At 70.9% G+C, this 96493-nt stretch carries 69 protein-coding genes, 6 tRNA genes, 4 pseudogenes and 1 riboswitch (1 of these 80 cut by a window edge); of the genes and pseudogenes, 33 read left to right on the top strand and 46 right to left on the bottom strand.

What is annotated here, in order from left to right:
- Positions 1-382: 382 nt before the first annotated feature.
- Complete coding sequence (locus AB0O01_RS28165; RefSeq protein ID WP_365317601.1) at positions 383-940, bottom strand: MarR family transcriptional regulator; 558 nt, start codon at positions 938-940, stop codon at positions 383-385.
- A 175-nt stretch (positions 941-1115) separates the two neighbouring features.
- On the opposite strand from AB0O01_RS28165, the gene AB0O01_RS28160 reads away from it, so the two are divergent.
- Positions 1116-2402, top strand: coding sequence for an MFS transporter (locus AB0O01_RS28160; protein ID WP_365317631.1), 1287 nt, complete (start codon positions 1116-1118; stop codon positions 2400-2402).
- Positions 2403-2430: 28 nt separating this feature from the next.
- On the opposite strand, the gene AB0O01_RS28155 is transcribed toward AB0O01_RS28160, so the two are convergent.
- On the bottom strand, positions 2431-4122 hold the full coding sequence (locus tag AB0O01_RS28155; protein ID WP_365317600.1) for a SpoIIE family protein phosphatase: 1692 nt from the start codon (positions 4120-4122) through the stop codon (positions 2431-2433).
- Between the two features lie 314 nt (positions 4123-4436).
- Complete coding sequence (locus tag AB0O01_RS28150) at positions 4437-5813, bottom strand: FAD-dependent oxidoreductase (protein WP_365317598.1); 1377 nt, start codon at positions 5811-5813, stop codon at positions 4437-4439.
- 679 nt (positions 5814-6492) lie between these two features.
- On the opposite strand from AB0O01_RS28150, the gene AB0O01_RS28145 reads away from it, so the two are divergent.
- Positions 6493-7317 carry a helix-turn-helix domain-containing protein gene (locus AB0O01_RS28145; protein WP_365317629.1) on the top strand — a complete coding sequence of 275 codons (825 nt, stop codon included), beginning with the start codon at positions 6493-6495 and terminating at the stop codon, positions 7315-7317.
- Between the two features lie 386 nt (positions 7318-7703).
- Entirely contained in the window at positions 7704-9863 is a 2160-nt protein-coding gene (locus AB0O01_RS28140) for a sigma-70 family RNA polymerase sigma factor (RefSeq protein WP_365317596.1), read from the top strand.
- Here the strand turns inward: AB0O01_RS28140 and AB0O01_RS28135 are convergent.
- Both AB0O01_RS28135 and AB0O01_RS28130 read right to left on the bottom strand, forming a co-directional pair.
- Positions 9850-13239 carry a BTAD domain-containing putative transcriptional regulator gene (locus AB0O01_RS28135; RefSeq protein ID WP_365317594.1) on the bottom strand — a complete coding sequence of 1130 codons (3390 nt, stop codon included), beginning with the start codon at positions 13237-13239 and terminating at the stop codon, positions 9850-9852. The two genes, AB0O01_RS28140 and AB0O01_RS28135, sit on opposite strands and share 14 nt — an antisense overlap.
- Before the next feature lie 181 nt (positions 13240-13420).
- Entirely contained in the window at positions 13421-15535 is a 2115-nt protein-coding gene (locus AB0O01_RS28130; RefSeq protein WP_365317592.1) for an asparagine synthase-related protein, read from the bottom strand.
- Between the two features lie 736 nt (positions 15536-16271).
- Here AB0O01_RS28130 and AB0O01_RS28125 point away from each other — a divergent pair.
- The 4 genes from AB0O01_RS28125 (at position 16272) to AB0O01_RS28110 (ending at position 21615) form a co-directional block, all read left to right on the top strand.
- Positions 16272-17699: an MFS transporter gene (locus AB0O01_RS28125; RefSeq protein WP_365317591.1), complete on the top strand. Its 1428-nt coding sequence runs from the start codon at positions 16272-16274 to the stop codon at positions 17697-17699.
- A gap of 233 nt (positions 17700-17932) precedes the next feature.
- A complete protein-coding gene (gene lhgO, locus AB0O01_RS28120) occupies positions 17933-19153 on the top strand; it encodes an L-2-hydroxyglutarate oxidase (RefSeq protein WP_365317589.1) in 1221 nt (406 codons plus the stop codon).
- Between the two features lie 78 nt (positions 19154-19231).
- Entirely contained in the window at positions 19232-20113 is an 882-nt protein-coding gene (gene trmB / locus AB0O01_RS28115) for a tRNA (guanosine(46)-N7)-methyltransferase TrmB (protein ID WP_365317587.1), read from the top strand.
- 176 nt (positions 20114-20289) lie between these two features.
- Positions 20290-21615 (top strand): PrsW family intramembrane metalloprotease, encoded by a 1326-nt coding sequence (locus AB0O01_RS28110; protein ID WP_365317585.1) that lies wholly within the window; start codon positions 20290-20292, stop codon positions 21613-21615.
- Positions 21616-21696: 81 nt separating this feature from the next.
- On the opposite strand, the gene AB0O01_RS28105 is transcribed toward AB0O01_RS28110, so the two are convergent.
- The 5 genes from AB0O01_RS28105 to AB0O01_RS28085 all read right to left on the bottom strand — a co-directional run bounded on the left by AB0O01_RS28105 (position 21697) and on the right by AB0O01_RS28085 (position 27411).
- Complete coding sequence (locus tag AB0O01_RS28105; RefSeq protein WP_365317627.1) at positions 21697-22764, bottom strand: M23 family metallopeptidase; 1068 nt, start codon at positions 22762-22764, stop codon at positions 21697-21699.
- A gap of 12 nt (positions 22765-22776) precedes the next feature.
- Positions 22777-22942, bottom strand: a riboswitch (cyclic di-AMP (ydaO/yuaA leader).
- Between the two features lie 225 nt (positions 22943-23167).
- The gene (locus AB0O01_RS28100) at positions 23168-24244 is read right to left on the bottom strand and encodes a PP2C family protein-serine/threonine phosphatase (protein WP_365317583.1); all 1077 of its coding nucleotides are present in this window, start codon (positions 24242-24244) and stop codon (positions 23168-23170) included.
- A gap of 344 nt (positions 24245-24588) precedes the next feature.
- Positions 24589-24662, bottom strand: a tRNA-Met gene (locus AB0O01_RS28095).
- 94 nt (positions 24663-24756) lie between these two features.
- A complete protein-coding gene (locus tag AB0O01_RS28090) occupies positions 24757-25974 on the bottom strand; it encodes an alginate lyase family protein (protein WP_365317581.1) in 1218 nt (405 codons plus the stop codon).
- 192 nt (positions 25975-26166) lie between these two features.
- Positions 26167-27411 carry a dihydrofolate reductase family protein gene (locus AB0O01_RS28085; protein WP_365317580.1) on the bottom strand — a complete coding sequence of 415 codons (1245 nt, stop codon included), beginning with the start codon at positions 27409-27411 and terminating at the stop codon, positions 26167-26169.
- Between the two features lie 150 nt (positions 27412-27561).
- Between AB0O01_RS28085 and AB0O01_RS28080 the strand changes: the two genes are divergently transcribed.
- Both AB0O01_RS28080 and ribA read left to right on the top strand, forming a co-directional pair.
- Entirely contained in the window at positions 27562-28113 is a 552-nt protein-coding gene (locus AB0O01_RS28080) for a MarR family transcriptional regulator (protein ID WP_365317578.1), read from the top strand.
- Between the two features lie 131 nt (positions 28114-28244).
- Entirely contained in the window at positions 28245-28937 is a 693-nt protein-coding gene (gene ribA, locus AB0O01_RS28075; protein WP_365317577.1) for a GTP cyclohydrolase II RibA, read from the top strand.
- Between the two features lie 239 nt (positions 28938-29176).
- Here ribA and AB0O01_RS28070 read toward each other — a convergent pair whose 3' ends face one another.
- The 5 genes from AB0O01_RS28070 to AB0O01_RS28050 all read right to left on the bottom strand — a co-directional run bounded on the left by AB0O01_RS28070 (position 29177) and on the right by AB0O01_RS28050 (position 34344).
- The gene (locus tag AB0O01_RS28070) at positions 29177-30238 is read right to left on the bottom strand and encodes a helix-turn-helix domain-containing protein (protein ID WP_365317625.1); all 1062 of its coding nucleotides are present in this window, start codon (positions 30236-30238) and stop codon (positions 29177-29179) included.
- Between the two features lie 193 nt (positions 30239-30431).
- Positions 30432-32012 carry an SPFH domain-containing protein gene (locus tag AB0O01_RS28065; RefSeq protein ID WP_365317575.1) on the bottom strand — a complete coding sequence of 527 codons (1581 nt, stop codon included), beginning with the start codon at positions 32010-32012 and terminating at the stop codon, positions 30432-30434.
- A gap of 93 nt (positions 32013-32105) precedes the next feature.
- Positions 32106-32630 carry a hypothetical protein gene (locus AB0O01_RS28060; protein WP_365317573.1) on the bottom strand — a complete coding sequence of 175 codons (525 nt, stop codon included), beginning with the start codon at positions 32628-32630 and terminating at the stop codon, positions 32106-32108.
- A 194-nt stretch (positions 32631-32824) separates the two neighbouring features.
- Positions 32825-33667: a M15 family metallopeptidase gene (locus AB0O01_RS28055; RefSeq protein WP_365317572.1), complete on the bottom strand. Its 843-nt coding sequence runs from the start codon at positions 33665-33667 to the stop codon at positions 32825-32827.
- Positions 33664-34344, bottom strand: a complete 681-nt coding sequence (locus AB0O01_RS28050) for a GNAT family N-acetyltransferase (protein ID WP_365317570.1) — start codon at positions 34342-34344, stop codon at positions 33664-33666. The genes AB0O01_RS28055 and AB0O01_RS28050 overlap by 4 nt, the downstream gene beginning before the upstream one ends.
- Positions 34345-35059: 715 nt before the next feature.
- Between AB0O01_RS28050 and AB0O01_RS28045 the strand changes: the two genes are divergently transcribed.
- The gene (locus AB0O01_RS28045) at positions 35060-35977 is read left to right on the top strand and encodes an NADP-dependent oxidoreductase (RefSeq protein WP_365317569.1); all 918 of its coding nucleotides are present in this window, start codon (positions 35060-35062) and stop codon (positions 35975-35977) included.
- Between the two features lie 124 nt (positions 35978-36101).
- Positions 36102-36569, top strand: a complete 468-nt coding sequence (locus AB0O01_RS28040; RefSeq protein WP_365317567.1) for a hypothetical protein — start codon at positions 36102-36104, stop codon at positions 36567-36569.
- 542 nt (positions 36570-37111) lie between these two features.
- Here the strand turns inward: AB0O01_RS28040 and AB0O01_RS28035 are convergent.
- Positions 37112-37870: a GntR family transcriptional regulator gene (locus tag AB0O01_RS28035; protein ID WP_365317565.1), complete on the bottom strand. Its 759-nt coding sequence runs from the start codon at positions 37868-37870 to the stop codon at positions 37112-37114.
- A 144-nt stretch (positions 37871-38014) separates the two neighbouring features.
- Here AB0O01_RS28035 and AB0O01_RS28030 point away from each other — a divergent pair, with 144 nt between their 5' ends.
- The 5 genes from AB0O01_RS28030 (at position 38015) to AB0O01_RS28010 (ending at position 43986) form a co-directional block, all read left to right on the top strand.
- Entirely contained in the window at positions 38015-38353 is a 339-nt protein-coding gene (locus AB0O01_RS28030) for a hypothetical protein (protein WP_365317563.1), read from the top strand.
- Positions 38350-39162, top strand: coding sequence for a hypothetical protein (locus tag AB0O01_RS28025; protein ID WP_365317561.1), 813 nt, complete (start codon positions 38350-38352; stop codon positions 39160-39162). The genes AB0O01_RS28030 and AB0O01_RS28025 overlap by 4 nt, the downstream gene beginning before the upstream one ends.
- A 22-nt stretch (positions 39163-39184) precedes the next feature.
- On the top strand, positions 39185-39313 hold the full coding sequence (locus AB0O01_RS28020) for a hypothetical protein (RefSeq protein WP_365317559.1): 129 nt from the start codon (positions 39185-39187) through the stop codon (positions 39311-39313).
- A 537-nt stretch (positions 39314-39850) separates the two neighbouring features.
- Entirely contained in the window at positions 39851-43321 is a 3471-nt protein-coding gene (locus AB0O01_RS28015) for a CHAT domain-containing protein (RefSeq protein WP_365317558.1), read from the top strand.
- Complete coding sequence (locus AB0O01_RS28010) at positions 43318-43986, top strand: hypothetical protein (RefSeq protein WP_355748651.1); 669 nt, start codon at positions 43318-43320, stop codon at positions 43984-43986. Before AB0O01_RS28015 ends, AB0O01_RS28010 begins: the two co-directional genes overlap by 4 nt.
- 245 nt (positions 43987-44231) lie before the next feature.
- Here AB0O01_RS28010 and AB0O01_RS28005 read toward each other — a convergent pair whose 3' ends face one another.
- The 3 genes and pseudogenes from AB0O01_RS28005 to AB0O01_RS27995 form a co-directional block, all read right to left on the bottom strand.
- Positions 44232-45920: a hypothetical protein gene (locus AB0O01_RS28005; RefSeq protein ID WP_365317557.1), complete on the bottom strand. Its 1689-nt coding sequence runs from the start codon at positions 45918-45920 to the stop codon at positions 44232-44234.
- Between the two features lie 359 nt (positions 45921-46279).
- Positions 46280-48553 (bottom strand): restriction endonuclease, encoded by a 2274-nt coding sequence (locus tag AB0O01_RS28000; protein ID WP_365317555.1) that lies wholly within the window; start codon positions 48551-48553, stop codon positions 46280-46282.
- Positions 48554-48662: 109 nt separating this feature from the next.
- Positions 48663-48902: pseudogene (locus tag AB0O01_RS27995) on the bottom strand (GNAT family N-acetyltransferase); the annotation flags it as partial.
- A 302-nt stretch (positions 48903-49204) separates the two neighbouring features.
- Here AB0O01_RS27995 and AB0O01_RS27990 point away from each other — a divergent pair.
- The gene (locus AB0O01_RS27990; RefSeq protein WP_365317554.1) at positions 49205-49915 is read left to right on the top strand and encodes a DUF317 domain-containing protein; all 711 of its coding nucleotides are present in this window, start codon (positions 49205-49207) and stop codon (positions 49913-49915) included.
- 205 nt (positions 49916-50120) lie between these two features.
- Here the strand turns inward: AB0O01_RS27990 and AB0O01_RS27985 are convergent, their stop codons facing one another.
- From AB0O01_RS27985 to AB0O01_RS27960, 6 genes are all read right to left on the bottom strand, one after another.
- Positions 50121-51326 (bottom strand): UDP-N-acetylglucosamine--N-acetylmuramyl-(pentapeptide) pyrophosphoryl-undecaprenol N-acetylglucosamine transferase, encoded by a 1206-nt coding sequence (locus tag AB0O01_RS27985; protein WP_365317553.1) that lies wholly within the window; start codon positions 51324-51326, stop codon positions 50121-50123.
- On the bottom strand, positions 51323-53512 hold the full coding sequence (locus AB0O01_RS27980; protein WP_365317552.1) for a cobalamin-dependent protein: 2190 nt from the start codon (positions 53510-53512) through the stop codon (positions 51323-51325). Before AB0O01_RS27980 ends, AB0O01_RS27985 begins: the two co-directional genes overlap by 4 nt.
- Complete coding sequence (locus tag AB0O01_RS27975) at positions 53509-54432, bottom strand: TauD/TfdA family dioxygenase (RefSeq protein ID WP_365317550.1); 924 nt, start codon at positions 54430-54432, stop codon at positions 53509-53511. The genes AB0O01_RS27980 and AB0O01_RS27975 overlap by 4 nt, the downstream gene beginning before the upstream one ends.
- A gap of 230 nt (positions 54433-54662) precedes the next feature.
- Positions 54663-54830, bottom strand: coding sequence for a hypothetical protein (locus AB0O01_RS27970; protein ID WP_365317548.1), 168 nt, complete (start codon positions 54828-54830; stop codon positions 54663-54665).
- Between the two features lie 200 nt (positions 54831-55030).
- Positions 55031-55558, bottom strand: coding sequence for a hypothetical protein (locus AB0O01_RS27965; protein ID WP_365317546.1), 528 nt, complete (start codon positions 55556-55558; stop codon positions 55031-55033).
- Positions 55555-55920, bottom strand: coding sequence for an ATP-binding protein (locus AB0O01_RS27960; RefSeq protein WP_365317544.1), 366 nt, complete (start codon positions 55918-55920; stop codon positions 55555-55557). Before AB0O01_RS27960 ends, AB0O01_RS27965 begins: the two co-directional genes overlap by 4 nt.
- 283 nt (positions 55921-56203) lie before the next feature.
- Between AB0O01_RS27960 and AB0O01_RS27955 the strand changes: the two genes are divergently transcribed.
- Complete coding sequence (locus AB0O01_RS27955; protein ID WP_365317542.1) at positions 56204-57448, top strand: helix-turn-helix transcriptional regulator; 1245 nt, start codon at positions 56204-56206, stop codon at positions 57446-57448.
- Between the two features lie 57 nt (positions 57449-57505).
- Here the strand turns inward: AB0O01_RS27955 and cutA are convergent, their stop codons facing one another.
- The 4 genes from cutA to AB0O01_RS27935 all read right to left on the bottom strand — a co-directional run bounded on the left by cutA (position 57506) and on the right by AB0O01_RS27935 (position 61388).
- Complete coding sequence (gene cutA, locus AB0O01_RS27950) at positions 57506-57829, bottom strand: divalent-cation tolerance protein CutA (RefSeq protein ID WP_365317540.1); 324 nt, start codon at positions 57827-57829, stop codon at positions 57506-57508.
- A gap of 163 nt (positions 57830-57992) precedes the next feature.
- Entirely contained in the window at positions 57993-59678 is a 1686-nt protein-coding gene (locus AB0O01_RS27945; RefSeq protein WP_365317538.1) for a mobilization protein, read from the bottom strand.
- The gene (gene mobC, locus AB0O01_RS27940; protein ID WP_365317622.1) at positions 59675-60295 is read right to left on the bottom strand and encodes a plasmid mobilization relaxosome protein MobC; all 621 of its coding nucleotides are present in this window, start codon (positions 60293-60295) and stop codon (positions 59675-59677) included. The genes AB0O01_RS27945 and mobC overlap by 4 nt, the downstream gene beginning before the upstream one ends.
- 253 nt (positions 60296-60548) lie before the next feature.
- Positions 60549-61388, bottom strand: a complete 840-nt coding sequence (locus AB0O01_RS27935; RefSeq protein WP_365317537.1) for a DUF2637 domain-containing protein — start codon at positions 61386-61388, stop codon at positions 60549-60551.
- Positions 61389-61939: 551 nt separating this feature from the next.
- Here AB0O01_RS27935 and AB0O01_RS27930 point away from each other — a divergent pair.
- Positions 61940-62877, top strand: a pseudogene (locus AB0O01_RS27930) (IS5 family transposase).
- A gap of 15 nt (positions 62878-62892) precedes the next feature.
- Here AB0O01_RS27930 and AB0O01_RS27925 read toward each other — a convergent pair.
- Together AB0O01_RS27925 and AB0O01_RS27920 are read right to left on the bottom strand one after the other, a co-directional pair.
- Positions 62893-64226, bottom strand: a pseudogene (locus AB0O01_RS27925) (DUF3631 domain-containing protein).
- 233 nt (positions 64227-64459) lie between these two features.
- The gene (locus tag AB0O01_RS27920; protein ID WP_365317535.1) at positions 64460-64654 is read right to left on the bottom strand and encodes a hypothetical protein; all 195 of its coding nucleotides are present in this window, start codon (positions 64652-64654) and stop codon (positions 64460-64462) included.
- A gap of 160 nt (positions 64655-64814) precedes the next feature.
- On the opposite strand from AB0O01_RS27920, the gene AB0O01_RS27915 reads away from it, so the two are divergent.
- Positions 64815-65456: a helix-turn-helix transcriptional regulator gene (locus AB0O01_RS27915; protein WP_365317534.1), complete on the top strand. Its 642-nt coding sequence runs from the start codon at positions 64815-64817 to the stop codon at positions 65454-65456.
- A pseudogene (locus tag AB0O01_RS27910) lies at positions 65453-66997 on the top strand (site-specific integrase). Before AB0O01_RS27915 ends, AB0O01_RS27910 begins: the two are co-directional and overlap by 4 nt.
- 389 nt (positions 66998-67386) lie before the next feature.
- On the opposite strand, the gene AB0O01_RS27905 reads toward AB0O01_RS27910, so the two are convergent.
- Positions 67387-68244 (bottom strand): hypothetical protein, encoded by an 858-nt coding sequence (locus AB0O01_RS27905; protein ID WP_365317532.1) that lies wholly within the window; start codon positions 68242-68244, stop codon positions 67387-67389.
- Between the two features lie 550 nt (positions 68245-68794).
- Between AB0O01_RS27905 and AB0O01_RS27900 the strand changes: the two genes are divergently transcribed.
- Positions 68795-69166 carry a hypothetical protein gene (locus AB0O01_RS27900; protein WP_019061652.1) on the top strand — a complete coding sequence of 124 codons (372 nt, stop codon included), beginning with the start codon at positions 68795-68797 and terminating at the stop codon, positions 69164-69166.
- A gap of 154 nt (positions 69167-69320) precedes the next feature.
- On the opposite strand, the gene AB0O01_RS27895 is transcribed toward AB0O01_RS27900, so the two are convergent.
- The 4 genes from AB0O01_RS27895 to AB0O01_RS27880 all read right to left on the bottom strand — a co-directional run bounded on the left by AB0O01_RS27895 (position 69321) and on the right by AB0O01_RS27880 (position 74631).
- A tRNA-Lys gene (locus AB0O01_RS27895) sits at positions 69321-69393 on the bottom strand.
- 249 nt (positions 69394-69642) lie between these two features.
- Positions 69643-71127: an amino acid permease gene (locus AB0O01_RS27890; RefSeq protein WP_365317621.1), complete on the bottom strand. Its 1485-nt coding sequence runs from the start codon at positions 71125-71127 to the stop codon at positions 69643-69645.
- A gap of 300 nt (positions 71128-71427) precedes the next feature.
- A complete protein-coding gene (locus tag AB0O01_RS27885) occupies positions 71428-73728 on the bottom strand; it encodes a DEAD/DEAH box helicase (RefSeq protein ID WP_365317530.1) in 2301 nt (766 codons plus the stop codon).
- Between the two features lie 312 nt (positions 73729-74040).
- A complete protein-coding gene (locus AB0O01_RS27880) occupies positions 74041-74631 on the bottom strand; it encodes a hypothetical protein (protein ID WP_365317529.1) in 591 nt (196 codons plus the stop codon).
- A 130-nt stretch (positions 74632-74761) separates the two neighbouring features.
- On the opposite strand from AB0O01_RS27880, the gene AB0O01_RS27875 reads away from it, so the two are divergent.
- The 9 genes from AB0O01_RS27875 (at position 74762) to AB0O01_RS27835 (ending at position 83237) form a co-directional block, all read left to right on the top strand.
- Positions 74762-75112 carry a metallopeptidase family protein gene (locus AB0O01_RS27875; RefSeq protein ID WP_365317527.1) on the top strand — a complete coding sequence of 117 codons (351 nt, stop codon included), beginning with the start codon at positions 74762-74764 and terminating at the stop codon, positions 75110-75112.
- A gap of 105 nt (positions 75113-75217) precedes the next feature.
- Positions 75218-76768, top strand: coding sequence for a metallophosphoesterase (locus AB0O01_RS27870; protein ID WP_365317525.1), 1551 nt, complete (start codon positions 75218-75220; stop codon positions 76766-76768).
- A gap of 125 nt (positions 76769-76893) precedes the next feature.
- Positions 76894-76966 (top strand) — tRNA-Glu (locus tag AB0O01_RS27865).
- Between the two features lie 37 nt (positions 76967-77003).
- Positions 77004-77078 (top strand) — tRNA-Asp (locus AB0O01_RS27860).
- Positions 77079-77102: 24 nt separating this feature from the next.
- Positions 77103-77176, top strand: a tRNA-Phe gene (locus AB0O01_RS27855).
- A 72-nt stretch (positions 77177-77248) separates the two neighbouring features.
- Entirely contained in the window at positions 77249-78496 is a 1248-nt protein-coding gene (locus tag AB0O01_RS27850; protein ID WP_365317524.1) for an SLC13 family permease, read from the top strand.
- Between the two features lie 132 nt (positions 78497-78628).
- Positions 78629-82645 (top strand): ATP-dependent RNA helicase HrpA, encoded by a 4017-nt coding sequence (gene hrpA, locus AB0O01_RS27845; RefSeq protein ID WP_365317522.1) that lies wholly within the window; start codon positions 78629-78631, stop codon positions 82643-82645.
- A 92-nt stretch (positions 82646-82737) separates the two neighbouring features.
- Positions 82738-82812 (top strand) — tRNA-Asp (locus AB0O01_RS27840).
- 137 nt (positions 82813-82949) lie between these two features.
- Positions 82950-83237, top strand: coding sequence for a DUF6274 family protein (locus AB0O01_RS27835; protein WP_365317520.1), 288 nt, complete (start codon positions 82950-82952; stop codon positions 83235-83237).
- 396 nt (positions 83238-83633) lie between these two features.
- On the opposite strand, the gene bldC is transcribed toward AB0O01_RS27835, so the two are convergent.
- Positions 83634-83840 (bottom strand): developmental transcriptional regulator BldC, encoded by a 207-nt coding sequence (bldC, locus tag AB0O01_RS27830; protein ID WP_003949541.1) that lies wholly within the window; start codon positions 83838-83840, stop codon positions 83634-83636.
- 531 nt (positions 83841-84371) lie between these two features.
- Positions 84372-85223 carry a hypothetical protein gene (locus AB0O01_RS27825; protein ID WP_365317519.1) on the bottom strand — a complete coding sequence of 284 codons (852 nt, stop codon included), beginning with the start codon at positions 85221-85223 and terminating at the stop codon, positions 84372-84374.
- Between the two features lie 220 nt (positions 85224-85443).
- Between AB0O01_RS27825 and AB0O01_RS27820 the strand changes: the two genes are divergently transcribed.
- Positions 85444-86541 (top strand): Glu/Leu/Phe/Val dehydrogenase dimerization domain-containing protein, encoded by a 1098-nt coding sequence (locus tag AB0O01_RS27820; protein WP_365317517.1) that lies wholly within the window; start codon positions 85444-85446, stop codon positions 86539-86541.
- Positions 86542-86824: 283 nt separating this feature from the next.
- Complete coding sequence (locus tag AB0O01_RS27815; RefSeq protein WP_355750170.1) at positions 86825-87088, top strand: DUF3073 domain-containing protein; 264 nt, start codon at positions 86825-86827, stop codon at positions 87086-87088.
- 95 nt (positions 87089-87183) lie between these two features.
- On the opposite strand, the gene purM is transcribed toward AB0O01_RS27815, so the two are convergent.
- From purM to purL, 8 genes are all read right to left on the bottom strand, one after another.
- The gene (purM, locus tag AB0O01_RS27810; RefSeq protein ID WP_365317515.1) at positions 87184-88254 is read right to left on the bottom strand and encodes a phosphoribosylformylglycinamidine cyclo-ligase; all 1071 of its coding nucleotides are present in this window, start codon (positions 88252-88254) and stop codon (positions 87184-87186) included.
- Positions 88255-88288: 34 nt separating this feature from the next.
- Entirely contained in the window at positions 88289-89818 is a 1530-nt protein-coding gene (gene purF / locus AB0O01_RS27805) for an amidophosphoribosyltransferase (RefSeq protein WP_365317513.1), read from the bottom strand.
- 72 nt (positions 89819-89890) lie between these two features.
- On the bottom strand, positions 89891-90685 hold the full coding sequence (locus AB0O01_RS27800; RefSeq protein WP_365317511.1) for an META domain-containing protein: 795 nt from the start codon (positions 90683-90685) through the stop codon (positions 89891-89893).
- 36 nt (positions 90686-90721) lie between these two features.
- Positions 90722-91540, bottom strand: a complete 819-nt coding sequence (locus AB0O01_RS27795) for a sterol carrier family protein (protein ID WP_365317509.1) — start codon at positions 91538-91540, stop codon at positions 90722-90724.
- A 38-nt stretch (positions 91541-91578) separates the two neighbouring features.
- Positions 91579-92484, bottom strand: coding sequence for a M23 family metallopeptidase (locus AB0O01_RS27790; protein ID WP_365317508.1), 906 nt, complete (start codon positions 92482-92484; stop codon positions 91579-91581).
- A 51-nt stretch (positions 92485-92535) separates the two neighbouring features.
- Positions 92536-93054 (bottom strand): winged helix-turn-helix domain-containing protein, encoded by a 519-nt coding sequence (locus AB0O01_RS27785; RefSeq protein ID WP_365317507.1) that lies wholly within the window; start codon positions 93052-93054, stop codon positions 92536-92538.
- 17 nt (positions 93055-93071) lie between these two features.
- A complete protein-coding gene (locus AB0O01_RS27780; RefSeq protein WP_365317506.1) occupies positions 93072-94316 on the bottom strand; it encodes a hypothetical protein in 1245 nt (414 codons plus the stop codon).
- 148 nt (positions 94317-94464) lie between these two features.
- On the bottom strand, positions 94465-96493 hold the 3' portion of the coding sequence (gene purL / locus AB0O01_RS27775) for a phosphoribosylformylglycinamidine synthase subunit PurL (protein WP_365317504.1). 230 nt of this gene lie beyond the right edge of the window; 2029 of the gene's 2259 nt are visible here — the last part of the coding sequence; the start codon falls outside the window, past its right edge — the gene reads right to left on this strand; it ends in the stop codon at positions 94465-94467.

Raw genomic sequence — 96493 nt, 5'->3', positions numbered from 1 at the left:
AACGGACGCTTCCTTCGTACTCACCCTCTCGGGCTTTCCTCCGGGCGCTTCCCTTCGGTGTCTCCGACTCTATCAGATCCTTTTCTCGACCTGATCCCCAGTCAGCGGGGTTTGTCTTCCCGGCCGTTCGGCCCTTCCGACGTTTCAAACCTTAGCGGATTCTCTCGGCGATTCCCAATCGGGGGCCGAGTCCACAAGCGAATTGAATTCGGGCACGCCGAAATCAACCCGGCTGGGAGATCGTGCTGATGGTTTGGGTTGCCGCTCGCGCGGCGGGAGGTGCTGTCGCAGAACCGTTACGGCTCCGCGGCAACCCGGAGAACATTACGGATCGGGTGGGGGGCTGTCAAGCGTCGGCTGTCAAGATCTTTTGTGGGGGGTGTCAGTCCAGGTCGCTGAGGCGACCGCCGGCGTCCGGCTGGGCGTGCTCGACCCGGCGCAGGAGGCGGGTGAGGACATCGCCCAGGGCCGTGCGCTCGACCGGGGTGAGGTCCTGGAGGAGGTCCTCCTCGAAACCGGAGGCGAGCCGCATGGCCTCCAGCCACTTCGCGCGGCCCTCGGGCGTCAGCTCGACGATGACCCGGACGCGGTTGGACTCGTCGCGCTCCCGGGTGACCAGGCCCTCGCCCACCAGGCGGTCGATCCGGTGGGTCATCGCGGCCGGGGTGAGGCCGAGGCGCTTGGCGAGGTCGCTCGGGCCGAGTCGGTACGGGCTGCCGGACAGGACGAGGGCCTTGAGGACCTCCCAGTCGGTGTTGCCGATGCCGAGGGCCGCGGTCTGGCGGCCGTAGGCGACGTTCATCCGGCGGTTGAGGCGGGACAGGGCCGAGACGATCTTCTCGACCTGGGGGTCGAGGTCCTGGAACTCGCGCTGGTAGGCGGCGATCTGTTCGTCGAGGGTCGGCTCGTGGTCGCCGGGACTGTCGGGGCTGTCGGCCATGGCCGCAGTATCGCATGGGATGGCTTGGCCTTGAAGTCCTTCTCTGTGTAGTCTTTAGCTTTGAAATTTATCTTCGAAGTCTTTGGTTCTCATGTCTGAGCAGGTCTGAGCAGGTCTACGCAGGACTGAGACGGGCTTCCCGACTACTGGAGAGAGGGTGAACGTGACCAGGGCGATGGGCGCAGCGATGCGCCGGATCCACGTGGGCAACGCACTCAGCGCGTTCGGACTCGGTTTCACCGTCCCCTATCTGTACGTCTATGTGGCGCAGGTGCGGGGCCTCGGTGCCACGACGGCGGGGATGGTGCTCGCCGTCTTCGCCGTGGCCGCGCTCGTCGTTCTGCCGTTCGCCGGGCGGGCCATCGTCCGGCGGGGGCCGCTGCCGGTGCTGCTCGTCGCTCTGGTCACCGCGGCGGTCGGGGCGCTGAGTCTGGGGCTGGCGGCGAATGCGTCGGCGGTGCTGCTGTCGGCGGCGGCGCTGGGGGCCGGGCAGGCCGTGATGCAGCCCGCGCTGGCGACGATGATCGTGGACGTGTCGGTCGCGGAGACGCGGTCGCGGGCGTTCGCGACGCAGTTCTTCCTCCAGAACCTGGGGCTGGGCGTCGGTGGGCTCATCGGGGGGCATCTGGTGGACGCGACGCGTGTGTCGTCGTTCACGCTGCTGTTCTCGATCGAGGCGGCGATGTTCCTGGTGCTGGTGGCGGTGATGGCGTCGGTGCGGATGCCGCGGGCCGGGCGGGTGCCGGGGGCGGCGGCGGTGTCGGCGAAGGGCGGCTGGAAGCAGTTGCTCGGGAACCGGGCGATGGTGCAGTTGAGCGTGCTGGGCTTCGTGCTGTTCTTCGCGTGCTACGGACAGTTCGAGTCGGGGCTCGCCGCGTACGGGGTGGAGGCCGCCGGGATCTCCACGTCGGCGCTGGGGACGGCGCTCGCGGCGAACACGGCGGTGATCGTGGTGGCGCAGTTCGTGGTGCTGCGGTTCGTGGAGCGGCGGCGGCGGTCGCGGGTGATCGCGGCCGTCGGGCTGATCTGGGCGGTGGCCTGGATCGCGGCGGCGTACGCGGGGCTGGGGGGCGGGAGCCAGGCGATGGCGACCGCGGCCTTCGTCTCCACCTACGCGCTGTTCGGGCTCGGTGAGGCGATGCTGTCGCCGACGGTGGCCCCGCTGGTGGCGGATCTGGCGCCGGAGGGGCTGGCCGGGCAGTACAACTCGGCGTTCGCGCTGGTCAAGCAGTTGGCGCTGGCGCTGGGGCCGGCGATCGGCGGGCCCATGGGGGCGGCGCTGCACGGGCCGTATGTGGTGACGTTCTTCTTGTTCTCGCTGGGGATCAGTGTGCTGGCGGTGCGGCTCGGGCGGCGGTTGTCGGTGGAGCAGGACCAGCCGTGGCTGGCGCGGAGCCAGGTGGTGCGGCGGGGCGGGGCCGTGGAGGCGGTTCAGGGGGAGGGGGTGCGGGCCGGGGTTTGAGGCCCGGCCCGGCCCGTGCCGCGGGGCGTCAGCCCGCCGGCAGGGCGAACTCGCACCACACCGCCTTGCCGCCGCCCGGGGTGCGGCGGCTGCCCCAGTTGGTGGCGATGGTCGCGACGATGGCGATGCCGCGGCCGGACTCGTCGCCCGGTTCGGCGCGGCGGCGGCGCGGGAGGTGGTCGTCGCCGTCGGTGACCTCGACGATCAGGCGGCGGTCGGTGCGGCGCAGGCGCAGCCGCATGGGCGGGGTGCCGTGCTGGAGGGAGTTGGCGACGAGTTCGCTGGCCGCGAGGACCCCGGCGTCGTGCAGCTCGATCGGGAAGCGCCAGCTCGTGAGGACGCCGGAGGCGAAGGCGCGGGCGCGCGGGGCGGCCTCCACGCCGCCCAGCAGTTCGAGGGCGGCGTTGCGGAAGAGGTCGCCGTCGGGGCCGTGGCGAGCCGGGTGCTGGAGGACGAGGACGGCGACGTCGTCGTCGTGGTCGGCGGTGACGCCGGCCGAACGGAGCAGGCGGTCGCAGATGACCTGCGGGGTGCCGGTGGCTCCGGCGAGGGCGTGCTCCAGGGCCTCGATGCCCTCGTCCAGGTCGGCGTCCCGGCGTTCCACCAGGCCGTCGGTGTAGAGGACGGCGGTGGAGCCGGGGCCGAGCGGGATGGTGCCCGAGGAGTGCATCCAGCCGCCGGTGCCGAGGGGCGGGCCGGTGGGTTCGGCGGCCCGGAGCACCGCGCCCGACTCGTCGCGGACGAGGATCGGGAGGTGCCCGGCGGAGGCGTACACCAGGCGGCCCTCGTTGGGGTCGTGGATGGCGTAGACGCAGGTGGCGATCTGGTTGGCGTCGATCTCGGCGGCCAGGCCGTCCAGGAGCTGGAGCACCTCGTGCGGGGGCAGGTCCAGCCGGGCGTAGGCCCTGACCGCCGTGCGGAGCTGGCCCATGATGGCGGCGGCGCGGACGCCCCGGCCCATGACGTCGCCGATGACCAGGGCGGTACGGCCGCCGCCGAGGGTGATGACGTCGTACCAGTCGCCGCCGACCGCGGCCTCGGTGCCGCCGGGCTGGTAGGTGGCGGCGATGCGGAGGTCGTCGGGCTGTTCGAGTTCCTGGGGGAGCAGGGAGCGCTGGAGGGTGACGGCGGTCTCGCGCTGGCGGCGCTCGGCGGCGCGCAGGCGTTCGGCGGCCTCGGCGTGGTCGGTGACGTCGGTGGCGAAGACGAGGACGCCTTCGTCGCCCTCCCCGTCGCCGTCGCCCTGGCCGACCGGGGTGCAGCAGAAGGTGTAGCAGCGGCCGTCGGGGGCCTTGCGGGACTTGAGGGTGCGGGGTTTCTTGCTGCGCAGGACCTGGTCGAGGAGCGGGAGGAGGCCCAGTTCCCGCAGCTCGGGCAGGGCGTCGCCGGCCGGGTGGCCGAGGGCGCGGGTGCCGAAGGCGGTGGCGTAGGCGTCGTTGACGTAGCCGAGGCGGTGGTCGGGGCCGTGGACGAGGGCGACGAGCGCGGGGACGCGGTCCAGGACGTCGCGCACCGGGAGGTCGTCGACGGCGGGGGCGGCGAGGAGGTCCTCGGTGAGGTGCTCGGCGCGGGCCGCGGGGACCGGGCCGGCGCCGCCCTCATGTCCCTCGGGGGTCTCTCTGCCGTCGGGGCCGCGGTCCAGGGGGTCGGCGTGTTCGGCGCGCGCTGCGGCGCGGCGCTGTGTTCCGGGGAGCCGGGCGCTCCAGCGCGTGAAGTTCACGAATCCTTGCCTCGTGTAGTCGTCGGCGGCCGGCTCCGGCTCAGGCCCGTGCCCCCGGTGGTCGCGCGGCGGTGGCCGCGCCTGGTCCGGGCCTGTGGGAGATGCCTCACTGGGGAAACAGCCTCATGGGTGGGTCGGGCGGCTCGTGGGTGCCGGGCGGGATGGCGGCCCGCCCGGGACCGGTGGGCGGTCCGGTGGAGCCGGTCCGGTGGGGTCGGTCCGGGGAACCGGTACGGGGGGACCAGTCTGGCAGTGTGGCCGACCGGTCGGCATCCGTCAGACGCCGGGGTGTGGCGCGAAGTTCCTGCGGGCGGTCAGTTGGACCCCTTCGGGTCGTCCGTGGGGTCGTCCACAGCCTTTCCACCGGCCGCGAGTTCGAACTCCGCCCGGGGATGTTCGAGCGAGCCGAGGGAGACGATCTCCCGCTTGAAGAGTCCGGACAGGGTCCATTCGGCCAGGACGCGGGCCTTGCGGTTGAAGGTCGGGACGCGGCTGAGGTGGTAGGTGCGGTGCATGAACCAGGCGGGCCAGCCCTTGAGGCGGCGGCCGTAGATCTGGGCGACGCCCTTGTGCAGGCCGAGGGAGGCGACGGAGCCGGCGTACCGGTGGGCGTAGGTCTCCAGGGGCTCGCCGCGCAGGGTGTGGACGAGGTTGTCGCCCAGGACCCCGGCCTGGCGCACGGCGTGCTGCGCGTTGGGGGCGCACAGGGTGCCGGGTTCGCGCGCGGTGAGGTCGGGGACGGCGGCGGCGTCACCGGCGGCCCAGGCGTGCGCGGTGCCCTCGACCGCCAGTTCGGCGGTGCAGCGCAGCCGGCCGCGGTCGGTGAGGGGGAGGTCGGTGGCGGCGAGCAGCGGGTGCGGTTTGACGCCGGCGGTCCAGACGAGCGTTCGGGTCGGGAAGCGGCGGCCGTCGCTGAGGACGGCGACGCGGTCGGCGCACGACTCCAAGCGGGTCTCCAGCAGCACCTGGATGTTGCGGCGGCGCAGTTCGGCGACGGTGTAGCGGCCCATGTCGGGGCCGACCTCGGGCAGGATCCGGTCGCTGGCCTCGACCAGGATCCATGTCATGTCCTCGGGCTTGATGTTGTGGTAGTACCGCGCGGTGTAGCGGGCCATGTCCTCCAGCTCGCCGAGCGCCTCGACGCCCGCGTAGCCGCCGCCGACGAAGACGAAGGTCAGGGCGGCGTCCCGGATCGCGGGGTCGCGGGTGGAGGAGGCGATGTCCATCTGCTCGATGACATGGTTGCGCAGGCCGATGGCCTCTTCGACGGTCTTGAATCCGATGCCGTGCTCGGCGAGGCCCGGGATGGGCAGGGTGCGGGCGACCGAACCGGGCGCGAGCACGATCTCGTCGTACGGGAGCAGGCGGGGGCCGGTGCCCTCCTCCTCGGTGGCGAGGGTGGTGAGGGTGGCGGTGCGCTTGGTGTGGTCGACGGCGGCGACCTCGCCGACGATGATCCGGCAGTGGGGGAGCACCCGGCGCAGCGGGACGACGACATGGCGTGGCGAGATCGAGCCCGCCGCGGCCTCGGGAAGGAACGGCTGGTAGGTCATGTACGGGTCGGGTGTGACCACGGTGATCTCGGCTTCGCCCCGCTTGAGTTCCGGTTTCAGCCGTCGCTGGAGGCGCAGGGCCGTGTACATCCCGACGTAGCCGCCGCCGACAACGAGAATGCGCGCACGTTCCTTCACCCTCCCATGACGCACCCGGCACGGCCGTTTGTCCACAGCCCCGGCAATTTGTGTGACCGGAGGCCGGACCTGCCCCGGGTTGGCCGGATTGCCGGAGTGCGGGGGCGGATACGCAGGTCAGTGGGGGTGCGCGGGGTGAGGGAAGTAGGCGCAACCGGGACGTTTGCGGCCCGTGGTCCGATCGGGGGGCGCTCCGTGCGGAACCTGCCCCTTCTGTATTGACTCCCGCTCAACTATGTTCGTGTGTCGACGGGGTGCAAGGGGGATGTGTCCACGGGTCCGGGAGGTCCGGGGTCCGTCAGGATCTCGCCACATGGGCCGAAGTGGGGGGTCGTTCGCCGCGCTCCGGTATCCAATGGCGGGGAGCGTCTCCGGGGGGAGACGTCGTGTACCGGGGGAAGATCATATGCATGTTCAGGACTCTCATTGGTCATCCTCGTCGGCCATCGCGCCGGCGGGACCGGCAGGACCGGCGGCACCCGCGGGTACGGCGGGACCGGCGGGCTCGATGAGCCCCTTGGGGTCGCTCGGCGCCCTGGGGCCGGTCGGTTCCGCGGCGGGCGGCGGGCGGGGCGACGAGCCGCGCTCCACGCCGCTGCGGGTGGACGCACAGCGCAATCTGGAGCATGTGCTGCGGGCCGCGCGCGAGGTCTTCGGCGAGCTGGGGTACGGCGCGCCGATGGAGGACGTGGCGCGGCGCGCCCGGGTCGGGGTCGGCACGGTCTACCGGCGGTTCCCGAGCAAGGACGTGCTGGTCCGGCGGATAGCCGAGGAGGAGACCTCCCGGCTCACCGACCAGGCCCGTACGGCGCTCGGGCAGGAGGAGGAGCCGTGGTCGGCGCTGTCCCGCTTCCTGCGGACGTCGGTCGCCTCGGGCGCGGGGCGACTGCTGCCGCCGCATGTGCTGCGGGTCGGCGTCTCCGAGGAGGAGGGGGCGGACGAGGCACGGGTCCCGGCCCAGCGGGTGCAGCCGGGGGCGGGGGAGCTTCGGTTGGTGGGGGAGGGGGCTTCTCTGGGGAGTGGGTCTCTGGGGGGCGGGTCTCTGGCCGGGGGGCCTCTTGCTGGGGGTTCGTCGGGTGGGGCGGCCGGGGCTGGGGGTGGCGGTGGCTTGGCCGGGGGTGCGTTGGGTAGTGGGGCGCTTTCCGGTGGGGCGCTCTCCCCCGGTGGGGCTCCGGTGGGGGGTTCGCTCGGTGGCGGGGCGTTGGCGGGTGGGGCCGGGGCCGGTGGCCTTTCGGGGCCGGGGTCGGTCCCGGGCTCGGTGTCGGGTTCGGGGTCGGGTTCCGTGGTGGACGACTCGGGGGCGGCGGCGCTGCTCGAAGTCGTCGGCCAGCTCGTCGACCGGGCGCGGGCGGCGGGCGAACTGCGGCCGGACGTCTCCGTCTCCGATGTCCTGCTGGTGATCGCCACGGCGGCACCGTCCCTGCCGGATGCCGCGCAGCAGGCGGCGGCGTCGGCACGGCTGCTGGACATCCTGCTGGAGGGGCTGCGGTCCCGGCCGGTGTGAGGGTGGCGGCCGGTTGAGAACTGGGGGAGGCGGGGGGAACGTGGGCGGGCCGGGGGTGCCCGGTGCCCGTGCCTCGCCATCGGGTCCCGCGCGCGGTTGGCTGGAATTCGGGTGCCTCCTTGAGGTGGCCGGGGCGGGTGTGGGGTGCGGGTGTTCGTACGCCCGTGCCCCTTCTGTCGTTCCGGGCATTTCCGGCGAGGGGCTCAACTCCCTTGAAACGTATGATTGTTGAGACTTCCCCCGGATGGCGGAGTCCCATACGGGCGGCTGGGCAAGTCCCCTCGGACGAGTGGATGGTCACGACCGCGGGCTACTGACGAAAAGTCGGTGTGGCACTCTGACCCGGTGTTCGGGACTGGTTGGGCAGGCGGCGGGGGCTTTCCGCGATGAGTGTTGACGGGCGCGACGAGTCACTCGGTGACGGCGACGCGGACACCGGCGGCGGAAGCACTCCGCAGGTCCCCAGTCAGGGAAGCCGCGCCGGGGGCTCGGGCGGCGGGCCGGGCGGGGGATCCCTGGGAGGGCCAACTGCGGGCTCGGCTGCGGGGCCCGGGGCTGGACCGGGGAGCGGCGTGGACGCGTCCGGCGCGACCCCTGCGGGCCCGACTGTTCCGGCGCAGGGCGGGGAGCCCGCGGGCGGCGGTGCGGAGATTCCCGCGCAGGGCCGCAATTCCGGCGCAGGGACGTTTCTGGAGCAGAGCGGGGAGCGGGGCGAGCAGTGGGGCGGCCCGGCCGTTCCGGCGCGGGGCGGGGAGCCCGACGGCGAGGAGAGCGTCCCCCCGCAGCGGGAGTGGCGCGACCGGCAGGACGACGGGGTGCTGCCGCCGCCGCGCGAGCTGCCGGCCGACGACGGTGAGCTGATCGGCCGGATGCGGTCCGGGGACGACACCGCCTACGAGGAGCTGTACCGGCGCCATGCCGTCGCCGTGCGCCGCTATGCGCTGACCTGCTGCCGGGACGGGCACACCGCCGACGACCTCACCGCCGAGGTGTTCGCCAGGATGCTCCAGGCGGTAAGGGGCGGCTCCGGCCCCGAGTACGCCGTCCGCGCGTATCTGCTGACCAGTGTCCGCCGGGTCGCCGCGAACTGGACCAGCTCGGCCCGGCGGGAGCACCTGGTGGACGACTTCGCGGTGTTCGCCGCGCAGGCCGCCCGTGCCTCGGAGGTGTCCGCCGACGACACCCTGGAACTGGGCGCGGACGTCAGGGCGATGCACGAGGCCGAGCAGTCGATGGCCATGCGCGCCTTCCGTTCGCTGCCCGAGCGCTGGCAGGCCGTGCTGTGGCACACCGAGGTCGAGGAGGAGTCGCCCAGCGAGGTCGCCACCCTCTTCGGGCTGGACGCCAACGGCACCCGGGTGCTCGCCAGCCGGGCCCGCGAGGGGCTGAAGCAGGCGTACCTCCAGGCGCACGTCAGCGCGACCCTGGTCGGGGACGAGGTGTGCGCCCGCTATGCCGACCAGCTCGGTACCTACGCCCGGCGCAAGCTCCGGACCCGCGCCGAACGCGGGCTGCGCAAGCATCTGGAGGAGTGCGCCAAGTGCCGGCTGGCGGCGGCACAGATCGAGGAGGTCGCCGGGGGCATCCCGGCGGTCGTGCCGCTGGCCGTCATCGGCTGGTTCGGGGCCGCCGGGTACGCGAAGGCGGCCGGGCTCATCGCCGGTGGGGCCGGGGTGGGCGCCGCGGGCGTGGGCGGGGCCGCCGCGGCGGCGAACGGCTCCGGCGCCGGGGGCGGGGCCGCCGCCGAGGGCGCGAGCACCCCGGTCAAGGCCGGGATCGCGGCCGGGGTGGTGGCGGTGGCCGTCGCGGCGGTGGCGCTGGCCCTGGCCGGAGACGACAGCGAACCGCCGAAGCCCCAGGCACGGCCCCCGGCCTCGGCACCGGCCGCCCAGCCCAACCCGCCCGCACCGCGCCCCACCCCGTCCCGGACCCCGCCCCCGCCTCCCCCGGCACCGGCCTCCACCCCCACGCCCACGCCCACCCCGACACCGCCCCCGTCGCCGACGCCCACCCCGACCCCCACTCCGACTCCGCCCCCCACCCCGACCCCGACCCGGACACCCACCCCCACGCCCACTCCCACCCCCACGCCTCCGCCGCCTCCGCCCGCGCCGGTCGTCTACCAGTGGAGCGAGCTGGCGTACGACATCAACGGGGACGGCTCCGCGCCCGAGATGCGGATCGCCGAGAGCAGTTGGGTGTGGCAGCGCTCCGCCCTGTCCATCGGCGGCCGGACCTACTCCCCCGGCGTCACCGTCCATGGGTCCTCCTCCGTCACCATCGACCTCAACCGCGCCTGCTCCGCCTACGACGCCCATGTCGGCGTGGACGACATGACCCTGGCCCTCGGCGAGGTCTCCTTCTCCGTCTACGGCGACGGGGCGCGCCTGTGGAAGTCGGCGCCGGTCAAGGGCGGCGATCCGGCGGTCCCCGTACGGGTGAACCTCGCCGGGTACGAGACCGTGCGGCTGGTCGTGGAACCGCACGCGCACTTCGACCGGTTGCTGCCGGTGGATTGGGCGGAGTCGCGGTTCACGTGTGTGTAGGCGGGGGCGCGCCCGGTAGCGGGGTGTGGGCGCGGGCCGCCTCGTCGAGTTCGCGGACGATGCCGTCCGGGGTGAGGCGCTCGCCCCGGGTGCGTTCGGCCGCGTGGTCCGCCGGGCCGAGGGCGGTGCGGAGCGCGGTGTTCCTGCGCTCGGCCTGCTGCCGCTCGGGCGGGAGCCGGACCAGGTCGCCGAGCAGCCGGTCGGCGGCGCCGAGCAGCCGGGCCGCGCGCGGGAGGTCGCCGAGACGGGTGAGCAGCTCCGACGCGCTGTCCACCAGGCCGACCACCGTCTGCTCCGGGCACCCCTGCGCCACCGCCCGCGTCAGCGCCTCGGCCAGCAGGGGCAGACCGTGCCCCGGGCCGGACTCGGCGGCCGTGATCAGGGCGTCCATACCGTTCAGCGCGGCGGTGAAGTGCGGGGGCGGGGTGCCGAGCGCGGACTGTTCCCGTGCCGTGCCGCAGTGGGCGCGGGCGGCGAGCACATCCCCCTCCTGGAGGGCCAGGTAGGAGCGGAGCAGGGCGACATGGGCCCGGGAGTCCGGGACGCCGTGGTGCTCCGCGGCAACCGTCGCCTCGTCCAGGAGGGCAGCGCCCCGCACGGGGTCGCCCGCGCGGTGGGTGATCTCGGCGAGCCGGAGCAGCAGCAGCGGTACCTCGGTGTACGCCCCCACCTCCTGGGCGAGCGGGAGCGCCTCCTCGTACACCCGGCGTGCCTCCGCCAGATCGCCGGCCGAGATCGCCGCTTCCCCGGCGGCGCCGCACACCTGTGCCCGCAGCCAGCGGTCGCCCACCCGGCGGCTGAGGGTGCGCAACTCGGCCAGGTCGGCGGCCACGCCCCGGGCGGAGCCCAGGGAGTCGACGGTGACATGGATCCGGAACATCAGACTGACCGCCAGCTCCCAGTCGCCGCCATGGCGCCGGGTGGTGGCGACCGCGTCCTCCAGTACCTGCCGGGAGTCGGCGGTGCCCCGGCGGTGGAAGGCGGTCAGCGGGGCCCACAGCAGCCCCGGCATCCGGGCGGACGCGGGGCCGCCGCGCTCGTAGTGGGCGCGCAGGAGGTCGGCGTAGCGCGTGAACCGGGGGTCGGACCGGCTCTGCGGTGGCCCGGTGTCGGAGGTGAGGAACAAGTGCAGCAGCCGCAGGTCCATGCGGAGGGGGTGGAGGGGGTGGGTGGTCTCTTGGTCGGCGTGGGCGAGGTAGGCGTCCATGACGGGGGTCTGGGCCGGTGTGGTGAGGGGTGCGGGGGTGGGGGGCGCCTCCGGTGTGGTGGGGGGCGTGGCCAGGTGCAGGATGTGTTCGGTCCAGCGGACGGCCTCCTGGCGGTGGTTGCGCAGCCACCAGAACCAGGACATGGCCAGCGCGAGTTCGCCCGCCTCCCGCTCCTTGCCGGTGTCGATCGCGCGCCGGAGGGCGGCGCGGATGTTGTCCAGCTCCGTCTCCAGACGGGCGATCCAGGGGAGCTGACCGGCCGAGCGCAGGGCCGGATCGGCCTCCCGGGCGAGGGCGAGGGCCCAGGCGAGGTGCCGGGACTCGGCGGCGGTCCTGCGCTTCGGGACATCGGCGCCGCGCTCGGTGGCGTACTCATGGATGGTCTCCAGCATCTGGTAGCGCATGATCTCACCGCCGTCCTGCTCGTGCGGGGCCGCGACGATCAGGGACTTGTCCACCAGGGACCCCAGCAGTTCGGCGGTGCGGGGGGTCGCGCAGACGGCTTCCGCGGCCGGGAGGTCCCAGCCGCCCGCGAAGACGGCGACCTCGCGGAGCGTGTCCCGCTCGTCCTCGTCCAGCAGGTCCCAGGACCAGTCGACCACCGCGCGCAGGGTCTGCTGGCGGGGCAGGGCAGTGCGGCTGCCGCCGGTGAGCAGGCGGAAGCGGTCGTCCAGCCGGTCGGCGATCTGGCGCGGGGTGAGCATCCTGAGCCGGGCCGCCGCCAGCTCGATGGCCAGTGGCAGTCCGTCCAAGCGGCGGCAGATCTCGGCGACCGCCTCCTGGTCGGGGAGGGGGACGCCGGGGGTGGGGGTGGGGGACGGGCGCGGGGACGGGGACGGGCGGGTCGGCGACGCGCGTTCCGCGAAGAGGCGGTGGGCCTGGTCGGGGCGGAGGGGGGCGACCGGGCGGACCGCCTCGCCGGGCACGCCCAGGGGTTCACGGCTGGTGGCGAGGATCGTCAGCCCCGGGCATCGGGTGAGGAGGGTTTCGGCGAGGCGGGCCGCGGCGCCGATGACATGTTCGCAGTTATCAAGGATCAGGAGCTGTCCGCGCTGCGCGCAGTGCTCGATGAGCAGGGCGACGGGGTCGTCCTGCGGGGTCACCAGGTCGTTGGTGATCAGCACGGTCTCGCGCAGACCGAGCGCGCTGACCACCGCGCCCGGCACCGCCTCCGGCCGGTCGAGCGGGGCCAGCTCGACGAGCCATGCCTCGGGGTGGCCGGCGGCGGCCTCCTCGGCGAGACGGGTCTTTCCCGAGCCTCCCGGTCCGGTGAGAGTGACCAGTCTGGCCCTGTGCAATTCGGAACGAAGAGCGTCGAGTTCGAGTTCCCGGCCGACGAAGGAATTCAAGCGGGGGCGGATGTTGCCAGGGCGGGTGGGGGGTTGGGGGGTGCGGGGGACTTGTTCGGGGTTGTGGGGGGCTCGCTCGGGGTTGTGAGGGGCCTGTTCGGGGTCCGGGGTGAGGAGTTCGGTGTGCAGTGCGCGTAGTTCGGGGCCGGGGTCGGTGCCGAGGGCTTCCGCGAGGGCGCGGCGGGCGGACTCGTACGCGGCGAGCGCATCGGCTGGCCGACCGCTGTCGCGCAGGGCGCGGACGAGGTGGGCGTGCAGGATCTCGTCGTACGGGTGCGCGAGGGTCAGTTCGGAGAGTTCGGGGACGACGTCCTGGGCGCGGCCCCGGGCCAGGTCCGCGGCGATACGGGCGCGGGTCGCGGCCAGCCGCAGGGCCTCGGGGCGGGCGGCCGGGGTGCGGTCGGGGAGGTCGGCGAGGGCGGGGCCGCGCCACAGGGCCAGGGCGGCGGTGAGGTCGCGGGCGGCGGTGTGGGGGTCGCCCTGTTCCAGGGCCGCGGTGCCTCTGCGGGTGAGGTGTTCGAAGACGAAGAGGTCGATGTCGGTTTTGTCAGCCGCGAGGCGGTAGCCGCCGGGTTCGCTGGTCACGGAGTCCTTGCCGAGGGCTCGGCGGAGTCGGGCGACGAGGGCGGTCAGGGCGGCGGCGGGGTCTTGTGGGGGGTTGTCGGGCCAGATGCTGTCGATGAGGTAGTGGGTGGGGACGGGGTGGTCGGGGTGGGTGGCGAGGGTGGTCAGGAGTGTGCGGAGGCGCGGGCCGCGCAGGGGGAGGGGGGTGCCGTCGTTGTCTTGGGCCTCTGTGGGGCCGAGGATTTTGTACCGCACGGGGGCATTGTGTCGGGTGGGGGTTGGGGGGTGGGGTGGTTTGCGTAGTTCCCCGCGCTCCTGAGGGGGGTGGGTGCGGGTGCGTGAAGGGTGAGTGCGCGGTTCCCCGCGCCCCTGGGAACGCGTCACCCCGACTGTGCTTGATAGTGCGCGATTCCGCGGGCCCCTGGAGGGGGTGGGGTCAGGAGCGTCTTGCTGGGGTGTTGGGGGTGCCCAGGGCTCCTCGTTGGGGGGTGATGCCTGCGGGGACCGCTCGGGAGCGGGCCGGGGTGCCGGTCCAGCAGGTGCCTCGGCGGGACAGGAGGCGGCGGAGCCAGAGTTCCAGGGAGACGAGGTGGGCGAGGCCGTCGACCGGGAGGGGTTCGCCCTCGGCGCTCGCCCGCAGGGCCTTGCGGACGACGCGGGCCTCGACCAGGCCCGCCTCGGCGAGGAGCGGGGTTTCGAAGAGGTCGATCAAGTGGGGGAGGGCGACGCGCAGGCCGGTGCGGGCGGCGGCTGCCGCGGGGGCGTGGGTCGGGGCACCCCAGCCGGGCGGGAGGTCGGTGACGCCGGCGCCCTTGAGGACCGTACGCAGGATCGCGGCCCGGGCGCCGGGCTGGACGCGCAGGGCCTCGGGCAGGGCCCGGCAGGCGCGGACGACCTGGTTGTCGAGGAACGGGGTGTGCAGGCGCTGGAAGCGGATCTCGGCGGCCTGCTCCAGGACGCGGAGGTCGGCGGCGTGGCGGGCGAGGGCGGCCCGCGCACGGAAGTCGCCGGGGCGCTGGCCGGGGCCCATGACGCCGGAACGGCCGGGCTCACCGTGCAGGCGAACCGATACTTCAGCCAGTGCCTCGCCAGTCAGCCAGCGGGCCGCCGGGCCCGGTCTCGCCCAGGTGAGGGCGGCGAGCGAGGCGCCGACCGCGCCCCCGGGCTCGTCGAAGCGGCGGTCCATGAGGCGGTCGGCGAGGCCGTCGACGCCGGTGCGGTAGGGGGTGCGGGCGAGGCGGCGGGCCGCGCCGTACACCCGCGGGGGAACCAGTACCGAGCCCTCTGCCTTGGCCAGGGCGGCCACCGGGCGGACCAGGTGGCGGCGTTTGCGGTCCATGAGGAGGTCGGCGAGGCGGGCCGGGTGGGCGTCCAGGACCTGGCGGGCGCCGTAGCCGGTGAAGTGGTCGGCGCTGCCCGCCGCGAGGCGGGCCCGGTGCCGGGCGGCCGACACCAGCGACACGCCGGGTTCGTCGGTGAGCGGGCCCTCCAGGTCGGCGTACGGGAGGGTCTCCTCGCCGCCCGCGACGACGATGTGGTGCAGGCGGGGGTTGGCGGCCAGTTCACCGGCCCGCTGCACCTCGGCCTCCCGGCCGGGGACGGCCAGGTCGTTGAAGGTGACCGCGAGCAGGCGCTCGCCCGCGCCGGTGCCGTGGCCCAGGACGGTGCCGGGGTTGCCGGGCAGACCGGCGGCGAGCAGGGCGAGGGTGGCGGAGGCGGGGCCGCCGGAGAGGTCGGCACCGATCCCGGGAACCGGCATCCCGCGCGCGGCACGCCGTTCGGCGGGCCCCATGCCGGGCACCGGGCCGGGGTCGATGCCCGCGCCGGGGACATGCCGGGGCGCGGCCAGCCGGGCCCGTACGGCGTCCACCAGGGCGTCCCGTACGGCGTCCACCGCGCTGTCGGGGTCGGCGGGGGGCGCTGCCACGGCGAGGGAGGCCACCGGCTCGTACCCGGCGATCTCGCGCGCGCCGGCGCGCAGGATCAGCGCGTGACCCGGCGGCACGCGCCGCACCCTCTCGTAGGGCGTGGAGTCGTGCAGGGCGGCCGGGACGTCGGGGGCGGCGAGCAGGGCGGCGAGATGGCCGAAGTCGAGGTTGGCCTCGATGAGGTCGGCGAGCGGGAGGGCGGCGGTGGCGTAGGCGGTCCCGTCCGACCAGGGGGTGTGGAAGACGGGCCGGGCGCCCGCGAGGTCGCCGCAGACGGTGAGGCGGCGGCCGACCTGGACGACGGCGGTGTAGCTGCCGGGCCAGGCGGTGAGATGGCGCAGGGCGCCCCCGCGGGCGGCGAACAGGGCGACGCGCAGTTCCTCGTCGGAGGCCGCGCAGGTGCCGAGGACAGCCACGCGGGTCTGGGCGTCGGCGGAGACCACCCGGACCTCGTCGGGGCGCCAGTCGCCGACCGCCCAGAGCGGATCGGGGTCGCCCCACAGGAGTTGGGAGCCCACCGGCTGAAGGGTCTCGCCGTCGGGGCCGGTGGCGCCCGCGGAGCCGGCGGAACCGCCGCCCACGGCCGGCGTGGCGGCGCTGCTCCATCCCACCAACCACCGCATCGAAGCCTCCACAGGCTGTGGACAACCAGTGCACCGTACGAACCGGTCCCCATGCTGCCACGAAGAGCGTGAAGTGGTGGGGCGGCGGAGCCGCTCGTCAAGGGGAGATGGGCGGAGGGCGATGCAGGGGGCGGGCGGGGGACACGTCCTCGCGCGCGGGGCGTTATCCGACCGAACACACGCGCGTGGACTATCACTTCGACTCGAATGCGCCCCCACAACACGCCCCCAAAGCACCCAACGCGCCGTCAATTCGTATGGTGGGAGGGGTGGTCAGGGTAGGCGCACAGGGATGATTTTCAGCCAAATCGCGGGCGTGTGAAAAACTCGGGAGCGCCCGGGGAGCGGCTTTGGCCACGCTCCGTCAATGCTCTGCGCACCGCCCGGCGGTGCGCAGCCCGGGAGGCGGTAGTCCGCCCCCCGGACCGTTCCGCCGCCCGCGGGGATGAAGGCGGCGGTGTCCCCCAGCCCACTGGTCCAGTACAGCGGGCCGACCCACGCAGGAATCATGGAACCGCTCCCCCGATGGCCGGAGAAGAGCGCACGGACAGGCGCACGGCCACACAACGGGAGCACGCCGCAACGCACCGTGCACGGCCCGCACTTCCGTACGGGCCACAATCCCGCCATCCGGAAAAAGGCCCCTTAACGCTTGGGATGCGGCGAACTACGCTGGGTTTACGAATGCCGCGTGCCTATGCCAGCGCGGCAGCCGTCTGTGTCGAGGGGTGGCGCAATGTCCAGGGAGCAACGCGGGCCGAACGACAAACTCGGCGCCGTTCTCGCCCTCGCGGGCATCAGCAACGCGGGACTCGCGCGGCGCGTCAACGACCTCGGCGCCCAGCGCGGACTGACTCTTCGCTACGACAAGACCTCGGTGGCCCGCTGGGTCTCCAAGGGCATGGTGCCGCAGGGTGCGGCCCCGCATCTGATCGCCGCCGCCATCGGCCAGAAACTCGGCCGCCCGGTGCCGCTGCACGAGATCGGGCTCGCCGACGCCGACCCCGCGCCCGAGGTCGGTCTCGCCTTCCCCCGGGACGTGGGACAGGCGGTGCGCTCGGCCACCGAGCTGTACCGCCTCGACCTCGCCGGACGCCGGGCCGGCTCCGGCGGCATCTGGCAGTCCCTCGCGGGTTCGTTCGCGGTCAGCGCGTACGCAACGCCCGCCTCACGGTGGCTGATAACCCCGGCCGACAGTTCGGTCGCGCGCGACGCACACCCCTCGGAGGGCTCCGGCGCACCGCTCAAAGTCGGCCACAGCGATGTGCAGAAGCTGCGGGAGGCAGCCGAGGACGCCAGGCGCTGGGACTCCAAGTACGGAGGCGGCGACTGGCGTTCGTCCATGGTGCCGGAGTGCCTGCGCGTGGAGGCCGCCCCGCTGCTGCTCGGCTCCTACTCCGACGAGGTCGGCCGCGCCCTGTTCGGGGCCAGCGCCGAACTCACCCGGCTCGCCGGGTGGATGGCCTTCGACACCGGCCAGCAGGAGGCCGCCCAGCGCTACTACATCCAGGCGCTGCGGCTCGCCCGCGCGGCGGCCGACGTCCCGCTCGGCGGCTATGTGCTGGCCTCGATGTCGCTCCAGGCGACCTATCGCGGCTTCGGCGACGAGGGCGTGGATCTCGCGCAGGCCGCGCTGGAGCGCAACCGGGGCCTGGCCACCGCCCGCACCATGAGCTTCTTCCGGCTGGTCGAGGCCCGCGCGCACGCGCGCGCCGGGGACGCCCAGGCGGCCGGGGCCGCGCTCAAGGCGGCGGAGGGCTGGCTGGAGCGGTCCCGGGAGGGCGACAACGACCCGTCCTGGCTCGGCTTCTACTCCTACGACCGGTTCGCCGCGGACGCCGCGGAGTGCTACCGCGATCTGAAGGCGCCCCGGCAGGTGCGGAGGTTCACCGAGCAGGCGCTGTCGAGGCCGACGGAGGAGTTCGTGCGGTCGCACGGTTTACGGCTCGTGGTGTCGGCGGTGGCCGAGCTGGAGTCGGGGAACCTTGACGCGGCGTGCGAGCAGGGGGTGCGGGCCGTGGAGGTGGCGGGGCGGATCTCTTCGGCGCGGACGACGGAGTATGTGAAGGATCTGCTGCACCGGCTGGAGCCGTACGGGGATGAGCCGCGGGTGGTGGAGTTGCGGGAGCGGGCTCGGCCGCTGTTGATGATGGCGCCTGCGTAGGGTTTTTCGGTGCCGGGGGGTGTGGGCGGGGGGTGAGGTTGTCGGCGGGGTTTCCGCCGGTGGGGGGTGTTCGCGCAGTTCCTCCCCGGAGGGGGTACCCCCAGCGCCCCTGAGCGGCGATGCGCTCCCCGGCGCCGTACGGTCCCAGGCCCTCCTTTGTCTCCCGCCGGACACCGGCGCTTCCCCTGGTTTGAAGTGAATGTCAGTGGCGCAGTGCACTATCGAGGTGGGAGGTGGTGCAGGTGCGCAGTGCGGGTGGGTACGACTGTGATGTGCTCGTCGTGGGGGGCGGCATCGTCGGGCTGTCCACCGCGTTCGCGATCACCCGTGCCGCGCCCGGTACGCGGGTGACCGTGCTGGAGAAGGAGCCGGGCCCGGCCCGGCACCAGACGGGGCGCAACAGCGGGGTCGTCCACAGCGGCATCTACTACCGGCCGGGCTCCCTCAAGGCGCGGTACGCGGTGCGCGGGGCCGCGGAGATGGTGAAGTTCTGCGCCGAGTACGGCATCCCGCACGCCGTGACCGGCAAGCTGATCGTCGCCACCGACCGCGCCGAGCTGCCCCGGCTGCACGCCCTGGTGCAGCGCGGCCGGGAGAACGGCATACCGGTCCGCGAGCTGGGCGCCGCCCAGATCCCCGAGTACGAGCCGGAGGTCCGCGGCCTCGCCGCCATCCATGTCGGCACCACCGGGATCTGCGACTTCGCCGCCGTCGCCCGCCTCCTCGGCGAGGCGTCCGGCGCCGAGATCCGCTACGGACAGGAGGCCGTCCGTATCGACCGCCGCCCGGAGCGGGGCGTGGCCGTGCTCACCCGCGCCGGCGAGATCGTGCGCGGCCGGGTCCTGGTCAACTGCGCGGGGCTGTACTGCGACGGGATCGCCCGGCTGACCGGCGACGACCCGCAGATGCGGATCGTGCCCTTCCGGGGCGAGTACTACGAGCTGGCCCGCCCCGAGCTGGTGCGTGGACTCGTGTATCCGGTGCCCGACCCGGCGTTCCCGTTCCTCGGCGTCCATCTCACCCGCGGGATCGACGGCGGGGTCCACATCGGCCCCAACGCCGTCCCCGCGCTCGCCCGCGAGGGGTACGGGTGGGGTGTGGTCCGCCCGCGCGAGATCGCCACCACCCTGAGCTGGCCGGGCGTCTGGCACCTGGCCCGGCGGCACTGGCGGTACGGCGGCGGTGAGCTGCGCCGCTCGCTGTCGCGCCGGGCGTTCGCCACGGCCGTGCGCAGACTGCTGCCGGTGGTGCGGGAGGACGACCTGGTGCCCGCCCCGGCCGGGGTACGGGCGCAGGCCGTCCTGCGGGACGGGTCCCTGGTGGACGACTTCCTGATCAAGGAGGGCCCCCGGGCCGTCCATGTCCTGAACGCCCCCTCCCCCGCCGCCACCGCCTCCCTCCCCATCGGCCGGGAGGTCGCACGCAGGGCGCTGTCGGCGCTGGGGGAGGTGTGAGTCAGCCCGAAGGTGTGAGCCGGCCCGCCCGAACCCAGCCCCCCGGCAACCCCCGCCCCCACGTAAAATCGCCCCACTGTGTCTGACTCTTCCCCCTCCCCCGAGCGCCGCCCCGGCCGCACCCCCACGTCGCCCACCTCGCCCGCCTCGCCCGCCTCCCACCTCCCCCACCTCCCCGGTGTCTCCGTGCGGCACAGCAGGGCCAAGGGGGAGCCGCGGTTTCCGGACGGGCCGCAGCCCGATCCCGCCGGGTCGCACTTCGAGCGGCGGATCCGCAGCTTCCAGCCCCGGCGCAGCCGGGTCACCGCGGGCCAGGCGGACGCCCTCCAGCGGCTGTGGCCGCAGTGGGGACTGGACATCGACGGACAGCGGGTGATCGACCTCGGGGAGCTGTTCGGCAACGCCCGCCCCGTGGTGCTGGAGATCGGGTTCGGGATGGGCGAGGCGACCGCGCAGATGGCCGCCGCCGACCCGGACACCAACATCCTCGCCGTGGACGTCCACACCCCCGGCCAGGGCAATCTGCTCAACCTCGCCGAGCAGTCCGGACTGGCCAACGTCCGGGTCGGCAACGGCGACGCGATCATCCTGCTCCGCGAGATGCTCGCCCCCGATTCCCTGGCCGGGCTGCGGGTCTACTTCCCCGACCCCTGGCCCAAGAAGCGGCACCACAAGCGGCGGCTGATCCAGCCCGAGTTCCTCACCCTCGCCGCGACCCGGCTGCGCCCCGGCGCCCTGCTGCACTGCGCCACCGACTGGGAGCCGTACGCGGAGCAGATGCTCGACGTCCTCACCGCCCATCCCGGCTTCGCCAACACCCGGGACGACGGCGGGTTCGCCCCGCGTCCCGCCTTCCGCCCGCTGACCCGGTTCGAGGGACAGGGCCTGGACAAGGGGCACGCGGTGAACGACGTGATGTTCCGCCGCGTACCCCACGGGGAAGACCCCCTCAACCCGTAAACCGACCGCACCCCCAGCCCGAGCTCCAGCGACCCCTGTGAACCCCCCAACCCCCGTCCCTCTTCCTCCCCCCCAACCCCCGAACCCCCAACCCCCCATCCGCGCGCCCGTCCCGCCCGTTCCCCGCCCCCCGGGCACCGTCGCGGCCCGCGCACCGTCTCGTTAGGGTCGACGTCGTGGCCACCAACCCCCCGTACCCGATCCACCCCGGCGGCCCGGCCGCCGAGGCACCGGCGCCCCGGCGTGAGCGATGGTGGCGGCGCGGGGTGCGGTACGCGCTGGCCCGTCCGACGGCCCTGCGGCGGGTGCGCCACGGCGGGCTGGTCGGGCTGCTGGCGCTGTCCGGGGTGGTCATCCTCGCGCTGGTGCGCCAGGAGACCGGCACCGAGGGGTTTCTCGTCGGCCTGGGCCTGGCCCTGCTGCCGGTGCCGCCGCTGATAGCCGCGTTCCGCTGGCTGGACCGGGTCGAACCCGGCCCCTGGTGGAATCTGGTGTTCGCCTTCTCCTGGGGGGCGTGCGCGGCGGCGCTGATCGCGATCGTCACCAACAGCTTCGCCACCCGCTGGATCGCCACCGCCACCGCCGACCCGAGCGGCGCGGACACTCTCGGCGCGACCGTGATAGCGCCGGTCGTCGAGGAGTCCGCCAAGGGCGCCGCGATCCTGCTGGTCTTCCTCTTCCGCAGACGGGACTTCACCGGGGTCGTGGACGGGGTGGTGATCGCCGGGGTCACCGCCACCGGCTTCGCCTTCACCGAGAACATCCTCTATCTGGGCAGCGCCTTCGGCACCGACCGGGCCGACGGGGACACCGGGGTCGCCGCGGTCACCGTCGCCACCTTCTTCGTCCGGGTCGTGATGTCCCCCTTCGCGCATCCGCTGTTCACCGTCCTCACCGGGATCGGCTTCGGGGTCGCGGCGCTCGCCGGGGAGCACCAGCGGCGGCGGCGCGTGCTGCTGCCCCCGGCCGGGCTGCTGCTGGCGATGGGGCTGCACGCCTTGTGGAACGGCTCCTCGTCCCTGGGCGACCACGGCTTCTTCGCCGTCTACGGCACCTTCATGGTGCCCGCGTTCGCCCTGCTGACCGGGGTGGTGGTGTGGATCCGGCAGCGCGAACTGCGGATGGTCCGCGAGGAACTGCCCGCGTATGCGGCCACCGGCTGGTTCTCGCCCGCCGAGCCCCACGCGCTCGGCTCGATGCGGGCCCGCAGGCTCGCCCGGGAGTACGCGGGCCGCAGGCTCGGCCGCCCGGCGGCCCGTACGGTCGCCGAGTACGAGACGTACGCGACCTCGCTCGCGGTCCTGCGCCACCGGGGCGACCGGGGCCGGGCCCGCGCCGACTTCGTCACCCGGGAGCGGGAACTGCTCGCGGCGCTCTGGCAGCGCCGGCACATCGCCGGACCCGCCCTCGCCCACGCCGCCCATCTCACGGCCCCGCCGGTCCGGCTGTACCCACCGCGGCACACGGTCGCCGGGTACGGCGGCAACCCGTATCGCTCCTGAGGGCGGCGGGCGGACAGACGGAACCGGCGGCCCTGACGTCGGGGGGTTGTCGTCAGGACCGCCGGGAGGGGGAACGGTCCGTCAGGGGTTGAGGCCCTTGTCTCGGAGCCAGGCCAGCGGGTCGAGGCTGCCGCCGGAGCCGGTGTGGACCTCCATGTGGAGGTGGGCGCCGGTGACATTGCCGGTGGCGCCGACCCGGCCGATGACCTCGCCGGTGGTGACCTTCTGGCCGACGCTGACACTGATCGAGGACTGGTGGGCGTACCAGATCTCGGTACCGTCATCGAGGGTCAGCACGGTCTTGTAGCCGTACGAACCGTCCCAGCCGGCCGAGGTGATGGTGCCGGAGTGGACGGCCTTGAGGAGTGTGCCGGTGGGCGCGGCGAAGTCGAGGCCGGTGTGGTACCCGGAGGACCAGAGCGAACCGGCCTGACCGAACGTCGAGGTGAGGGTGTACGACGAGGTCGGCAGCGCGAACTGCTTGGCCAGCTTGGCGAGGCGCTCCTCCTCGGCCTTGCGCGCGGCCTCCTCCTCCGCCTTCTTCTTCTCGGCGGCGGCCTTCTCGCGGGCTTCCTTCTCCGCCTTCTCGGCGGCCTCGGCGGCCTCCTTCTCGGCGGCGGCGAGCAGCGCCTTGGCGGCCTTGGTGTCGACCTGGTCCTGCTGGTTCTCGGCCTGGGCCAGGATGCGGGCGCGCAGCGCCTCACCGGCGTCGGTGGTGCCCTGGTCGGTGTCGGCCGGGGTGACGCCGAGGCTGCTGAGCGGGGTGGTGGTCGGCTCGGGCTCGGGCTCGTCCGTGTCGCCTTCGTCGTCCGTGAAGGTGGCGAGGTCGGGCAGGGAGATGGCCACCGGCGGCTTGCCGGTCTGCGCGGTGGCCATGCCGCCCGCGCCGACGGCGGCTATGACACCGACGCCCAGGACCGTGGAGCTGCGGGCCAGGCCGCCGCGGGCGAGTCCGCCGCGCTGCTTGGCCACCCGGTGCCGGCCGCTGCGGACCGGACGGACGGTCTCCGCGGAGGGGTTCCACTCCTCCCACGGGCCCTCGTCGGTGCGGGGGCCGCCGTAGACGACGGTCTCGACCGTGCCGACGGTGTCGCCGGTGCGCTGGGCGGGGACGAACGGGGCCCCTGGAGCAGGCCGGTTGGACGCCACGTAGGCGTACTCCTTTCCTTCCCTCATCGCCTACCGGGTTAGCTGACGGGTTCGGAGAGGAAGGTCTCCTACGGGCGTCACCGGCCAGGTCGCGGACAGCGGCCATGGCGGTATACGTCCGATTCACCCCAAAGTGGTGGTTCCCCGGTTCCCTTGCGGAATTCGGCGCTTGAGCACGGAGCCGCCTCTTGTGACGGCTGGTACGACCGCGCTGCGTTATCGGACAGTAATAGAACCCAGGGGTGATTTCCAAGCGCTTCCTGGAGATCCTTCACGCTCTTACGCCGGACGTACGGGCGATGAACGGGCGAAATTCGGGCGAGTCGACCGCCGAACGGGCAGGAGGCGACGGCCGCCACTTTATGACGGTGACTCAGATGTTATGCGGAGGGCGGTCGTTCATTTACCCACCGTGACCGGGCGCGGGTCCGCCCGGCTCCGCACCGGGCCGCCGTACGGCGAGCAGCGCCATGTCGTCCGTCATCCCGCCCCCGCTGTGCCGCCGCACCTCCTCGGAGAGCACCGCCACCAGTTCCGCCGGCCCCCGGAACCGCCGTCCCGCCAACTCCTCCTCCGGTTCGAAGAACTCGCCGTGCCCGTCCCGCGCCTCGGACAGCCCGTCGGTGAACAGCAGCAGCGTGGCCCCGCCCGGGAACTCCGCCTCCTGCGCCCGGTCCGGCCAACTGCCCAGGTCCCCCATCCCCAGCGGCAGCGCCGGTTCGGTGGCGGGCAGCGCGCGCAGCGAGCCGTCGGCGTACAGCAGCAGCGGGCCGGGGTGTCCCCGGTTGACCAGCCGGACCAGGTCCCGGCCGGGCGGGATCTCGGCGAGGACGGCGGTGGTGAACCCCTCGAAGGCGTCCAGCCCGTCGCGCCGGGTGCCCTCGCGGGCCAGCGCCCGTTCCAGCCGCCCGGCGACCGCCTCCAGGGTGGTCTCCCGCTCGGCGGCCTCCCGGAACGCCCCGATCACCACCGCGACGGCCGCCACCGCGCTCATCCCCTTGCCGCGCACGTCCCCGACCACCAGCCGGACCCCGTGCGGGGTGTCCTGCACCGCGTACAGGTCGCCGCCGATGAACGCGCCCGCCTGGGCGGCCTCGTAGCGGGCGGCGATGTCGAACCCGCCGATCCGCTCGTCCGGTTCCGGCAGCACCGCGCGCTGGGCCGCCTCGGCGATCTCCCGGGCGGAGGCGAGCCGGGCGTCACTGCGCCGCACCAGCACATTGATCAGCACGGCGAGCGCCGCGACGGTCGCCACCGTGATGACCTCGGTCATGGTCTTGGCGGAGAACGGCTGGTCCACCCCGAGGTGCACCACGAACATCACCACCACGGCCACCACCCCGGTCAGGACGGTGTACCGCAGCCCGAACAGCGGCGCCGCGATCAGGGGCGCGGCGGTGAAGAACGGCACGGCGGTGAACTGGTCGGGCGTCAGGGACTCGTACAGCGCGCCGCCGACGATCATCAGGGCCGGGAGCACGCGCACAACCGGTCGGATGTACGAGAACCCGCCCTGCGCCGCCGTTCCGCTCCGCGGTGTGCCGCCTTGCGGTGTGCCGGTTCGTGGTGTGCCGGTTCGCGGTGTCCTGCCCGGCCCCGGCGGCCCGGTGTACGGCCCCTCGCCCTCCGCCTCACCAGGCCGCACCTCGCGTCTCCCGCCTTCGTCCCTGTCCGTCCAGGGTTGCCGGAGCGGGAGCGGCGGGCGAGCCGGGCGGTCCGACCGGATGAACGGGGGGAGGGGGGAACGATAGGGACGCGGGGACTGAGGGGCGAAAACACTCAGGGCCGGAATCCGTGATCCGGATTCCGGCCCTGAGCCTTGAGTAGCGGGGACAGGATTTGAACCTGCGACCTCTGGGTTATGAGCCCAGCGAGCTACCGAGCTGCTCCACCCCGCGTCGGTGTGTCACCAGTGTACGCCATGGACGGGAGGGGTCGCACACACGGCCGCCGCCCTTGGCCCCCGCCCTCCCCTTTTCTCCCGCTCTTCACCTATTCACCGGGGTTTCCGGCGTGGGTGAGGGTCTCCCAGGCGACCAGCAGTCCGTCCGTACCGGCCGGGCGGGCGGCGGTGGCCAGGCGGTGGGCGGCCGGGACGGGGGTGCCGAGGCGGTTCTCCAGATGGTTGAGGGCGACTTCGAGTCCGGGGCCGAGGTTCCCTTCGACGTCCCCGCCGCCGCACAGCCGGCCGGGGGCGGGACGGCCCTGCCCGTAGGGGGCGTGCAGGGTGAGCGCCGCCTTGAGGCGGGCAGCGGCGTCCTCGTACAGGTCCACGCCCTGGTGCCAGGCCGTCTCGGCGGCGTGGGCGGTGGCGGCGACGGCGTGGCCCACCCGGGCGAGGCTCCGGCAGGTCTCCTGGGTCAGGCCGTCCTCGAAGGCGCGCGGCCGGGACCAGGACGCGCGGATCCGCTCCGGGGTCCCGGCCGCCGCACCGGCCGGGGTGCGGGGCAGCGGGCCGTCCCGCCGGAGGTAGAAGACCGCGGGGACGCGGTCGCGGAAGCGGGCGAGGGAGGCGTCGAAGGTGCGGTGGTCGTCCAGGAAGACGGCCAGGGAGAGCGCGGCGGCGGTGGTGACCAGGGCGCGGCTGCCGTCGTCGTCGGGCGCGGAGCGGGTGACATGGGGGAGGTGGGCGGTGCGGAGCATGGTCTCGAAGCGGTGGACCCGGTCCTTCGGCCAGCCCGCGCCCGGGGTGTGCCGGACGATCTCGGCGGCCCGCGCCCAGATGCCGCCGGACCGTCCGGCCTGGAGTACGGCACCGGCCCCGCTGTGCCGCTTCAGCTTGGCCGACCAGGCGTCCATGATCTCGGCGGCCTTGACGGCGTGCTGCCGCTTGCCGGTGACGGTGAACAGCAGGGCCTGGGTGTAGGCCGCGATGGCGTCCGCGCGCTCCTCGGCGCAGCCGGTGCCGGGCCCGTCCCCGGCCGGGCAGGACACGTCCGCGACCGGCCGCGCCCGGTACTTGTACGACCCGTACCGGCTGTCCCGCATGTCGAGGTACGCCGACAGCCACGGCTGCTTCCCGGCGGTGACCTTCTTCCGTACGGCGTCCAGTTGGGCCCTGCCGAGCAGGACGCCGGGGTGGGTGAAGGGCTCCCCGGCGGCGAGCGCGCGGGCCCGGGTCCGGGAGCCGGGGTCGAGGGTGCCGCAGGCGGTGACGGTGATGGTGGCGGTGACGGCGAGGAGGACGAGGATCAGCGCGGCCGGAGCCACCCCCCGCGCCCCGGGCCCGACCCCGGACCGCGCCCCGGACCGGGCCCCGGGCCGGTGCCGGCGGCCGGTCACCGTGTGTGCGCCCACTCCCCGCATGACCACCTCCGCGTCGTCCGCCGCCTGCCGGTCATGGCAGCGTGCCGGGGGGTGGGGGAGGGCGCAGAAGTTGTTGGGCCGATCGGCGGAGCGGCGTCAGCGGAGCAGGTGCAGGTGGTGGTTGGGGGCCTTCGCCTGCGGCTCGTGCTCGGGGAGGACGACGACGGTGGCACCGGCGGCGGTGAGCAGTCCGGTGCCGTCGGCGTCCGTGACGAAGGTGCCGGGCTCGCGCCAGGCGGTGACGACCCGGCGGACCCCGGCGTCGAGGATCAGCCGGGCGCAGGGGCGGGGGCGGGAGGCGCGGTGGGCGCAGGGTTCGAGGCTGGAGTAGACGGTGGCGCCGGGCAGGCGGGGGTCGGCGGGGTCCAGGGTGGCGAGGGCGGCCTCCTCGGCGTGGACGACCGGGTCACCGGCCTGGCGGGAGTGGCCACGGGCCAGTTCGGTGCCGTCCTCGGCGACCACGACCGCGCCGACGCTGAACGCCGTGCGCGAGGGCGGGCAGTCGGCCGCGAGGGCGCAGGCCAGTTGGAGCCAGTGGTGGTCGGCGGCGGACGGGAGGGGTCCGGTGCCGGGGGCGGTGGGTTCGTAGCGCATCAGGACGACGTCCTCGATCCGGCGGGTCTCCAGGAGGCGGAGGCGGCCGGGCGGGTAGGCGCCGGGGCCGAAGAGGCGGGGGGCGGCCGGGTCGCCGACGAAGAGGGGGGCGACGACGAGATGGAGTTCGTCGGCGAGGCCCTCGGTGAGGAGCTGGGTGTGGATCGTGCCGCCGCCCTCGACCATCAGGCGGCGGATGCCGCGCCGGTCGTGGAGGTCGGTGAGGAGAGCGCGCCAGTCGAGGGTGGGGCCTAGGGGGACGATGGTGGGGGGGCCTCCGGGGGTGGGGGTGCCTTCAGGGGCGGGGGTGCCTTCGGCGGTGGGGGCGCCTTCCGTGGTGGCGGCGACCGGCGTGGGGGTGGCGACCGGCGTGGGGGTGGCGAGGCCGGTCGCGTGGGCGCGTTCGGCGCCCCGGTCGGTGGTGTAGAGGAGCTTCTCGCCGCCGGTGTGCCAGAAGTGGGCGGCCGGATCGAGGTCGCCGGAGCCGCTGACGATGACCTTGAGGGGGTAGGCGGGGCGCCCGGCGGCGATCCGGGCGGCGCGGCGCTCGGCGGAGTTCACCAGCAGCCGGGGGTTGTCGGCGCGGAGGGTGCCGGCGCCGATCAGGATGGCGTCCACCGACGCCCGTACCTCGTCCACCCGGTCGAAGTCGGCCGGGCCGGAGAGCAGCAGCCGGTCGGGGCCGGTGTCGTCCAGGTGGCCGTCGAGGGAGACGGCTGCGGAGAGGAGGACGTGGGGATGGGGCATGGGCGGGGTGTCCCTCCGGGGGGGTAGGGGGGTAGGGGGGTAGTGCGCAGGGGGTAGGGGGCCTACGGTTCTGAGGGGTGACGGGGTGCGGGATGGCGGGGTGCGGGGCGGGACTTGGCTTCAAATTTTAAGCAAACCTACACTGGGACCATGACGACTCGCTGGCTCACCCCCGAGGAGCAGCGCGCCTGGCGCGCGTACATCGGGACCGTGCTGCTTCTGGAGGACGCGCTCGACCGGCAACTCCAGTCGGAGGCCGGGATGCCGCATCTGTACTACTCCATCCTGACCCACCTCTCCGAGGCCGAGGACCGCCGGCTGCGGATGACCGACCTCGCCGGGCTGCTGAAGATCACCCGCAGCCGGCTGACCTACGCCGTCGGCCGACTGGAGAAGGACGGGGTGGTCCGGCGCGAGGGGTGCGCCAGCGACAAGCGGGGGAGCATCGCCGTCCTGACCGACGAGGGGATGGCGCTGTTGGAGCGGGTCGCGCCGGGGCATGTCGAGACGGTCCGGGCGGCGCTGTTCGACCATCTGACGCCGGAGCAGGTGGGGCAGTTGGAGGAGATCTTCACGGGGGTGGCTCGGGCGCTGGAGGGGGCGGAGGGGGCTGAGGGGGAGGAAGGGGCCGGCGAGGGCACGGGAGGGGTGGGGGGCGGCCGGGGTGTTCCGTGGCTGCGGCGGTCGACGGCGTGCACCTGAGACCCGGCGTGCCCCTCGGAAGGGTGGGGCATATGGGTTGCTTCAAATTTAAAGCGTGGCGTAGGGTCACGTTCGCCCGATGGGTTGCTTCAAAACTGAAGCAACGAGCAGCGATGCGTCCGGAGACCTCCATGCCCCACAGTCCCGCCCCCGACCCTCACCCCGGCCCCGCTCCCTCCCCCGACCCCGGCCCCTCCCCCGCCTCAGTCCGGACCCGTGTCCGGGTCCCCCTCCGCTTCGGCGACGGCTACGGCGTCGACGCCGAGCTGATCACCTTCCACGGGCTGACGGACGGGCAGGAGCATCTCGCCGTCGTCCTCGGCGACCCGGCACCCGGCGCGGTCCCCCTGGTGCGGCTGCACTCCGAGTGCCTGACCGGCGATGTCTTCGGCTCGGCGCGCTGCGACTGCGGCCCGCAGTTGCGCGAGGCCGTCGAGCGCATCGCCGACCGCGGGGGCGTCCTGCTCTACCTCCGCCAGGAGGGCCGGGGCATCGGCCTCTACAACAAGCTCGACGCGTACGCCCTCCAGGACCAGGGCCTGGACACCTATGAGGCCAACGCGGCGCTCGACCTCCCGGAGGACGCCCGCGACTACACCGCGGCGGCCCAGATGCTCGGCGCGCTCGGCATCGGTGAGCTGGATCTGCTCTCCAACAACCCGGACAAGGCGGAGCAGTTGCGCACCCTCGGCGCCACAGTCCGGGAGCGGGTCCCGACGGGGGTCTTCACCACCGCGCACAACGTCCGCTATCTGCGGGCGAAGGTGCTCCAGACGCGGCACACCCTGCCGCTGGCGCAGTTGGTGGACCGGACAGCGGGGTGAGCGGGGGCGTCGGGGGGGGCGGGGTGAGTGGGGGCCTCCGCGGGGCGGGGCGAGCGGAGGGCATCCCCGGAGCGGGGTGAGCGGGGGGCATCCCCGGAGCGGGATGAGCGGAGGGCATCCCCCGAGCAGGGCGAACGGAGGGCATCCCCGGAGCGGGATGAGCGGAGGGCATCCCCCGAGCAGGGCGAACGGAGGGCATCCCCGGAGCGGGATGAGCGGAGGGCCTCCCCGGGGCCGGGTCAGACCTCCGACTCCGGCCAGCCCAGCAGCCGGGCGCCGATCACCGCGGTCTGGAGGGTGTAGCGGTGCACGGGGTCGGCGGGGTTGGTGCCGGTGAGCTTGTGGATGCGGTCCAGGCGGTACGTCAGCGCGCGGACGCTCAGGCTCAGCCGCCGGGCGGCCTCCGCGGCCACGCATCCGGCGTCGAAATAGGCGGTGAGGGTGGCCACCAGCGGCTGGGCACCGCCGCGGGCCTCCCGCAACGGGCCCAGGGTGTGGCGCACCAGGTCGGCCATGGCCTGCCGGTCCCGGGTGAGCACCGGGTAGACCAGCAGGTCGGCGGCGCGCAGCACCGGTTCGTCCAGCCGGAGGCGGGCGGCCAGGTCGAGGGCGCCCAGGGCCTCCTCGTAGGAGTGGGCGACCCCGCCCGCGCCGGGGTGGGCGCGGCCGATGGCGACCTGGCCGCCCGCGGTGGCGGCGTGCGCCTGCTGGGCGAAGAAGGTGAGGATCTCGCCGTCGTCGCCGGGGACGATGCAGATCAGCCGGCCGTCCTTGGTGGCCAGCAGTATCCGCCGCTCGCCGAAGCGGGCGAACAGCACCTGTTCCACCTGGCGGGTGGCCGGGTGGGTGTCGTCGACCGGGGTCGCGGCGCGGGCGACGGCGACCGCGTGGGCGTGGGAGAGCAGCAGCCCGAACCGCTCCGCCCGCTCGACGATCCGGCCCACGTCGCTGCGGCCGTACAGCAGATCGTCGATGAACTCCCGACGGGCCGCCTCCTCGCGGCGGACGGCCAGTTTCTGGGCGCGTTCATGGCCCTCGGCGAAGGCGTCGATGGCCTGCTCGACGGCGGCGAGGAGCTGTTCACTGCCGAACCCGCCGAAGCCGCCGAAGCCGCCGGCACCCCCGGTGCCACCCGTTGACGCCGACAGGGTGGGCCACAGGGCCCGGGTCGCCGCGAGGTGCCCGCGCACCAGGACCCGCAGGCCCAGCCCGGCCTCGGCGGCGCGCTCGCCCTGGGCCCGCCGGGAGTCCAGTTCGGCACGGGTCAGCCGGCGGCCGGTGGCTCCGGCGTCGCGGAGCATCTCGGCGTATCCGGCCAGGTAGTCGTCTTCCCCGGGCTCCGTCACGGCTGCGGTGTCCTCCCCGTACGGCCCGAACGGCTGATGCGCCACCGGCGCTCGCTCCGGGTGGGGGAGCTGGGACCAGTGACGCATCAAGTCTGCCGGATTCCGGGGGGAGGGAGGTGCGCAGCGGGCGGGGGGGCCGGTCGGCCGGTCAGCCGGTGATCTCGATCTTCCCGTTGCTCCCGTTGCTCCCGCTGCCGCCACCGCTCCCGCCGCTCCCACCGGTGCCGCCGCTGCCGCTGTCACCAGTGCCCGGGTTCCCGGTGCGGCCGGTGGTGAGGCCCTTGAGGAGTTCGGCGAGGTCGACGCCGGTGGTGGCACCGAGGAGTTCCATGCCCTGGGCGACGTTGTCGGTGACGGTCCGGGAGAGCCGGCTCGCCCCGTCGGTGGAGATGACGGTCATCTTGTCCACCGCGCTGAGCGGCTCGGCCGCCTTCGCGACGACCTGCGGCAACACCTCGACCAGCATCTGGAGCACGGCCGCGTCGCCGTACTGCCCGAACGCGTCGGCCTTCTTCTGCATGGCCTCCGCCTCCGCAGCACCCTTGGCACCGATGGCCGCCGCCTCCGCCTCGCCCTCCAGCCGTACCGCCTCGGCGATGGCCGCGCGGCGGGCGCGCTCGGCCTCACCCTGCTTGAGGCCCTCGATGGCCTCCGCCTCGGCCAGCGCGCTGCGGCGCTGCTTCTCGCCCTCACCGGTCAGCCGGGCCCGCTCCGCCTCCGCCTGGGCCGCCGCGATCCCGGCCAGCCGCTCGGCCTCGGCCTGCTTGACCCGGGCGACCCGCTTGGCCTCGGCCTCCTGCTCGGCGGCGTAGCGCTGGGCGTCGGCGGGCTTGCGGACCTGGGTGTCGAGCTGGCGGTCGGTGAGCGCGGCCTGGTGCTCGGCGACCTTCTCCTGCTCGGCGAGGATCTCCTGCTGCCGGGCGGCCTCGGCGAGCGGACCGGCGGCTGCCGCCCGCGCGGCGGCCTCGTCGGTCTGGGCCTTGATCTCGGCCTGCTTGAGGTAGAAGGTGCGCTGCGCGACCGCGATCTCCTCCTCGGCCTTCAGCCGTGCCTGCTCGGCCGCCCGCCGGGCCACCGCCTCGGCGATGTCGGCCTCCTGCTTGGCGCGGGCGGCCTCCGGCCGCCCGAGGTCCTCCAGATACGAGCCCTCGGTGGTGATGTCCTGGATCTGGAACGCGTCCAGCACCAGCCCCTGCCCCGACAGACTCGCCTCCGCCTCCTCGGCGACCTGCCCGGCGAAGGCGGCCCGGTCCCGGATCACGTCCTCGACCGACATCCGCCCGACGATCGCCCGCAGCGCGCCGGACAGCACCTCCTGGGTGAAGCCGACGATGCCGTCCTGCTGCATCAGGAACCGCTGGGCCGCGGCCCGTATCGAGTCCTCGGTGCCGCCGACCTTGACGATCGCGACACCGTCCAGATTGGCCTTCACCCCGCGCAGGGTGACGGCTCCGCGCACGGCGACCGGGATGTGCCGGGAGGAGAGGTCGAGGGTGAACTTCTGCTGCACGAACGGCACGACGAAGACCCCGCCGCCGACCACGACCTTCTGCCCGCTGTTGTCGGTGAAGACCCGCCCGGTCTCGGGGTCGGTCGACTTCTTGCCGCGCCGCCCGGTGACGATGAACGCCTCGCTGGGACCCGCGACCTTGTAACGGCTGACGACGACGAGCGCGAGCAGCGCGAGGAGCACGACGACCCCGGCTACGGCGACAAGAACAGGGCTCATGGCAGCACCCCCGGTTGAGAACGGATGAGTGAGATCGGGTGAGTTGAGATCGGGCATCGAGATGGGCAGACCCGGTACCGGCTGACCCGGGATTCAGACGAAGGAAGAGTCGTGAGTGACCGGCCGGACCAGGACCGAGGTCGGTGACGGCACCGCCTCCACCCAGACCTCCGCCCCCCGCGCCACCGGCACCGCGCTGCGGGCCGCGAACTTGACCGGCTGTCCCGCGAGCCGCAGCAGCACCTCGCCGAACCCGTCGGCGGGAATGGCCGTGACCACCTTCCCGGACGTACCGATCAAGTCCTCCCCCGTGGGTGTCACAGCCGTCTGATCGCGCATCAGGGCGTGGCTGAACCGATAGGTCAGCCACCCGGTACCCGCCCCCAGCACCGCTCCCCCGCCGGTCGCGGCCACGGCCCCGAGTCCGAACGCCCCGTGCGCGATGGCTCCGCCGAAACCGGTCATCGCCAGGAACCCGGCGACGACCGGCAACGACAGCCACCCGTCGAGGCCGCTCCCCAGAGCCCCGTCGAGCAGTCCCTCCACCACCCCGTCGAAGATCAGCGACAACGAGAGCAGCACGACCCCCGCTATGCCGAGTCCTAGAAACCAGGTCATCCGCGCACCCCCGTCCCCCGTGTCGCTGATCTCCGTCTTGACGGAATCTTGACACGGATGGCGGTGCTCAGACATTGCCTGATCCCGGCAATCTTTACGCGCTCTTAATGCCACTTTCCGACCGACCGACGCCGTCGACCTGCGGTCGGCCCGCCCTCCCCGTCAGCGCTCCGCCCCGTCAGCGCTCCGCCCCGTCAGCGGTCCGCCCCCTCACCGAACGGACGGGAGGGGTACCCGGTGTCGAAGTGCATGTAGTCCGGGACATCGATGTCCTGCCAGACCCAGCCCTCGTCGTCGAAGGCCCGCCAGACCGCGCCGCCTTCGAGGATCTTCCCCTCACCGGCGGTCCGCTCCCGGAACTCGGCGCTGGGCTGCCAGCAGTCGCAGCGCAGGTCCTTCCAGGGGTTCTCCAGCGGATTGATGTCGATGGCCCGCCCGTTGGCGTGCGGGGACTCGGCCGGGGGCGCGTTGATCTGGTCGGGCCGGCGGCAGTTGAAGGCGGCGGTGTTGTCGGCGGCGAGACTCGCGGTGTTGTCGCCGTCGTACTCCTCCATCGGGCGCATGCTGCGGATCGGGAACCCGGCGTCGAAGATCGCGGTGAAGATCCGGGCGACACTCTCGGCGGTGTCCGCGTTGACGACGAGGACACCGCGGTGGACGCGGCCGTCGAACCCGTAGTGGTTGACCTCCACCCGCCGCAACTGATCCGGCGAGGTCACCGGACACCCGTCCCGCACCATCCCGGCGTCCTCCATCGCGGCCCACTGCTCCCGGGAAACGGGCCGGACCTCCGCGTCCGCGTCCGCGTCGGCTTCGGCGGAGGGCGTGGGAGAGGGAGTTGAGGTCGGAGTAGGAGTGGGCGTCGGCGTGGGCGTCGGGGTGGGACTCGGGGTGGGGGAGGTCGGCGCGGGCCGGGATGTGCTGGGCACGGCTTCCGGTTCCGGCTCCGGGTCGGTGGTGGTGGTCGTACAGGCGGTGGCCAGCAGGAGGGCCGCGGTCAGGGCGAGCGGGGCCGTTCGGCGGGCGGGGCGGATCATGGTGCGGTACCTCGGCGGGGCAGCGGGGGGCGGGGGGCGGCGGGAGCGGGGAGCGGGAACTCGTAGCTGAGGAGCAGCCGTCCGTCGGGGGTGTGGTGTTCGTCGGTGCGGAGCCAGCCGAGGCGCTCGTAGTAGGGGCCCGCGCCGCCCGGCCCGGCGGCGGTGACCAGGCAGACCCGGGCGCACCCGGCGGCCGTGGCATCGTCCAGGAACCGCCGCACGAGCGCCGATCCGAGCCCGTACGACCGCAGCCGGGTGCTGACGACGACATGGGCGAGGACGGCGCTGACGCCCTCGGCCGGGGTGCCGGTGGCGGCGGGGGCGGGCTGCGGCGGGCGGACGCCGGGCAGCAGTTTGCGGGCGTAACGGCCGAGCCGGGTGCGGATGAAGTGCAGGGCGAGACCGGGCCGTACGCAGAGGGCGGCGCAGGCGCGCAGGGCGAGGCCGCGGCCGTGCTCGGCCATGAGGTGCGCGCGGTGGGCGGCCGGGTCGGTGACTCCGACCAGGAACCCGACGGGCACGCCGTCGCACTCGGCGATGTAGGCGCGGGCGTGGGCGCTGGTCAGATAGGTGCGGGTGTAGGCGGTGAAGTAGCGGCGGCCGAGCCGGGCGAAGAATCCCTCCGGGAAGTGCGCCAGATGCTCGGCGACGACGTAGTCCAGGTCCTCGGCGGCCATGGGGCGCAGCGCGCAGCGCCCGGGGGAGGGGGGAAGGGGGAGGGCGGGGGATACGTGGACGGCGACGGGGCCCGTGGCGCCGGGCGGGCGCGGGCGCGGTGGCGGGAGCGGCGACCGGACGGGGCCTGCGGCACCTGCGGACCCGGGGAGACCTGCGGCACCTGAGGATTCGGCAGGACCGGCGGATCCGGCGGGGCCGAACGCGTCCGGGAGGGGCCGCCGTTGCGGGCCGGGGCTCGATGCGGCGAGGGCGTTTCGATCGGCGTCCACATCGGCAAATTTGCTGGCCGGAGTAGAAAAACAAGGTAAAAATCGGCGCCCCGCTGACAGCGACCGCACGGGACGCCGGGGGCACCGCGCCGGACCCGGCGCGGGATGCCCGCCCCCGACAGACCGGGGACGAGAGCGGTCGGACGGGACATCGACCAGGTCGGAGCGGTGGTCCTCGGGCGAACGGAGGCGAACGGAGCGGCCCTGCGAGCCGGGGGGCCGGCAAGGAAACCGCCGGGGCGTTCCGCACGGGGGTGCTGCTCATCACAGCGCCGGCAGCCCTGGAAGGACAGGGCACTGGAGGACCGTCCACGTGCGGCCCCCTGCCACCCGCCCTAGCGTGGAGAAGGACCCAACGTACGCCTGCCCCCCATCCCACTCACTCACCCACCCACACATTCACTCATTCACTCACTCACTCACTCGATCACCCCCTGGAGCCGGTATGTCCCTCGCCGCGCAGTTCACCGAGTACGGGACCAGTGAGGCCCTGGATGTCGTCGATGTGCCGCCGCCGGTTCCGGGGCGCGGGCAGGTGCGGCTGGCCGTGCGGGCGGCCGGGGTGAATCCCGCCGACTGGAAGATCCTGGGCGGGATGATGCGGGAGCAGATGCCGCTGGAGTTCCCGGCGGGGCTGGGCAGTGAGGTCGCCGGGGTGGTGGACGCGGTCGGCGCGGATGTCACGGCCTTCGCGACCGGCGACGAGGTGCTGGGCGCGCCCCTGACGGGCGCCTACGCGGAGTACGCCCTCGCCGATCCGGCGTCGCTGGTCACCCGGCCCCGGACAGTGCCGTGGGAGGTGGCGGGCGCGCTGGCGGTGGCGGGAGGCACGGCCTGGGCGGCCCTCCAGCGCCTCGGCGTCGGGGCGGGCGACACGCTGCTGGTGCTGGCGGCGACGGGCGGGGTGGGTACGTTCGCCGTCCAGTTGGCGCGGGCGCGCGGCGCGCGGGTGATCGGCACGACGGGCCCCGGCAGCCACGACCGGCTCCGCTCACTGGGCGGCGAACCGGTCACCTACGGCGACGGCTGGGAGGCACGGGTGCGGGAACTGGCGCCGGACGGGGTGGACGCCGTACTCGACGCGTCGGGCCGCGGTGAGATCCCGGGCGCGATCGACCTGGCCGGGGGTCCGGGAAGGGTGCTGTCCCTGGTGGCCTTCGACGCGGCGGACACGGGCATCATCCTGCACGCAGGCGGCGCAGCGGGCGGCACGGTTCCGGCCCTCCACGAGATCCTGGACCTGATCGACACCCACCGTCTGAACGTCCCGGTGTCGCGGGTGTATCCGCTGCGGGAGGTACGGGAGGCACTGGAGGAGAGCAGGGAGGGGCATGTGGGGGGCAAGATCAGCGTGGTGCCGTGAGGGCATGGGCATCGAAAGCCCTTCTCTTCTCTCTCCCCACACGTCACAACACGGACACATCACCAACACCCAAGCCTCATACGGCAGATGATGCCCCCTCCGGACCACACACTCTGAGGGGACCATGAACACCCGCGCGACTGCCTGCGCCGCGCTCCTCGCCCTCGCCGCCGCGCTCACCACCGGATGCAGCGGCGGCGACACCAGCGACAACGCCGCCAAGCCCACCCCCACCCCCAGCGCGACCAGCCCCACCCCGTCTCCCACCCCCACCCCCACCTACACCGAGGCGGACTGCCTGGCCCTCGTGGAGGAGACCTACGAGACGGGCCCCCGGGACGTCTCGAACGACCCCGAGTGCGCGGCACTGACCCAGGAGCAGTACACCGACCTCGTCGGCACCGTCATCGGCGACAACACGGACGAGATCATGGAACAGGCCGAGACCGAAGCCATCTGGGACACGGCATGGGACGACATCGACCCGGAACCCCAGACCGCCATCTGCGACGTCATGCTGACCGAGGGCCCCGAAGCCGCGGCCCCCTTGACCCTGGAACAGGCCCAGTACTTCCTCGACAACAAGTGCTGACCTGACGAACACAAAGCCGGCGCCCATGACCCACAACCCGCACACCGGGCGCCCCCACCGCTCCCCGCCCACCCCCGAAAGCACAACAGCGCCCAACCCGACCGAAGCCGACCCAGGCACTGCGTAGCAGGCCGGAAGGAGTAGCCCCTTCCCTCCATCTGTAGGCCCTGTGGGACTCGAACCGACAACCAATGGATCGACCACGGTCATCTTGATCAGGAATTCCGCCCGTTCCTACTGAATGAAATCAAGGCCAACCGCAGAAAGAAGTGCAGGTCAAGAAGTGTCGGCCCCGCCCGGGCGGGGGTCTTCCGCCCGGCGGCCTGAAGGCGTCGAACGTCCAGCGGTCGGCCCCGCACGGCCGGGACCCCCCCCGGCCAGCTCGCCCGCGAGCGCACTGCCGCCGTCGGCCCCGCGGCTGCGGGGGATAGGTCCAGCCCCCGGCCCCATGAGGGTCGGGCAGGGGCGTTTCGGCATGTCCGGGGGCGTAGCAAACGCGGTCAAAATTACGCGGCTCGCTACACCGGCACCTGCCTGCGCGGTCAGTCGTCCAGCTCGATGCGGAAGTCAACGACCGTCGTGTCCCCGCGCCGCACGATCGGGTGTGCCAACTCCACCACCCGCCCAGTGTCGGCGATGTGCTTGCGGGTGTACCGCAGTACCGGCACCCCGGTCCCGATCCGGAGCGTCGCCGCCTCCAGTTCGGTCGGCATCCCCGCGGTGAACGACTCCATGACGGCCGTGACCCGGATGCCGAGCGTGGCCAACTGCGCGCGGGTGCCGCCCGGCCATGGCTCGTTGATCGGGTCGGCGACCGGCGTACCGGCCACGTCCGACCAGCGCACGTACGACGTCGACATCTGCGTGGGCTGGTCGTTGTCATGGAAGACGAAGTGCCGTGCAAGAAGCCGCTCGCCGATCTCGCACTCGAAGAGTCCGGCCAGTTCGGCATCCGCCTGGACCCGCTCGAACCGCTTGTCGAGGCGGTACTCCAGCCAGCCGATGCCCTGGTCCCTAGTGTACGGGGTGGACTTGGCGCCCGGTGTGGCCCGGTAGCGGTCGGCTGCCATGCGGTGGACCGGAGGGCGGGGACGTACGCGCGTTCCGGCGCGGGCCCGTGTCTCGATCAGGCCCTCGTTGGCGAGGAGCCGCAGGGCGTTGCGGATGGTGGTCTGGGAGACGTCGCCGTACTCGTGGCACAGCGCGGGGAGTGTCGGGATCTGGTCGCCCGGCCCGAACTCTCCGGCGGAGATGCGGCGCCGCAGGTCAGCGGCGATCCGCAGGTATTCAGGCTGTGCCACCACAGCACCCCCGTTCCGAGTGATCGAGTCAATCTGAGTACACATACTCTCGCGTTCGCCTTGACCGGCGCCAATCCCACCGACATTCTGAGTACAGATAACTACTTCCTGTACTCACATAGAAGCGGTTGCCGGGGGAAAGTCGTGTCCGAAACGGGTCAAACATGGCAGAAGGCGTTCAAGGGCGAGCCCATCGAAGCCGCGCACGTCCGCCTGTGGACCGCGGGCTGCTTGAAGCACCCCGACGCCCCGGCCATCGCCAACGAGCTGTACGTCGCCGTCCTCGGCTCCGGCGCCCCCGTCATCGAGATGACCCTCTCCACCGCCGGCGCCCGCGCCCGGATCACCGCACACGGCCCAGACCCGCTCCCGCTCATCAGCACCCACGGCCCCGGCTGGAGCCTCATCACCGGCCTCGCCGACACCACCGGCGTCACCGCCGACACCTGCGGGATCTGGGCCCAGATCAGGCAGCACCGATGAACGGCCGCCGAATACCCCCGCCCGCGACCGAACTGACCCGGCAGCAGTACTCCGGCTGGGCCTGCTGCTGGTGCGGCAACTCCCTGAGAGCGGGCGGAGTCAGCGCCGGAACCGCCCGCGGCAGGATCGGCGCGCACGTCCTGGACATCGAGGTGTACGCCTGCCCGCCCGGCACCGGATGCGGACCGCCCCACCCCACACAGACCCCCGCCCCGGCCGGTGAATCCGTCCAAGAACACCCGGCCGGGGCGGGCCATCCCCCACCGCAACAACCAGCGAAGGAGACCAGCATGAGCGTACCGCCCAACCCCGGACCCGACCCGGACCCCAAGCCCGGCCCGGTCCCCGCCCTCCCGCGCCAGCTCATCAGCGACCAGCAGTTCCGGAGCTGCCGCGGCACCGTCCTCGATGCCAACCCGGACATGCCCGAGGAGATGGCCGGCCGCATCATTGAGGAGGCCCTCAAGTTCGTGGCGGCCTGCGCGACAAACCCCGCGGTAGGGCTCGCCCCCTCCAGGATCGTGGACGAGGGCTGGCATGCCCTGATCCTGCACACTGCCATGTACGCCGAACTCTGCGAGGCGCTGGGCAGCTTCGTGCACCACTACCCCGGCTACAACCCGACCAACTACGACCCGCCCATCCTGGACCGGACCCGCGGAAAGATCGCGGGTCTCGGCTGGGAGGCGGACCCGGAGCTGTGGGGACCGCCCTCCGACGAGACCCTGGTGTCCGTCGCGGCGAACTGCCAGCACGCCCCGGACTGCTCCATCATCATCACCCCGCGGCCGAAGCCCGGCATCGTCTAGCCTCCCCTCGTGGAGGTGGCAGATGTCCGAGTGGATCGACCCGCGGTATGCGGAGCTGGTCGCGGCGTGGAAGCGCGCACAGCGGCCCGGCTCCCGTGACCCGCAGCAGGACCGGCCCGTGCGGGGCTTCCTGATCCCGCCCAAGCCGTAGCACGCAGCACCGCACCACGGCCCCCGGCCGGCGCCTCGCTGGCCGGGGGCCGCTCCATGCCATGATCGTCTTACCTCCGGGCCAGCAGCGGGCCAGCAGCAGATCTCTACGAGCCCGAAAACGCCGACGACCCCAGCTCAGATGCCCTCTGACCTGGGGTCGAACCGTAGGCCCTGTGGGACTCGAACCCACAACCAATGGATTAAAAGTCCTGGCCAAAGCTTGTTGGGTGGTTCCGGACGGTTCTTCGGTATCCGGAACCACCTGGTCAGAGCAGACGTGGCTCACGCCCCGGTCTTCTCCGTCGTGACCTGTGCGGCTCCGTCCGCTCACGCATCGCTCACGCATCTGTCGACGCGGCCATTGCCGCCGAGCTGCGGCTTCTCGGTACTCACGGACCCACGCGCTGAGGGGATGAGCCGGACGGGCGGGTGCACGCCGCCTGTTAGGCGAGCACGCTGCCGCACTCAAGATGCTCACCGCCGGCCCGGGCAGCGAGCGGGTCTGACCAGGGTCGTGCCATTGTTGAGCCCGTTGATGACCGGTTGGCGCGAGGGGAACGGCGTGCGGCTGTCGCGGGACCTCACCGGGTGGGCGTTCATGGTGGAGGTGGACGGTGTTCGGCATGCCGGACTGGCAGTAGGACTGGCCAGCATCAGCCCGTTCACCACCGGTGACGGGGCCGGAGGCAGCCTGTTCACCCGCGCGAACGGCTGGTGGGGCCTCCCGGTGCTCCTCTCGCTGAACGAACTGCCGTTCGGCCACCCCGTTGATCACAGGTGGCGTGTCACGCCGGATGACGGAGGCTTGCTGTCCGTCTTCAGCCCAGACGGTGCGTACTTTGTGCACGACCTCCGCCTGGAAGAGCCACTGGGCTGGCGGGACACGGCAATCTCCGCAGGCTCGGTCATGCTGGTCGTCTCCCACATCCTGTCTGCCATGGACGATCCGATTGGCACGCTCGACTTCGAAACGCGGCAGGGGATGGTATGTGCCGGCCCTGTGCGCTTCGGCGAGCCGGCCTACGAACCGCGTGGCGAGGAGGACGGCGCACCGACGGTCAGGTTGCTCATCGACCCGGTCGGCACGCTGATGGAGCTGGCACATTACGCGTGCGACCGCATCCTGTCGTTGTCCCAGGCGAAACAAAGGGCGCGCGAACTGAAGATGACGCGACAAGCCTTAGCTGAACACACGGACCAAGCGCTGCCCGCCGAGGCGATGGTGGAACTGCTGTTCCGGGACGAGTTCCTCAACCACCGCGGTCTGGTCGAGCTCATGTACGTCTACTGGAGACTGGTTGCCGAAGTCGCCGACGCTTGCGGGATGGAGGCCGCCTGGCGGGACGCGGTGCTCCGTACCGTCGAGTCGGCCGTCCACCTGGTGGCGGACCGGTGTGATCGCGCGGTGTTCGAGGAAGCCGACGCGGTGGTGTCACGGCTGATCGACAAGTCGAGCGATCCCGCCGAACTGGAAGCCGGGTTGCTGGCCGCCGCCCGGCTCCGGATGGCCACCCGGGGAGCGGAGGACTTCGCCGCTGACTACTACGCCCGCGGGATGCGTACCGTCTGGTCCGCTCGGCTGGACGCGGACCTGTACCGCACGTGGTTCACCAACGAGGAGCCCTTCCAGGCCGAGTCCCACCGGCTGGTGGCGGACGCTGGGCACCTGGTGGTGCGCGCGCTGGAGCTGGACGGCGGGACGCGAAGGCCCCGGCTCCTGGCGTCGTTGGCGCAGATTCTCGCGGGCGGGGAGGGAGTTCACCGGGATGCCGCCGATGCCGCGCTGTCGGCATGGCTCGACTCGTCCACCACCGACGATCCAGATGTCGCCCTGTTCCTACTCAGGGTGATGAACGGGATTCCTCCGGCTCTAGCCGACGGGTTACCCAGGGCGGTGTTCGGGTCGCCCTTGGCTGATTTCGTCGCTGCCAATGGCAGCAACGTAACCGCGAAGGTGATCAGCCAGGGAGTCAACCTGGCCCGGGAACACGCCGACCGGCCACTGCTGCGCGCCGTACTGGACTGGGCAGAGCAGCTCGACCTCCGCTGGGACGCCGCCCACCGCCGACAGTTGACCGAGGCGCGGCTCCACGTGCTGCCCGACGACCCCACCGACTGCCCGGGTCCCGACCATCCGCTCGCGGCGTCGTTCCCGCAATCCTGGACCCCGACGCAGCGGTCGGCGGCGCTCCTGCATAGGGCCGCACACGCCCGCGACCTGCGGCAGCCGGCGCTGGGGCTAACCCTCCTGAGGCAGGCGGGCGACGTACGGAGCGAAGAAGCCAGGCTGCTGACGGCGGACCTGTACTACCAGTCGGCCCAGGCGGGCGAACCGGTCTCCAGCCCTGTCCCGTTCCCGTGGGGTTACTACACATACGCGGCACTCGGCTACGCCTCGCTCGGCTTCGAGGAACTGGCGCGGGCGAGCCTGGTGCCGTTCGTGCAGCAGGTGGGCAACCTCCACGGCGAAGAACTCAAGGCAGCGCTGTCCGCGATCATCGTGGACGTGCCGAACTTCGACACGAGCCGCACGCCCGAACTCGGCGAGGTACTGCGCGACCTCGTGCACTCGGCGGTCTGGCAGCTCACCGCGGATTCCGAGACACTGCCGCTGGGGCTGATGCTTGGTCTGCACCAGGCGGGCAAGGGACCGGAGCTGGGCGCATGGTGGCGGATCGACGGTCCGCTCGCGCTGCCCGCGTACATCCAGCACCTGCTCGGCAAGCTGCGCGACCTGGAGGAACCCGCCGCCACCCATGGAGCGTCTGGCGCGTCGCCGCACCTGCTGAACGTACTGGACTCTGACCGCCGTCCCGGTGGTCACGACACCCAGCAGATTGCCCGGAACGCGCGGTGGCGCATCTCGTCGCTCATAGACGATGAGCTGAGTCGCCGCTCAGCACCGCTCATCGACGACCAGCACCTCTGGGCGAAGACGCACGAGCTGCTGGACGATCGCACAGTACTGCTGACCTGGTTCCTGCCCGCCGCTGTGAGCGGCGCGGCCGTGCTTCTCAGTGTCACCAGGCAGGGCCGGGAGCTCGTCGTGCACCTGGGCGACGGCGCGGACGAGAACAATGACCGGCACCCAGTGGCGGACCGGATCGAGGCGATCCGGACGGAGGTCGAACGCGACCCGCTGTTCGGCGACGTGACGCCGGAAGGCAGCCGACTGCTGCGTCAACCGGGCGACATGCCGCTCGGCGTCAGCGAACTGTGGGACACATGGCGGGCCCAGGGCAAGGACCGGATCCTGGCCTGGCCGCACGGCGCGCTGCACTACCTGCCGCTACCGCTGTGCCGCACCGGGGACCGGATGATCGCCGACGACTGGACGGTCACCACCATCGCCGGTCTCGAAGCCCTGACGCCCACCGCAGGCCCCGTACGGCCGCGCCGCACCGCCGTGCTGGCCTCCGCCGTCGGAGGCGTGCCCTACGGGCTGCACGCCGAACCGGCGCTGGAGGAGCACGCCCGGAAGGTCGCCGACGTAGTCGGCACGGACGCCGTCATCGGACTCGCGGCCACGCGTGGCAGGCTGCTCGCTGAACTGTCCACGGCAGACGTGGTCCACATCGCCGTACATGGGACGCTGGACCAAGACGCGCCGTGGCTGCACTGCCTGTATCTCACCCCGGACCGTGACGACGACGGCCGGGTCTTCGCTTACGACTTTCTGGAGGTCGATCTGCGCGGTGTCCGCCTAGTCACGCTCGCCGCGTGCGAGTCCGCGCTGGGCCGGTTCGACCGGGCGGACAACGTCCGCGGCATCCCGCCGGCGCTGATCACCGCTGGCGCGCAGGCCGTCGTCGGGTGCCTCTGGCCCGTACGCTCGGAGTCAGCCACGTACTTCTACCACCATATGCACCACAGGATCGCGCACGGCATGGACCCGGAGCACGCCTTCCGCGAGGCCCAACTCGCCACTCGTGCCCGGCATCCCCACTACCGTGACTGGGGAGCATTCACCTACCTGCACGGTCGGAGCAAGGGAGCCGCTGCATGACCGAGGTCCGGTTGCACGATGTCGAGCTCGTGCCGGAGCGCACGCTCGGCAGCTCGGCCGAGGACGAGCCTCTGCGCGGCAGGCTCACGTTCGGCTGGGACGTGCTGTCCGCCGACCACGACGGCGTCCCCGCCCAGTGGTCGTCCTATGTCAGGGCAACGCCTGACCGCGACTTCCGGCAACTGCTGATGGTGTGCTCGTTCCGTCCTGAGACACCGGCTAGCAGAGGTTCGTTCCACCACGCATCCCTGGGCGTGGCACTGTCTACACCGGACGACCGGACACGGCCCGTCGCGCGGCTGATCGACCCCGGCGAGCGGTCCCATCCGGTCGGCGGCTCCGGCCTGGGCATGAGCTTCACGGTCAAGGCAGGTCTGCTGGACGTGGGCGTGGAGAAGCCGCCGGGTGCGGGGCCGGAGAGGGACGAGTGGATCGTCCGCGGCCACGGCGCGTCCCAGCCGAACCCGCAGTGGGAGTTCCGCCGCGTCAAAAATTTCCCGTTGATAGGCGATCACCCGGTGGCCGCGCTGGTGGAACTCGTTCCCGACCGGCTGAACACAGCGGAGGTCCTTCTGGCAGCAGAGCTGGAGCACCGCAGTTGGGGAATCCGCCGCTACCGGGCACGGCTTGCGCCGTCGCGGCACGCCATCGTGCTGGCTGGGTGACCCCGCCACATCCGTCAGCGGCTCGCGGACCATCACGGTGAGGACGAGGCCAGTAACGGCGGGCTCTGGCCGATGCCTTCGTATCCCCACGATGTCCGGGCCCGCGACGCGGAGAAGCCCAGGACTGCACCTTCTACGGACCCAGAACCCCACGCCTCGCTTGACGAAAGGCATAGAGGCACCCCCACAGGAAGAAGTGGGATGCCACCCCGTCCACTGTTTCCGATAGGGTGCAGCCCGTTCAGCTACCTGCGGAACTCGATACGCGCAGCCCGCACGGCATTCACAGTCCGCCGCCCCCACGATCGCGAGGGAGCGCCGTGGGGATTTGCCAGGGCTGCTTGTACAGCCGCATCGTCACGATCGACCGCTTCATCAGAGGTAATCAGGGCCAATAGTGCGCAGGCTCGCAGACCAAGAGCTGCCGTCTCACGACCCACTTCATTCATGAAGCCGTGAGCCATGAGGTTGCGAACGTTCATCCCCTCCCCAAGCAGGAAGGTTGCGAGGAACCGACTCCAGTCGGGATCAAAGCCATTCTCTGTCAGGGGTTCGAGAAGGACTCCCAATCTAGGAAATTGGCCACTCTTGTCGCCGACTGCCGTTCGATACATTGGCTCATTGAGCTCCAGTAGAAGCGCGCGAGCTGCCGCTTCAACCTTGGGAACTGCCAAATAAGCACTGGCTTCAAACTCGCCCACCCAGTAGAGAACGAAAGATTTTGCCAGGGCACGCGCCAAGCCAGGATGAGCTCCCGATTCAACCAATGACACGTTTAGATCTTCGAATGACGGAATACCAAAGCGCGTCTTGATGAGATCCAGAGCATCCGCCAGAACAATCCCGTGCAAGTGGATATTCATGGTCTCAACACGGATGAGCTCCCGCTGGAGGGCGTCATCCTCGCCGTCAAGAACGCGCTTCGGCAGATCGTTGTCGCCGAACATGACAGTGGTCGCCAGTCGACTAAACACAGACTGATTGAAAACATCGCGCGCCGTGCGTTCATTGACCGCAAGTGTACCGCTCGGCGAATCAGTATGAAACCAGTACCCTAGGGCAGCTAGCCACGTGTCCGCGCGCTCAAACGGACGCAAATAACTGCGAAACAGAGCGTTCGGAATCTTGATTTCAGACTCTATCGTCTTCCATTCCACGGGCGGTGCCGACTGCAGGCGGGAGACCGCAATTTTCTCCAACTCAGGCACATCTAGCTGGCGCGCCCTGGAGGCCGCATTGCTGAGGTGGGTTCTGACAACAATCGCATGGGTGGCTCGGTCGGCGTCGTTCAGATAAGCCATCACCTCAGCCTCACTAGCTTTCCGAATACGAAGGCCGTCACCGACGGCTCTTCTACGCACCAAGGCAGCAACACAAGCGACAATATGTGTATCGGTGTACGTCAACAACGCCTGATCGAGCAGATCGTCCACTCTCGGATCCACTTGCTGTGCATTCTTTTTGCGCTGTGGTGCCGTAAGCGCATCCAGCAGGTGCACAAACACATAGGGGTCGTATTGGCGCGTCAGTGCGTCTCGTGCCATATCGAACATGACGGAGGCCACTTGCTGAGCTAGTGGCACGAGCTTTACCGAACGAGCCAGCGTCCATGCGCGGAGCAACGCATGGCTCTGCTCGGTCATCCGAAGGCTTCCACCGACCAAGTCGAGATAACCGCGAGCAGCCTGCTCGGCCGCATCGCGACGATTAGCAAGGCGGAGAGTGAAGACAATATCAGCGCGGCGAGCCCGCGCCGCAGGATGCGCAACGGCACCTGTTAGCTCGCGCCACAGGGAACGAACTTCATCATCGGAATCATTCAGTGCTCCAGGAAAGGCGGGTCCGTCTAGTGGAACGAGGGATGCACCAGGCCGAGCTGATCCGAGTGGTGTCACCATAAGGTGACACATGAAGATCGTCGCCAGTTCGCGCACCGCCGCAGGATCGAGAGGCGGCGTCAACTTGCAGCGATCTTCTGTACATTGATACTCACCTCGTGGAAGCCCTCGGCTCCTTCGCAGGCCACGTCGGCAAGTTGAGCCAGGGCTGGTACGACGGCAGAGTCATGCTGGTATGGGGCGAGGCCCGATGCAGGAGGCTGATCACGTGACGCGCTGTCAACGAGATTTACATCGTGATCTTCAATTTCAGCACGTTCCACTTCTTACCCCGCTCACATACACAGTCGGCGTCGGCGTGTTCAGTCAACCAGAGCCGAACCTCGCACTCAAAACGGGTATTTGCGCGATCTTCTCCGCCGTGAGATCGTTCCAGACGAGCCCGAGGGGCCGCCTCAGGTGCCGTCGGGAGTGAGCGTGGCCATCATGCGGGCCACACCCTCCCTCTCGGCCGCCGTCGGCCCGATCGAACGGGCGGGTGCAGGGCGCCTCGGGGTCCTCTGGGCACTGTGGGACGATGCCGATGCCTCCACGCGAGCGCGGACCTTGGTAAACATCTCCTCGTCAAGCCGGTACAGGTCCCCATCCCCGGATTCGTAATGACGGAAGATGGCCTCCATCTCGGGCAGTTCATATCTGGACCCATCACTGTGTTCCATCCAGCTCTCCAGGGCCCATTCGGCGTATTCGTCCATGCGGTCTACAACATACTCATGCACCTCTTCGCCTTTTTCGAAATCCGTCAATAGTGAGGCGAAATCCAGGGCATCGCTCAAGGATCGCCGGTCTGGAAGATCGAGCTCCATGATCCATTCGGCTGCCTGGTCGACTGCTCGCGGGAAGAATTCTCTGAGGTCCTGCCTCTTCGAATCACCGAGAAAGCCGAGGATGTCCTGAACCGTCTGCGCATCCCATGCTTCGCTGATCACGCTGCCTTCGCTGATACTCCGCCACCCAATATCATGCACGCGCTCGGACCCCAGAGCGATTCCCAACTCCAGGAAGAGCAGAGCCCGATGGGCGCTGTCATGGGCGGAGTAATGACCTCTCACCACGACGGTCTCCGCCCGGAAGGCAAGCTCCGTACTACGCTCCAACTCCGACATACAGCGCATCAAGGCTTGCAGCACCTGCTCCGCGTTACGGGAGGAGAGCATGGACCATAGCGACTCGACTTGCTCGAAGAGGCGGATGCGACCAACGAAGTCCTTCATCTCGGAGTGATCGGAAGAGATGAAATCACGCATGTAGTCACGCACTGACGGGTTATGGAACTCCACGAACACTACTTCTCCGTGACGCACACTCCTGAGCATCGTCCCATCCAATACCTTCAATGAACTGCGCAGGTCCTGGAGTGCACCCCCCGAAGAGACCCAGACGCCTTCGAGGGTATCCATCCGGATACCGGATAGAAAGGAAAGTTGCGTTTTCAGCAAGAGGATTTCGAATGCACCGATTTGATGGTTCACGATGTGGCCCCAAACGCGAGCGGGGTCATTCAGGTTCGCAATCATTTCGGACGCGATGTGCTTCCCAGTAGTCCCGAACGCTACAGCCTCGGACAGCGTCGCGGCAATAACGCGCGGATTGAAATTCTCGTGCTGCACAACGGGCACGTACGCACCAGGAGAGGCAAATATTGACTTCGTGCGGGCCGGAAGACTGGAGGCAGAGACGTGATTGTAGAGAATTGACGCCCTCGCCTCGTACGTGTAATCGGCTACATCGAGCACGCACGTCTGGACATCGAAACGGTGCCTGTCGAGGCGCTCATATTTCTGCCTGGCCTGCGCGAGAATGTACTCCCGTGTGGTGAGCAAAAACCTCTTGTTGGGGGAGTTCACTGTCCGTTGCATCAGAGATAGGAGGCGGCCGTCCTCGTTCTTCCCTAGCTTTTCATCGATCGCGGTCTGGCCCAGAAAATCGTCGTAGTAGAAAAGTTGAGGAACGTCAGGGTCCCATAGCGCATTTGCTTCCTCCACATCTTCGGAGATCTCTACGATGTCATATCCGTGACTCACGTAGTGGGCACACAGCACATGGCTGAGCGTGGTCTTACCTACTCCCGGAGCCCCGGCGACCACGCACACATGCCGATCGTCAAGAAGTCGCAGCGCCTCCCCGAGGCTGCCGTTGTCGGCATACGTGTGCAATGTGGCCTTTACTGCGTCGGCGAGGGCGTGGGAACGCGTGACGATGCTCTTGGAAATGAGAGAGTTGAGTACCGAAGCGCTCGTCAGCCAGAGTCGCAGATGCCGTCTGACCACCTGGTCGTGCTTGCGGAGAAGCGCATCGATGTCATCTTTGCCGTAGATGTCGCCCGGAGACCTGACGAACGGCTGCAGCATGTCGTACAGCTTGTCCTTGGCGGCACGGCTGAGCTCGACCGATGTGGCAAGGACATAGCGCCCCGGCTTGAGATAGGCGAGCTTGGGGGCCTCGGTCTTCCGCATGTGGGCCAGCAGCTTGGCTCGGCCGGACCGGGGGAAGTGCTTGCACTGCACGATGAGGGCAGGATCGTCTCCCTGCATATGCCGCAGATCCACGCCTCCGTCCGGGCCGGAGGTGAAGATCTCCAGCCGAACGCCGAATTCCAGCTCGAAAAGGTCCTTGCACACGGCCTCGAAGTCGAAGTCCGTCAGCCTGCCGACGTCGAACGTTTCCACGGCCCACCCCCTGCCTGATCATCCGCGGACCGGGCCACTAGCCGGGACTGCGGCCCCGTGGTCCCACTGAACGGGGCGTGGATCAGCATTCCATGAGTCGCGATGCCATCAGCGCCACGGCCGGGCACTCGGTGTACTTCTTGGCCGGCGTCGGGCTGGTGCGCTGCCAGTAGCGGTCGCCGTGCTCGATGGTGTTGCCGTAGGCGTAGCCGACCGGGTGCCCATCCGCGTACGCGAGGACGGCCGTGAACCCCGGCTCGGTGCCGTGTCGGTCCAGGCGTTCACCGAACGCGGTGACCGCGTAGTTCGGCAGGTGGAGGAGTGGGGCGCGCACGTCGGCGTATACGTCGTCGGCCCCGCGCCTGCGGGGTTGGTCCCCATAGGCGAACGGCCAGGGAAGCGCACGCTCCGCCCCAGGGCCGCCGTGATGCCAGGCCACCTCGCGCAGAAGGGTGGGAGCAGCGATGGGTACCCCCTACGGAGTCAGCAAAGCAGCCGACTCCGGTCGCGGCCTTCCTGCACCCGTGAGTTCTCACACGGCAGACAAGAAAGGTCCCGCAACGACTGGAATACCGCATGCGCACATGCCAACGTAGACGACTTCCCGAACTCCCAGGCCACCGATGGCCATCCGCCCGTCATCCAGACTCCTTGGAGACGCCGCTGCACCCGCACCACCCCCACAGTCCCGTTCCACCCGACTCCCCGACCCCGGTGTACTGGGTCACCCCACGCCACCTCGCCGCCCTCGACTGGCGCATGTGGCCCACCGCCCGCAACACCCTCCTCCACACGAGCCCCGACGGCTTGCGCGGCGCCGAATGGACCCTCGCCGCCCATCCCTTCGAACTCGGTGGACTGCCCGTCGCCTGGCAGCTCAGTGCCCGTACGCACACCACGTCCGTGATGACGGAATGGAACGCATACTTCACCCCTGGCACTCCCCCCGAAGCCCTCGCCGACCTCCTCCGTGCCCTGCATGCGCACAAAGCACCCGGCGTCCCCTCCACCGGAACGCGGGACGGGGTCCTTGTCGCACTGACCGCGCTGGGTTGGTTCCGCGATCTTGACAGCCCTCACACCACCGCCGCAGACCCCGCATTCTCCACCACCATTTCCCTGGGAGCCCTGCCGCCGCTCATCCAGGACGCCGACCCTCGTCCCGACGGCGAGGGCTGGCATGCCTGGGCGCAGCCTCTGCTCAGCGAGCCGTACCTGTGGTGCGCGGCCTTCAGCCCGAGCGTCCCCCACGAGTTGGTCACCGCCTTCGCCTCCTCACTCGCCTCACCCGTCCCGGTACCCCGCCACACTCTGCCCGACAACGCCAGGGGCCAGCTGACGATCATCCACCGCACCCAGTAGGCCCAGTAGGGCCCATATCAATCGCACAGTGCGGACCGTCGGGGCAGGACCGTAGTGTTAGCCATAAGACCTGGTTCGTCTCGACCTGGAGGGTGAGGGCCCTCCAGAACGTACGCGACGGAGGGGCGAGCACGTCCTGCGGAGGTCTTGTCCGCTATGCGGAGCCGCTGGTGGCGGGCAGCGGGCTCTACTGCCGTCGTACCGGCTACTTCCGCCCGCCGAGCGCAACGTTCAGCAGAACCTCCACGAGCCGGGACGCGGCATCGGGCTTCCCCATCGCACGGGCAGCTGTCGCCATCATCTCTCGAAGCTGCGGGTCTGACAGAACCGGTTCGAGGGCCGCCCTCAGCGTGGGGGCGTTCACCTGTTCCCCGGTGAGTGCCACGGCGGCTCCGGCCCGCTGGAGGTGGAGGGCGTTGTGTTCCTGCTCGTTGCCCGCCGAGGAGGCGAGGGGGATGAGGAGGGACGGTTTGCCGAGGGCGGTCAGTTCGGAGATGGTGCCCGCGCCACTACGGGAGACGACGACTGAGGCGAGCGCGAGGACGTCGGGCAGTTCGGGGCCGACGAATCCGTCCACCCAGTACCGGGCGGGCAGTTCCGCCGGGAGCCCTGCGGCGGCCTGGCGCGACTTGTCCACCCAGTTCGGTCCGCACTGGTGGATGACGTTGGCGACGGAGAGCAGCCAGGGCAGGTTCTCGCGGATCAGGCCGTTGATCTGTTCGCTGCCCTGGGCGCCGCCCGTGATGTAGACGGTGGGGAGGGCGGGGTCGTAGCCGCTCATTCCGAGGGCGGGGACGGCCTTGGCCGCGTCGCCGGTGAAGACGGTGGGGCGGACGGGGTTGCCGGTGACGACGGCGGAGGTGGCCACGGAGTCCGGCAGGAGGCTGAGGGAGTTCTCCGAGGACAGGGCGACGGCGGTCGCGGAGCGGGCGAGGACGCGGTTGGCGAGGCCGAGCCGTACGGTCTGCTCGTGGATGACCAGGGGGGTCTTCGTCGCGCGGGCGGCGAATCCCACGGGCACGGCGACGTATCCACCGGTGGAGAGGATCACGTCGGCCTGGAAGCGGCGGGCGATGGCACGGGCCTCCAGCACGCCCTTGGGTACGCGGCCCATGTCCCGCATGTTCTCGGCGTTGATCATCTTCAGGGGGTTGCTGGACCGGCGGAGCTTGCCGGTGGGGACGGTCTCGAAGGGGATGCCCTCGGCGGGGGCGACGCGGGATTCGAGTCCCGTGGCGGTGCCGACCCACAGCACATCCACTCCGACGCCGTGCCTGTGCATGACGGTCTGCATCTCGCGGACCGCGGTCAGGGCGGGGTAGGTGTGCCCGCCCGTTCCGCCTCCGGTCACCATCAGCTTGAACGGACGGCGGAAGGAAGCGAAACGGGCAGCAAGGGCGTCGACGGTCACGGGGTGACGGCATCCGATCGTGAGGGCTCCGCATCCGACGAGCCGGAGCCGACGGCGGTCATGCGAACCTGCCGGACGATATCAGGCAGTCTGACCTTGGTGAGGAGCCAGCCGAACCCGGCTACCGTGGCACCCATCTCCCCCACATAGGTGCGCAGGGTGGACCGCTGGCGGTCGGTGAGGACGAACGTCCTCCCCATCGTCTCCGGCAGCCGGTAGCGGCGTACGTCAGGTGACTCCTCCCCTGCCCGTGCGTCCTCCAGCAGGAGGTCGATGTCGAAGTCGGCGATCTGCTGGAGAGCTGCGGGAGGTTCGGTGGTGAAGACCTGCGACAGCTTCAGCCGGTGGTACGCGGCGCCCTCGCGGACGAGCCGGGCCACCAGCGAGGAGCTGCCAGTCGCCGCCCCGGCGCGGCGCAGGACGGCGAGCGCGGCCCGCACCGCGACGTCGGTGAGATCAACTAGAGCCTCCGAAATCATCCGCATGCGGTAGGTGTAGAGCAGGTTGTTGCCCAGCTCGCCGACGATGTAGCGGTCGACGTTCGCCGTGGCGAAGCGCATCAGATCCTGCCGGTCGTCCCACAGTTGCTCGTCGGTCTCCTTCAGGAATTCCTCCAGTACGCCGGTGAGGTTGCCGCCGTGTGGCTGGCCGGCGCATTCCTCCAGCCAGGTCATCGGGGAGATCTTGTGCGCGCGGAGCACGGCGAGGATCGTGCCGAAGACGCCGCTGTTGTAGAGCGAGGCGACCAGCAGGTCCATCACCCGGCACTCGCGGTAGTCCTCGTACGACAGGTTTGGCAGTTCGACGCACACCTCGTCCAGCTCGGCCGCGCGGACCTCCTTGCCCAGGACGGTGTAGCGGCCGAAGCAGCGCGGCATGACCCGCCACTTCGCGCCCAGGCCCCACCGGGCCCGGTACGCGACCGCGTACATCTCCGAGGACGGGAGCAGGGTGAGCTGGAACATGTTGAGCCGGTCGAACCGGGCATCCATCAGCCCGCGCAGGCTGTCGAAGTGCTTGTCCTTGGAGTCATCCGGCAGGGCGAGGATCACCTCGCTGTACGACTGGGCCCCGGCCTGCGCCGACTGGAGGGCGATCTCCATCATCTTCCCGGCCGAGATGTTCTTGCGTGCGACGGCGGTGAGGACATCGGTGTCGAGGGACTGCACCGACCCGGACAGGCTGATGGTGCCGGGCACCTGGGCGACCGCCTCCAGGACCCGTTCGCGCTGGTTCTTGCCGGTGGTCACGTTCACCACCCGTGGCCAGCCGTAGAGCCTCTGGCACTCGGCGAGGACCTGGCAGGTGTGCCGGTCCTCGGGGAACATGCCAAAGTTGCTGTCGGTGATCAGCAGCTCGTTGCGTGCCGTTCCGGCGGTGACGAGCGGTGCCATGCGCCGGCCGATGTAGTGCAGCTCGGCTTCGACCTCGGCACGCGGGCGCTTGGCGACCCTGGAGAAGTAGTGCTGGCCCTCGGTACAGAAGGTGCAGGAGAACGGGCACCCGCGGGTGGTCGTGACCGTCGGGACGCCGCCGCGGTCGAAGAACTGGTCGAGCAGCCCGGCCGTGTACGGCGAGGGGACGTCGGCGAGGTCGCGGATGCGGTTGCGCGGCCGGGGTGTGTGCACCTCGCGCCGGTCGGGGGACAGGGAGTGCACGCCGGGGATCGTGTCGCGGACCTTGGGCGCCGGCTTGCTGTTCAGGTGCAGCAGCAGATCGGCGAACGCGGCCTCGCCCTCGCCGTCGACGTAGAAGTCGACGGCCCCGGCCAGGCGCTCGTACCAGAAGCGGACCTGGTCGGCGCGCAGCAGCGGGTAGTGCGGTCCGCCCATGACGACGGTCGTGCCCGGGAACTTCTCCTTGATGACGCGGGCGAAGCCGATCGACAGGTGGGCGTTCCAGATGTAGTGGGAGAACCCGATCACGTCGGGCGCCCCGTGCGTCTCCAGTGCCTTCGCCAGATCCTCCGGGAATTTGAAGATCTGCGGGACGTGCTGGAAGTCCATGACGGTGGCGGCGTGGGTGGCGAGTCCGGCGACGGCCTGTGGCATCGTCTCGGCGGACACGGTCTGCTGCGTGTAGGTGAGGTCGCAGAGCCAGACCTTCAGCCTCATCTTCGGCCGCCGCTCGGGTGCGGCAGGGAAGGGCGCTGCGGGTAGTGGCATCCCCAGGTCGGCGGTCGTCATCGCGCATCAGCTCCCGTAGCACGCAGGAACATCTGCCACAGGAGGCGGCGCCGCTCCTCCGGCACCCCCTCCTGCCCCGGTCCCAGGGCCTCGCGGCCGTGCACGCACAGGTGCTGGTTCACGACGACCAGGTCCCCGAAACCGAGCAGGAACCTCTTCTGCTCGGCGATCAGCTCCCGCTCCAGCGCGCGCACGGCGCTGGTGTGCGGGTCCCGGAAGTCCATGGCGGGGAGCATCTTCGCGGTGAACCGGACGAAGCCCTCCGCCGGCAGCAGACCGTCAAGCACCGGGAACGGGTCGTACTCCGTGCCGACGCCGGTCAGGTCGTGGAACGCCCCGTCGTGGAACACCGGCTCCGCGAGGAAGGCACGCTCGCCCTCGCTGAGCCGGTCCACGGCCCGGCGGAGCTGCGAGACGATGCTGTACCCCTCGCCCTGCGGGTCGGGGCGCACGCACAGCAGGGCGCTGTAGTCGGGCGGCTCGGTCGCGTTCACCACGTCGATGTGCAGCGGGTTGTACCCGGAGCCGGTGGCACGCATCGGGTCGATGGCCAGATTCGTGCCCAGCGGCTTCCACAGCGGCCACTTGTCAAACGCCCGCAACGGCCGGCCGAGCCAGGACAGCAGGACCGTGGCGGCCTTCCGCCCGTCGTCCAGGCCGTAGTGGTCGAGCAACGGCCCCGCCTCGATGACGGCGAACCCGTCGTCGTCGGGGTCGTCGAGGAGGGCCCGGCAGCGGCGTACGACGATCTGCGCGTCGGCCGACTCGGCGCGGACCCGGTCGTAGGCCGCACTGACGTCGCCACGCAGCAGACCCCTGTCGAGTTCGGCGGACGGAAGGCCGATGACCTTCGCGCCGAGGAGTTCGATCAGCGGGTCGGGCAGGGGGACACGGAAGGTGGTGCTCGGTGGCACGGTCATACTGGTTTTCTCCTATTGCCTTCGGAGCTTCACGGAGCAGAGGGAGGCACCGGCGCGGGGCGCTGTGCGCCCCGTGGGAAAAGGCGGATGGTGCCGCGTTCTCCGCACGCCGGACGATGGGAGCCGTCTCCCGGCCCACGCCGTGCGAAGCGGTGGGCCGGGAAGCGGAACGAACGTGGAGCAGACACCTGCGTTTCGTGGCCGGTGTGCCTCGGAGCGCAGGCGGCGATCTAGGAACCGTCCTGCTGCTGGCCCTTGAGGTGGCCTGTCAGCAGATTGACCAGGCTCGCGTCCACTGCGCGTTGAGCGGCGGTGCGCGAGGCGTCCGCAGCGCCGGCGGCTGCCTGGCCCATCACGACGAGGGGATCGGGCTCGCTGCTGTTCGGTTTGTCAGTCATGTGTGGTGCTCTCTGTGGGATTCGGAGTCGCCGAGGAGGAAGCGGGTGTTGCCGTGGCATCGGTTACTGGTTGTCGGAGCTTCATCCCGACCTGCGAAAAGAGCAGCAGCGGGCTGGTAAGGAGAGCACGCGGCCGGAGTCAATGAGGGAGAGGACGGTCACCGGCTGGGCCAGCCAGCAAGCGCGTGGCAAGTGACCCTTCACATCCGACCTCCGCCGACGAAATCGGGCAACGGACCGGTGTCGTCGCTGACGACATCGAGGAGGTCGGAGGCGGCCAGCGCCAGCCGACGCAGGTGGGCGCGGTCGTCCATGAACTCGCCCATAGGTCGCGTCCAACCAGCGCGTACGCCCTCAGCGCGTGCCACGGCGTCGGCGAGAGCGGGGACGGGTGCGCCGAGCCCGCCCATGCGCTCCCGGGCGATGCGCACGAGTTGGCCGAGTATGCGGTCCGATCGAGTCAGGCATCGACCCAATTCCGCCACCGCCGCACTTCCGGGGTCCGGGATCTCCTCCGCAACAGTCCTACGGCGGCGAATCAGGCCATGCCCATCAGTTCGATGCTTAGGTCCTGCGATGCCGATCGGTCCGGCGGATTCACCCAGGACGGCATCGAGATCGTTTTCCAAGTCATCGTCATGGAGAAAGGAGTGCCGCAGGGCGGCCAGCAGTGCCCCGGCACTCTTGGCGAACTGCCCATCGGTGAGCCGATCCGAGGCAGCGCTCATTCCGCCTCACCAGACGTCGTCTCGTACAGGAACGAGCACCACGTCTCCTCGCCCGTGCTGTCCCAGTCGTCCGCGAGCGCGTTCACCAGGGCGATCCCCCGCCCTGAAACATCGTCGGGGCCAGCCTCTTTCAGCACTGCCGGAGCCGGATCGCTGTCCACCACCGAAATCAGGAGCCTGCCCTCAGCGGCGCGGACCAGCAGATCGACCGGTCCGTCACCATGCTCGATGGCGTTGGTGACGAGTTCCGACAGCGCCAGCACGACGTCATCGAGGACCGGCCCCACCAGCCCGGACCGCCTCAGGAAGGCTTTCACCGCCGCCCGCATCTCCGCAACGGCGGACATGTCGGGCAGGAACACCGCCTGGAAGACATGGGTCTCCGCTGGTGCGCTCTCTTGCCTCGGAGGGCTCTGTCGGGCCTGTCGAAACGAGTGCGCGCTCGACGGGCGTTCTGTCACTGCACGGCTGTCGGTGCCCCCACCGGGCGGGGCCGCCTCTTGGAGCCTGGTCATGGAAGCCATGGCACCGCGTCTCAAAGCGAACCACCAGGGGAACTCAGAGGGGGGAAACTCTGTCAAGGGGGGAAATCAGAGGGGGAATTGGGGTCATGATTGGATTCGCCCCCCAACAGAGGTCACACTCATGTCAGAGCCAGATCCGTTCGCCGCGCTGCTGCTACGGCTCCGGAAAGAGGCCGGCCGGACCCAGGAAAGGCACGCGGAGGCCATCAACGCCGTCTCCGGCAGAGAGACGCTTACCCGCCGCGAGATCAGCCGCTACGAGAAATTCGAGACGGTTCCGACCGACCACACACTGGAACACATCGCGGTGGCCTGCGGTATCCCGTTCGAGGATCTGAGGCGGGAGGCCCAGGCCGCCCGCGCCAGACGGAAGGGACGTGATCGTGACGAAGAGGAACAGAACGACGTGAATCGCCGCAGACTGCTGGGAGGCGCCGCCATAGGTGTGAGCGCGGCGGCCGAGCCGTGGGGACGGCTCGCCTTCGCCCTCGACAAGGGCTCCAAGATCGACACCCCGTCGACGAACGCACTCGTCGAGCGGGCCGCCGAACTCCACGTCAGGGAACTCAACCTCAGTGCCCGGCAACTGCAGAGCACCGTCGAATCCCACCTCGACGCGATCACCCAAGCCCTGCCCCGCGCCGGCGAGAACGAACGGGCGCTCACCATCGCCGCCGGAGAGACCGCCGCCCTGGCCGGATGGCTGGCCTGGGACCTGGGCCAGCACGACAAAGCAGGCGCCTACTACAAGGTCACCTCACGATGCGCCGATGCCGCCGGGTACCCGCCGCTCCGAGCGCTGGCCCTGACGTACGCCAGCTACGGAACCATGGCGCCCAAGAAGAAGCTGGAGCTCCTTTCCCAGGCCACCCAGGACGTACGCGGCCGGGGAAACGCCGCCGCTGCCGCCTGGGTCTTCGGCCGACACGCCGAGGAGAGGGCGGCACTGGGAGACGGTACGGGGGCGCTGCGCGCACTGGAACGGGCGCACGTCGCCTACGACTTCGCGGATCACGCCAGTGAACAGTCCTGGGTACGGTTCATCACCCCGTACCGCATGGACTCTCTATCCCTGTCCGTGTACGGACAGTTGGGACGGTTCGAACTCACCGCCATGGCCGACACCGCCGTGGACCGGCTGGGGAAGGGCCTGTCCGCCAGCGGGGTCGTCGTACTCGGTGATCTATCGGCGGCGTTGCTCCGTGGAGGAGACGTCGACCGGGGCGTCCACGTGGCACGTCAGTTCGTGGCCGCATCGCAGGCCAAACCGAACACTATGGGCAGGCAACGCGCTCGGGCGGTTGCCCACAATCTGCCCGAGCAGGAGAGAGAACTCGTTCATCACCTCCGCCAGTTCGCAGCCTGAACCCTCCCGGTCTCGCCGTACGGTGCCAGGGGCGAACACCGGTCACACGGCAGCGCGTCAGCTCCGGGTCGTCTCTTCAGCCACCCAGGACAGGTAGGCGTCCGACCCACCGGTGACTGGCAGAGTGGTCCAGTGAGGCACCTCGTAGCGGTGCCTCTCGGCCACCCACGCCTCCAGTTCCTGGAGACGGTCCGTCGTCGTCATGTACGAGACCCGCCACTCCTTCGCCGTCACGACCGTGCCCTTCCACCGGTAGACAGCGGTGATCGGCGCGTCGATGTGAACCCCCGCCGCCAGCCTGTTCTCCACCGCGCCCCGCGCCAGCGCCTGCGCCTGGTCCTCGTCACCGGTGGTCGTCTGCGCAATCACGATGTCCGCCACGCCACTGCCTCTCCAGGTGGGAATGGCTCGACCCTACCCAGCGGCCTTCCGCCCTACGGCTCACTGCCCCAGCACGGAGGCCGAGGCACCGACCACACGTCCTACGCACTGACACGCAGACCGACCCGCGCGTTGTTGCCCAGCCGAGAGGCGTCACCCGTGGTCAGTGGTGTTTCGTCCCGGGCGGGTTCGGGGTGGTGATGATGGCGGTCCTGCCGGTCGGGATCGTGGGGCGCTGTTCTGTGTTCTTGGTCCGGGTGGCGTGTGCCGCGAGCGCTGCCGGGGTGGTGGTGAGGTGTTGGATGCGCCAGAGGAGGACGCGTGCGGGGTGGCGGGCGTCGTCGAAGCGGCGTTGGCCGGCGGCATGGCGGAGGAGTGCTTCCGGGTTGTGGCCTGTGGATTCGGCGTGGGCGAGGACGGTGGTGAGGGCGGGGAAGTCCTGGTCCTTGGTGATCTGCTCGGCGTGGGTGGGGAGGGTCTGGTGGAGGTGGCGGATGTAGCGGTCGGTGTTGTGCTGGGGTGGGCGTCGGGCGGTGAGGGCTGCCAGGGGTGCGGCAGCTGCTTGGTCGTAGGCGGTCTGGATGTGGGTGAGGGTGTTGTGGGCGGCGGTTGTCTGCTGGTCGTGGTGGCGGAGCTGGTGCCAGCGGATGACGGCGGTGATGGCCAGGAGCGTGACGTCGAGGAGCATCGCCAGGCCGGTCTGGCTGTGTGGGGCGGGTGGGCGGAGGATGTTCCTGACGGCGTTGCGCAGAGTGTGGGTGTGGTGGTGTTCGGCGTGGATGCGGGAGCGGGTGGCGCGTTCGTAGGCGGCTGCGGCTTGGCGGAGTTGTGGCTGGAGGGGGTTGGGGGCGAGGAGGGGGAGGATGTCGAGGAGTTCTCCGAGGGCGGTGATGTGGGCCTGGGCGGCGGGGTCGTCGTCGTGGGTGAGGTGGTGGGGGATGCGTTCGGTGGCGGTGATGATCTCGTGCCAGGGGTCGGGCGAGGGCTCACGGAGGGTCGGGGTGGTGTTCTCCAGGCGTTTGCGGATCTTGGGGAGGGAGAGGTCGGGGGCGAGCTGGGAGCCGGAGAACCAGACGGGTTCGCCGGTGGCGGTGAGGGTGTCGGTGGTGGCGACTTTGTAGCCGCGTACGTCGCCGGAGGGGAGGTGGACGGTCTCGGCGCGGATGCCGTCGGTGTGCTGGAGGATGTGGAGGAATTCGTCGGTGCTGGTGGCGGCTGCGGCGGCGGTGCGGACGGCCGCGCGGAGGCGTTCGCGGGCGGTGCGGGTGTGGCCGTTGCGGCGTGCCTTCTCCTGTTCGGCGCGGGTGGGGCGTTTGGCGGCGGTGCGGTCGCCGCGTGGGACCTGGTGCAGGCCGTGTTCCTTCTCGATGGCGGCGAGTTCGTGGTCGGCGTTGAGGTAGTCGTTCCAGTGGCGTGCGGTGCGCAGGTCGGCGCGGACTGTGGTGGCGGCGATGTGGATGTGGTCGGGTGCGTGGCGGACCGCGACCCACCGGCAGGCGTCGGGATCGTTGTCGGGGGCGATGCCGGTGGCGGCGACGACGCGTCGGGCGATGTGGGCCCATTCGTCGTCGCTGAGGTGGCGGTCGCTGCGGGTGGCGCGGATGGAACAGTGCCAGACGTGCCGTTCGGGTGCCCGGCCGAGGCGGCGGGCCTGTTTCACGTGCAGGTCGAGGTCGGCGACGAGGTGTTTCCGTGTGGTGGTGGGGTTGTCGGTTCGGCCGGGGTCGGGGGCGAAGCCGTCCCAGGAGGCGACGAGGTGGGGGTCGGTGTGTTCATTGGCTTTGCCGGGGCCGAAGAGGTAGCGGATGAGTCCGGCGGTGTCCTTGCCGCCGCTGATCTTCGCGATCACCGGACGCCGTTCCGGGTGATGGCCTGGGTGGCGGCTGTGGCGATCTCGGCGATGGTGGTCCGGACGGTGGTGAGGGTGTGTTCGGCTTGGGCGAGGGTGGTGTCGGCGGGGTGGGGGTGGGCGCCGGAGTTGAGTCTGCGGGCGATCTGGTTGATGTTGCCGCCGATCCGGGCGACCTGTGCTCGGAGGGCGTTGAGTTCGTCGATGTAGTCGTCGAGGGGGGTGCGCTGGCCGGGGAGGGTGAGGTCGCCGTGGAGGTGGGCCATGACGACGGCGCCGATGTAGTGCGCGCCGGCGATGTTCAGGGAGCGGGCCCTGCGCAGGATTGCGGTCTTCTCTTCGTGGCTGTAGCGGACGTCGACGCGGTGTGTGCGCTGGGTGTGCTCGCGGGTGCGGCGGCGGGCGACGCGGTGCACGGCGGCGGCTTCGGCGGCACGCGGCAACGGCAGCACGACGGTTGCGGTGTCGGCGGACGGTTCCTCCTTTCCGGGCGCCCCCTGGTGCCCGGCCGCCTCCGCCACCCCCGGGGCGGAGGCACCGCCGGTGGGGCTGTCCTTGGACGGTCCAGCGGCATACCTTGCTGGCCTGGGCCCGGCTGGATCGACGGCTTCCCGCAGCGGGGTCGGCTCGGCAGCGTGCTTCGGCTCGGGCGGGGGCACATCGGGTGTGTGGTCGGGGTGGTGCGGGTGGTGGGGCACGTGGGGCTCTCCGGAAGTGGCGGTGTGAGTGATCGGGCCGCTGCGAAGGAGCGGCGGGGCTGTGGCCGGCGCGCTGTCCACAGGTGTGGACCGGCTGGCGCGGGGTGGTGTCGTGGTGGGCCGGTACGGGGTGACCGGAAGGGGGTTCCGGTCACCCCGGGGGGAGTTTCGGTCAGCCGCTGTCCGGACCGGCCGTGTGGGCGGTTTCGATTTCCGGGCGGAGGATCGTCATCACCTCGGTCTGCCGTTCGCTTCCGATGGTCAGGTCCTGGTCCTCGACGGCTTCGCGGAGGAGGGCCCGGCTGAGGGTGCCGTGTTCGGCGAGGGCTGCCCGGCCGATCTCCACCAGCTCGTGGATCGTGGCCTTCGCCGGACGGCCACCCTGGGGCCTGGCATCCTGCCTGTCGGGCGATGGCAGCGAAGAGGAGACAGGATCGGGAACGGCAGCAGGAGGCTGCTCCGGTGGTTCGGAAGCACGGACGGGCGGGGTGACCTGGGGTCCCGGTGCCCGGAGAGGCTGGTCTTCTGGCGGGTCGACGAGTTGGTGGATCTGCCGCATCAGGACGCCGAAGGCGAGCAGTGCTGCGGTCGGGGGCACTGCGGCGACGACGTAGTCGAGCAGGGGTACGGGGCGGGCGCTGTCCGTGCCGGCGACTCCGGCGACGTTGAGTGCGATGGAGCCGAGCGCTCCGGTGCCTGTCAGGGCGACAGCCCACCTGTCGGTGACTCCGCGCAGGCCGGCGCGGAGCATGAGCAGTTCGCCCGCGACGATGAACGCGTCGAGGGTCGAGGGCCAGGCCCAGCGCCGGACCGGCGAGTGCCCCAGCCCGTGCTGACCGGCGACTTCGGCCAGGTGGGCGTAGGACAGCCAGAACGCTCCCGCGGTGAGAGCGACGATGACGGCCCCGGCGGCAGCAAGTACGTACCGCTCGGCGGTCTGTCTGCTGTGCGCCGGCTTGCCGTGACGGAGGTGGTGGGCGCGTGTCGGTGTGGGTGTGGTGGGGTGGGTCAAGCGGGAGGCTCCTGGGGTTGGCGGGGTGATCCGTCTTGTCCGTCCCGGGCGTTGCAAGCGCAGGTCAGAGCAGGTACGGCAGTGGTCCCGGACGTCCGTCCCGGCGGTGTCCTCGGCCGCCGCACAGGGCAGAACCTGCGGGCGTGCCGTGCCCACCAGCGCTCCCGTGGGCTGGGACGGCACGATGGATTCGTGCCGTCCCGGCCGACCGCGCCCTGACCTGGGGCGATACGGCAGGGACGTCCGGGACGGCACAAGACGGATCAGGTCAGCTTTCGGACGGGCACTGCGGACTGTTCATGATCGGGTTGCCGTCCCGTCCCGGGCTCCCGTCCCAGCCGCATGGTGTCTGACCTGCACGATCACGGCAGGGACGGCAGGGACGGCCACACGGGGGATGCGGGCCTCAGCCCGATGCAGGGACGGTGGATTCGACGTTCACTGAGTGAACGCTCAGCTCGGGGACGGTTCGGTGTTCACTGAGTGAACGCTTAGGTTCTGTTTCTCGGATCTCCTGACAGGGCTTTGTGTACAGGTCCAGGCTCTTTGGTGTGGGTGGACGAGGAGCTTTGACGAACGCGGAATGGGGGCGGCTTGAGCCGCTCCTGCCTCGCGGCGGGACTCGGGGTGGTCGCTGGAGTGACCACCGCAAGGTGATCGACGGTGTCCTGTTCCGGGTCCGGACGGGCGTTCAGTGGCGTGATCTCCCGGAACGGTTCGGGCCCTGGGAGACGGTGTACAAGCGGCACCGTCGCTGGTCGGCCGACGGCACCTGGGAGCGTCTGCTGGCGCGGGTCCAGGCGGAACAGGACGCCGTCGGCGGGATCGACTGGGATGTGTCGGTGGACTCGACCACTGCCCGGGCCCACCAGCACGCGGCCGGGGCGCCGAGGGCTGCGCCGCCGGAGTTTCCTGCGTCAAAGGGGGATCATCGCGGGACGGAACGGGGCGATCCGGTGTGGCGAAGCCTGTCCGCCCGGCTGGCGGAGGTGGTCAGACAGGCGAGTGTCCAGGTCGCTCACGGGGCGGCTTCAGCACCAAGATCCATCTGTCGGCCGAGGGCCGCTGTCGCCCGTTGTCAACGCTGCTGACGCCCGGGCAGTACGGCGACAGCCCGCAGTTCGAGGCCGTGCCGGAGAAGATCCGGGTGCCGCGCATCGGGCGGGGCCGGCCGCGTACCCGGCCGGACAGCCTCAGTGCGGACAAGGCTTACAGCTCCCGGAACAACCGCCGTTACCTGCGGCGGCGCAAGATCCGGCACACCATCCCCGAGCCTCGCGACCAGCGGGCCAACCGGCGCGGGCGCGGTTCGGCCGGCGGACGGCCAGCCGGATTCGACAGACAGCGGTACAAGAAGCGCAACGTCGTCGAGCGGGCGATCAACCGCCTCAAGAACCACCGGGCCGTGGCCACCCGCTACGACAAACGCGCCTACATCTACCTCGGAACCGTCACCGTCGCATCCCTGGCCATCTGGCTCCGCACATGATCCGAGAAACAGAACCTAGCCCGAGCCCGAGCCCGGGAGTGGTGCTGGTCCGGTGTTCGCTGGGTGGACGGTGGGGCAGTAGCGCCGCCAGGCGTCGAGGAACTTGTTGCGCGTGTAGCCCTTGCGCTGGGTCTGGTCGGTGAGGCGGACATTTCCCGGCTTGATGCCGTACGGGGTGAGCATCCTGGCCAGTTCGCGGGCGTCGAGCCCGTTGCGTCCCCACTGCGCGCCCACGGCGCCTCGGGGTCCTGGCGCAGGTGGTACAGCAGGTCGTCCGTGGCGAGGCTGTCGGTCTCGCGCTGGGTGGCGAAGACCCTGCGGATGTCAGCGAGGATGCGGGCGCCGCCGGGCTGCTCCTCCTCCGCCTCGACCTCCGCAGCCACCATCCGCTCGCACGCGGTGCGGGCCCGGCGGGGCCAGGACCCGGCGGCGAGGTCGGCGATGATGACCAGGGGTTCCCAGGTGTCGGCGGCCCGGTCCTCGACCGGCAGGTCCGGCTCCAGCTCCGCCGCCTCGTCCAGCAGCGGTCCGGCCCAGGCCGCGATGCGGTCGCGCAGTTCGTGGAGTGAGGGGATGTCGCGGCGGGAGCGGAAAGGCTTGACGCGTTCTCCCTCGGCCCGGCGGCGCATCCGGATCACGACGGCCCGGTCCATGATGGTGTCGGGCAGGTCACCGATCCCGGCGAGGGCGGCCATGGCGAAAGTGGCGAACCGGTGCGGGGTGTGGTCGTTGCCGACCACCCGGGTGACGTACCGGTTCCGCTGGTGGCCGGCGTTGAGGAGGCCGCGCATCTCCTCGTTCTTCTCCGCCTGCTTCGGCGTCCCGAAGATCGTGTCGGCCTCGTCGACCAGGAGGGTGGGCGGCTCCTCGGTGATCGACCGGAACACGGCCGCCGGGGTGGTGTTGACGGTGAGCATCGGCTCGTGGACCGTCTCCGTCAGCACGTCCAGCAGCCGTGACTTGCCGCACCGCTTCGCCGGACCGACCACCGCGAGACGCGGCGCGTGCTGCCACGCGGGCTGCAAGTGCGTGGCCGCCACCCACAGCGTCACCGCGTCCAGCGCCTCCGCCGAGGGCAGGATCACGAACCGCGCTATCCGCGCACGCAGTTCATCCAGCAGCACCGAACCAGCCGACGGCTCCGGATCGGATGGCCTTGCGTCCGACGCCGGGAGCGGAGCGACGTGCTCCGGCACGCCCTGGCCTGGGACCGCGACGGGCGGCCAGGCACCGGAAGGTGCAGGGGCGAGGTCGGGGGCGGGGGTGGAATAGGGCAGGGGGCTGTCTGGCTGCACCAGGCGGTTCCTCTCCTGCGCCGCCGGGCACACCGGCCCAGCAGCGCGGGTCATTCGATGGATGCGGGTGGTGGGGGTTCCGGTGCCTGGGGCGTTGTGCCGCCGCAGACCCGTCGCATTCTGATCCGGGACGTTCGCCCTGTTCGGTGCCGGGACGCCGGGCCTGTGCCGGTCCGGAACGTTCGCACCGTTGCCCGGGGGACCACAGACCGTACGTCCAACCCCGCCACTAGTCCAGCGTTTCCGTGTCAGCTCAGCGCAGAACCCCCCGCTGACGTGCCGCCGCCTCACGCGGCCGGCCCGAGCAGCGCCAGCAGATCCGCCATCACCACCCGGTAGGCGTTGCCCAGCCGCAGCACCCGGCATGGATACAAGCCGCGCTTCGCCAGCTCGTACCCCTTGCTCCGCCCCAGCCCGAGCGCCCGGTTCCCCGTCTCCAGGTCAACCGAGACCGGAAGCGCCAGCAGCTCCTCCCGGCTCATCCCCCGCGACCCCCTCGGCATGGCCGAGACCGCCAACGAATCAGGCTTCGCGTCTTCGCGCATACGCGTGCGCCCCTCTCGATACAGCCCTCGGCGAACGCGGTGATCACATCCGGCTCCAGGCGTGTATCCACCACGATCCTCACGCTACTGTGTCTTCATGACACAAAACGATATCGAAGATGAAGAGACCGACGACATTCCCGAATGGGCGGACCGCGTCAACGCCACCGTGGCCCGCGAAGTCCGCCGCCGCAGAAAGGAGATGAGATGGAGCGCGCAGGACCTCGCCGACGCATGCGAACGCCTAGGCCACCCCATCCCCCGCAACGTCATCGCCAACATGGAATCCGGCCGCCGCGCGCACCTCCCCCTCGCCGACGTCATGATCCTCGCCGCCGCCCTGCGCACCTACCCCATCTGCCTCATCTACCCCGTCGGCTACACCGACCAGACCCAGGAACTCCCCTTCGAGGAACCCGTCCCCACCCGCACCGCCCTGCGCCACTTCACCGCCGACAAACGCATCACCGGCCACGACCCCGGCATGCTCCGCGACTTCGACACCCACACCCGCCTCACCACCCACGCCCTCACCGCCCTCGCCGAAAACGACAACAACAGCGACGACGCCATCACCGCCAAATACGAACTGCGCCACCTCCGCCGCCGCATCCGCGAACGAGGCGCCACCCCACCCCACCTCCCCCACACCCTCCACGACGTCGACCAACCCACCACCGTGCCCACCACCCCAACCGGACTCGACAACCCCACCCCCACCCCGGAGGAACGCATTTGAAGGGCTCCACCCACCGCCGCTGCTACTGCCGCGACCCCCACACCGGCAGACCCCTCGGCAAGAAGTGCCCCAAGCTCACCCACCGCAAGCACGGCACCTACTCCGTCCGCCAGGAACTCCCGCCCCGCCAAGACGGCGCCCGCCGCTCCTTCAGCCGCGCCGGCTACACCACCCTCAAAGACGCCCAGAACGACCTCGACCACGTCCGCGCCCTCATCGCCCTCGCCGAAAACGACGACCCCGAGAACCTCGCCCGCATAGCCGACCTCCTGGAGAAGGTCGCCGACGAAAAGGCACCACTCCCGAACGTAGAAGCGACCCGTCGCCGCCTCAACCACGGCCTCGACCTCACTGGACGCCTCACGGTCGGCGAATGGCTCGACCAGTAGTTCGCAGGAAAGCGGCGTCGCAAGACCACGCTGAACAGCTACGGTTCCCACATTCGCGTCCATCTGAAGCCCCGCATCGGCCACGTGCGTCTGGACCGGCTCAACGTCGGCCACCTGGTGGAGATGTTCGACGGCATAGCCGATGACAACGAGACGATCGCCGCCGAGAACCGGGCCCGCCGCGAACAGATCGCCCGTTGCAAGCCGAGCAAACCAGGACGGCCCGCTGGAGCCGAACGACCGTTCCTCGCGTCCGAACGAGCCAAGCTCGCCGAGATGAAGCCCTTCCGGAAGATCACGGGCCCGGCCAGCCGCCAGGCCATCCGCCGCACCCTCCGCGCGGCACTGAACGCGGCGATCGCCCAGCAGTTGATCACCTTCAATCCGGCGTCCCATGTCGAACTGGAATCCGGCAAGCGCCCGAAACCACTCCTGTGGACCGAGGAGCGCGTACGACGCTGGCGCGAGACCGGCGAAGTCCCCGGCCCGGTCATGGTGTGGACCCCACAGCAATTCGGCGCCTTCCTCGACGCAGCCGAGGGCGACCGCCTGTACGCGATCTTTCACCTCATGGGCACCCGCGGTCTCCGTCGCGGCGAGGCGGTCGGCCAGGACTGGCACGAGATCGATCTCGACGCTGGCCTCATCACACCCGCCAAGGAGATCGTGGTGGACGGCTGGGACCCCTACGAGTCCGAGCCCAAGACGGACGGCAGCGCCAACACGATCGCGCTCGACAGCACGACCATCTCCGAACTGCGCGAGCACAAAGCCCGCCAGGAGAAGGAGCGCGCCAAGTGGGACACCGCCTGGCAGGACACCGGCAAGGTGTTCACCAAAGAGGACGGCTCCTGGCTCCACCCCGAGACGGTCTCCGAGACTTTCCGCCGCATCCTCGCCACGACCGACCTGCCGCCCATCACTCTCCGGGACCTACGCCACGTCGCCGCGACGCTCACGCACGGAGGCGGCGGCGACATCCATGCGGTGAAGGAGACGCTGCGACACTCCACCATCACGCTGACCTCGGACACGTACACGAGCCTGCTCCCTGAACTGGACCGTGAGATCGCCGAGAAGGCCGCAAAGTTGATCCCGAGGTCACGTCCGACAGCTAATGATTCGGCCGCTCAAATCGCACGCGATGGGTAGGGCACAGTCACAGCCGCTAGGGCAGGCTGAGGTTGCGGGAACCGACACGAAGACGCTCATCCTGTACCTGGACCAGAAACGACATCCGCGTACAGGCCGAAGTCCATCGCGCCCTTATGAAGACGGGGGAACTTAATCTCGCTCCCGCAGTCTGCCCCTCATAGCGGCGTGCTTCCGCCGATGCTCCCACCAAGCCACCCACCACAGATAGCGATATCGAGATTCCTTTGGCATGAGTAGCCGCACCAAAGCGAGCGGCAGGAAGAAGAGAAAAACGAGAAGTAGGAATGCCCACCACGGCATCCCTTCGATCGCACTCTGAGGGATCTCAATCATGATTCAACGACTCTCCGTATGGGAAGTTTGATGGACTCGGCCATGCGGTCCGATCAGCGTCGAATCTTGAGTACCGATCCCTTCAGGGTTACCTCATATCCGTGCCGTCGGGTGGAGAGTTTCGCATCGCGCACCCCGATCACCGGGTCAGTCAGTGCAAGCGCAACATCCTGCGCGTAGGGATATCCCGTCCATTGCGCCTCCCATTCGTCACCCTCCCCCCAAAGTCGCCGCTGCGGGTCGCCGTATCCCTCAACCTCCGTATGGCCCATACGCTGCAACGGGTCCCAATACCAGTTACCCGTGGCCCAGCGCCGGCCCGGGTCAGCCATAGACATCCTCACAGCAACGCCCGCTAGCAGGGTTTGAGCGTCAGGGGTCATGACTGGTAGTGCCGCGTAAAGACGCTTCTCCTCCGAAAGCAAGGGGGTATCGAGCGACAGCATTCGACGATCGGTGTCGCTCAACCGGCCAACCGCTTTACCGTTTGGATCGTCAGTGACTACCAGTTCCCCGCCTGTTGGAACATGCTCCAATACGTAGCAGGAACCGAAAACTCCGCCCCTAAGGCGCATACCTGGAACCCGCAGGTAATTTTCGCTGTCCGGGACGAGATACTGTGCAACGTTCATCGGCGCGTCCGCGATAAAGACCAAGCGGTTCCAACGCGGCGAAACCTTGATCGTGTACCACGTCAGGGTGTTGATCGTCCATCGCTTCGGCGATGCACCCTCGTCGCCTCGATTGAACAGGCCGAGGGCTAGCATTGCATTCAACTGACGCTGTTGTGGTGCGAAAGAATCCAAGCCGTGGGAACGATCATTGGGGATTCCCGCAAGCGCCGCTTTATACAACTCACCTGAGTACTTCATACGGGAGTGCGCGGCCTTCTTTTTCACCGAATTAGACATGCAAATGCCTCACTCGCCCCCGGTAGCGTTTGAGTCGCACGCCAAAACAGATGCTTCCTGCACCGCTTCCGCAGAGTGAGTGCACTAACACCCGTGAGACGACGATTGCAGTACCGGGCCCGCACGCCGGAGCTCCTGGGCCTCTGCGCCCAGTCGACAAAGGTCGATGGCAGGCAGGTTACCTCAATCGGAGCCCTCCCGCGCAACTCCCCTTCCATTACAGCGAGGTGAGGTCGACCGTGACGCTCAGTCACGCGTCCTGCGTGGCATCTACTCAAGCCATCGATCCGGAGGGGCTAACTGATCACGACCGCACAGCAAGCTAGAACCGCGCCTCGACATCTCCCCTGACCGCTAGCAGATCTCCATGTTCTGGGCCATTTCCACTCCCTCAGGCGGGTACGGGCGTCATGCTCGGTCCATGGGACGAAACAGCAAGCGCCGCCGGAGCGCACGAGTTGCTAAGGCGGGGCGCATTGTCAGGCCGGACCTCTCCGAGATCTCCCGTGCCCGGACCGCGAAGCGCCTGCGCGCAGATATAGCAACGTGGATGGAGAACCCCTCCAAGGGGCCGGGGGCCTCGTTCATTGAGGGTGAGCACCCTTCGGATCCCACTGCAGTCTGGGCGATCTTGATGGGCTGGCTTGTCGCGGCACGGGAGCAGATCACCGAGGACCAGGCACGCGACGCCGTCACGTGGGTCTCCGACAGCCTGGGAATCAATCACGATGACCTCGTCCAAGCAGCAGGGTTCATCGGCCATCCGGACGCGCCGAATCTGACGCTCAACGAAGGGATCGAGCACTACGGGGGCAACCCGATCACGTTCACCCTGTATATGGTGATGCTCTGCGGTGGCCTGGTTGCGACGGTTGGCGACGCCGATCCGGATTGGCTCAAGCAGTTCGATCTGACGGCATGACCAAGTCGGGGGCTCTCCCAGCGGAGCGTCCCCGACACATCCGCTCACGCATCGCTCACGCAAGGCCCCGAAAACGCGGAAGCGCCCGAGCCAGCCGAAGCCAACCCGAGCGCTGCACCGCAGGTCAGAAGGGATTTCCCCTCCCCCGCATCGGTAGGCCCTGTGGGACTCGAACCCACAACCAATGGATTAAAAGTCCACTGCTCTGCCAATTGAGCTAAGGGCCCACTCACCGTCGTGCACAAGACCGCACCCGGTGATGCGTGATGTTGCCTCCCCGAGCATAGCCGGACCGGGCCGCGTCTCCGATCGGGTATCGCGACACGGCCCGGCGCACAGCCGAAGACCCCAGGCGCTCACCCCGCCCAAGCCCCCGGAATCACCCCGCAAGCCCTCCGCTCCACCCTCACCACCACCCCGCAAACCCTCCACCCCACCCCCACCACCACCCCTCCCACCCCCTCCACCCCACCCCGTCACCCCACCCCCTTCACCCCACTCCCACTCCCACCCCCATCCCCCCGCAAAAACCACTTCCGAGCCGAAACCCCCCACCATCCCGCCGCGAACCCCAGCACCACCAGCACCGCCACCGGCGCGTAGTTGAACGTCTCCCAGGTCACCGGCGACACCTGCGGCAGCATGAACAGCACGGTGATCACGCCGACCCAGGTCACCGCGATCACCCCGATCACCCGCGACCACCGCCCCAGATGCCACGGCCCCCGTTCGAAGTCGTCCCCCTTGCGCAGCCGCAGCAGCGTCGGGATGACGTACGCGATGTAGAGGCCGATCACGGCGATGGAGGTGACCGCCGCGTACGCGGTGACATTGATCAGGTACGGCAGGCCCAGCACCAGCGCACCCCCCGCCGCCAGCCACACCGCCGCCACCGGCGTCCGGGTGCGCGGGCTCACCGTGTGCCAGACCCGGGAGAACGGCAGCGCCCCGTCCCGGGAGAACGCGTAGATCATCCGGCTGTTCGCCGTCACCGACGCCATCCCGCAGAAGAGCTGCGCCCCGATCACCACCAGGAGCAGCAGCTTCCCCGCCGTCACGCCCAGCGCGTCCAGCAGAATCTGCGCGGGCGGCGCCCCCGTCGGGGACGTCAGCGCCCCCTCGTACGACTGGATCGCGAAGGTGAAGCCGAGGAGCAGGACGAACCCGGCGATCCAGGAGGTCCAGATCGAGCGGACGATGCCCTTCGGGCCGGCCGTCGAGGCGTCGTGCGTCTCCTCCGTCATATGCGCGGACGCGTCGTACCCGGTGAAGGTGTACTGCGCCATCAGCAGCCCCAGCAGCACCACATACAGCGCGCTGCCCCACCCCGTGTTGTTCACGAACTCGCCGAAGACGAACGACGCCGACTGATGACGGTCGGGGACGAACGCCAGCGCGCCCACGATCACCGCCACCCCCACCACGTGCCACCACACGCTCACGCTGTTGAGGAGGGCGACGATCCGGACGCCGAAGGTGTTGAGGAGGCCGTGCAGCAGCAGGATCCCGGCGAAGAGGAGGATCGTCCGGCCCGGCGTCACCTCGAAACCGAACTGAAGGTTCAGATACGCGCCCAGGAAGGACGCCGCGCCGAAGTCGATCCCCGCGGTCACCGCGACCTGCCCGAGCACGTTGAACCACCCCGTGAACCACGCCCAGGCCGCGGCCGTCCGGGGCGGCGCCAGCCGGTGCGCCCAGAAGTACAGGCCCGCCGAGGTCGGGTACGCCGAGCAGATCTCGGCCATCGCCAGCCCGACGAAGAGCGTCATCAGCCCGACCCCGACCCAGCCCCAGGTGATCACCGCCGGGCCACCGGTGTTCATGCCGAACAGATACAGCGTCAGGCAGCCCGACAGCACCGAGATGATCGTGAACGACACCGCGTAGTTGGAGAACCCCGACATCCGGCGGGCCAGCACCTGGGTGTACCCGAGCTGAGCCAGCCGTTCCTCATCGGTCAGCCCACCAGCCCCGCCACCCCCACCAGCCCCACCGTCCCCGCCCCCACCAGCCCCGGTGACCCCTGGTGAACCCGCCCCTGCCCCCGCGTCTGTACCTGTGCCTGCGCCTGTGCCTGTGCCTGTATCTGTCATGCCCCCAGCAATTCCCCCACCAAGCACGTGACACACGTCACAACTTGACCCACAGCGACAGCCGCCGCACCCCGGACACGCGGAAGGGCCCGCACGACCGAAGTCGCACGGGCCCTTCCTCAGTACCTCTCAGTGCCTCTCAGTACTCCGCAGCACTACACCCCGGCGTCAGCCGTTGCGCTTCCAGCGCGGCTTGTCCTCACGGCGTCCGACGGACGACCCGCCGCCGGTCCCCCGGTGGTCGTCACGGCGACCGTACGGCCGCTCGTGGCCCCCGGCACGGAAGCCGGGCCGGTCGCCCTGCCGGTCGCGGTTGAACGGCCGGTCGCTGCCCCGGTGCCCGCTCCGCTCGTCCCGCCGCTCGAAGGAGGATGACGAGGAACGGCCCGGACGGTCGTCCCGCCGCTCGAAGGAACGCCCACCGCGGTCATCGCGACGGTCGTCACGCCGGTCGTCACGCCGCTCGAACGAACGGCCACCGCGGTCGTCGCGCCGCTCGAAGGGACGCCCACCGCGGTCGTCCCGACGGTCGAAGGAACGGCCACCCCGGTCATCGCGACGGTCGTCGCGCCGCTCGAACGAACGCCCGCCCCGGTCGTCACGACGGTCGTCACGCCGCTCGAAGGAACGCCCGCCCCGGTCGTCGCGCCGGTCATCACGGCGGTCGTCCCGACGCTCGTCGCGGCGCTCGAACGAACGCCCACCGCGGTCGTCGCGACGGAACCCACCGCCACGCTCCCCCCGGTGATCGTTCCGGTGATCGTTACGGACATAGCGCTCCCCGCGCTCCGACCGGTCCTGCCGGTCGTACTCCCGCGCGGTCGCCTGCGTCTGCGTCGGCCCCTGCGCCTGCTCCGGCACGGACACCGCCGCAACAGCGGCCTGCGCCTCCGCCTCCGTCGCCGCCTGGGCCTCCGCCACCGCCGTCTCCGGGTCCTCGCCCCGCTCGCGGGCGGCCCGCGCGATCAGCCGGTCCGCCTCCTCGCGCAGCTCGGTGGCCCGGCGCTGGGCCCGCTCCAACTGCTTGGTGAGCTGACCGACCTCGCGCTCGGCCTGCTGAGCGGCGTTCCCGGCGGACTCCGCCTGGACCTCCGTCATGGAGCGCGCACCGGTGATCTCGGCGACCTCCGGGTCGAACGCGCCGGCCCCCTGGATGATGTGGCGCGAGGCGTCGACGCCCGCGTCCTCCATCAGCCGGAAGATCTGCCGCCGCTGGTGCGGCAGCGACAGCGAGACGACCGTGCCGGTACGGCCCGCCCGCGCGGTACGGCCCGCCCGGTGCAGATAGTCCTTGTGGTCACCGGCCGGGTCCACGTTCAGGACCAGGTCGATGCCGTCGACATGGATACCGCGCGCGGCGACATCCGTGGCGACCAGGACATTGACGTACCCGTCCTTGAAATCGGCCAGGGTGCGGGTGCGGGCGCCCTGGGTCATACCGCCGTGCAGCGCGTCCGCCTTGGCGCCCGCGTCGCGGAGCTGCTCGGCGACCCGGTCGGCACCGAGCTGGGTGCGGACGAAGATGATGGTGCGGCCCTTGCGGGACGCGATCGCGGCCGTGACCGGCGCCTTGTCCTTGGGCTTCACGATCAGGATGTGGTGGGACATGGTCGTCACCGCGCCCTGCGCCGCGTCGACCTCGTGCGAGACCGGCTGGTCGAGGTAGCGGTCGACCAGGGTCTGGATCTCGTTCTCCATGGTCGCGGAGAACAGCATGCGCTGGCCGCCCGCCGGGACCTGGTCCAGCAGCTCGGTGACCTCGGGCAGGAAGCCCAGGTCGGACATCTGGTCGGCCTCGTCGAGGACGGCGATCTGGACGTCCTCCAGGGAGCAGGCGCCCCGGTTGATGATGTCCCGCAGCCGGCCCGGCGTGGCCACCAGGATGTCGACGCCCTTCTCCAGGGCGTAGATCTGGTTGCCCATCGACGTACCGCCGCAGACCACCTTCATCCGCAGGCCGACGACATCGCCGTACGGCTGGAGCGCGTCGGCGACCTGCATGGCCAGCTCGCGGGTGGGGGTGAGGATGACGGCGCGGGGCTTCTTGCGCTCGGTCCGGCCGCCGGCCAGCGTGGCCAGGGTCGGCAGGCCGAAGGAGAGGGTCTTGCCGGAGCCGGTGCGGCCCCGGCCGAGGATGTCCTTGCCGGCCAGGGCGTCCGGGATGGTCGCGGCCTGGATCGGGAACGGGACGGTCACCCCGTTCTGCGCGAGCTTGCGCACGACGCCCTCGGGGAGACCGAGGTCGGCGAAGGTGATCTCGGGGGTGTCGGCGTCGGCGTCGGCGGTGTCGTCCGCCTCGACGGTGTCGGTCACGTCGTCGGAGTCGGCCGCGGCAGCGGAACCGGTGTCCGCGGCGGAACCGGTGTCCCCGGCGCCCTCGGCGGCCTCAGGGGTCTCGGCGTCGAGAACGGCGTCCTCGCGGACCTCGTCCCCGGGCACGACAAAGTGATCGGCAGTGGAAATGGACATGCGAATGCGAAACCTTCCGGAGTCTCGTCGGCACGCGCCCGTCAACTCCGTGATTCGCACCACGACCGCCTCAATGCGGTCAGCCACGGCAAGGGAGAGAACGCGCCACACGGCGCGCTCTGCGTTGGCGCCGGGCAAATGGGATCAAACGATCTACCACCATACGCACCCAAGGCCCCGGTAGGCAAATCGAGATCCCGGCACCACCCACCTCCCGACCTCCCACAGCCCAAATCCACCACCCGAGCCCACCACCCGAACCCCCGCCCCAACCCCTCACTCCGCCCCCAACCCCTCACCCCCAACCCCACCTCACACCGGCACCCCGGCCCGCGGCGCCGGTTCCCGCTGGACGAGTTGCGTTCCCGCCTGCTCGTGCGCCGAGGACGACGGCTCCGCGACCGTCGGCTCCGGCGAGGCCGGCGGCTCCGGCGTCGGCTCGGGCGGCGCCGGCGTCTCGCCGGTCCGGGTCGGCGACGGCAGCGGCTTCGGCGGCACCGGATCACCCCCCGGCGGCACGGTCCGCCCCGGCCCGCCCGGCACCGGCCCCGACGCCCCGGGCCGGACCGGCGCGGAGGCCGAGGGCGCCCCGGACTCCCCCGGCCCGCCCTCCCCGCCACCGTCCCCGTCCTTCGCCTCCTCCTCACCGTTGCCGTCGCCCTTGCCCCCGCCCTTGGCATCCCCATGCCCGTCCCGGGCGCCGCCCGCCTCCCCATCGCCGGACCCGAACGCGCCGCCCGTGAGCGCCGCGCCCCCGTCCGGTGCCTCACCGCCGGGGCGGCCCGCGGAGTGCGACGGCTCGGCCCGCCGGCCTTCGTCGTCACCGACGCTCATGCAGCCGGTGGCCGCGGCGACGGCCACCACGGCGGCGGCCAGGCGGACGGGTACGTACAAAGGGCGCACGGGAGCCACCTCCGAGGGGGCGAAGAAGTCAGCGTGCCCAACTCCCCCCGCCCGCGGGAGGACACGCGCGCCACGCCGGACCCGGCCACCGCCCGGCGCCGTTTCCCCGGCCGTCCCGGACAATGAACGGGTGCTGGAGATGACACGCGAGGCGTTCGAAGAGCTGGTGAGTGAAGCACTGGACCGGATCCCGCCGGAGCTGGCGCGGGTCATGGACAACGTGGCGGTGTTCGTGGAGGACGAACCCCCCGCCGACGATCCCGAACTCCTCGGCCTCTACGAGGGCACCCCGCTCACCGAGCGCGGCGAGTGGTACGCGGGGGTGCTGCCCGACCGGATCAGCATCTACATGGGCCCCACCCTGCGCTACTGCGAGACCCCGGAGGACGTGGTCCACGAGGTCGCCGTGACCGTCATCCACGAGGTGGCCCACCACTTCGGCATCGACGACGAACGCCTCCACGAACTCGGCTGGGGCTGATCCCCACCCCATACCCCCACCCCATACCTCCCCCCGGCTCCTCCCACCAGGGCATACAACCCAGGCCACCGCATATCCGCCCGCCAACATGGGCATACGGGATCAATGGCCCGCACCCGTCCCCTCCCCGCCCTCGCACTCGGCGCCCGGCCCAACCCCTGGGTCCGGGCCGCGGGTCTGACGGCGGTGGTCGTGCTGGGCGCCTGGCTGGGACTGCTGATCGTGGGGAACGTACGGGTGCCGGTCGGGCCGATGGACACCACCATGACCCTGCGCCCCTCGGCGACCGGGGGCACGAAGATCAATGTCTCGCCGCTCGGAGCACTGCACCTCAACAGCCACACCGCGCCCTTCCGGCTGGATGTGAACGTCGACCAGTTGGACCCGGTCCGCTCGCAGGCCCTGGTGGACCACCCCGAGCGGCTCTCCGGGCTCCAGGACGAGGTGGCCCAGGACGTGGGGCGCGGCACGCTCGATCTGGCGGTGCGCTCCTGCGCCGCGGTGGTGATCGGGGCGACCGCGCTCGGGCTCGCGGTCTACCGGCGTCCGCGCCGGGCACTGGCGGCCGGGGGTCTGGCCCTCGCCCTGCTCGCCGCGTCCGGCGGGACGGCGCTGGCCACCTGGAACCCCAAGTCGGTCCTGGAGCCGCGCTTCTCCGGTCTGCTCTCCTCGGCCCCGTCCCTGGTCGGCGACGCCCGCAGCATCGTCACCGAGTTCGATGTCTACCAGCGCGAGCTGGCTCGGCTGGTGACCAATGTGACCGAGCTGTACGACGCCACCTCCACGCTCCCCGCGTACGCGCCCGACCCGTCCACGATCCGGGTGCTGCACGTCTCGGACATCCACCTCAACCCGGCGAGCTGGAAGATCATCGGCTCCCTGGTGGAGCAGTACAAGGTGAATGTGATCGTGGACTCCGGCGACACCATGGACCACGGCTCGGCGGCCGAGAACGGCTTCCTGGACCCGATCGAGGACCTCGGGGCGCCGTACATCTGGGTCCGCGGCAACCATGACTCCGGTCTCACCCAGGAGTACCTGGAGGACATGGAGAACGTCCATGTACTGGACGACGGCCGGGCGGTGGACGTGGCCGGGCTGCGGTTCGCGGGCATGGGCGACCCGCAGTTCTCCCCGGACCGGACCGCCCCGCAGGGCGGCAAGGAGGTCCAGGCCCTGGCGGGCGCCCGGCTGGCCTCGGCCCTGCGCGACCAGAAGCAGGCCGGTACTCCGGTGGACATCGCCATCGCCCACGACCCGGACGCGGCACGCGAGACGGACGGCCAGGTCCCCCTCGCCCTGGCCGGCCACCTCCACCACCAGGAGATGGAGGTCATGCCCTACGGCACCCGGCTGCGGATCGAGGGCACGACCGGCGGCAGCGGGCTGCGGGCGCTGGAGCAGAAGAACCCCGACCCGATCGAGGCGTCCATCCTCTACCTCGACCGCGACACCCGCCGCCTCCAGGCATGGGACGAGATCCGCCTCGGCGGCCTGGGCCTGACCACGGCGGAGGTCAGCCGCCACCTCCCGAAGGAGAACCACCCCGGAGCACCCGCCGGCTCCACTCCCGCCCCCTCCCCTTCCCCCTCCCTCTCCCCTTCCCCGGGCCCGGCCCCCGGCTCGACCCCTTCCCCTTCCCCGTCCCCTTCCTAGACGCCCTCTCCGACCCCCGCAGCCGCCGCCTCCGCCGCCCTGTAAACCGTTTTGGCGATACCTCCCGCCATCCCATATGCTTCTCACGTCCCCGACGCGCTGAGAAGCGCCCAGGCGGGCCGATAGCCCTCATCGTCTAGCGGCCTAGGACGCCGCCCTTTCAAGGCGGTAGCACGGGTTCGAATCCCGTTGGGGGCACGCAACACCGTGTGCGACACTGTCGTACGCAACGCTTGGTCCTGTGGAGCAGTTTGGAGTGCTCGCCACCCTGTCAAGGTGGAGGCCGCGGGTTCAAATCCCGTCAGGACCGCTGGTGTTTCACGTGAAACACCGTGGCTGGGTAGCTCAGTTGGTACGAGCGTCCGCCTGAAAAGCGGAAGGTCGCCGGTTCGACCCCGGCCCCAGCCACCGCAAGCCCCTCTCCATCACGGAGAGGGGCTTTTTTCGTGTCCGCCCCGCGGGGGCGGGGATGATCGGCCCGTGCTGCTCACCGCTGTTTCCGTCGTCGCTCTCGTCCTCGTGCTGGTGTGTGCCGTGGTGCGGCCCTTCCGGTGGCCCGAGGCGGTGTTCGCCGTGCCGCTGGCCGGGGTGGTGGTCGGGGCCGGGGCCCTCTCGGTGGCGGACGTGGGCGACGAGGTCGCGCGGCTCGGACCGGTGGTGGGGTTTCTGGCCGCCGTACTGGTGCTGGCGAAGCTCTGTGCCGACGAGGGGCTCTTCCATGCCTGCGGGACCTGGATGGCCCGCTGGGCGCACCGGCGGCCCCGGCGGCTGCTGGGGGCCGTCTTCGGGCTCGCCTCGCTCATCACGGCCGCGCTGAGCCTGGACGCCACCGTCGTACTGCTGACGCCCGTGGTGTTCGCCACCGCCGCTCGGATGGGGGCGCGGCCGAAACCGCATGTCTATGCGAGTGCCCATCTGTCGAACACGGCCTCGCTGCTGCTGCCGGTGTCGAATCTGACCAATCTGCTGGCCTTTGCCGCGACCGGGCTGACCTTCACCCGGTTCGCGCTGCTGATGTTCCTGCCGTGGGTGGTCGCGATCGGGGTCGAGTACCTCGTCTTCCGGCGGTTCTTCGCCCGTGACCTGGATGCCCCGGCCACCCCCGTCGCGCCCGAGGAACCCGTCGAGGTGCCGCTGTTCGCACTGGTCACCGTCGGTGCCACCCTCGCCGGGTTCGCGCTGGCGTCCGGGCTCGGGATCGACCCCGCCTGGGCCGCGGCGGCCGGCGCCGCCGTCCTCGCCGTACGTGCCCTGGCCCGGCGGCGCACCACCCCGCTCGCCCTTCTGCGCGCGGCCGACCCGCTGTTCCTGGCGTTCGTGCTGGCGCTGGGGGTCGTCGTCCGGGCCGTCGTCGACAACGGGCTCGGCGACGCGCTGGACGGACTGCTGCCCGACGGCACCGCGCTGCCCGCCCTGCTCGCCACGGCCGCCGTCGCCGCGTTGCTCGCCAATCTGATCAACAACCTGCCCGCCGTGCTCGCCCTCGTCCCGCTGGCCGCGCCCTCCGGGCCGGGGGCCGTCCTCGCCGTGCTGCTCGGGGTGAACATCGGGCCCAACCTCACCTACGCCGGGTCCCTCGCCACCCTGCTCTGGCGGCGGATCGCCCACCGGCACGACCACGAGGTGGAGCTGAGGGAGTTCACCCTGCTGGGCCTGCTCACCGTGCCGGGCGCGCTGCTCGCGGCCACGGTCGCCCTGTGGCTCTCCCTGAGGGTCATCGGCACCTGACCCCCGGCACCGGACACCGGCACCGCGGTGACCTGCGCTCCTCCGCCGCCCCGCAGACACGGAAGGACACGAGACCCCCCGTTCAATAAGCGATAGCCACCGTTTTCCGGGAGGTGAGATCCTGGGACGCGTATGTCTACGCACCCTGCCTCCGCCCCCGGCGCCCCCGACCTCGGCGCCCTCGCCCCCCGTCTGGCCGCTCTGTCGCTGCGCGATGCGCACCGGCTGGGGCGGCGGCTCGAAGGTGCCCGCAGGATCCGCAAGCCGGAGGCGCGGGCCGCCGTGCTCGCCGAGATCGAGGCGGAGGTCGAGAAGGCCGAAGGCCGGATGGCCGAGCGCCAGGCCCGCCTCCCCGCGATCACCTACCCCGAGCAGCTCCCGGTCTCGCAGAAGAAGGACGAGATCGCCGACGCCATCCGCGACCACCAGGTCGTGATCGTCGCCGGTGAGACCGGGTCCGGGAAGACCACCCAGATCCCGAAGATCTGTATGGAGCTGGGGCGGGGCGTCCGCGGCATGATCGGGCACACCCAGCCCCGCCGGATCGCCGCCCGCACCGTCGCCGAGCGGGTCGCGGACGAGCTGGAGACGCCGCTCGGCGAGGCCGTCGGCTGGAAGGTGCGGTTCACCGACCAGGTGAGCCCCGACGCGACCTTCCTCAAGCTGATGACGGACGGCATCCTGCTCGCCGAGATCCAGACCGACCGCGAGCTGCGCGCCTACGACACGATCATCATCGACGAGGCCCACGAGCGGTCCCTGAACATCGACTTCCTGCTCGGGTATCTCGCCCAGTTGCTGCCCCGCCGACCCGACCTGAAGGTCGTCATCACCTCGGCGACCATCGACCCCGAGCGGTTCTCCCGGCACTTCGGCGACGCCCCGATCATCGAGGTCAGCGGGCGGACCTACCCGGTCGAGGTGCGCTACCGGCCGCTGCTCGAAGAGGACTCCGAGGACGCCGACCGCGATCAGATCACCGCAATCATCGACGCCGTGGAGGAGCTTCAGGGAGAAGGAAAAGGGGACATCCTGGTCTTTCTCTCCGGCGAGCGGGAGATCCGGGACACCGCCGACGCGCTGACCAAGAAGCAGTACCGGTTCACCGAGATCCTCCCCCTGTACGCCCGCCTCTCGCACGCCGAGCAGCACCGCGTCTTCCAGCCCCACACCGGCCGCAGGATCGTGCTGGCCACCAATGTGGCCGAGACCTCCCTCACCGTCCCGGGCATCAAGTACGTCATCGACCCCGGCTTCGCCCGGATCTCCCGCTACAGCCACCGCACCAAGGTCCAGCGGCTGCCCATCGAGGCGGTCTCGCAGGCCAGCGCCAACCAGCGCAAGGGCCGCTGCGGCCGTACCTCCGACGGCATCTGCATCCGGCTCTACGACGAGGACGACTTCCTCGCCCGCCCGGAGTTCACCGACGCCGAGATCCTGCGCACCAACCTCGCCTCCGTCATCCTCCAGATGACCGCGGCTGGCCTCGGCGACATCGAGAAGTTCCCCTTCATCGACCCGCCGGACCACCGCAACATCCGCGACGGTGTCCAGCTCCTCCAGGAGCTGGGCGCGATCGACCCGGCGGAGAAGGACGTCCGCAAACGGCTCACCGACACCGGGCGCAAGCTCGCCCAGTTGCCGGTGGACCCCCGGCTCGCGCGGATGGTGCTGGAGGCGGACCGCAACGGCTGTGTCCGCGAGGTGATGGTCATAGCCGCCGCGCTGTCCATCCAGGACCCGCGCGAGCGGCCCGCCGACAAACAGACCCAGGCCGATCAGCAGCACGCCCGCTTCCGCGACGAGACCAGCGACTTCCTCGCCTATCTCAACCTCTGGCGCTATCTGCGCGAGCAGCAGAAGGAGCGCGGCTCGTCCGCGTTCCGCCGGATGTGCAAGCAGGAGTATCTGAACTTCCTGCGGATCCGCGAGTGGCAGGACATCTACACCCAGTTGCGGACCGTCGCCAAGCAGATGGGCATCCACCTCAACGAGGACGACGCCCCCGGCGACCGCATCCATGTCTCCCTCCTCGCCGGCCTCCTCTCCCACATCGGGATGAAGGACGTGAAGGACTCCAAGGACGGCAAGGACGGCAGGGACTCCAAGGACACCGGGGGCGGGCGGCGGGACCGCGGGAGCAACGAGTACCTCGGCGCCCGCAACGCCAAGTTCGCGATCTTCCCCGGCTCGGCCCTCTTCAAGAAGCCCCCGCGGTTCGTGATGTCCGCCGAGCTGGTGGAGACCTCCCGGCTCTGGGCCCGTGTCAACGCGAAGATCGAGCCCGAGTGGGTCGAGCCCCTCGCCGGGCACCTCCTCAAGCGCACCTACAGCGAACCGCACTGGGAGAAGGACCAGGCCGCGGTGATGGCCTACGAGAAGGTCACGCTGTACGGCGTCCCGATCGTCGCCCAGCGCAAGGTGAACTACGGCCGGATCGACCCCGAGCTGTCCCGCGAGCTGTTCATCCGCAACGCCCTGGTCGAGGGCGACTGGCGCACCCACCACAAGTTCTACGCCGACAACCGCAGGCTGCTCACCGAGGTCGAGGAGCTGGAGCACCGCGCCCGGCGCCGGGACATCCTGGTGGACGACGACACCCTCTTCGACTTCTACGACCAGCGGGTGCCCGAGCATGTGGTCTCCGGCGCCCACTTCGACTCCTGGTGGAAGAGCAAGCGGCACGAGCAGCCCGATCACCTCGACTTCGAACGCGAGATGCTCATCCGGGAGTCGGCGGAGGCGGTCACCAAGGCCGACTATCCCGACGCCTGGCGCCAGGGGCAGCTCAAGTTCCGGGTGACCTACCAGTTCGAGCCCGGCGCGGACGCCGACGGGGTCACCGTCCATCTCCCGCTCCAGGTCCTCAACCAGGTCACGGACGAGGGCTTCGACTGGCAGATCCCGGGCCTGCGCGAGGAACTGGTCACCGAGCTGATCCGCTCCCTGCCCAAGCCGATCCGCCGCCACTACGTCCCGGCGCCGAACTTCGCCCGCCGCTTCCTGGACACCGCGGCCCCCTTGCAGGAGCCGCTGCCGGTGACGCTGGCGCGCGAGCTGAAGCGGATGGTCGGGGTGCCGGTGACCGCCGACGACTTCGACCTGTCCCGCATCCCCGAGCATCTGACGGTGACCTTCCGGATCGTCGACGAGCGGCGCCGCAAGGTCGCCGAGGACAAGGACCTGGAGGCGCTCCGGCTCCGGCTGCGGCCGAAGGCCCGCCAGGCGCTGTCCCAGGCCGCCGCGGCCACCGCGTCCCGGCAGGGCGGCGAGTCCCTGGAGCGCACCGGCCTCACCGACTGGTCGATCGGCACCCTCTCCCGGGTCTTCGAGACCCGCCGGGCCGGCCAGCCGGTGAAGGCGTACCCGGCGCTGGTGGACAACGGCGACACCGTCTCCGTACGCCTCTTCGACACCGGGGCCGAGCAGGCGGCGGCGATGTGGAAGGGCACCCGGCGGCTGATCCTGCGGAACATCCCGGTGAACCCGGCGAAGTTCGCCTCCGAGAAGCTCACCAACCCGCAGAAGCTCGCCCTCTCCGCCAACCCGCACGGCTCCGTCCAGGCCCTCTTCGACGACTGCGCGACGGCCGCCGCCGACCGCCTGATCGCCGACCTCGGCGGCCCGGCGTGGGACGAGGAGTCGTACCGGAAGCTGTACGAGAAGGTGCGCGCGGAGATCGTGGACACGACCGTGCGGGCGGTGGGCCAGACCCAGCAGGTGCTGGCCGCCTGGCAGGCCGCCGAGCGCCGGCTGAAGGGCATCCGCAGCCCCGCCCTGGTCGCCAATCTGGCGGACGTCAGGGCGCAACTGGACGCTCTGGTGAAGCCGGGCTTCGTGACGGCGACGGGACTGCGGCGGCTGCCGGACCTCGTCCGCTATCTGATCGCCGTGGACCGCCGCCTCCAGCAGATGGAGACCAATGTCCAGCGGGACACCGCCCGGATGGAGAAGGTCCAGGAGATGCGGGACGAGTACGCCTGGCTGCTGGAGCAACTGCCCCAGGGGCGGCCCGTCCCGGCCCCCGTCCTGGACATCCGCTGGATGATCGAGGAGCTGCGCGTCAGCTACTTCGCGCACGCGCTGGGCACGGCCTACCCGGTCTCGGACAAGCGGATCGTGAAGGCGATCGACGCGGCCGTTCCGTAACAGGGGCTGCACGCTGGGTGAGTTCGACCGGGGGCGCACCCTCCTGTACAGTCCTTCTCGCAGCGCAACGCACGCATCGCACTGCGAAACCAGGTCCTGTGGAGCAGTTTGGAGTGCTCGCCACCCTGTCAAGGTGGAGGCCGCGGGTTCAAATCCCGTCAGGACCGCACAGTTGAAAGGCCCGTACCCGGTCAGGGTGCGGGCCTTCCTCATGTACGCACCTCCTTGACGCCCCCGCCCTCTCTGGGTACCCAGAGAGCAAGGGCCGCTCTCCCGGGCCCCTCGCGGAGCGTGGAGGTGGCGTATGGCGGCGTCGGTCAGGCACGAGACACGGGCGCTGCTCCGCGCGCATCTGTCGGCCGCCTCGTCGTACCGCCATCTGACCCGCCACTGCCCCATCTGCCACCGGCTGCTGCGGCTGGCGATGGACAGCCCGCCGACGGCCGACGGAGGACCCGGCAGAGGGCCCGGCGGAGGACCGGACGGAACTCCCCGCGCGGAGCCCGGCGGTGAGCCGCCCGAGGGCGCCGGGGACAGACCCCCCTCGGCCCCCCTGACCGACCGCACGGAACACACAGCTCCACTAGCGTAGATAAGCCAGCGGCAACAAGCACCCTGGCATGTGACGGTAGTCACCGGTGGAGTTTCCGAAACGGTGGGGCTTACCATCCCCCTACAACTGGTCAATTTAATATGTGCAATTGCACCCTGCTGTGCGGGGTTGCGAGGGCACTTCCGGGGCCGTTCCCACAGCCCTCCCCAGACTTCGACAAGGCCGCCCACAGGGCGGCCGGCACCCCGCCGCCGGGGCACAAAAAAGATCGCGCTGGACCCGGCGGAGTCCAGCGCGATCTACGACGCACCCTGTTCAGTTGCTGTGCAGTGGGCGGGCGAGGGTTCTGTTGGGGCAGTTCCCGCGTCGCTTGGAGCTGAGGTTCGGGCGTTGCGGCGGGTTGGGGGACCTACCGAGCTGCCCTGATGGAGTTGTTCAGGCTTCGCTGCGCTGCTGGGGGATGCCCGCGAGCAGTGCACGGACCTCCGCCTCGCGGTAGCGGCGGTGCCCGCCGAGCGTACGGATGGACGTGAGCTTTCCGGCTTTCGCCCACCGCGTGACCGTCTTCGGGTCTACGCGGAACATCGTGGCGACCTCAGCCGGGGTCAGCAGCGGCTCGGCATCAGGGGTGCGAGCGGTCATGAGCGGCCTCCTCGGAGAACCGGTTCTCGGTTCTTTCCTCTAAATTCTGCACCTTGACCCGCGTTGCCCGAAATGGCGGACGCGGGTCGAGTCGGTTATAGGACGAACGGCTTGTCCTCGGCACTACAACTACACCATCTGTCCAGCCGCGTCGGCCAAACCGATGGAATTGCCCTCCCAGGTGTTCATCAGCGACGGAAGCCGATGGACCATGCCATAGCGGACAGTCACGCCTCTGTGACGATCAGTCACAGGGCGATCAGGAGTCACGAGACATCACGAGACATCATGAGACCCCCCAAAGCGTGCAATGCTAAGACAGAGCCCTCCCCGGGCTCCTTGTCCTATTTTGGCATGAGGAGGGGCACCGGAGGCAAGAGCCAGGTACGTGCGGTCTGTCACGCTTGACACAAAAGCCCGGATCGGGACCTACGTCCTGTCAACTCCGGGATGTGCGGTAGACCGTACGCGGTATCCGATCTCAAAAGGCCGTGACGTGCATCACACCTTGCGGGGTGACCCGATGGGGCGTCAGTTCGCCGAGCGCAGATCGCGGACCGAGCGCCAGCGCTCCACCAGCCGCGTGTACGCCTCGGCCGCCCCCTCGCCGTCCCCCTGGCGCAGCGCCTCGATGCCCTCGGCCACATCCGCCGCCGAGTGGTCGTCCGCCAGCTCGCCGGCCGGCAGGGCGTGCACCAGCCCGCCGTAGTCCAGCTCCACCAGCGAGCGCGGATGGAACTCCTCCAGCCAGCGCCCGACCTCCAGCAGCCCCTCGACCAGCGGCCCCTCGTCCACCGCCGACCGCAGAGTGCGCAGCGCGCGGGCCACCCGGCGGCGGGCCTGCACCATCGGGGTGCGGTAGCGCAGCACCGGCGCCCGCCCGCTCCCCTCCCCGGCCGCCTCCGCGTACTCCCGCTCGGCGTCGGAGACCAGCACGAACCAGTTCAGCGGCACCTGCCAGGTCGCCGTACGGATCCACGGCCGGGCGTCCGGGTGGCCGGCCAGCCAGCGTTCGTAGTCCTGGGCCGCCTGGTGGCGCACCAGCGGCGGCAGCAGCGCGTCCAGCACCGGCCCCGGGAACTCCTCCGCCAGCTCCCCGAGCGCCTGCCAGCCGCGCAGCCGGGTGCGCCAGGGGCAGACATGGACCACCCCGTCGCTCTCCAGCACAAAGGCGTCCGGGCTCTCGTGCACCGGCACCGGGACCGGCGGGACGGGCAGCAAGTCGGCCAGCGAGCGGCGCAGTTCGTCCTGGTACGTGGGCCGGTCGGGGCGGCGGGCGTAGCGCGCCCAGTGACCGCGCTCGGGCTCCGGGAAGGCGGCCAGCGGCTCGTACACCCGCAGGTACGCCGCGTACGGGACGATCACCGAGGACACCTTGGGCACGCCTGCTCCCTCCCCCGCGCGCTGCTGGGGAAACCTGCGGGACCCGCGCGCGAACGGCACGAACGGCACGGGGAAACTATCCGCATCGTCGCACGGACCCACCCCCTCGGCGGGTGATCCCGTGCACAGCGCGGTCATCCGGCCACCGGGGATCTAAGGTCTTCCCATACGGCCCACCGGCCGTGCCAGCCCGCCGCTACTTGCCTCAGGAGTCACCACAGTGACCGACGTGACCGGCGCACCCACCGATGTTCTGCACACCCTGTTCCACTCGGACCAGGGGGGCCATGAGCAGGTCGTCCTCTGCCAGGACCGGGCCAGCGGCCTCAAGGCCGTGATCGCCCTCCACTCCACCGCGCTGGGCCCCGCCCTCGGCGGGACGCGCTTCTACCCCTACGCCGACGAGCGCGAGGCCGTCGCCGACGCTCTCAACCTCGCCCGCGGGATGTCCTACAAGAACGCCATGGCCGGGCTCGACCACGGCGGCGGCAAGGCCGTGATCATCGGAGACCCCGACACGATCAAGACCGAGGCGCTGCTGCTCGCGTACGGCCGCTTCGTCGCCTCCCTCGGCGGCCGGTACGTCACCGCCTGCGATGTCGGGACGTATGTCGCCGACATGGACGTCGTCGCCCGCGAGTGCCGCTGGACGACCGGGCGTTCACCGGAGAACGGCGGCGCCGGGGACTCCTCCGTCCTCACCGCCTTCGGCGTCTACCAGGGCATGCGGGCCAGCGCCCAGCACCTGTGGGGCGACCCCACCCTGCGCGGCAGGCGGATCGGGATCGCCGGGGTCGGCAAGGTCGGCCACCATCTGGTGGAACACCTGGCCGCCGAGGGCGCCGAGATCCACGTCACCGATGTACGCGCCGACGCCGTGCGCCGGATCACCGACCGGTACCCGGGTGTCCGGGCCGTCGCCTCCACCGAGGAGCTGATCCGGGTCGAGGGCCTGGACGTCTACGCCCCCTGCGCGCTCGGCGGTGCCCTCGACGACGACACCGTCCCGGCGCTGACCGCCCGGGTGGTGTGCGGCGCGGCCAACAACCAGCTCGCCCACCCCGGCGTCGAGAAGGACCTCGCCGACCGCGGGATCCTCTACGCCCCGGACTACGTGGTGAACGCGGGCGGGGTCATCCAGGTGGCCGACGAACTGCACGGCTTCGACTTCGAGCGCTGCCGCGCCCAGGCCGCGAAGATCTACGACACCACTCTCGCGATCTTCGCACGTGCAAAGTCGGACGGGGTGCCGCCCGCCGCCGCGGCCGACCGGATCGCCGAGCAGCGGATGCACGAGGCCGCCGCCGCCCGGCGCTGAGCCCCCCGTCCGGTACCCGCCGGCGGGCCGGTGGAGAGAACTCTCACTCCGACCGGCGGGTCGTCCGCCGATAAGTGGTTAAAATCGCCACTGACCAGCGAGGACAGGGCGCCTCAACGGTGGTGGGCACACGCCCTTCCTGCGGGCGACGTACCGTATGGGCGTGGGCTCAGGTACCGTGGAAGCCCTACGGACCGGTCTCTCTGCGGAGAGCCCGTTCCGGATCATGAACGCGTGTCAAGACTCTGGGGCCGTCGAGCCCCGTCGTTGAGGGGGTCGAGCCATGGGGCGCGGCCGGGCCAAGGCCAAGCAGACGAAGGTCGCCCGCCAGCTGAAGTACAACAGCGGTGGGACTGATCTCTCACGCCTGGCTGAGGAGCTGGGCGCATCTCCGTCGAATCCGCCGCCGCCGAGCACCAACGGCGGCGAACAGTTCGAGGACGATGAGCACGGCGACGACCTGTATTCGCGGTACGCCGACCTCTATGAGGACGACGACGAGGACGACGAGGACGGCCAGTCCTCGCAACACCGTCGCGGCGCCTGACGCTTGCAGTGCGGCTTAGCCGCTCCTTCCCGGCCCGGTGGCCAGCACCGGGCCGGGATTTCTGCTGCCCTCGGGCATCTCGCCCATCGGTCCCGTCAGGCGTAGTCGCCGACCATCGTCGCGCCCGTCGGCTCGTCGGTGCGCTCGGTGATCTCGCCGGCCAGCCATGCCTCCACCCCGCGGTCCGCGAGGGTCGCGAGGGCCACATCGGCCGACTCCCCGGGGACGACGGCGATCATGCCGACACCCATGTTCAGGGTCTTCTCCAGCTCCAGGCGCTCGACTGAGCCGGTCCGGGCGACCAGGTCGAAGATCGGGCCCGGGGTCCAGGTGGAGCGGTCGACGGTGGCGTGCAGGCCGTCCGGGATCACCCGGGCGAGGTTGGCCGCGAGGCCGCCGCCGGTGATGTGCGAGTAGGCGTGGACGTCCGTGGTGCGGGTCAGGGCGAGGCAGTCCAGGGAGTAGATCCTGGTGGGCTCCAGCAGCTCCGCGCCGAGCGCCCGGCCCAGCTCGGGGATCTCGGCCTCCAGGTCCAGCCCGGCCCGGTCCAGCAGGACATGGCGGACCAGGGAGTATCCGTTGGAGTGAAGGCCCGAGGAGGCCATCGCGATCACCGCGTCACCCGTACGGATACGATCCGCGCCGAGCAGGCGGTCGGCCTCCACCACGCCCGTACCGGCGCCGGCCACGTCGAAGTCGTCCTCGCCCAGCAGGCCCGGGTGCTCGGCCGTCTCGCCGCCGATCAGGGCGCAGCCGGCCAGGACACAGCCTTCCGCGATGCCCTTGACGATGGCGGCGACCCGCTCGGGATGGACCTTGCCGACGCAGATGTAGTCGGTCATGAACAGCGGCTCGGCGCCGCACACCACGATGTCGTCCATGACCATGGCGACCAGGTCGTGGCCGATGGTGTCGTACACACCGAGGCGGCGGGCGATGTCGACCTTGGTGCCGACGCCGTCGGTGGCGGAGGCGAGCAGGGGGCGCTCGTAGTGCTTGAGGGCGGAGGCGTCGAAGAGGCCGGCGAAGCCGCCGAGGCCGCCGAGGACCTCGGGGCGCTGGGTCTTCCGCACCCACTCCTTCATCAGCTCTACGGCGCGGTCGCCCGCCTCGATGTCGACGCCGGCCGCCGCATAGGAAGCACCGGCAGGGCTTGTCTCAGACATGGCCTGGGATCTTTCGGGTTGGTTTCTACGAGGCTTACGGGCGACGGATCGCGTCGGCCGCGGCCGTGGCTGCCGGACCGGCGGCCAGCTCGGTCTCCAGCAACTGCTTGCCGAGCAGCTCCGGGTCGGGCAGTTCCATCGGGTACTCACCGTCGAAGCAGGCGCGGCACAGGTCCGGCTTGGCGATGGTGGTCGCCTCGATCATGCCGTCGAGGGAGATGTAGGCCAGGGAGTCGGCGCCGAGCGAGGTGCCGATCTCGTCGATGGTCATGCCGTTGGCGATCAGCTCGGCGCGGGTGGCGAAGTCGATGCCGAAGAAGCAGGGCCACTTCACCGGGGGCGAGGAGATCCGGATGTGGACCTCGGCGGCGCCCGCCTCGCGGAGCATCCGGACCAGGGCCCGCTGGGTGTTGCCGCGCACGATGGAGTCGTCGACGACGACCAGGCGCTGGCCCTTGATGACTTCCTTCAGCGGGTTCAGCTTCAGCCGGATCCCGAGCTGGCGGATGGTCTGGGAGGGCTGGATGAACGTCCGCCCGACGTAGGCGTTCTTCACCAGGCCGTTGCCGAAGGGGATGCCGGAGGCTTCCGCGTAGCCGATCGCGGCCGGGGTGCCGGACTCCGGGGTCGCTATGACGAGGTCGGCCTCGACGGGGGCCTCCTTCGCCAGTCTGCGGCCCATCTCGACCCGGGAGAGATAGACGTTCCGCCCGGCGATGTCGGTGTCGGGGCGGGCCAGATAGACGTACTCGAAGACACAGCCCTTGGGCTTCGCTTCTGCGAAGCGGGAGGTGCGCAGGCCGTTCTCGTCGATGGCGACGAACTCGCCGGGCTCGATCTCGCGGACATAGCTGGCGCCGCAGATGTCCAGGGCGGCGGACTCGGAGGCGACCACCCAGCCGCGCTCCAGGCGGCCGAGGACCAGGGGGCGGATGCCCTGCGGGTCGCGGGCCGCGTAGAGGGTGTTCTCGTCCATGAAGACGAGGGAGAAGGCGCCGCGGACCTTCGGGAGGACCGAGTGGGCGGCCTCCTCGATGGTCAGCGGGCGGCCGTCGGTGTCGGCCTGGGCCGCGAGCAGCGCGGTCAGCAGGTCGGTGTCGTTGGTGGCCGCGACGCGCGGGACCCGGCCGCCCTCCTGCTTGGGCAGATCGGCGACCATCTCGGCGAGCTGGGCGGTATTGACCAGATTGCCGTTGTGCCCGAGGGCGATGGAGCCGTGGGCGGTGGCCCGGAACGTCGGCTGGGCGTTCTCCCAGACGGAGGCGCCGGTGGTCGAGTAGCGGGCGTGACCGACCGCGATATGACCCTGGAGCGAACCGAGCGAGGTCTCGTCGAAGACCTGGGAGACCAGGCCCATGTCCTTGAAGACGAGGATCTGGGAGCCGTTGCTGACCGCGATTCCCGCGGATTCCTGGCCCCGATGCTGGAGGGCGTAGAGCCCGAAGTAAGTGAGCTTGGCGACCTCTTCGCCCGGAGCCCAGACGCCGAAGACGCCGCAAGCGTCCTGGGGGCCTTTCTCACCGGGGAGCAGATCATGGCTGAGTCGACCGTCACCACGTGGCACGGCACCGAGTGTAGGCGAGATCGACCACTGGTCCGAATTGGGGAACGGCAAAAACCTTCGCGATGCAAACGATCACTGCTCGGCGACCGCGGTCACGGTCTCGCCGTTCTCGCTGGTCAGGGTGAGCGTGCGGTGGTCGAGGCGGTAGTCGACGGTGGAGTCGAAGAGACGCAGGAGCGACTTCTCGGTGTCCATGAGTGAGGCGTCGCACATCATTCGGGTCGTCGCCGCGACGCCGAGAGTGAGGGTGCCATCGCCGGCTGTCGCTTCGGCGTTCACCTGGTTGCAGCCGAGGTTTCCGCTGACGGTCCCGGCCTGCTCGTCGAAGGTGAGGTGGGGTGCGGCGGCGTCCGGGAGGGAGCTGCTGGTGCCGTCCGGGGCGGTGGCACCGAGTGCCGTGACGGTCCACTTGGTGCCGTACAGCTCCGCCGGTGGCTCCTTGGTGAGGGCGACGGTGTCGCCGGAGGCGGTGGTGAGGGTGAGGCGGTCGCCGTCGAGGGCGGTGGTGAGGGCGCCGGAGGCGAGGGCGGTGGCGAGGCGCTCCTCGAAGTCCATCGCCTCGCAGGCCATGTCGGTGCGGGTGGCGTCGCCGAGGGTGAGGCGGTCGCCGTCGAGTTCGGCCGGGGCGCTGAAGCCGTTGCAGCCGAAGTTGCCCTCGGCGGTGCCGTCGGCGGTGACGGTGACATGGGCGCCGGTGGGGGCGTCCTGGGTGGTGCCGTCGACGGTGACGCTGTCGACGTTCCAGTGGACGCCGGTGAGGGGTGGGGGGTCGGCGACGGAGGCGGAGCCTGTCTTCTCGGTGCCGCAGGCGGCGGCCAGGGGGAGGAGGAGGGCGGTGAGGGTCAGTCGCTGGGTTTTCGTGTTCATGCCGATTCGACGGAGCGGGCCAGGGGCCGGTTCCGGTCAGCCGAGCAGGGGGAGCAGTGCGGAGAGGTCCGAGCGTTCGCCGCTGGCGCTCACCTTGGCCTCCTCGACGGCGTCCGCCCAGCTCAGCCGCCCTGCGGCCAGCCGGACCCAGGTCAGCGGATCGGTCTCCACGACATTCGGGGGCGTCCCCCGGGTGTGCCGGGGACCGGCCACGCACTGCACGACGGCGAACGGCGGGACCCGTACCTCGGTGGCACCGCCGGGGGCCTTCGCGGCGAGGGTGTCGGCCAGCAGCCGGGTGCAGGCGGCCAGCGCCTGGCGGTCGTAGGGGATGTCCAGGCCGGGGACGGCGGCGTTGAGGTCGTCGGTGTGGACGACGAGTTCGACGGTGCGGGTGACCAGGAAGCCGGTGAGGGTCATCGTTCCGACCCGCATCTCGATCAGCCGGGTGGCGGGGGCGGCGTCGAGACGGTCGGTCAGCTCCCGCTCGGTGGCGGCGTAGAGGGCGTCGAGGTCTTCGGGGCCGGGGTGGGCGGCGGCGAGGCGGCGGGCGGCGTCGGCGACGTCCTCGGGGTGGAGGCCGGTGGCGGCGGCGTAGTCGAGGGGGGAGAAGCCGGCCCGGTCGGGTTCGGGGCGGTCCAGGGCGCGGGGGACGGCGGTGACGGTCAGCGCGAGGTGCGCGGCCAGGTCGCGGACGGTCCAGTCGCCGAGGCGGGTGGGGCGGGCGAGCCGGGTGTCGTCGAGGCCCCGCAGGGCGTCGCGGACATTGCGGAACTGGGCGGAGACGGCGGCGCGGGTCCGGGCGTGGTCGTAGGCGCGGGGGCGCTTTCGGGCGGGGGGCGTGGCGGCGGGCATGGCGGGAGCCTATGCGGGGGTGGGTGGCCGGTGCGGGGTCATTTGGGGGTGGGGCAGGGGGTGGGGGCGGAGGTCGGGGCCGGGGTCGAGGTCGGGGCGGGGGTCGAGGGGGTTCGGTCCTCGGGGGTTTCGAAGGTCTCCCGGTTGCGTGGGACGCCGACGCCCCGCCAGTGGAACGGGATGCCCCGGGCGGCGACCGGGTCCGGGCCGTCCATGAGCTGGAAGTGGAGGTGGGGTTCGGTGGAGTTGCCGGAGTTGCCGCAGTGGGCGACGAGCTGGCCGGGGTGCACCCGGTCGCCCTCGCGGACGGCGAGCGAACCCTGACGGAGGTGGGCGTACAGGGCGTAGCGGCCCTCGCCGAGGTCCAGGACCAGATGGTTGCCGAGGATGCGGTGGACGCCGCCGATCAGTTCGCGGACCGTGCCCTCCAGGATCATCAGATAGAGCAGCGCGGGCAGGGAGTTGCGGCTGAGGTGGTCGCGCTGGCCGTCGCTCGCGTGCACCACGGTGGCCTCGGCGACGGCGACCAGCGGCGCGCCGAACGCGGGGAAGTCGGCGTTGCGCCGGGCCAGGGGCCACAGCGCGCGGAAGCCGGGCCGCGTCCGGTCGGCACCCTCGGGCTCGGCGACGATGTCGATGGCGTAGGTCTGGGCGTAGGAGTGCGTGCCGTGGCTGGGGGTGCGGTCGGCCGGGCTGTTCAGGGCGGACCAGCGGCCGGTGACGGGCGGGCCGACCTCGAAGGGCTCGGGGGCGACGCGCTCGCTGTCGGGGGCGCCGCCCCAGCGGTTGCCGACGATGACGGCGGCGTAGGCCAGGACCAGCGGGAGCAGGGTCACCCACCAGGGCGTGGGCAGCTCGTCCAGGGCCACATCGACGATCACCAGGGCGACGAAGAGCAGGAGCAGCGCGCGGAAGGCGGTCATGGTGAGTTTGCGGGCGGTCATCCGGACCTCCTCGGGGTCGGGCCGTAGTGCAGGGATGGCGTGAGTCGTGGTTCAGGGGTGGGTCGTGGCCAGGGCGACCAGGAGCGGGACCACCCGGCCCGGCGGTACCTCGTGGCGGCCCCGGCCGGTGCTGTGCAGCCAGCCGGCGGCGGAGAGCTGGCGCAGATGGTGGTAGATCTGGCCGGTGGTGCCGACGCCGTCCAGCTCGGCGAGTTCGGCGGCGGTGCGACGACCGCCGATGATCTCGCGCAGCAGCCGGAGCCGGACGGGGTGGCCGAGGGCCGCGAAGGCGTCGGCGGCCTCGGCCCAGTCACCGTCCAGCACGCTCGCGGTCACCGCGCCGCGCTGCCACTCGTAGTACTCCCCGGCCGGCAGCCGTACCGCGCCGGTGAACAGCACCCCTCCGTCCGCCGCCCCCAGCTCGGCGAGCTGCGCCTTGAGCCCTTCCAGCGCCCAGAAGTCGCCCTCGGCGGGGCGGGGGGCGGGCTGGTCCCGGGCGGCGGCTTCGAGGGCGTCGAGCCGGTGTTCGAGGGCGGCGACGCGGTGTTCGAGGGAGGGGTCGGGGGGCATGGGGAGAGATTACGTAGTTACGTAATGTCGTGCAAGGGGGTTGTCTCGTCCAAGGGACTGCGGAAGGAGTCGGACTCCGGGAAGGCGAGGTCCGTGCAGCCGCGGCGGTCGGTGATCTCGGTGACGTAGGCGCGGAAGAGGACCTCCGTCTCGGCGGCCAGCAGGCGGTCGTAGCCGTGGGCGATGGTCATGGTGTGGATCTGGGGGCGGCCGTCGCAGGTGGACGAGGCCCACCAGATGGCACGGTCGGGGCCGCGTCCGGCCGTACCGTGGGGCGCGGTGATCGGGTCGTCGCCGATCCTCGGCACCTTCACCCTCCGCGCGTCCTCGCCGAGATAGGTGTGGAAGGTGATGAACCAGTCGCCGTACTCCCCGGGATCGCTCGGGAGTTCGAGGTCGCCCGCGCGGGCGTAGTACAGCTCCCATGCCTCGGCCTCGGTGAGGATCAGGGCGCAGCGCTCGTCCCACAGCGCGTCGTCCACCCGTCCCTCCAGCGCCTCGTCCGGGAAGCCGTCCCGCTCGGCGAGGCCGGACTCGCGGTACCAGGCGCAGGTGCCCTCGGTCCGGCCGACCGGGACCGTGCCCTCGGGCAGGGCAGGGATGCCGGTGGGCGGGTCGGGCAGGCGTTCGGCGCAGCCGAGACGTTCGGCGAGGTTGTTGGCGGTGCTGACGGCGGTCTCGGCGAGGACGTTCCGGTCATGGCCGCCGGGCTGGCCGTGCTCCAGCCACAGCACCGAGGCATGCAGTTCGGCCCGCGCCCAGAGGGCGTCGAACGACTTCCCGTCCAGCTCACCTCCGGGGCAGTCCAGCTTCACCGTCACCCCGAGATCGTCCACCGAGCCGGTGATCCCGCCGCCGAGCGGCTGCGCGGGATAGGTCTGGCCGCCCTCTTGGTCCAGCGGTGACGAGATGACGTTGTCGGCGACCACGAATCCGGCGGTCGGGAACACCCCGACCGTGGCGGTGAAGAACCACCGGCCTCCCAGCTTCTCGCTGAACAACTCGCAGCCCTGGGCGCCCTCGTCGGCCAGTTGGTCGAGTTCGATGGTGCCCTCTTCGCCCCGCCGATGCGTGATCCTTCCCCCCGCCCGGTCCAACGCCAGCACCCGCCCCGCGGGCACCAGCCCCCCGCACCCCGCGTCGATCTGCTGGCGGGCGTGCAGGTTCTGCCAGATCTCCCGGCCGCTGAAGCCGATCCCGGCGACAGCCACCAGACACAGCAGGATGTTCGCGGACTTGCGTATTCCGTCCGGGAGTTGCACGGACGATTCCCCCTCCAGGCACCGGCACGAGTACGACAACCCGGCGAAGTTAGCAGGAGGCCGCGTCCGCAAACCCGGAACGCACAAAGCCGCCGCCCCGGGAAACCGAAGTTCCCGGGGCGGCGGCCCGGTGCGAGCGCCGGAGGCGTTACGCCAGCAACGCCGGGATCGTCCCCTCGTGCGCCTCGCGCAGCTCCGTCAGGGAGAGGGCGAACTCGCCCTGGACGTCCACCGCGTCCCCGTCGACCACGCCGATCCGGGTGGCCGGAAGGCCCCGCGCACCGCACATGTCGTTGAAGCGGACCTCTTCGGAGCGGGGGACGGCGACCAGCGCGCGGCCCGCCGACTCGGAGAGGAGGAAGGTGAACGCGTCCAGGCCGTCGGGGACGACCAGACGGGCGCCCTTGCCGCCGAGCAGCGCGGACTCCACGACCGCCTGGATCAGACCGCCGTCGGACAGATCGTGCGCGGAGTCGATCATTCCGTCGCGGGAGGCGGAGATCAGGATCTCGGCGAGCAGCCGCTCCCGCTCCAGGTCGACCTCCGGCGGCAGTCCGCCGAGGTGGTCGTGGACGACCTGCGACCAGGCCGAGCCGCCGAACTCCTCGCGGGTGTCGCCGAGGAGGTAGAGGAGGTGGCCCTCCTCCTGGAAGGCGACCGGGGTGCGCCGGGCCACGTCGTCGATGACTCCGAGGACGGCCACGACCGGGGTGGGGTGGATGGCGGCGTCGCCGGTCTGGTTGTAGAGGGAGACGTTTCCGCCGGTCACCGGGGTGCCGAGCTGCTGGCAGGCGTCCGCCAGACCCCGTACCGCCTCCGCGAACTGCCACATCACCGCCGGGTCCTCGGGCGAGCCGAAGTTCAGGCAGTCGGAGACGGCGAGCGGCCGGGCGCCGGTGGTGGCCACGTTCCGGTACGCCTCCGCGAGGGCGAGCTGCGCGCCCTTGTACGGGTCGAGCTTGGCGTAGCGGCCGTTGCCGTCCGTGGCGAGGGCGACGCCGAGGCCGGTCTCCTCGTCGATCCGGATCATCCCGGAGTCCTCGGGCTGGGCGAGAACGGTGTTGCCCTGCACGAAGTGGTCGTACTGGGAGGTGATCCAGGACTTGGACGCCTGGTTGGGGGACGCGACCAGCTTCAGGACCTGGTCCTTCAGCTCGGCGGCAGTCGCCGGGCGGGGCAGCTTGTTCGCGTCGTCGGCCTGGAGGGCGTCCTGCCAGGAGGGACGGGCGTAGGGGCGCTCGTAGACCGGGCCGTCGTGCGCGACCGTGCGCGGGTCGACGTCCACGATCTTGCCGCCGTGCCAGAAGATCTCCAGCCGGTCGCCGTCGGTGACCTCACCGATGACGGTGGCGATGACATCCCACTTGTCGCAGATCTCCAGGAACCGCTCGACCTTCGCCGGCTCCACCACCGCGCACATCCGCTCCTGCGACTCGCTCATGAGGATCTCCTCGGGCGAGAGCGTGGAGTCGCGCAGCGGTACGTCGTCCAGGGTGACGCGCATACCGCCGGAGCCGTTGGAGGCCAGCTCGGAGGTGGCGCAGGACAGTCCGGCGGCGCCGAGGTCCTGGATGCCGACGACCAGCTTCTCGGCGAACGCCTCCAGGGTGCACTCGATGAGCAGCTTCTCCTGGAAGGGGTCGCCGACCTGCACGGCGGGGCGCTTGCTCGGCTTGGCGTCGTCGAAGGTCTCGGAGGCGAGGATGGAGGCGCCGCCGATGCCGTCGCCGCCGGTACGGGCCCCGTAGAGGATGACCTTGTTGCCCGCGCCGGACGCCTTGGCGAGGTGGATGTCCTCGTGCCGCATGACGCCGATGCACCCGGCGTTGACCAGCGGGTTGCCCTGGTAGCAGGCGTCGAAGACGACCTCGCCGCCGATGTTGGGCAGGCCCAGGCAGTTGCCGTAGCCGCCGATGCCCGCGACCACGCCGGGCAGCACCCGCTTGGTGTCGGGGTGGTCGGCGGCGCCGAAGCGCAGGGGGTCGACCACGGCGACCGGGCGGGCGCCCATCGCGATGATGTCCCGGACGATGCCGCCGACTCCGGTGGCCGCGCCCTGGTAGGGCTCGACATAGGAGGGGTGGTTGTGGGACTCGACCTTGAAGGTGACCGCGTAGCCCTGGCCGACGTCCACGACACCCGCGTTCTCGCCGATGCCGACGAGGAGGGCGTCGGAC

It is taken from the genome of Streptomyces sp. NPDC093252 (genome assembly GCF_040683675.1).
Classification (GTDB): domain Bacteria; phylum Actinomycetota; class Actinomycetes; order Streptomycetales; family Streptomycetaceae; genus Streptomyces.
Note: the sequence above shows the minus strand (reverse complement) of the source record. Positions and strands in the feature narration are given on the sequence as shown.

Bases quoted from the DNA above. Each gene is read 5' to 3' on its own strand.
- AB0O01_RS28015 (WP_365317558.1), top strand. From the start codon at position 39,851: ATGACCGGTTGGCGCGAGGGGAACGGCGTGCGGCTGTCGCGGGACCTC.
- AB0O01_RS28045 (WP_365317569.1), top strand. From the start codon at position 35,060: ATGTCCCTCGCCGCGCAGTTCACCGAGTACGGGACCAGTGAGGCCCTG.
- AB0O01_RS28065 (WP_365317575.1), bottom strand. From the start codon at position 32,012: ATGAGCCCTGTTCTTGTCGCCGTAGCCGGGGTCGTCGTGCTCCTCGCG.
- AB0O01_RS27955 (WP_365317542.1), top strand. From the start codon at position 56,204: ATGTCAGAGCCAGATCCGTTCGCCGCGCTGCTGCTACGGCTCCGGAAA.
- AB0O01_RS27920 (WP_365317535.1), bottom strand. From the start codon at position 64,654: ATGAGCCGGGAGGAGCTGCTGGCGCTTCCGGTCTCGGTTGACCTGGAG.
- AB0O01_RS28025 (WP_365317561.1), top strand. From the start codon at position 38,350: ATGAACGGCCGCCGAATACCCCCGCCCGCGACCGAACTGACCCGGCAG.
- AB0O01_RS27790 (WP_365317508.1), bottom strand. From the start codon at position 92,484: ATGACCGCCCGCAAACTCACCATGACCGCCTTCCGCGCGCTGCTCCTG.
- AB0O01_RS27915 (WP_365317534.1), top strand. From the start codon at position 64,815: ATGACACAAAACGATATCGAAGATGAAGAGACCGACGACATTCCCGAA.
- AB0O01_RS28070 (WP_365317625.1), bottom strand. From the start codon at position 30,238: ATGCTCCGCGACGCCGGAGCCACCGGCCGCCGGCTGACCCGTGCCGAA.
- AB0O01_RS28010 (WP_355748651.1), top strand. From the start codon at position 43,318: ATGACCGAGGTCCGGTTGCACGATGTCGAGCTCGTGCCGGAGCGCACG.
- AB0O01_RS27970 (WP_365317548.1), bottom strand. From the start codon at position 54,830: ATGACTGACAAACCGAACAGCAGCGAGCCCGATCCCCTCGTCGTGATG.
- AB0O01_RS27870 (WP_365317525.1), top strand. From the start codon at position 75,218: ATGGCCCGCACCCGTCCCCTCCCCGCCCTCGCACTCGGCGCCCGGCCC.
- AB0O01_RS27965 (WP_365317546.1), bottom strand. From the start codon at position 55,558: ATGAGCGCTGCCTCGGATCGGCTCACCGATGGGCAGTTCGCCAAGAGT.
- AB0O01_RS28130 (WP_365317592.1), bottom strand. From the start codon at position 15,535: ATGCGGTGGTTGGTGGGATGGAGCAGCGCCGCCACGCCGGCCGTGGGC.
- AB0O01_RS28125 (WP_365317591.1), top strand. From the start codon at position 16,272: ATGTCCAGGGAGCAACGCGGGCCGAACGACAAACTCGGCGCCGTTCTC.
- AB0O01_RS27885 (WP_365317530.1), bottom strand. From the start codon at position 73,728: ATGTCCATTTCCACTGCCGATCACTTTGTCGTGCCCGGGGACGAGGTC.
- AB0O01_RS27980 (WP_365317552.1), bottom strand. From the start codon at position 53,512: ATGACGACCGCCGACCTGGGGATGCCACTACCCGCAGCGCCCTTCCCT.
- AB0O01_RS27975 (WP_365317550.1), bottom strand. From the start codon at position 54,432: ATGACCGTGCCACCGAGCACCACCTTCCGTGTCCCCCTGCCCGACCCG.
- ribA (WP_365317577.1), top strand. From the start codon at position 28,245: ATGCCCCACAGTCCCGCCCCCGACCCTCACCCCGGCCCCGCTCCCTCC.
- AB0O01_RS28055 (WP_365317572.1), bottom strand. From the start codon at position 33,667: ATGATCCGCCCCGCCCGCCGAACGGCCCCGCTCGCCCTGACCGCGGCC.
- AB0O01_RS28140 (WP_365317596.1), top strand. From the start codon at position 7,704: ATGAGTGTTGACGGGCGCGACGAGTCACTCGGTGACGGCGACGCGGAC.
- AB0O01_RS27800 (WP_365317511.1), bottom strand. From the start codon at position 90,685: ATGAACACGAAAACCCAGCGACTGACCCTCACCGCCCTCCTCCTCCCC.
- AB0O01_RS28085 (WP_365317580.1), bottom strand. From the start codon at position 27,411: ATGCCCCATCCCCACGTCCTCCTCTCCGCAGCCGTCTCCCTCGACGGC.
- bldC (WP_003949541.1), bottom strand. From the start codon at position 83,840: ATGACCGCTCGCACCCCTGATGCCGAGCCGCTGCTGACCCCGGCTGAG.
- hrpA (WP_365317522.1), top strand. From the start codon at position 78,629: ATGTCTACGCACCCTGCCTCCGCCCCCGGCGCCCCCGACCTCGGCGCC.
- AB0O01_RS28160 (WP_365317631.1), top strand. From the start codon at position 1,116: ATGGGCGCAGCGATGCGCCGGATCCACGTGGGCAACGCACTCAGCGCG.
- AB0O01_RS28020 (WP_365317559.1), top strand. From the start codon at position 39,185: ATGTCCGAGTGGATCGACCCGCGGTATGCGGAGCTGGTCGCGGCGTGG.
- AB0O01_RS27815 (WP_355750170.1), top strand. From the start codon at position 86,825: ATGGGGCGCGGCCGGGCCAAGGCCAAGCAGACGAAGGTCGCCCGCCAG.
- AB0O01_RS27835 (WP_365317520.1), top strand. From the start codon at position 82,950: ATGGCGGCGTCGGTCAGGCACGAGACACGGGCGCTGCTCCGCGCGCAT.
- AB0O01_RS28165 (WP_365317601.1), bottom strand. From the start codon at position 940: ATGGCCGACAGCCCCGACAGTCCCGGCGACCACGAGCCGACCCTCGAC.
- AB0O01_RS27795 (WP_365317509.1), bottom strand. From the start codon at position 91,540: ATGCCCGCCGCCACGCCCCCCGCCCGAAAGCGCCCCCGCGCCTACGAC.
- AB0O01_RS28050 (WP_365317570.1), bottom strand. From the start codon at position 34,344: ATGGCCGCCGAGGACCTGGACTACGTCGTCGCCGAGCATCTGGCGCAC.
- purM (WP_365317515.1), bottom strand. From the start codon at position 88,254: ATGTCTGAGACAAGCCCTGCCGGTGCTTCCTATGCGGCGGCCGGCGTC.
- AB0O01_RS27905 (WP_365317532.1), bottom strand. From the start codon at position 68,244: ATGTCTAATTCGGTGAAAAAGAAGGCCGCGCACTCCCGTATGAAGTAC.
- AB0O01_RS27900 (WP_019061652.1), top strand. From the start codon at position 68,795: ATGGAGAACCCCTCCAAGGGGCCGGGGGCCTCGTTCATTGAGGGTGAG.
- AB0O01_RS27785 (WP_365317507.1), bottom strand. From the start codon at position 93,054: ATGCCCCCCGACCCCTCCCTCGAACACCGCGTCGCCGCCCTCGAACAC.
- AB0O01_RS28145 (WP_365317629.1), top strand. From the start codon at position 6,493: ATGGAGGACGTGGCGCGGCGCGCCCGGGTCGGGGTCGGCACGGTCTAC.
- AB0O01_RS28040 (WP_365317567.1), top strand. From the start codon at position 36,102: ATGAACACCCGCGCGACTGCCTGCGCCGCGCTCCTCGCCCTCGCCGCC.
- AB0O01_RS28080 (WP_365317578.1), top strand. From the start codon at position 27,562: ATGACGACTCGCTGGCTCACCCCCGAGGAGCAGCGCGCCTGGCGCGCG.
- AB0O01_RS28060 (WP_365317573.1), bottom strand. From the start codon at position 32,630: ATGACCTGGTTTCTAGGACTCGGCATAGCGGGGGTCGTGCTGCTCTCG.